The organism is Mesorhizobium sp. CA7 (genome assembly GCF_020165015.1).
Lineage (GTDB): Bacteria > Pseudomonadota > Alphaproteobacteria > Rhizobiales > Rhizobiaceae > Mesorhizobium.
Genome location: NZ_JAIUHH010000010.1, coordinates 1 through 112698, shown reverse-complemented (window position 1 = coordinate 112698; position 112698 = coordinate 1). Strand labels below are relative to the sequence as shown.

The 112698-nt window shown below is 64.0% G+C and carries 106 protein-coding genes and 3 pseudogenes (1 of these 109 only partly in view); 52 read left to right on the top strand and 57 right to left on the bottom strand.

What is annotated here, in order from left to right; genetic code table 11:
- Together LB552_RS18660 and LB552_RS29890 are read left to right on the top strand one after the other, a co-directional pair.
- Positions 1-935, top strand: the final stretch of a protein-coding gene (locus LB552_RS18660) for a S8 family serine peptidase (protein WP_224609111.1). It extends 985 nt beyond the left edge of the window; the window shows 935 of its 1920 coding nt (coding positions 986-1920); its start codon lies beyond the left edge, outside the window; the stop codon is at positions 933-935.
- A gap of 70 nt (positions 936-1005) precedes the next feature.
- Positions 1006-1096, top strand: a pseudogene (locus LB552_RS29890) (magnesium chelatase domain-containing protein); the annotation flags it as partial.
- A gap of 11 nt (positions 1097-1107) precedes the next feature.
- Here the strand turns inward: LB552_RS29890 and LB552_RS18655 are convergent.
- The 6 genes and pseudogenes from LB552_RS18655 to LB552_RS18630 form a co-directional block, all read right to left on the bottom strand.
- The gene (locus tag LB552_RS18655; protein WP_224609107.1) at positions 1108-3465 is read right to left on the bottom strand and encodes a hypothetical protein; all 2358 of its coding nucleotides are present in this window, start codon (positions 3463-3465) and stop codon (positions 1108-1110) included.
- Between the two features lie 212 nt (positions 3466-3677).
- Positions 3678-4319: pseudogene (locus LB552_RS18650) on the bottom strand (magnesium chelatase domain-containing protein); the annotation flags it as partial.
- A gap of 251 nt (positions 4320-4570) precedes the next feature.
- On the bottom strand, positions 4571-5323 hold the full coding sequence (locus LB552_RS18645; protein WP_224609104.1) for a glycosyltransferase: 753 nt from the start codon (positions 5321-5323) through the stop codon (positions 4571-4573).
- 379 nt (positions 5324-5702) lie between these two features.
- The gene (gene gshB, locus LB552_RS18640) at positions 5703-6656 is read right to left on the bottom strand and encodes a glutathione synthase (RefSeq protein ID WP_095769440.1); all 954 of its coding nucleotides are present in this window, start codon (positions 6654-6656) and stop codon (positions 5703-5705) included.
- Between the two features lie 80 nt (positions 6657-6736).
- Positions 6737-7111 carry a GtrA family protein gene (locus LB552_RS18635; RefSeq protein WP_224609101.1) on the bottom strand — a complete coding sequence of 125 codons (375 nt, stop codon included), beginning with the start codon at positions 7109-7111 and terminating at the stop codon, positions 6737-6739.
- Entirely contained in the window at positions 7111-8115 is a 1005-nt protein-coding gene (locus LB552_RS18630; RefSeq protein WP_095769517.1) for a glycosyltransferase, read from the bottom strand. The genes LB552_RS18635 and LB552_RS18630 overlap by 1 nt, the downstream gene beginning before the upstream one ends.
- Positions 8116-8243: 128 nt before the next feature.
- Between LB552_RS18630 and LB552_RS18625 the strand changes: the two genes are divergently transcribed.
- The 7 genes from LB552_RS18625 (at position 8244) to LB552_RS18595 (ending at position 16955) form a co-directional block, all read left to right on the top strand.
- Entirely contained in the window at positions 8244-10040 is a 1797-nt protein-coding gene (locus LB552_RS18625) for a GtrA family protein (protein WP_224609099.1), read from the top strand.
- Between the two features lie 246 nt (positions 10041-10286).
- The gene (locus LB552_RS18620) at positions 10287-11636 is read left to right on the top strand and encodes a putative bifunctional diguanylate cyclase/phosphodiesterase (RefSeq protein ID WP_140635945.1); all 1350 of its coding nucleotides are present in this window, start codon (positions 10287-10289) and stop codon (positions 11634-11636) included.
- A 528-nt stretch (positions 11637-12164) separates the two neighbouring features.
- Positions 12165-12932 (top strand): SDR family NAD(P)-dependent oxidoreductase, encoded by a 768-nt coding sequence (locus LB552_RS18615; protein ID WP_224609096.1) that lies wholly within the window; start codon positions 12165-12167, stop codon positions 12930-12932.
- A complete protein-coding gene (locus tag LB552_RS18610; RefSeq protein WP_224609093.1) occupies positions 12929-13864 on the top strand; it encodes a 2-dehydro-3-deoxygalactonokinase in 936 nt (311 codons plus the stop codon). Before LB552_RS18615 ends, LB552_RS18610 begins: the two co-directional genes overlap by 4 nt.
- Positions 13861-14499, top strand: a complete 639-nt coding sequence (locus LB552_RS18605; RefSeq protein WP_224609089.1) for a 2-dehydro-3-deoxy-6-phosphogalactonate aldolase — start codon at positions 13861-13863, stop codon at positions 14497-14499. The genes LB552_RS18610 and LB552_RS18605 overlap by 4 nt, the downstream gene beginning before the upstream one ends.
- Positions 14499-15371 carry an SMP-30/gluconolactonase/LRE family protein gene (locus tag LB552_RS18600; protein ID WP_224609086.1) on the top strand — a complete coding sequence of 291 codons (873 nt, stop codon included), beginning with the start codon at positions 14499-14501 and terminating at the stop codon, positions 15369-15371. The genes LB552_RS18605 and LB552_RS18600 overlap by 1 nt, the downstream gene beginning before the upstream one ends.
- 531 nt (positions 15372-15902) lie before the next feature.
- Positions 15903-16955: a D-alanine:D-lactate ligase-like protein gene (locus LB552_RS18595; RefSeq protein ID WP_224609083.1), complete on the top strand. Its 1053-nt coding sequence runs from the start codon at positions 15903-15905 to the stop codon at positions 16953-16955.
- 268 nt (positions 16956-17223) lie between these two features.
- Here the strand turns inward: LB552_RS18595 and LB552_RS18590 are convergent, their stop codons facing one another.
- The 9 genes from LB552_RS18590 to LB552_RS18550 all read right to left on the bottom strand — a co-directional run bounded on the left by LB552_RS18590 (position 17224) and on the right by LB552_RS18550 (position 27608).
- Complete coding sequence (locus tag LB552_RS18590) at positions 17224-17511, bottom strand: DUF1330 domain-containing protein (RefSeq protein ID WP_095769448.1); 288 nt, start codon at positions 17509-17511, stop codon at positions 17224-17226.
- 41 nt (positions 17512-17552) lie between these two features.
- Positions 17553-18236: an orotidine-5'-phosphate decarboxylase gene (pyrF, locus tag LB552_RS18585; RefSeq protein ID WP_224609275.1), complete on the bottom strand. Its 684-nt coding sequence runs from the start codon at positions 18234-18236 to the stop codon at positions 17553-17555.
- Between the two features lie 23 nt (positions 18237-18259).
- A complete protein-coding gene (locus tag LB552_RS18580; protein WP_140700581.1) occupies positions 18260-18856 on the bottom strand; it encodes an NADPH-dependent FMN reductase in 597 nt (198 codons plus the stop codon).
- A gap of 354 nt (positions 18857-19210) precedes the next feature.
- A complete protein-coding gene (gene pmtA / locus LB552_RS18575) occupies positions 19211-19816 on the bottom strand; it encodes a phospholipid N-methyltransferase PmtA (protein WP_140845305.1) in 606 nt (201 codons plus the stop codon).
- Positions 19817-19963: 147 nt separating this feature from the next.
- Positions 19964-21091 (bottom strand): molecular chaperone DnaJ, encoded by a 1128-nt coding sequence (gene dnaJ / locus LB552_RS18570; RefSeq protein ID WP_095769451.1) that lies wholly within the window; start codon positions 21089-21091, stop codon positions 19964-19966.
- A gap of 201 nt (positions 21092-21292) precedes the next feature.
- Entirely contained in the window at positions 21293-23209 is a 1917-nt protein-coding gene (dnaK, locus tag LB552_RS18565) for a molecular chaperone DnaK (protein ID WP_140845306.1), read from the bottom strand.
- A 524-nt stretch (positions 23210-23733) separates the two neighbouring features.
- Entirely contained in the window at positions 23734-24702 is a 969-nt protein-coding gene (locus LB552_RS18560) for a substrate-binding domain-containing protein (RefSeq protein WP_095769453.1), read from the bottom strand.
- Between the two features lie 18 nt (positions 24703-24720).
- Positions 24721-26016: an ABC transporter permease gene (locus tag LB552_RS18555; protein WP_224609081.1), complete on the bottom strand. Its 1296-nt coding sequence runs from the start codon at positions 26014-26016 to the stop codon at positions 24721-24723.
- A complete protein-coding gene (locus tag LB552_RS18550; protein WP_224609078.1) occupies positions 26013-27608 on the bottom strand; it encodes a sugar ABC transporter ATP-binding protein in 1596 nt (531 codons plus the stop codon). The genes LB552_RS18555 and LB552_RS18550 overlap by 4 nt, the downstream gene beginning before the upstream one ends.
- Positions 27609-27827: 219 nt before the next feature.
- On the opposite strand from LB552_RS18550, the gene LB552_RS18545 reads away from it, so the two are divergent.
- Positions 27828-28847, top strand: a complete 1020-nt coding sequence (locus LB552_RS18545) for a LacI family DNA-binding transcriptional regulator (RefSeq protein WP_224609076.1) — start codon at positions 27828-27830, stop codon at positions 28845-28847.
- Here LB552_RS18545 and LB552_RS18540 read toward each other — a convergent pair.
- The 4 genes from LB552_RS18540 to LB552_RS18525 form a co-directional block, all read right to left on the bottom strand.
- The gene (locus LB552_RS18540; protein ID WP_224609073.1) at positions 28837-29637 is read right to left on the bottom strand and encodes an inositol monophosphatase family protein; all 801 of its coding nucleotides are present in this window, start codon (positions 29635-29637) and stop codon (positions 28837-28839) included. The two genes, LB552_RS18545 and LB552_RS18540, sit on opposite strands and share 11 nt — an antisense overlap.
- Before the next feature lie 67 nt (positions 29638-29704).
- Positions 29705-30703 (bottom strand): LLM class flavin-dependent oxidoreductase, encoded by a 999-nt coding sequence (locus LB552_RS18535; RefSeq protein WP_224609070.1) that lies wholly within the window; start codon positions 30701-30703, stop codon positions 29705-29707.
- A 3-nt stretch (positions 30704-30706) separates the two neighbouring features.
- On the bottom strand, positions 30707-31528 hold the full coding sequence (locus LB552_RS18530; protein WP_224609067.1) for an arylamine N-acetyltransferase family protein: 822 nt from the start codon (positions 31526-31528) through the stop codon (positions 30707-30709).
- A gap of 147 nt (positions 31529-31675) precedes the next feature.
- Positions 31676-32842 (bottom strand): AI-2E family transporter, encoded by a 1167-nt coding sequence (locus LB552_RS18525; RefSeq protein WP_224532178.1) that lies wholly within the window; start codon positions 32840-32842, stop codon positions 31676-31678.
- 261 nt (positions 32843-33103) lie between these two features.
- Here LB552_RS18525 and LB552_RS18520 point away from each other — a divergent pair, with 261 nt between their 5' ends.
- Both LB552_RS18520 and LB552_RS18515 read left to right on the top strand, forming a co-directional pair.
- Positions 33104-33667 carry a carboxymuconolactone decarboxylase family protein gene (locus tag LB552_RS18520; protein ID WP_224609064.1) on the top strand — a complete coding sequence of 188 codons (564 nt, stop codon included), beginning with the start codon at positions 33104-33106 and terminating at the stop codon, positions 33665-33667.
- Positions 33668-33805: 138 nt separating this feature from the next.
- Positions 33806-34645 carry a helix-turn-helix domain-containing protein gene (locus LB552_RS18515; RefSeq protein WP_224609272.1) on the top strand — a complete coding sequence of 280 codons (840 nt, stop codon included), beginning with the start codon at positions 33806-33808 and terminating at the stop codon, positions 34643-34645.
- A gap of 27 nt (positions 34646-34672) precedes the next feature.
- Here the strand turns inward: LB552_RS18515 and LB552_RS18510 are convergent, their stop codons facing one another.
- On the bottom strand, positions 34673-35734 hold the full coding sequence (locus LB552_RS18510) for an LLM class flavin-dependent oxidoreductase (protein WP_224609061.1): 1062 nt from the start codon (positions 35732-35734) through the stop codon (positions 34673-34675).
- 228 nt (positions 35735-35962) lie between these two features.
- Between LB552_RS18510 and LB552_RS18505 the strand changes: the two genes are divergently transcribed.
- Positions 35963-36391: a DUF6481 family protein gene (locus LB552_RS18505; RefSeq protein WP_224609058.1), complete on the top strand. Its 429-nt coding sequence runs from the start codon at positions 35963-35965 to the stop codon at positions 36389-36391.
- 70 nt (positions 36392-36461) lie between these two features.
- Here the strand turns inward: LB552_RS18505 and sugE are convergent, their stop codons facing one another.
- Positions 36462-36776 carry a quaternary ammonium compound efflux SMR transporter SugE gene (gene sugE, locus LB552_RS18500; protein WP_224609056.1) on the bottom strand — a complete coding sequence of 105 codons (315 nt, stop codon included), beginning with the start codon at positions 36774-36776 and terminating at the stop codon, positions 36462-36464.
- Positions 36777-36963: 187 nt separating this feature from the next.
- Positions 36964-37089 carry a hypothetical protein gene (locus tag LB552_RS29665; protein WP_095769470.1) on the bottom strand — a complete coding sequence of 42 codons (126 nt, stop codon included), beginning with the start codon at positions 37087-37089 and terminating at the stop codon, positions 36964-36966.
- Between the two features lie 198 nt (positions 37090-37287).
- On the opposite strand from LB552_RS29665, the gene LB552_RS18495 reads away from it, so the two are divergent.
- On the top strand, positions 37288-38247 hold the full coding sequence (locus tag LB552_RS18495) for a cation diffusion facilitator family transporter (protein ID WP_224609053.1): 960 nt from the start codon (positions 37288-37290) through the stop codon (positions 38245-38247).
- Positions 38248-38281: 34 nt separating this feature from the next.
- A complete protein-coding gene (locus LB552_RS18490; RefSeq protein WP_224609050.1) occupies positions 38282-38686 on the top strand; it encodes a GFA family protein in 405 nt (134 codons plus the stop codon).
- A gap of 298 nt (positions 38687-38984) precedes the next feature.
- On the opposite strand, the gene LB552_RS18485 is transcribed toward LB552_RS18490, so the two are convergent.
- Positions 38985-40238, bottom strand: coding sequence for a DNA recombination protein RmuC (locus LB552_RS18485; protein ID WP_224609047.1), 1254 nt, complete (start codon positions 40236-40238; stop codon positions 38985-38987).
- Between the two features lie 103 nt (positions 40239-40341).
- Between LB552_RS18485 and def the strand changes: the two genes are divergently transcribed.
- The 4 genes from def to truA are packed head-to-tail and all read left to right on the top strand — an operon-like array spanning position 40342 to position 43096.
- Positions 40342-40872 (top strand): peptide deformylase, encoded by a 531-nt coding sequence (gene def, locus LB552_RS18480; RefSeq protein WP_040984875.1) that lies wholly within the window; start codon positions 40342-40344, stop codon positions 40870-40872.
- 6 nt (positions 40873-40878) lie between these two features.
- Entirely contained in the window at positions 40879-41814 is a 936-nt protein-coding gene (gene fmt, locus LB552_RS18475; RefSeq protein ID WP_095769475.1) for a methionyl-tRNA formyltransferase, read from the top strand.
- Positions 41811-42317, top strand: a complete 507-nt coding sequence (locus LB552_RS18470) for a GNAT family N-acetyltransferase (RefSeq protein ID WP_095769476.1) — start codon at positions 41811-41813, stop codon at positions 42315-42317. The genes fmt and LB552_RS18470 overlap by 4 nt, the downstream gene beginning before the upstream one ends.
- Positions 42318-42340: 23 nt before the next feature.
- The gene (gene truA, locus LB552_RS18465) at positions 42341-43096 is read left to right on the top strand and encodes a tRNA pseudouridine(38-40) synthase TruA (protein WP_095769477.1); all 756 of its coding nucleotides are present in this window, start codon (positions 42341-42343) and stop codon (positions 43094-43096) included.
- Between the two features lie 21 nt (positions 43097-43117).
- Here the strand turns inward: truA and LB552_RS18460 are convergent, their stop codons facing one another.
- Genes LB552_RS18460 through dapE form a run of 3 tightly spaced genes read right to left on the bottom strand, consistent with a single transcriptional unit; the run spans position 43118 to position 45209 of the window.
- Positions 43118-43399 (bottom strand): type II toxin-antitoxin system ParD family antitoxin, encoded by a 282-nt coding sequence (locus tag LB552_RS18460; protein ID WP_095769521.1) that lies wholly within the window; start codon positions 43397-43399, stop codon positions 43118-43120.
- 2 nt (positions 43400-43401) lie between these two features.
- The gene (locus LB552_RS18455) at positions 43402-44007 is read right to left on the bottom strand and encodes a transporter (protein ID WP_224609270.1); all 606 of its coding nucleotides are present in this window, start codon (positions 44005-44007) and stop codon (positions 43402-43404) included.
- A 2-nt stretch (positions 44008-44009) separates the two neighbouring features.
- Positions 44010-45209, bottom strand: a complete 1200-nt coding sequence (gene dapE / locus LB552_RS18450; RefSeq protein WP_224609045.1) for a succinyl-diaminopimelate desuccinylase — start codon at positions 45207-45209, stop codon at positions 44010-44012.
- 173 nt (positions 45210-45382) lie between these two features.
- Here dapE and LB552_RS18445 point away from each other — a divergent pair, with 173 nt between their 5' ends.
- Positions 45383-46417 (top strand): 2-dehydropantoate 2-reductase, encoded by a 1035-nt coding sequence (locus LB552_RS18445; RefSeq protein ID WP_224609042.1) that lies wholly within the window; start codon positions 45383-45385, stop codon positions 46415-46417.
- Here the strand turns inward: LB552_RS18445 and LB552_RS18440 are convergent.
- From LB552_RS18440 to dapD, 3 genes are read right to left on the bottom strand one after another with little or no spacing between them, the layout of a single operon-like run.
- The gene (locus tag LB552_RS18440) at positions 46326-47093 is read right to left on the bottom strand and encodes a hypothetical protein (protein ID WP_224609041.1); all 768 of its coding nucleotides are present in this window, start codon (positions 47091-47093) and stop codon (positions 46326-46328) included. The genes LB552_RS18445 and LB552_RS18440 overlap by 92 nt on opposite strands.
- 6 nt (positions 47094-47099) lie before the next feature.
- A complete protein-coding gene (locus tag LB552_RS18435) occupies positions 47100-47471 on the bottom strand; it encodes a DUF805 domain-containing protein (RefSeq protein ID WP_140635861.1) in 372 nt (123 codons plus the stop codon).
- A 24-nt stretch (positions 47472-47495) separates the two neighbouring features.
- Positions 47496-48350: a 2,3,4,5-tetrahydropyridine-2,6-dicarboxylate N-succinyltransferase gene (gene dapD / locus LB552_RS18430; protein WP_095769483.1), complete on the bottom strand. Its 855-nt coding sequence runs from the start codon at positions 48348-48350 to the stop codon at positions 47496-47498.
- Positions 48351-48494: 144 nt separating this feature from the next.
- On the opposite strand from dapD, the gene LB552_RS18425 reads away from it, so the two are divergent.
- Positions 48495-49334 (top strand): LOG family protein, encoded by an 840-nt coding sequence (locus tag LB552_RS18425; RefSeq protein WP_224609038.1) that lies wholly within the window; start codon positions 48495-48497, stop codon positions 49332-49334.
- Positions 49335-49363: 29 nt separating this feature from the next.
- On the opposite strand, the gene LB552_RS18420 is transcribed toward LB552_RS18425, so the two are convergent.
- A complete protein-coding gene (locus LB552_RS18420) occupies positions 49364-49987 on the bottom strand; it encodes a response regulator transcription factor (protein ID WP_318012051.1) in 624 nt (207 codons plus the stop codon).
- 291 nt (positions 49988-50278) lie between these two features.
- On the bottom strand, positions 50279-50986 hold the full coding sequence (locus tag LB552_RS18415) for a sensor histidine kinase (RefSeq protein ID WP_224609032.1): 708 nt from the start codon (positions 50984-50986) through the stop codon (positions 50279-50281).
- 223 nt (positions 50987-51209) lie between these two features.
- On the opposite strand from LB552_RS18415, the gene LB552_RS18410 reads away from it, so the two are divergent.
- The 3 genes from LB552_RS18410 (at position 51210) to LB552_RS18400 (ending at position 52705) form a co-directional block, all read left to right on the top strand.
- Positions 51210-51626 (top strand): hypothetical protein, encoded by a 417-nt coding sequence (locus LB552_RS18410; protein WP_176477154.1) that lies wholly within the window; start codon positions 51210-51212, stop codon positions 51624-51626.
- Between the two features lie 192 nt (positions 51627-51818).
- On the top strand, positions 51819-52271 hold the full coding sequence (locus LB552_RS18405) for a hypothetical protein (protein ID WP_224609029.1): 453 nt from the start codon (positions 51819-51821) through the stop codon (positions 52269-52271).
- Positions 52271-52705, top strand: a complete 435-nt coding sequence (locus tag LB552_RS18400; RefSeq protein WP_224609026.1) for a hypothetical protein — start codon at positions 52271-52273, stop codon at positions 52703-52705. Before LB552_RS18405 ends, LB552_RS18400 begins: the two co-directional genes overlap by 1 nt.
- A gap of 334 nt (positions 52706-53039) precedes the next feature.
- Here the strand turns inward: LB552_RS18400 and LB552_RS18395 are convergent, their stop codons facing one another.
- Complete coding sequence (locus LB552_RS18395; protein WP_224609023.1) at positions 53040-53747, bottom strand: pyrimidine 5'-nucleotidase; 708 nt, start codon at positions 53745-53747, stop codon at positions 53040-53042.
- Positions 53748-53897: 150 nt separating this feature from the next.
- On the opposite strand from LB552_RS18395, the gene LB552_RS18390 reads away from it, so the two are divergent.
- From LB552_RS18390 to LB552_RS18380, 3 genes are all read left to right on the top strand, one after another.
- Positions 53898-54659 carry a GGDEF domain-containing protein gene (locus tag LB552_RS18390; RefSeq protein WP_140845369.1) on the top strand — a complete coding sequence of 254 codons (762 nt, stop codon included), beginning with the start codon at positions 53898-53900 and terminating at the stop codon, positions 54657-54659.
- Positions 54660-54833: 174 nt separating this feature from the next.
- Positions 54834-54992, top strand: a complete 159-nt coding sequence (locus LB552_RS18385; RefSeq protein WP_176477158.1) for a hypothetical protein — start codon at positions 54834-54836, stop codon at positions 54990-54992.
- Positions 54989-56428 carry a GMC oxidoreductase gene (locus tag LB552_RS18380; RefSeq protein ID WP_224609020.1) on the top strand — a complete coding sequence of 480 codons (1440 nt, stop codon included), beginning with the start codon at positions 54989-54991 and terminating at the stop codon, positions 56426-56428. The genes LB552_RS18385 and LB552_RS18380 overlap by 4 nt, the downstream gene beginning before the upstream one ends.
- Positions 56429-56966: 538 nt before the next feature.
- Here the strand turns inward: LB552_RS18380 and phhA are convergent.
- Positions 56967-57803 carry a phenylalanine 4-monooxygenase gene (gene phhA / locus LB552_RS18375; RefSeq protein WP_224609017.1) on the bottom strand — a complete coding sequence of 279 codons (837 nt, stop codon included), beginning with the start codon at positions 57801-57803 and terminating at the stop codon, positions 56967-56969.
- Positions 57804-57938: 135 nt separating this feature from the next.
- Between phhA and LB552_RS18370 the strand changes: the two genes are divergently transcribed.
- Both LB552_RS18370 and bchE read left to right on the top strand, forming a co-directional pair.
- On the top strand, positions 57939-58415 hold the full coding sequence (locus LB552_RS18370) for an Lrp/AsnC family transcriptional regulator (RefSeq protein ID WP_095769494.1): 477 nt from the start codon (positions 57939-57941) through the stop codon (positions 58413-58415).
- 102 nt (positions 58416-58517) lie between these two features.
- Positions 58518-60086 (top strand): magnesium-protoporphyrin IX monomethyl ester anaerobic oxidative cyclase, encoded by a 1569-nt coding sequence (bchE, locus tag LB552_RS18365; RefSeq protein WP_224609013.1) that lies wholly within the window; start codon positions 58518-58520, stop codon positions 60084-60086.
- A gap of 43 nt (positions 60087-60129) precedes the next feature.
- On the opposite strand, the gene argB is transcribed toward bchE, so the two are convergent.
- Entirely contained in the window at positions 60130-61023 is an 894-nt protein-coding gene (gene argB, locus LB552_RS18360) for an acetylglutamate kinase (protein WP_224609011.1), read from the bottom strand.
- 923 nt (positions 61024-61946) lie between these two features.
- On the opposite strand from argB, the gene LB552_RS18355 reads away from it, so the two are divergent.
- From LB552_RS18355 to msrB, 4 genes are all read left to right on the top strand, one after another.
- Complete coding sequence (locus LB552_RS18355; protein ID WP_224609008.1) at positions 61947-62486, top strand: sigma-70 family RNA polymerase sigma factor; 540 nt, start codon at positions 61947-61949, stop codon at positions 62484-62486.
- Entirely contained in the window at positions 62483-63199 is a 717-nt protein-coding gene (locus LB552_RS18350) for an anti-sigma factor domain-containing protein (protein ID WP_224609267.1), read from the top strand. The genes LB552_RS18355 and LB552_RS18350 overlap by 4 nt, the downstream gene beginning before the upstream one ends.
- A 206-nt stretch (positions 63200-63405) precedes the next feature.
- Positions 63406-63963, top strand: a complete 558-nt coding sequence (locus LB552_RS18345) for a fasciclin domain-containing protein (RefSeq protein WP_224609005.1) — start codon at positions 63406-63408, stop codon at positions 63961-63963.
- A gap of 232 nt (positions 63964-64195) precedes the next feature.
- Positions 64196-64699, top strand: coding sequence for a peptide-methionine (R)-S-oxide reductase MsrB (gene msrB / locus LB552_RS18340; RefSeq protein WP_224609003.1), 504 nt, complete (start codon positions 64196-64198; stop codon positions 64697-64699).
- Between the two features lie 533 nt (positions 64700-65232).
- On the opposite strand, the gene LB552_RS18335 is transcribed toward msrB, so the two are convergent.
- Both LB552_RS18335 and LB552_RS18330 read right to left on the bottom strand, forming a co-directional pair.
- Positions 65233-66846, bottom strand: a complete 1614-nt coding sequence (locus LB552_RS18335) for a DHA2 family efflux MFS transporter permease subunit (protein WP_411966262.1) — start codon at positions 66844-66846, stop codon at positions 65233-65235.
- Between the two features lie 118 nt (positions 66847-66964).
- Positions 66965-68158, bottom strand: a complete 1194-nt coding sequence (locus tag LB552_RS18330) for an HlyD family secretion protein (RefSeq protein WP_224609000.1) — start codon at positions 68156-68158, stop codon at positions 66965-66967.
- 133 nt (positions 68159-68291) lie between these two features.
- Between LB552_RS18330 and LB552_RS18325 the strand changes: the two genes are divergently transcribed.
- On the top strand, positions 68292-68990 hold the full coding sequence (locus LB552_RS18325) for a TetR/AcrR family transcriptional regulator (protein WP_095769503.1): 699 nt from the start codon (positions 68292-68294) through the stop codon (positions 68988-68990).
- Between the two features lie 230 nt (positions 68991-69220).
- The gene (locus LB552_RS18320) at positions 69221-71689 is read left to right on the top strand and encodes a DNA translocase FtsK (protein WP_224608997.1); all 2469 of its coding nucleotides are present in this window, start codon (positions 69221-69223) and stop codon (positions 71687-71689) included.
- Positions 71690-71720: 31 nt separating this feature from the next.
- Here the strand turns inward: LB552_RS18320 and yihA are convergent, their stop codons facing one another.
- From yihA to LB552_RS18285, 7 genes are all read right to left on the bottom strand, one after another.
- Entirely contained in the window at positions 71721-72389 is a 669-nt protein-coding gene (yihA, locus tag LB552_RS18315) for a ribosome biogenesis GTP-binding protein YihA/YsxC (protein WP_224608994.1), read from the bottom strand.
- Between the two features lie 14 nt (positions 72390-72403).
- Positions 72404-73042, bottom strand: coding sequence for a CatB-related O-acetyltransferase (locus LB552_RS18310; RefSeq protein WP_224606718.1), 639 nt, complete (start codon positions 73040-73042; stop codon positions 72404-72406).
- A gap of 154 nt (positions 73043-73196) precedes the next feature.
- Positions 73197-73901, bottom strand: coding sequence for a DNA polymerase III subunit epsilon (gene dnaQ, locus LB552_RS18305; protein ID WP_140546255.1), 705 nt, complete (start codon positions 73899-73901; stop codon positions 73197-73199).
- A 193-nt stretch (positions 73902-74094) separates the two neighbouring features.
- Positions 74095-74688 carry a dephospho-CoA kinase gene (gene coaE / locus LB552_RS18300; protein ID WP_224532436.1) on the bottom strand — a complete coding sequence of 198 codons (594 nt, stop codon included), beginning with the start codon at positions 74686-74688 and terminating at the stop codon, positions 74095-74097.
- Positions 74688-75521: a shikimate dehydrogenase gene (locus LB552_RS18295; protein ID WP_224608990.1), complete on the bottom strand. Its 834-nt coding sequence runs from the start codon at positions 75519-75521 to the stop codon at positions 74688-74690. Before LB552_RS18295 ends, coaE begins: the two co-directional genes overlap by 1 nt.
- On the bottom strand, positions 75514-76113 hold the full coding sequence (locus LB552_RS18290) for a Maf-like protein (RefSeq protein WP_224608987.1): 600 nt from the start codon (positions 76111-76113) through the stop codon (positions 75514-75516). Before LB552_RS18290 ends, LB552_RS18295 begins: the two co-directional genes overlap by 8 nt.
- A gap of 229 nt (positions 76114-76342) precedes the next feature.
- Positions 76343-77164: a pyruvate, water dikinase regulatory protein gene (locus tag LB552_RS18285; protein WP_224608984.1), complete on the bottom strand. Its 822-nt coding sequence runs from the start codon at positions 77162-77164 to the stop codon at positions 76343-76345.
- Between the two features lie 494 nt (positions 77165-77658).
- Between LB552_RS18285 and hemE the strand changes: the two genes are divergently transcribed.
- The 3 genes from hemE (at position 77659) to rho (ending at position 80681) form a co-directional block, all read left to right on the top strand.
- On the top strand, positions 77659-78687 hold the full coding sequence (gene hemE / locus LB552_RS18280; protein ID WP_224608982.1) for a uroporphyrinogen decarboxylase: 1029 nt from the start codon (positions 77659-77661) through the stop codon (positions 78685-78687).
- Positions 78684-79238 (top strand): protoporphyrinogen oxidase HemJ, encoded by a 555-nt coding sequence (hemJ, locus tag LB552_RS18275; protein ID WP_224608979.1) that lies wholly within the window; start codon positions 78684-78686, stop codon positions 79236-79238. Before hemE ends, hemJ begins: the two co-directional genes overlap by 4 nt.
- A gap of 177 nt (positions 79239-79415) precedes the next feature.
- Positions 79416-80681, top strand: coding sequence for a transcription termination factor Rho (gene rho / locus LB552_RS18270; RefSeq protein ID WP_095769513.1), 1266 nt, complete (start codon positions 79416-79418; stop codon positions 80679-80681).
- Between the two features lie 165 nt (positions 80682-80846).
- Here rho and LB552_RS18265 read toward each other — a convergent pair whose 3' ends face one another.
- Positions 80847-82862: a thioredoxin domain-containing protein gene (locus LB552_RS18265; RefSeq protein ID WP_224608976.1), complete on the bottom strand. Its 2016-nt coding sequence runs from the start codon at positions 82860-82862 to the stop codon at positions 80847-80849.
- Between the two features lie 130 nt (positions 82863-82992).
- Here LB552_RS18265 and mnmE point away from each other — a divergent pair, with 130 nt between their 5' ends.
- The 5 genes from mnmE to LB552_RS18240 all read left to right on the top strand — a co-directional run bounded on the left by mnmE (position 82993) and on the right by LB552_RS18240 (position 88783).
- Entirely contained in the window at positions 82993-84300 is a 1308-nt protein-coding gene (mnmE, locus tag LB552_RS18260; RefSeq protein ID WP_224608973.1) for a tRNA uridine-5-carboxymethylaminomethyl(34) synthesis GTPase MnmE, read from the top strand.
- A 201-nt stretch (positions 84301-84501) separates the two neighbouring features.
- On the top strand, positions 84502-86376 hold the full coding sequence (gene mnmG, locus LB552_RS18255; RefSeq protein WP_224608970.1) for a tRNA uridine-5-carboxymethylaminomethyl(34) synthesis enzyme MnmG: 1875 nt from the start codon (positions 84502-84504) through the stop codon (positions 86374-86376).
- On the top strand, positions 86373-87014 hold the full coding sequence (gene rsmG / locus LB552_RS18250; protein ID WP_224608968.1) for a 16S rRNA (guanine(527)-N(7))-methyltransferase RsmG: 642 nt from the start codon (positions 86373-86375) through the stop codon (positions 87012-87014). Before mnmG ends, rsmG begins: the two co-directional genes overlap by 4 nt.
- A gap of 17 nt (positions 87015-87031) precedes the next feature.
- Entirely contained in the window at positions 87032-87829 is a 798-nt protein-coding gene (locus LB552_RS18245) for a ParA family protein (RefSeq protein ID WP_095769880.1), read from the top strand.
- A 60-nt stretch (positions 87830-87889) separates the two neighbouring features.
- Entirely contained in the window at positions 87890-88783 is an 894-nt protein-coding gene (locus LB552_RS18240; protein ID WP_224608966.1) for a ParB/RepB/Spo0J family partition protein, read from the top strand.
- 275 nt (positions 88784-89058) lie between these two features.
- On the opposite strand, the pseudogene LB552_RS18235 reads toward LB552_RS18240, so the two are convergent.
- A pseudogene (locus tag LB552_RS18235) lies at positions 89059-89344 on the bottom strand (GIY-YIG nuclease family protein).
- 369 nt (positions 89345-89713) lie between these two features.
- On the opposite strand from LB552_RS18235, the gene LB552_RS18230 reads away from it, so the two are divergent.
- Positions 89714-90340 (top strand): DUF1326 domain-containing protein, encoded by a 627-nt coding sequence (locus LB552_RS18230; RefSeq protein WP_095769864.1) that lies wholly within the window; start codon positions 89714-89716, stop codon positions 90338-90340.
- Positions 90341-90371: 31 nt separating this feature from the next.
- Positions 90372-91157, top strand: coding sequence for a DUF2182 domain-containing protein (locus tag LB552_RS18225; RefSeq protein WP_224608963.1), 786 nt, complete (start codon positions 90372-90374; stop codon positions 91155-91157).
- A gap of 157 nt (positions 91158-91314) precedes the next feature.
- Here LB552_RS18225 and holA read toward each other — a convergent pair whose 3' ends face one another.
- Positions 91315-92358, bottom strand: a complete 1044-nt coding sequence (gene holA / locus LB552_RS18220) for a DNA polymerase III subunit delta (protein ID WP_224608960.1) — start codon at positions 92356-92358, stop codon at positions 91315-91317.
- A 451-nt stretch (positions 92359-92809) separates the two neighbouring features.
- Here holA and LB552_RS18215 point away from each other — a divergent pair, with 451 nt between their 5' ends.
- The 4 genes from LB552_RS18215 (at position 92810) to lpdA (ending at position 98104) form a co-directional block, all read left to right on the top strand.
- Complete coding sequence (locus LB552_RS18215; protein ID WP_224608957.1) at positions 92810-94042, top strand: 3-methyl-2-oxobutanoate dehydrogenase (2-methylpropanoyl-transferring) subunit alpha; 1233 nt, start codon at positions 92810-92812, stop codon at positions 94040-94042.
- Positions 94043-94044: 2 nt separating this feature from the next.
- Positions 94045-95058 carry an alpha-ketoacid dehydrogenase subunit beta gene (locus tag LB552_RS18210; RefSeq protein ID WP_140845359.1) on the top strand — a complete coding sequence of 338 codons (1014 nt, stop codon included), beginning with the start codon at positions 94045-94047 and terminating at the stop codon, positions 95056-95058.
- 17 nt (positions 95059-95075) lie between these two features.
- A complete protein-coding gene (locus LB552_RS18205) occupies positions 95076-96446 on the top strand; it encodes a dihydrolipoamide acetyltransferase family protein (protein WP_224608955.1) in 1371 nt (456 codons plus the stop codon).
- Between the two features lie 260 nt (positions 96447-96706).
- Entirely contained in the window at positions 96707-98104 is a 1398-nt protein-coding gene (gene lpdA / locus LB552_RS18200) for a dihydrolipoyl dehydrogenase (RefSeq protein ID WP_224608952.1), read from the top strand.
- Positions 98105-98262: 158 nt separating this feature from the next.
- Here the strand turns inward: lpdA and LB552_RS18195 are convergent, their stop codons facing one another.
- Positions 98263-99366: a saccharopine dehydrogenase family protein gene (locus LB552_RS18195; protein ID WP_224608949.1), complete on the bottom strand. Its 1104-nt coding sequence runs from the start codon at positions 99364-99366 to the stop codon at positions 98263-98265.
- Positions 99367-99494: 128 nt separating this feature from the next.
- On the opposite strand from LB552_RS18195, the gene LB552_RS18190 reads away from it, so the two are divergent.
- On the top strand, positions 99495-99923 hold the full coding sequence (locus LB552_RS18190; RefSeq protein WP_224608947.1) for an Lrp/AsnC family transcriptional regulator: 429 nt from the start codon (positions 99495-99497) through the stop codon (positions 99921-99923).
- Positions 99924-100140: 217 nt separating this feature from the next.
- Here the strand turns inward: LB552_RS18190 and LB552_RS18185 are convergent, their stop codons facing one another.
- The 5 genes from LB552_RS18185 to LB552_RS18165 all read right to left on the bottom strand — a co-directional run bounded on the left by LB552_RS18185 (position 100141) and on the right by LB552_RS18165 (position 106521).
- Positions 100141-102168 carry an aldo/keto reductase gene (locus LB552_RS18185; protein ID WP_224608945.1) on the bottom strand — a complete coding sequence of 676 codons (2028 nt, stop codon included), beginning with the start codon at positions 102166-102168 and terminating at the stop codon, positions 100141-100143.
- A 56-nt stretch (positions 102169-102224) separates the two neighbouring features.
- Complete coding sequence (locus LB552_RS18180) at positions 102225-103310, bottom strand: ABC transporter ATP-binding protein (protein ID WP_224608943.1); 1086 nt, start codon at positions 103308-103310, stop codon at positions 102225-102227.
- Between the two features lie 66 nt (positions 103311-103376).
- Complete coding sequence (locus LB552_RS18175; protein WP_140546522.1) at positions 103377-104213, bottom strand: carbohydrate ABC transporter permease; 837 nt, start codon at positions 104211-104213, stop codon at positions 103377-103379.
- Positions 104210-105070: a carbohydrate ABC transporter permease gene (locus LB552_RS18170; protein ID WP_224608942.1), complete on the bottom strand. Its 861-nt coding sequence runs from the start codon at positions 105068-105070 to the stop codon at positions 104210-104212. The genes LB552_RS18175 and LB552_RS18170 overlap by 4 nt, the downstream gene beginning before the upstream one ends.
- A gap of 182 nt (positions 105071-105252) precedes the next feature.
- The gene (locus tag LB552_RS18165) at positions 105253-106521 is read right to left on the bottom strand and encodes an ABC transporter substrate-binding protein (protein WP_224608941.1); all 1269 of its coding nucleotides are present in this window, start codon (positions 106519-106521) and stop codon (positions 105253-105255) included.
- A 106-nt stretch (positions 106522-106627) separates the two neighbouring features.
- On the opposite strand from LB552_RS18165, the gene LB552_RS18160 reads away from it, so the two are divergent.
- The gene (locus LB552_RS18160; RefSeq protein ID WP_224608939.1) at positions 106628-107497 is read left to right on the top strand and encodes a helix-turn-helix domain-containing protein; all 870 of its coding nucleotides are present in this window, start codon (positions 106628-106630) and stop codon (positions 107495-107497) included.
- 214 nt (positions 107498-107711) lie between these two features.
- Here LB552_RS18160 and LB552_RS18155 read toward each other — a convergent pair whose 3' ends face one another.
- From LB552_RS18155 to LB552_RS18135, 5 genes are all read right to left on the bottom strand, one after another.
- The gene (locus LB552_RS18155) at positions 107712-109100 is read right to left on the bottom strand and encodes a sensor histidine kinase (RefSeq protein ID WP_224608937.1); all 1389 of its coding nucleotides are present in this window, start codon (positions 109098-109100) and stop codon (positions 107712-107714) included.
- A 45-nt stretch (positions 109101-109145) separates the two neighbouring features.
- Positions 109146-109823, bottom strand: coding sequence for a winged helix-turn-helix domain-containing protein (locus LB552_RS18150; RefSeq protein WP_140683150.1), 678 nt, complete (start codon positions 109821-109823; stop codon positions 109146-109148).
- Positions 109824-109974: 151 nt separating this feature from the next.
- Positions 109975-110475: an SRPBCC domain-containing protein gene (locus LB552_RS18145; protein WP_095769852.1), complete on the bottom strand. Its 501-nt coding sequence runs from the start codon at positions 110473-110475 to the stop codon at positions 109975-109977.
- Positions 110462-110818: an ArsR/SmtB family transcription factor gene (locus LB552_RS18140; RefSeq protein WP_224608935.1), complete on the bottom strand. Its 357-nt coding sequence runs from the start codon at positions 110816-110818 to the stop codon at positions 110462-110464. Before LB552_RS18140 ends, LB552_RS18145 begins: the two co-directional genes overlap by 14 nt.
- 122 nt (positions 110819-110940) lie before the next feature.
- The gene (locus tag LB552_RS18135; RefSeq protein ID WP_224608933.1) at positions 110941-111720 is read right to left on the bottom strand and encodes a hypothetical protein; all 780 of its coding nucleotides are present in this window, start codon (positions 111718-111720) and stop codon (positions 110941-110943) included.
- 203 nt (positions 111721-111923) lie between these two features.
- Here LB552_RS18135 and LB552_RS18130 point away from each other — a divergent pair, with 203 nt between their 5' ends.
- Positions 111924-112550 (top strand): methyltransferase family protein, encoded by a 627-nt coding sequence (locus LB552_RS18130; protein WP_224608931.1) that lies wholly within the window; start codon positions 111924-111926, stop codon positions 112548-112550.
- Positions 112551-112698: the final 148 nt, after the last annotated feature.

Here is a 112698-nt window from a genome sequence, read left to right as displayed (position 1 = left end):
CCGGCCGGAGCATCAGGCTTGGCCGTACCCTAACCGTTACGGCACAGCAGCCGCCCCCTCTGGACGTGTACCTTGCCGCCACGCTGTTTCCTCCGTCCAGGCCCGGCGTTATCGGTTATCTTGAGAAGGCCATCAAGGATTCCGGCCAGCTGCTGATCGTCGCAGCCGGTGAATCCGAAGCCGGCAAGCCGCCTGTGTCGATCTCCGCAGCGTCGACGCAATCGCCGCAGAATCTTGGTCATTTGCCCAATGTCGTGGTGGTGTCGGCCTGTACCACCTGCGGGCATGATGACGTCCAGCTGATGCCTGAAGCTTATTTCTCAGCGGAGGCCGAGGACCAGCCTATCGTGCATGTGGTCGCGCCCGGCGGTCTTGACGTACCAGGATGGATCGGCAACCAGGCAATGGGTGCCGCGCCCGGAACATCGCAGGCTTCAGCCTTTGTGGCCGGCGCCGTAGCCAAAATGATGGGTTTCTATTCCAACGTCTACGCGTCGGCCTATATCGTAAAGAAAAGGGTTCAAACGACGAGCTGGCCGATCCCCGATCCGAAAATCGCAGCCGGGGTTGTCGACCCGGTTTTGATGGCCCTGAATCCCGAAAGCAACTGGATTAAAACGAATGGTCAGTGGAAGCCGGTGAGTTTGAGATCGGCCGAACCGGCGATCATGAATTTTCAATCCGTCGACAATGGCCTGAACAATTTCATCGGCGCCGACTCGATCCTGCGAGTGACCAAGCTTGACGACCAAGGCACCCTGGCTGTGTATTACGACTTGGCGTTGTCGGCAGGAAAGCCGTATGGCTCCGTCGGCAAATTGTACCGGGTCGCGCCGGAAGCGCCCGTCGAACTGACTGCATGCGATGGCACCGAGATCGATCTCACGGATGTCGAGGACCTGCTGGTTAAAGTAGGCTCAGCTTTCGGTTGCTGACTCGATGGCGCCCGCGATTGCACCGCCCGCTTGGCGACGCTGGGCGTGAGCTTTGGCATAATTATTCCATCTCAATATCCAGATCGTCGGCTTGACCGGACAAGGCGGTGGCCGAAAGCCGCGAGCGTGTGCAGGCCGCACTTCATGCATCAGCAAGTGCAGGTCGCCAGGGTCACGCAGCTTGCCATACCTGGTTGAGAATCCGGGCCGCCAGCGCAGCCTTGTCTTGGGGCAGGAAGCGACCATAGTGCTTGGCCACCATATCCGGTGTGTCCTGAATTGCGTAGCTTGCTTGCTCGTACGAGCCAGTCCGCTTGAGAATGTGGGTGGCCAGCACATCGCGCACGTTGTGTGGGCCGTGTGGCAAAAGGCCCGGAATCGCGCCACGGCCAGTGTAAGGGTTGAAGACCCCATAGCGCTGGATTGTTAGGCGCCATGCTTCATAGAAAGTGGTCTGGTTGTAGGCTGCGTCACTGCTGGTCGCCTTCACGGTTTTTACAAAGAAAGTGCCCGGGTCGTCGGCTCCGGAGAGCAAGGCACTGCGATGACGGTCGACGTACGCATCAATGTGTTTATAGAGGTCGCCGAGATCGGGAAGGACCAGTCGAAACGGCTTGCTCCCGAAGAACGATGAACTGGCGTTCTTGAACGCAATGGATGGAATGAGAACCTCCCAACCATGATCCCGTTCGCTCCAGCGTATTTCTCCCCGCCTCATATCCGCAAGCTGACGTTCAGAGCGCGGCAGATGCCCACGCCTGCAGATCATCAACTGTCGCAAATTCTTCTGTCTGAGGCCGAGGTGTAACCCCAGGCGCAACATCAGGAACGACCGTACGGACTCGGCTGCCGCGCGCCGATATAGCCGTTCATCGGGCATCAGCCTTAGAATCTCTTCGGTAATCTTGCGATATTCGCCAACAGGGCTGTCAGACTCAAGGACTGCCAAGATCGGTTCGAACGGGTCTCGATGGACACGAGCAACTCGCTGGATTTCCTTCACTCGGGATGTCGCATGTTTGAAATAGACATCACATGCGTCGTCCCAGTCCCTTCGCGCTCGATCGATGTCGTTTTGGGAGATCAAACCGGGGATTGGTCGAACCCTCGCCCCCAGGTTCGGATGTTGCCGCAGCCAGCCCGTGTCGCGACGGGTGAGGGCAAGCGAAATGCGCAGCATGTCCACTTCCCAGCTCGTGTAGAAACCGCGTCGTCGCTCGCGCCACTGCAAGTACCAGTCCCAGACCGACGGGAATACCAACATGCCGAATGAAAGATCCTGATAGGGTACGCCATACCCCCGCACCGGCCCTTTTGGATGGGCTGCAAGGGCACCGAACATTAGCCCGAGGTGCTCAATTTTCTGAGATGTCGTCTCCTCGCCCCATACCCCGTGACGCTGAAGGCCGAAGGCCGTTAGCGTAGCGGTCTTGAACCGGACGAGTTCCGCCATTTCGACGGCAAGAATGGGCGGTGCGTCGATTGCGCCCGAAAATAGATCGGGATCGGTCAAGGACACCTGACCTGGCTCCCAAGCTTGGAAGTCGTCTGCATCCTCCGCGTCGGCCACGTCCGTTCTGCCGTAGGAAACACCAGGGAACCTTACCGCGTAGCGCTGTTTCATCGCCGCCCTTTGGAAACGGCGATAGTCGGTTGAACCGGCAATGATCACACGCCGAACCCATTCCAGGATTTCTTCTTGTTCCGAAACCGGACGGGAATTGAAGTCGTCTGGGAGATGCCATGCAAGACGGCGGCGTTCCGCTGGCCCAACGTCTTCGAGAATATGCCCGGATGCCGACCGTGCTCGGTGCGGAAGCTTTCCCTTAAAATATCCCTCAGGAAGTCGATAGCGCCGCTCAATGCGGCCGAGCAACTCGAAGCTCGCCACGCCGCGTGGAACTTTGTTCCCGGAAAGCCAATGACGGATCGTGGAGTGATCGAACGTCTCATCGTCCTTCACGATCGCGCGGTGCAAATGCCAATAGCTGTCACCATGGCGCCGCATATGTAGGTCAAGAGCTTCTCGGAATGTTTCTGGATCAACCCATTCCGTGAATGCTGGCGCCGGAAATTCCTCGATGTCGCGAGGTTTCATACCGGGCTTTCGGCGCTGGGCGGCTGTAGATCGATTGTCTCGCTCGGGGTCAGGCGGGATTGGCTTTGCTTGCGACGCTTGCAGCAAAGCCCGTGCCCCTCTTTTGCTTTTCTTCGGATGATCAGTCTGCGGAATTGTTGTCTTCCGGGTCTTGGGGAAATCGCGAAGTGCTCGAACAATAGCATCAAGACCTGGTTCAATGGCCTTTTTTGCCACGCCAATTTGTTCGATTGGGATCCCGCACTGGAGGGCGATTGCCTGCCAGTCGTATCCCCGGCTCAGCGTCGGAGGGCGTATGCGCGTGTTAAATAGATGGACCAAATAGGTTCGAACCCGTTCGGCATCATGGGGAGGCAACAGGGGCGCAACTCGGACTTGGCAAAAGTCCGACAGTTTTCGGACCATCACCTTTGGATTCAAGGTTTTAGGCATGTCGGGGTCGGGAGGGATTAGTGCAGGCGAGCGGTCTAATAGCCGATTCGTTGCTCGTGAGAATCCGTTTCTGAACTGCTAAAGAAGGCAATCACCAGCTCGGGATGCCGAGCGCGTCGATCACGGCCTCAAACCTAGCTGCGGTTTCAAAAAGGAGCTCAGTGGCGGAATCCGGCGGCAATCCTTGCGCGCCGTTTAATTAACCACAATGTCAGAAGGTTGTGGCCGCCGGCGGCAGCCACTTCGACCGCCCGCTTGGCGCTCTCCTGGCCCTTGATGTCGGCGAGATCCGGCAGGTCGCGCGCGGCAAGCTGGATGCCGGCCTCGGGCCGCGACAGCACCTGCGTGCCGCGAAAATGGTTGGCGACGGCGATCAGGCTGCGCGGCGCAAGGATGTCGAAATCCTTGCCTGCCCAAGCCGCCTCCGGGCCGCAGGCGAAGGGACAGATCAGGCCCTTGCCTTCGGCATTGGCGCCGATCGCCGCCGGCAGCGCGCCGGCAACGCCGGCGATGGTGCCGTCGAGCGACAATTCGCCAAGCACCACATAGCCGGCCAGCATATCGCCGGGGATGGCGCCGAGCGCCGCCATCAGGCCGAGCGCGATCGGCAGGTCGTAATGGCTGCCTTCCTTGGGAAGATCGGCCGGCGCGAGATTCACCGTCACCTTCTTCGACGGCATCGACAGGCCCGACGCATGCAGCGCCGCCTGCACGCGCTCGCGGCTTTCGGCCACCGCCTTGTCCGGCAGGCCGACGATCTGCATGCCGACCTTGCCTGGCCCGACCATCACCTGGACATCGACCGGCAAAGCCTCGATGCCCTGGAAAGCGACCGTGCGAACCCGCGCTACCATTTATCCAAAACCCCCGGCCTCAACGCGCCCGCATTCACCATCGGGCCGCGAGCGCGTAAAGTCCAGACAACCATAGATTTTCAAAACACGCAAGAACATTACAGGAACATCTATCCGCGAAGATGATGGATTTCGGCCAAAGCTCCTTCTGGACTAAAAGGCCGAGGCGCGCCCAAGCAGCCGCTATCCCCTGTGCTCTCGACCTGTTGAACAAGGCGAGCAGTCCCTCCGGCAATCCGGGCTGTTGCCGTCTAGGCGGTGATGAAGGCATCGACCGTGCCTGAAAGCGAGCGATCGATTGCGATGTGGGGTGGAAGCCACTCCATGACAGGATATCGGAAAGGCCAAGGCATGGCGAACCGGCGCAAAGAGCCGCTTTCCAGAAAAATCTCATTTACAAGGTCTATGAACCGCCGGCGGTCTCGCTCAACTCGTTTCAAAGTTTGCGAACGAATATAAGCCCGGGGGATTCGTCGCTCCTTCAGCGCTAAGACAGCCTCCGCGATGGATCGAGGGTCGGGTGGAACTGTAAGCGAATATTCGTCATCGAGATAAAGGTCTCGACCACCATGGTTCGGGGTCGTGACAACAGGTAGCCCCGCGAGAAGATACTCTGTGCTGGCGAACATTGGTCCCTCTATTGCAGAGAGACAAATTCCCACGGCTGCACGATTTAGATGCATGTTCACATGAGCCGGCGCCAATCGAACAGGTTTGCCGGTGCTGTCAAACTCATTGATAAACACGTGACCCGGCGCGAGCTCCCTGTGCCGATTTACCCGCGCCCTTTCCGACTCCGTCGTGGATGACCCCACTGAATCACGATAAAAGACAAATGCACAACGCTCGATGCCAAGGGACAAGTCGTGGCGTTTCCACGAAGCCAGTTGCGCATTGTATATTGCATCAAATTCTACAGGGATGTCCTCGAGGGGCCTGAATATGTATTCGGAGGTTGTTGAAGTCTTGTTGTGCAGGACGGCGGCCTCACCGGACTGATTCAAGAGATCAGCCTCGGCTTGTGTGTTGGATAGGAAGATTAGCGAGTGACGGGGGTTCCCAAGTCTATGCAGAACGGCATAGGTCCGGATCATTTTGACGCTGGAATTGTTTTCGATGGACCAGGTTGGCGAGATGAGAAACCAGGCACGGTGACTGCGTGGAAGGAGAGGCATGTGACTTGCCAATCCAAGGGGCGTACCGGACATTCCCGAATAGGATATGAACGGATCGTCCGACAGCAAACTTGCCTGAAGAGCAGGTTGCGACTTCGCGGAAGAGTACCACCCTTTCCGGAGATAGCGGCGATGACGCAACATTGCTCCGACAATCTCGGATACGGTAGGAGGCCGATATCCGTGCTGCAGAGTCAACATGCGGCAATTACGCGGCCGACTTCAGCCGCTTCCCCTCAACGCAATCCCAGAACAGGCTGGCGATGTCGGCGCCGCCAAAGCGCTGCACTTCGCGCACGCCGGTCGGCGAGGTGACGTTGATCTCGGTCATGTAGTCGCCTATCACGTCGATGCCGACCAGGATGAAGCCGCGCTCCCTGAGCGCCGGTCCGATGCGGGCGCAGATCTCGCGCTCGCGCTCCGTCAGCTCGGTCTTCTCGGCGCGGCCGCCGACATGCATGTTGGAGCGGGAATCGTGCTCGGCCGGCACGCGGTTGATGGCGCCGACAGGCTCGCCGTCGATAAGGATGATGCGCTTGTCGCCCTTGCGCACGTCCTTGAGATAACGCTGCACGATATAGGGCTCGCGGAACAGCTGGCCGAACATTTCGAGCAGCGAGGCGAGATTGCGGTCGGCCTCGTGCAGATGAAAGATGCCGGCGCCGCCATTGCCGTAGAGCGGCTTGACGATGATGTCGCCGAACTCCTTGCGGAAGGCCGCCACTTCCTGGGGATCCTTGGTGATCAGCGTTTCCGGCATCAGGTCCGGGAATTCGGTGACGAAGATCTTCTCCGGGCTGTTGCGCACCCAGGCTGGGTCGTTGACCACCAGCGTCTTCGGATGGATGCGCTCCAATATGTGCGTGGTGGTGATGTAGTTCATGTCGAAGGGCGGGTCTTGCCTGAGCAGCACGACGTCCATCTCGGAGAGGTCGGTGCGCACCTTCTCGCCCAGCGCGTAATGGTTGCCCTTTTCGTCGCGCACCTGCATCTCCTCGATGCGCGCGAACACCTTGCCGCCCACCATCGACAGCCGGTCGGGCGTGTAGTGGAAAAGTTTGTGGCCGCGCCGCTGCGCCTCCAGCGACAGCGCGAAGGTCGTGTCGCCGGCGATCGACACGGTGGAGACATGGTCCATCTGGACGGCGATCTTCAACGGCATTTGCGGTCTCCGGGGAACTCAGACGCCCGATATAAGGAAATCGGCGGCGCCTGCCAATCGTGCTCGCTTGGTGCAGACGCTCAGCGGTCGAAGACCAGCCTGGAGTGGCCGAGGAAGGACAGCGCCATTGCGACGATCGAGGCAAAGGCCAGCGCGGCCAGCGGCGGCAGGGCGGGCAGCGCGAAGAGCAGAGCGCAGTAGACCAGGTAATTGACGATGCTGGTGGCGATGCCGACGCTGCCATAACGCACGCCTTCCTGCGCGATGCCCCGGCTCGATGGCGCGAAGGTCAGATGGCGGTTGATCTGCCAGGTGACGCAGAGCGCGAAGCCGATCGACAGCAGGCGCGCCGCCATCGGGCCGAGCGGCGTGGCAGCAAGCAGCAGCCAGAGCGCCGCGGCGTCGGCGACGAAGCCGATGCCGCCGGCAAGGATGAAGCGGACGAGGCGGTCCACTATGCCGCCCGCGAGGACTTGCCCGGTTCGCCCTTGGGCGAGGCCTGCCCGGATATCCCGCGCTCGGCGCGGCCGGAGGAAATCGACAGATAGAAGATGCGCTTCTGCTCGGCCCGGCCGCGCGAGACGGAATCGAGGATCAGCCCGGTCATCATCGACAGCATGGCCAACAGCAGCATGCCGATCGACAGCACCCAGGTCGGCATGCGCGGCACCAGCCCCGTCTGCGCGAACTCGACCAGTACCGGGATCATCAGGCCGATGCTGGCCGCCAGGAAGAACAGCGCGAACGTGCCGAAGAAGCGCAACGGCTGCGTCTCCTTCACCAGCATGGCGAACATCCACAGTATCCTGGCGCCGTCGCGGAAGGTCGACAGCTTCGACGACGAGCCTTCCGGACGGCGGCCGTAATCGAGCGCCATCTCGCTCACCGGCAGCTTGAGCTGCGAGGCATGCACCGACATCTCGGTCTCGATCTCGAAGCCGCCGGAAACGGCCGGAAAGCTTTTGACGAAGCGGCGCGAAAACACCCGATAGCCGGAGAAGATATCAGTGAAGTCGGTCCCGAACAGACCCTTGTAGAGGCGGTTGAAAATGCGGTTGCCGAAAGCGTGGCCGTTGCGGCCGGCATCGTCGCTCACGCCGCGCCTGGTGCCTACCACCATGTCGGAGCGCTCGGTCTGCAGGACGTTGATCAGCTGCGGCGCATCCTCCGGCGCATAGGTCCCGTCGCCGTCGGCCATCACATAGATATCCGCGTCGATGTCGGCGAACATGCGCCGCACCACATTGCCCTTGCCCTGGCGCGGCTCGCGCACGACGACGGCGCCGGCGGCGCGGGCTTTCAGCGCCGTGAGGTCCTTGGAATTGTTGTCGTAGACATAGATCGCGGCCGAGGGCAGCGTCTCGCGGAAGCGCCGCACGACCTCGCCGATCGTCAGCTCCTCATTGTAGCAAGGCAGGAGCACGGCGATGACCGGCTCGTGGCGGACTGCATGCGGCATGTCTGTCTCCGGACGCCCGATCCAGCCTCCGGCCGTCCTCATGCCGGCCCTGTCGAGCCGTTTTACTATTTATTGAAGCCGTTAAGGCTAGGTTTAAAACCGATCCTCTCTCTTCAAAGGCCACAGCAATGGGGACAGCCGAGACCGGCGCCGCCGCCTGGAAGTCCGATCTGGCGCTGGCGCTGCTTGCGGCCCTGCTCGCATTCGCTATCAATGCATGGGCCGGGTTTGGCCAACTGACCGATGCCGGCGGCGACAACGACAATCTGCTGCGCCTCGTCGAGGTCCGCGACCTGCTCGCCGGCCAGGGCTGGTTCGACCTGCACCAATACCGGATGGGGCTGGAAGGCGGCTTCGTCATGCACTGGTCGCGGCTGGTCGACGCGCCGGTCGCCGCCATCGCATTTGCCGCCTCGGCGCTCACCGGCAGCAGGCCGCTCGGCGAGGACGTGGCGCAGGTACTCTGGCCGGCGCTGCTCTTCTGGTCGACCTTGTTCTTCACCGCCCGCGCGGCGCGCAGCTTCGGCGGTGGCGGCGCGGTGCTGCCCGCCATCCTGATCGGCGCCGCCGGCTATTATTTCATCGGCATCTACGATCCCGGCGCGCTCGATCACCACAACGCCCAGCTGATGCTGACCATGGGGAGCCTCGCTTTGCTGCTCGAGGCGCCCTCCCGACGCTGGGCCGCATTCTTGTCCGGCCTCTGCGCGGCGCTGACGCTCGCCGTCGGCATGGAAACCGTGCCCTACGTCGCCACCATAGGTGTTTGCGTGGCGCTGCTGTTCGTCGCCGATCCAGGCGGCGAACGGGCGATCGCCCGGGATTTCGGCCTCGGCTTCGCCGGTGTCGCGGCACTTGTCTTCGCCATCACCGTTCCGCCTTCCGCATGGGGCGTGGCGCAGTGCGACGCCTTCTCGGTCGCGCAGTTCGTCGTCGCGGCCATTGCCGGCGTGGGGCTTGCCGCTATCGCCTCCGTCGAGCCCGCCGCCGGCAGCTGGCCGCGCAGGCTGGGGTCGCTTGCCCTTCTGGGGGTCGTGCTCGGCGTGGTCGTAGCGGTGCTGTTCCCGCAATGCCTCTCCGCGCCTTATGCCTCCCTCGATCCACGCCTCAAGGAACTGTGGCTCGACCATATCGACGAGGCCCAGTCGCTGTTCGCGCTGCTTGTCCGCGATCCGGCGCGCGTGGCGGCGCGTTACGCCACGCCGCTGGTCGCGATCGTCCTGATGGCACGGCACTTGCGCCGCGGCGGCTGGCGGCGGCAGGACAGCCTCGTTGCGGCACTGCTCGTCGTCGCCTTCGCGGTCGGCGCCTGGCAGGTGCGCGGCACCACCTTCTCGATCGCCTTTGCCGTCGTTCCGCTGTCGGCCTGGATCGCCAAATGGCGGGCGCGGGCCGAAACAAGCTCCTCGCTGGGCGTGGCGCTGCGCCTTGCGGCCGTCTGGCTGGTCTCGATGAACCCGGTCTGGACAGGCGTCGCCGCGGCCGCCTCGGTCGCCTTGGAAAAAGACAAGCCCGTCGCCGACGGCGGCACCACGGACATGACTTGCCAGAAGAAGGCCAGTTTTGCGCCGCTCGGCGGCATGGCCGATACCACCGTGCTGACAATCTCCAATCTCGGAGCGCCGGTCCTCGCTTATAGCGGCCATCGCGTCTTCGCCGGCCCCTATCACCGCAACGCCGCCGGCAATCTCCTGGCGCTGGACGCCTTTCTCGGCTCGGCCGATGACGCGCGGGCAATCGTCGAGGCGCATCGCGTCGGCCTCGTCGCCATCTGCCCCGGCAATGTCGAGACCCTGATCCTGACCCGGAAGGCGCCGCAGGGTTTCCTTGCCGGCCTGCTGCGCGGCTCCGTGCCGGACTGGCTCGAGCCGATCGGCGAGAAGGGCAGCCCGATCAAGCTCTATCGCCTAAAGCAAGCTGGCTAAAGCAGTTCCCGAAGGTGCGAAACGGCGTTTGCTGCGCAATTGCATTCCAGAAGAGACCGTTCGATTCTTATATTAGCAATTATGCATAAACGAATATTGGAGGTGGGGCTGCCATTTCTTGTCCAAAGCTGAGCCGGCGACGTGCCAAGCAGCTTCTGGACGATGGAAAAATCGATTTTCCGATACTTTTCCTAAACGCTTTGCTGCCACTCTGGCCATAAATACCGACATCAGAACAGAGGCATGATGCAAACGACGTTTGGCACCGGCCAGCCAGGCAAGGAAAATACGGATCTGGCCTTCACGGATTCGTTGACCGGGCTCGGCAACCATCGTCGCTTCTTCGACAAGGTCGATCGCCTGATCAGCGACCGCGCCGACGATCCCGCGCCCTTTACCGTCGGCATCCTCGACCTCGACGGCTTCAAGCCGATCAACGACCTGTTCGGCCACAAGGCCGGCGACGACATCCTGATCCAGGTGGCGATGCGGCTGCGCGCTTCGATGGACGGCTATTCCACAGTCTGCCGCATCGGCGCCGACGAGTTCGCCTACCTCTATCCGATGGTGTTCTCGGAGGAACAGGCGGCCGAGACATCGCGCATGCTGATCGAGATATTGTCGGCGCCCTATGATGTCGGTGAGCGCACCGCAAGGCTTTCGGCCTCGGTCGGCTGCTCGCTGTTCTATTCCGGCGACGAGACCACCGAGATCCTTCTCAACAAGGCCGAGACTGCGCTCTATCACGCCAAGCGTTCGGGCCGCGGCCGCGTCGTCGTCTACACCCGCGAGATGGAAGAGGCGGCCAAGCGCGTCACCCGCATCGAGCAGGCGCTGCGCCGCGCCGTCTCGGCCGGCGAGGTCGAACCGCATTTCCAGCCGATCGTCGATTTGAGCAGCCGCCGCACCATCGGCTTCGAGACGCTGGCGCGCTGGACGGACCGCGACCTCGGCGTCGTGCCCCCATCCGTCTTCATCCCGATCGCCGAGGAACGCGGCATCATCGGCCCGCTGTCGCAGCTGGTGCTGCGAAAGGCGGCCGAGGCGGCGCGCAGCTGGCCGAAGGAGCTGTTCTTGTCGTTCAACCTGTCGCCCTCGCAGCTCGTCGACCAGAACACCGGCCTGCATATCCTGGCCATCCTCGACCGCACCGGCTTCGATCCGCGCCGGCTGGAGATCGAAATTACCGAGACCGGCCTGATGAACGATCCGGCCTCGGCCGAGAAGATCGTCGAGGACCTGCGCCGCGTCGGCATCCGCGTCTCGCTCGACGATTTCGGCACCGGCCAGTCGTCGCTCGGCCGCCTGCGCGAGTTCCATTTCGACAAGCTCAAGATCGACCGCGCCTTCGTCTCCTCCATCCTCGACGATAGGCCGTCGGAGCACATCATCCGCGCCATCCTCGCAATGTGCGAAGGGCTCGGCATGGATGTCGTCGCCGAAGGCATCGAGGACGAAGCGCAGGCCGACCGCCTCGTCCAGTTCGGCTGCGCCGGCGGGCAAGGCTATCTGTTCGGCAAGCCGGCCGATGCTGACGCCACGCTCGGCTATCTGCGCGATTCCTATCGCGGCGCGCTGCACGCCAAGGCGATCTGACTAGTTCCCCAGCACAGGGGATTTTGACCGATCGGCTCTGTTTGCGTTGATCGCATGCGCTGGAGATTGGCCGAAACGTCGATCGCGATCGTCATTCCAGGGCGGAGCAGGAGCGAAGCTCCGTCGCGAAGACCCTGGAATCCATGCCGTTACCTTCGCCAAGGAATGCAACTGAGCAGAATTTTGCACCGTGGCGGCGCTTCCAAGTCACGGAATGGATTCTACGGTCTGCGCGCGTCGCTTCGCTCCTTGCTCCGCCATAGAATGACGAGGTTGGGGCGGCTTCAACCAATCCCCGGCGTTTGTGCTGATTTCACGGAAATGAACGGAAAATCTTCCACCAAGACAAACGGCAACCTTTCAAAATCCCCGTCGGGGAACTAGAGCTTTCCGGCTGTTCGGAAGACCGGCCGCCGCCTGCGGCGCGTCGATCATTTGTCGGACATAAGCTACCAAATCCGCCATTTCGTCCTTGCCCCCGGGCCCGGGGTGGCTAGGATGCGCGCCGGCAAAACGGGAGAACGGATCATGATGCCATCGGCGCGTTTCACCGACCTCGACGGCGCCTCGGTGCTGATCACCGGCGGCGGTTCCGGCATTGGTGCTGCGCTCACCGAAGGCTTTGTGCGGCAGGGCGCCAAGGTCGCTTTCATTGACATCGCTGACGAGCCAAGCACCGCCCTTGCCGACCGGCTGGAGAAGGAGCTCGGCCGCCGCCCGCTCTACCTCAGCGCCGACCTGCGCGATATCGCGGCGCTGCGCGCCGCCGTTGCCAAGGCGGCCGAGGCGCATGGCGACGTCACGGTGCTGGTCAACAATGCCGCGCTCGACGAGCGTCACGCAGTGGAAGACGTCACCGTCGAATTCTGGGACAACAACCTTGCGATCAACCTGCGCCCGCATTTCTTCACCGCCCAGGCCGTGGCGCCCGGCATGAAGCGGGCCGGCGGCGGCTCGATCATCAACTTCACCTCCACCTCCTATCTGATCAACCACCCCGATATGCCGGCCTACACCGCGGCCAAGGCGGGCATCCTCGGCCTGACCAAGGGCCTCGCCGGCAAGCTTGGGCAGGACCGCATCCGCGTCAACGCGGTGGCGCCAGGCTGGGTCATCACCGAACGGCAACGCAAGCTCTGGGTTACTGACGAGGCGCTCGCCGCCCATGTCGCCAAGCAGTGCATCAAGGATGTCATGCAGCCCGACGACATGGTCGGCACGGTGCTGTTCCTGGCGTCGGACGCCTCACGCATGCTGACAGCCCAGATGCTGATCGTCGATGGAGGCTTCCTGTGAGCCCGGCACCAGCGGTCGCTGCGCTCGACTGGGGCACGACAAGGCTCAGGGCCTGGCTGCTCGACGGCACGGGCAAGGTTCTTGCCGAGCGGCGCGGCGATGACGGGTTGATCACCGCCCGCGAAAAGGGCTTTTCGAACGTGTTGGAAGGCCATCTTGCCGCGATGGGCGCGCCGGACATGTTGCCGGTCATCATCTGCGGCATGGCCGGTTCGCGGCAGGGCTGGATCGAGGCGCCTTACGTCACCGTGCCGGCGCCGATCGGCGCGATCTTGCGCGGCGCCGCCCGCATCGAGGGCTCGGGCCGCGACATCCGCATCGTGCCCGGTCTCGCGCAGCGCCTGGCCGACGCGCCCGACGTGATGCGCGGCGAGGAAACCCAGCTTGCCGGCGCCGGTTTGCCGGCAAAGGGACGCCACCTCGTCTGCATGCCCGGCACGCATTCGAAATGGGTCGCGGTCGCGGACGGCGTGGTCACGGGCTTCGGCACCTGGCCGACCGGCGAATTGTTCTCCGTGCTGGCAACGCACTCGATCCTGAAACACTCGCTGGGCGAGCATCCCGCTCCGGTTGCCGCGGGCAGCCAGTTCTTCCGGCAATGGTGCGAGCGGGGTTTGGGCGAAGGCGGCGATGTCACCTCGAAACTGTTTGCCATCCGCGCCGCCGGGCTTCTGCAGGATCTGCAGCCCACTGACGCGGCGGCCTGCCTGTCCGGGCTTCTGATCGGCGGCGAGATCGCCTCGGCAAGGCGTCGCTATGGCGCTAGCGATGCGCCGGTGGCGCTGATCGCCTCCGGCGCACTGGCCGAGCTTTATGGCGCAGCGCTGGGCCTCGCCGGCCTTGCCTTTCGCAGCGTGGACGCCGATGAAGCGGTGCGCGCCGGCCTCGTCGAAGCCGCGCGCGAGAACGGCATGATTGGAGGCGCTTCATGAGCCAGACCGCACCCTTCCCGAAACTGAAGCGCGGGCTTGTCGCCATCCTGCGCGGCCTGAAGCCGTCCGAGGCGGTGGCGATCGGCCGGGCGGTCCACGATGCCGGCATCGAGGCGATCGAAGTGCCGCTCAATTCGCCGGAGCCGTTCCTCTCCATCGCCGATCTGGTCAAGGCGCTGCCGAAAAGCGCGCTGATCGGCGCCGGCACGGTGCTGACGGCGACGGACGTCGATGCCTTGCACAAGGCCGGCGGCAAGTTGCTGGTCAGCCCCAACATCGATGCCGAGGTCATGGGCCGCGCCATGCAATACGGCATGGTGACGATGCCGGGCGTGTTCACGCCGACCGAAGCCTTCCAGGCGATCCGCCTCGGCGCCTCGGCGCTGAAATTCTTCCCGGCAAGCGTGCTTGGATCGAGCGGCATCGCGGCGATCCGCGCCGTGCTGCCGGCAACGACGCTTGTCGGCGCCGTCGGCGGCGTTTCCGACAAGGATTTCGCCGGCTACAAAGCGGTCGGCGTCAGTATCTTCGGGCTGGGATCGAGCCTCTACAAGCCGGGTGCGAGCGTCGAGGACGTGGCGCAGCGCGCCCGCGCCGCGGTCGCCGCCTGGGATAAAGCTTTCGGAGTGGCGTGATGAATGGCGTTTCGGTTTTTTCCGACCATATCTGCGAGCTCGGCGAGGGTCCGAGCTACGATCCCGCCACCGACACGCTGTTCTGGTTCGACATCGTCAACGGCAAGCTTCTGGAAAAGCCGCTCGCCGGCGCGCTGAAAGTGCATGATCTAGGCGTCATGGCCAGCGCCATTGCGGTCATCGACGCCGACCGCCAGCTGATCGCCACCGAGGTCGGCCTGCAAGTCCGGGACGTCAAGACCGGCAAGCTGACGCTGCACACGCCGATCGAGGCCGACAATCCGCTGACGCGCTCCAACGATTCCCGCGTTCATCCCTGCGGCGCCTTGTGGACCGGCACGATGGGCAAGGACGAGCAGAAGGGCGCCGGGTCGATCTACTGGTTCTTCAAGAGCGAATTGCGCCGGCTGTTTTCGGGCATCACAGTCTCGAATTCCATCTGCTTCTCGGAGGACGGCAAAATCGCCTACTACACCGACACCGCGACCGGGCTTCTGATGCGCGTTGCCTGCGATCCGGCGACCGGCCTGCCGGCCGGCGAAGTGAAAGTGTTCGTCGATCATCGCTCCTCGAAAGGCTATATCGACGGTTCGGTCGTCGACCGCGACGGCGTGCTGTGGAATGCCGTCTGGGGCGGCAAGGCGGTTAAGGCCTATGCGCCAGACGGCACGCTGTTGCGCGAGATCGCCATGCCGGTGACGCAGGCCTCCTGCCCCGCTTTTGTCGGTTCAAAGGCCGACCGGCTGGCGGTGACCTCCGCCTGGAAAGGCAAGGACGAGAAGCAGCGCGCGCTCGACCCGCAGGCCGGCATGACCTTCCTGCTCGACATTCCAGTCAAGGGGCGCTTCGAGCCGCCCGTGCTGATCGCATAATTCCTCGACACAGGGGTTTTGAAAGCGTCCTGGTTGTCGGCAGGCAAGGTTTTCACCGTTCATTCCATGAAATCAGCGCAAACGCCGGAGATTGGCCGAGCCTCTCAACTCGTCATTCCAGGGCGAAGCAGCCGCGAAGCGGCGTCGCGGAGACCCTGGAATCCATTCCGTGACCTCGGCCGAAGGGCGCAGCGGAACAGAATTCTGCACCGTGAGCGGCGCTTCGACGTAACGGAATGGATCCTCGGGTCTGCGCGCGTCGCTTCGCTCCTTGCTCGCCCGTGGATGACGATCGTGATGGGGGTTTCGGCTAATCTCCAAGGCCGCTCCCCAAGGCAAACATAGCCCGCGGTCGAATCCGTGCTGGGGTATTGGGAGCAATCTTCGCCGGAGTGTTCCATCCGGAATTGCATCAAGACAAGAGAGCGGCGGCCGGCTTACTGTCGCGCAATCGCCTCGGTTCGGTCGGTTTCCCGCAAGCCGGCCACTTCGGGCATGCGATGGTACGCGCCTGATTTCCCGGAGCTTTCGATGCCGCAGCCGACCTTGATCCTTGTCTACGAACCGGAAAAACCCTGTTTCGACCGGCTGGTCGCCCAGGGCTATCCAGCGGAGCGCGCCATCGAGATCTCGTCCTATCTGGCGCAGTCGACCGATCTTGCGCCGGAATTCAACCAGCTTGCCGAGGCTTGCGAAAGGCGCGGCCTCGCCTTCAGGCCTGTCGAACTCGACAACGCGGCGCCGGTTCTGGCGGGGGCCGATCCGGCAACGACGCTGGTCTGGACGCTTACTGACGGTATCGCCTACTTCCGTGGCGGCGCAGCACCGGCGCTGGCGCGGCTAAAGGGGCTGCGCACCGTCGGCGCCGACGATTCGCTGTTCGCGCTCTGCCAGGACAAGCTGCGTTCCGGCGCCGTGCTCGGCGCGCTCGGCCTGCCGGCGCCGCAGGCCGGCCTGGCGCGCAACGGCACATGGCTGGTCGAGCCGCCGGCCTCGCCCAAGGGCTGGTTCGTGAAACCCAACCGGCTCGGCGCCAAGATCGGCATCTGGCCGGATTCGCGCACCGCCGATCTCGGCCATGCGCTGGAGCTTAGCCGGCGTATTTTTTCGCATTACCGCGACGATGTCGTCGTCCAGCCCTATGTCGCCGGCCGCAACGTGCGGGCGAGCTTTCTTGGGCTCAGACGGGAAACCGGCATGGAAGCGCTCGGTATCGTCTTCGTCGATTCCGGCGGCGATTTCCAGACCATGGCCGATTCGATGGCGCTCTATGGCGGGACCGGCCAGGCGGCGAAGGATGCCGGCACCTATGCCGAGCCGGAACTCGAGGCCGTCGGCGCGAGTCAGCCGGAGGCGGACCGAAAAATCCGCGCCATCGCGCAGAAGCTGATAAGCGGTCTCGGCCTGAAAGATGTCTTTTCCGTCGATTTCAGGGTCGAGGCCGACGACACCGTGCACGTCATCGAGTTCGAAGTCTGCCCCGGCCTGCCTTGCTTCGATTTCCGGGACTATTGCCGAAAGCAGTGGGGGATGAGCCTTGCGGACGCGATGGCGGAGACGGCCGCCATTAGGTTGATGTCGTGACCTCCAGAGTGGCCGAGATCTAACAACCTCGTCATTCCAGGGCGGAGAAAGGAGCGTAGCGACGCGCGCAGACCCTGGAATCCATGCCGTTGCCGCGGCCGAAGGGCGCAGCGGAGCAGAATTCTGGACCGCACCGGCGCCTCGAAGTCACGGAATGGATCCTCGGGTCTGCGCGCGTCGCTTCGCCCGTGGATGACGACAGCTGGGCGTTTTCGGCAATCTCCAATGTAAGCCGCGCAGCAACAGCCGATCTGCCTGCTCGCCGAACCTAGACGCCCTCGACCAGCACGATCTCGCCATCGGCAACTTTCTGTCGGATGGCGGCGGCGCGCTGGTATTCCGGCGAGTGGTAGCAGTCATGCGCCACGGCCAGCGATTCGAACTCGATGATGACGTTGCGGGCGCGCCCCGGCCCCTCGGCTTTTTCGTGCTCGCCGCCGCGCGCCAGGAACTTCGCGCCGAAGCGGTCGAAGGCGAGCTTCGCGGCGGCGACATAGTCCTTGTAGCCCTCGGCGTCGCGCACATCGACACGGGCGATCCAATATCCCTTTGGCATTCTTTTTCTCCTGTTTGTTTTTCGCGAAAGAGGGCCGGTCCTCAGGCGGATTGCATTTCGGCGAGTATCGCCTCGGCCGCAGCGCGCCGGTCCGGCGCGGCGACGATCGGCCGGCCGACGACAAGGTGGCTGGAGCCGTTACGGATCGCCTGCGCCGGCGTCACCACGCGTTTCTGGTCGCCATGGGCGCTGCCTGCGGGCCGGATGCCCGGGGTCACCACCGCCAGATCGGGTCCGACGATGCGGCGCACCGCCTCGGCCTCCTCAGCCGAGCAGACGATGCCGCCCATGCCGGCATGCAGCGCCTGTTCGGAGCGCCGGAGCACCAGCGTGTGCGGGTCGTATTCATAGCCGGCGTCGATAACGTCCTGCTCGTCCATCGAGGTCAGCACCGTCACGCCAAGCAGGCAGAGCTCGCTGCCCCTGGCCGCCTCGACAGCCGCTCTCATGGTTTTTGGATAGGCATGCAGCGTCAGCATCGTCATGCCCATCTTGACGATGTTCTCGACGCCCTTGGCGACCGTGTTGTCGATGTCGAGCAGCTTCATGTCGAGAAACACCTTCGTGCCGCCGCTGGCGAGCTCCCGCGCGAAGTCCAATCCGCCGGCGAAGGCGAGCTGGTAGCCGATCTTGTAGAAGGAAACGGCGCCTTCGAGCTCGCGCACCGCCTTCTCGGCCTCTTTCATCGTCGGCAGGTCCAGCCCAACGATCAGCCTGTCCCGCATAGTGTCGGCCTCCGCGAAATTGATCACGCCTCGATCCGGGTGGACAGCATGCGCGAGGTTTCGATCAGTGTACGGCATAGGCGCTCCATCGATTGCTGTAGTCTGGCGTCCCTGAATTGTCCGTCCTCGGCGAAGGCTTCGCCGGCCTCGGAGACCGAGCATTCGGGCGTGATCACCTCCATCTGGCAGCGCACCAGCACCGCGCGCAGATGGTTGATGCAACGTATGCCGGCGAACTTGCCCCCTGAGGACGAACAGAGCCCGACCGGCTTGCCGGCAAGCGGCCTAAAGGTATGGCTGCCCTCGCGCCGTACCCGGCTCACCCAATCGATCGAGTTCTTGAGCAATGGCGGGATCGAGCCGTTATATTCGGGCGTCGCGATCAGCAGCCCGTCATGCGCGGCGATCTGCCGGCCGAGCTTGATGGCGTTTTCGGGGATGCCTTTTTCCTTTTCCAGGTCCTCGTCCATGATCGGCAGCGGGTAGTCGCCGAGCGAGATGCGCGTCACCTCCGCGCCCTGCATGGCCAGTTCCTTCTGCGCCACATCGGCGGTCCGGCCGCTGAAGGCGCCGCTCCGGGCCGAGCCGGCGAAGACGAGGATTCTTGGGATCACTGCCATTGGCCACCCTTGTTCGTGGACAGGTACAGCCAAGGAGCATTCAAATCAACGAGGGGTGGCAGAAAACGTCCGAGGATTGGTCGCCACCTACCAACTTCGTCATCCACGGGCGAAGCAGCCGCGAAGCGGCGTCGCGAAGACCCGAGGATCCATTCCGTTACCCCAATCGCAGAGCGCAGCGGGGCAGAATTCTGAATCGTCGCAACGCTTCGAAGTCACGGAATGGATCCTCGGGTCTGCGCCGCGTCGCTTCGCTCCTTGCTCCGCCCGCGGATGACGAAGCGAGGGGTGTTTCGGCCAGTCGCCAGGACGCTGCCGCCACTGGCGATGCGCGAACACTTTCGCAAGTAGAAACTAATGCGCCGCGCGCCGGTAGATCCACAGCTGCGTCGGCGGGATGTTGCGGAAGATGAAATCGAAATGCTCGACCGTGTAGTCGCCGCGCCCGGCCGGGATCGGCGACAGCGGGCCATAGGTCAGCTGCACGATCGGCCGTCCGGCCGGAATGCGGTCGAGCAGGCTTTCGATATAGGCGATGCGCTGGGCGACGGGGAAATTGAGCAGCGGCACGCCGGAGACGACCGAATCGAACACCATGTCGCGCTTGTCGCCGAGCGTGGCATTGAGATTGAAGGCGTCGCCCTCGATCACGTTGACGCCGGGATAGAGCCCGCGCAGATGGCGCACGAAGTCGGTCGAATATTCGACCGCATAGAGGTTTTCGGGCTTCACGCCCTGGGCCAGGATGGCGCGGGTGATGACACCGGTGCCGGGCCCGACTTCGAGCACCGGCAGACCCGATCCCGGATTGACGATGGACGCCATCTTGCGGGCGGTGATGGAACTGGTGGGAACGATCGAGCCGACCGTTTTCGGCTTGTCGATCCAGCCTTTGAAGAACTTCAGCTCGTCGTCGAATTTTTCGGCCAGCGCTTTGCGCAACCCGGGACTACGTGCCATCACGAGCTCTCCTCAATGCTCAGCCTCCCGCTCCGCTACTTAGCAGGTGGGTGGAACAAGGCAAGGCGTCAAGCTGGCATAAGGTGTTGATGACGCTTGGGCACCGGATCGCCTTCCGACGCCGTGCGAAATGCGCGCCTGCGGCAATCAGTTTTCGCCGAACGACTCGAAGAAGTCCTTCATGCGCGCGAAAAAGCCGCTCGACTGGGGCGAATTGTCCTTCGAGGAGATCTGCTCGAACTCTTCCAGCAGTTCGCGCTGGCGGCGCGTCAGGTTCTGCGGCGTCTCGACCGCCGTCTGGATGTAGAGGTCGCCGACATTGGGCTGGCGCAGCACCGGCATGCCTTTGCCCTTCAAGCGGAACTGGCGGCCGTTCTGCGTGCCTTCCGTCACCTTGACCTTGGTCTGGGTGCCATCGAGCGTGGTGACCTCGAAGGAGCCGCCAAGGGCTGCCGTCGTCATGGAGATCGGCACCTTGCAATAGAGATCGGCGCCGTCACGCTGGAAGAATTCGTGCGGCTTGACCGCCAGGAAGATGTAGAGGTCGCCGGGCGGTCCGCCGCGCAGGCCCGCCTCGCCCTCATTGGCCAGCCGGATGCGGGTGCCGTCCTCGATGCCGGCCGGGATGTTGACCGACAGCGAGCGTTCCTCGGTGACGCGGCCCTGGCCGGCGCATTTCGGGCAGGGGTCCTTGATCGTCTGGCCGCGACCCTGGCATTGCGGGCAGGTGCGCTCGATCGAGAAGAAGCCTTGCGTGGCGCGCACCTTGCCGTGGCCGTGGCACATCGAGCAGGTCACCGGCTGCGTGCCGGGCTTGGCGCCGCTGCCGGAGCATTCCGAGCAGGAGATCGAGGCCGGCACGCGGATCTGCGCCGTCTTGCCGGAGAAGGCTTCTTCCAGCGTGATTTCCATGTTGTAGCGCAGGTCGGCGCCGCGCTCGCGGCCGCCCGACGAACGGCGCTGGCGGCCGCCCATCATGTCGCCGAAAATATCCTCGAAGATGTCGGCGAATCCGCCGGCGCCGAAACCGTGCGCTGCGCCGTTCATACCGCCTTCGAAGGCAGCGTGGCCGAAACGGTCATAGGCGGCGCGCTTCTGCGGGTCCTTCAGCGTCTCGTAGGCTTCGTTGATCTCCTTGAACTTGTGCTCGCAGGCATGGTCGCCGGGGTTGCGGTCGGGATGGAACTGCATGGCGAGCTTGCGGAAAGCGCTCTTGAGTTCCTTGTCGTCGGCGCCTTTTTGCACGCCCAGCGTTTCGTAGAAATCAGCTTTCATTTTTTCCCGCTGTCCGGATGCTCAATGTCTTCAAGCATTGTTGGCGACGTTTGCCGGCACGTTCTTGGATTTAGGAGCGATGTTTCCCGGATGCTAGTACTAAGCCGGGCCGCTCCGGGTTTTTCTTTCACTTTTTCGACTGGGGTTGCAAAAAAGCCCGGCCTTCCGCCGGGCTTTTCGCATGATCCGCCGTCAGCCGGCTCAGGCCGACTTCTTCTTCTCGTCGTCTTCGTCGATTTCCTCGAAGTCGGCATCGACCACGTCCGAATCCTTGGCGGCGTCCGCCTTGGCGTCGGCTTCGGCCGCTTCCTTCTGCGAGGCCTCGTACATGGCCTGGCCGAGCTTCATCGACACTTCGGCGAGCGACTGCGACTTGGCCTCGATGTCGGCCGGGTCGTCGCCCTCGGCTGCGGTCTTCAGCGCGGCGATCGCATCCGAGATCGCGGTGCGGTCAGCCTCTGAGACCTTGTCGCCATAGTCCTTCAGCGACTTCTCGGACGAATGCACCAGCGCTTCGGCCTGGTTGCGGGCCTCGACGAGGGCACGGCGCTTCTTGTCCGCGTCGGCATTGGCCTCGGCGTCCTTCACCATCTTCTCGATGTCGGCGTCGGACAGACCGCCCGAAGCCTGGATGCGGATCTGGTGCTCCTTGCCGGTGCCCTTGTCCTTGGCCGAGACGTTGACGATGCCGTTGGCGTCGATGTCGAACGTGACCTCGATCTGCGGCACGCCGCGCGGGGCCGGCGGGATGCCGACCAGGTCGAACTGACCGAGCATCTTGTTGTCGGCCGCCATCTCGCGCTCGCCCTGGAAGACGCGGATCGTCACCGCCGACTGCGAATCCTCGGCGGTCGAGAAAGTCTGGCTCTTCTTGGTCGGGATCGTGGTGTTGCGCTCGATCAGCCGGGTGAACACGCCACCCAGCGTCTCGATGCCCAGCGACAGCGGCGTCACGTCGAGCAGCAGCACGTCCTTGACGTCGCCCTGCAGCACGCCGGCCTGGATGGCGGCGCCGAGCGCCACGACCTCATCCGGGTTGACGCCCTTGTGCGGCTCCTTGCCGAAGAACTGCTTCACGATCTCCTGGATCTTGGGCATGCGGGTCATGCCGCCGACCAGCACCACCTCGTCGATCTCGCCCGCCTTCAGGCCGGCATCCTTGAGCGCCGCCTTGCAGGGGTCGATGGTGCGCTGCACGAGATCCTCGACCAGGCTTTCGAACTTCGCCCGGGTGAGCTTCATCGTCAGGTGCTTCGGGCCGCTGGCATCGGCGGTGATGAAGGGCAGGTTGATCTCGGTCTGCGTCGTCGACGACAGCTCGATCTTGGCCTTTTCGGCGGCCTCCTTGAGGCGCTGCAGCGCGAGCTTGTCGGCCTTGAGGTCGATGCCCTGCTCCTTCTTGAACTCGGCCGCCAGGTACTCGACGAGGCGCATGTCGAAGTCCTCGCCGCCGAGGAAGGTGTCGCCATTGGTCGACTTCACCTCGAAGACGCCGTCGCCGATCTCCAGCACGGAAATATCGAAGGTGCCGCCGCCAAGGTCATAGACGGCGATGGTCTTGCCGTCCTTCTTCTCCAGGCCATAGGCAAGTGCGGCGGCCGTCGGCTCATTGATGATGCGCAGCACCTCGAGGCCAGCGATCCTGCCGGCGTCCTTGGTCGCCTGGCGCTGGGCGTCGTTGAAATAGGCCGGAACGGTGATGACCGCCTTCTCGACCTTCTCGCCGAGATAGGCTTCCGCCGTCTCCTTCATCTTCTGCAGGATCATGGCCGAGATCTGGCTGGGCGACTGCTTCTTGCCGCCGGCCTCGACCCAGGCGTCGCCATTGTCGCCCTTGACGATCTTGTACGGGACAAGCTTCTTGTCCTTCTCCGTCACCGGGTCGTCATAGCGGCGGCCGATCAGGCGCTTGACCGCGAAGATGGTGTTTTCCGGATTGGTGACCGCCTGGCGCTTGGCCGGCTGGCCGACGAGACGTTCGCCGTCGCTCGAAATGGCGACGATGGAAGGCGTCGTGCGCGCGCCTTCAGCATTCTCGATCACCTTGGGGTCCTTGCCATCCATGATGGCGATACACGAGTTGGTGGTGCCGAGATCGATACCGATAACTTTTGCCATTGTTCTAATCTCTCCTCTAAGCAGGCTCTCTGGACCCTTCAAAAGGCGTTCCGACGAAAGCCCCTGTTCACAAGAAATCCCGTCATGGTCCCCGCTTTTTAGGGCTGGACGGCTGGCGCGTATATAAGAACAGGCGACACAAGGCGCAAGCATCCTGCGCAAGCTGTCCGTCGTCTCGGCAGCGACCCGGAAGAGACCCGCAGCGCTCTGCGCCCGAGCCGGTCTGAGGTCGACCTATCTCACTGTTCTGGCTTGGTTTTTTTATAGCGGCGCCGCTTAGAGCACACAGATCTGCCGACCGTCGAGGTCGGGACCTGCTGTTTCGGGCGTGACTTTCGGTCGCGAAAGAGCGGAAAATCAGCATGGCGGCGACGCTTCGCGCATCCGGCGGCAAGCTGTGGGGAGCGCCTGGCATTCGGGCAAAGCCCTGCCGGGCGCGTAGCCCGGCAGGGGGTTGCGGACTTCAAGCAATTCCAGGAAAAGCCGCAGCGGTTTTCCGTTCGGAATTGCCTCAAAAACAGAACCTAGAGCCCGTTGTCCTTCAGGATCTTGGCGGCGTTGTCCTTGGTGATCTTTTCCGTCGGCAGCGTGATGGTCTTCTCGACCTTCTCCCCTTTCAGGAACTTGATCGCCTGGCGCAGGCCCTCGGCGCCCGGCGTGACATAAGTGAAGGTCGCGGTCAGCTCGCCCTTGTTCACCATCTGCACGCCTTCGTTGGGCAGGCCGTCGATGCCGATGAACTTGATGTCCTTCTCGCGCCCGACGTCCTTGGCCGCGAGATAGGCGCCATAGGCCATCGGATCGTTGTGGCCGTAGACGAGATCGATCTTCTCGTTGGTCTTCAGCGCGTTGGCCATGATGTTATAGGCCTGGTCCTGCTTCCAGTCGCCCGACTGCTGGTCGAGCAGGTACTTGATGCCCGGCTCCTTGTCGGTGAATTCATGGAAGCCGTCATGGCGGTCATGCGCCGGCTGCGTGCCCATACCGCCCCAGATCTCGACGACGTTGCCGGCCGCCTTGCCCTTGCCGCCCAGGAGCTCGACGGCATATTCGCCAGCCGCCCGGCCGATCAGCTTGTTGTCGCCGCCGACGAACTGCGTGTAGTCCTTGGTTTCGACATTGCGGTCGAGCACGAAGACCGGGATCTTGGCGTCGATCGCCTGCTGCACCACGCCGGTCAGGCCGGCCGATTCCTTCGGTGAGACCAGCAGCGCGTCGACCTCCTGGCGGATCAGGTTCTCGACGTCGGCGACCTGCTTTTCGGTCTTGTCCTCGCCGTCGGTGATGATCAGCTCGACCTCCGGGTGCTTGGCGGCTTCCGCGATGATGTCCTTGTTGAACTGGGCGCGCCAGGGCTCGATGGTCGTCACCTGCGAGAAGCCGATCTTCCACTTCTTGTCCTGGGCAAAGGCATGGTTGCCGGAAAAGAGCGCGGTGGTCGTCACAAGCGCCGCCGCGAAGGTGGCGAGCTTCAGCATATCACGTCGTTTCATGGTCCTGTTTCCTCCGGATTATAGAGACGAGGTCTCCTGTGACGGCCGCTTTGCCGCGGCCGTTTCCTTTTGCGCCGCCCGTCCGCCGGGCAGGCGCAGATAGCTGAGAAGATCGCCGGCGTTGCGCTCCTGCACGAGCACGGTGCCGATGATGATCGCCCCCTTCAGAACCAGCTGAAGGTTCGAATTGATGTTGTGCAGCTGCAAGATGTTTGACAGCAGGCCGAAGATCAGCACGCCGCAGAAGGTGCCGACAAGGCTGCCGCGCCCGCCCATCAGGCTGGTGCCGCCGATGACCACGGCGGCGATGGCATCGAGCTCCAGCCCGGCGCCGGCATCGGGCTTGCCTTGGCGGTATTGCGCCACGTAGAGCACCGCCGCGATGCCGGCGAGCAGGCCCGACACCGCATAGGTGGCGATCTTGACGCGACCGGCGGCGATGCCGGAAAGCCGCGCCGCCTCCTCATTGCCGCCGATGGCGTAGACATAGCGGCCGAAGGGGGTGAAGCGCAGCACCGCGCCGTAGATCACCACCGCGCCGAGGAAGAACAGGCCCGGCATCGGCACGATGCCGAACACCAGCGAGCGCAGGATCTCGAAATCGGCGGTGGCGTTGGAGCCGGTATAGACCGGCAGCACCGCGTTGTTCTGGCCGGCGGTAAGCCTGGCGATGCCGAGCGCCGTCACCATCATCGCCAGCGTGACGATGAACGGCTGCAGCCGGCCGGCGACGATAATGAAGCCGTTGATGGTGCCGAACAGAAGGCCGACGCAAGGCGCCACCAGCAGCACGCCGAGCACGCCGAACTTGGTCTCGACCTGCGGCAGCAGGTACCACAGCGAAAGGCAGCACAGCGCCACGCCGACGACGCCCGGAATGATCAGCCCGCGCGCCTTGTCCAGTCGCGCGTCGCGCCCGGCTTCCGCCCCGGCGCGGGATTTCTCGATGTTGAGCAGGATGAAGCGGGTGGCCAGCACGCCGAGGCAAAGCGCCGCCAGCGCGGTCGTCGGCACGCCGAGCGCCGCCGACGGCGTGACACCCGGCACGGTGAGCAGCATGGCGCAGACGACCGAGCAGATCGCCATCAGCGAGCCGACGGAAAGATCGATGCCGCCGGTCAGGATCACCGCCGTCATGCCGGTGGCGATGAGGCCGGTGGTCGACACCTGGCGCAGCACGTCGAGCAGGTTGCCGTAGGACAGGAAGATGTTGTTGCCCTTGGAGCTGATCGGCGAGCCGAACACGCCGATCATGAAGATGGCGATCAGCCCCCAGTACAGCTTGGTGCGGGAAACAAGGCTGATAAGGTTCATGCGGCTGGTCTCGCTGCCCGTCTTGGTGTGGCAAGTCTTGGCGCGGCAAGCCGCATGATCGCCTCCTCGCTGGCCTCGGCGCGGGACAGGATTCCACGCTGGCGGCCCTCGGCCATGACCAGGATGCGGTCGGCCAGATGCAGAAGCTCGGGCAGCTCGGAGCTGATCACGGCAATCGCCAGCCCGTCGCCGGCCAGCTTGAAGACGAGATCGTAGATTTCGCGCTTGGCCCCGACATCGATGCCGCGCGTCGGCTCGTCGAGCAGAAGCACGCGCGGCCGGGTCGCCAGCCACTTGCCGATCACCACCTTCTGCTGGTTGCCTCCGGACAGCGTGCCAGCGGCCTGCTCGATGCTTTCGCAGCGTATGCCGAGCGCGCCGACCGCGTCGCGTGCCAGGCCGCGCTCGCCGGAGCGCGAGCGCAGGCCGAAGCGCGCCAGCGCGCCGACCAGAGGCAGCGCGACATTGTCGGTGATCGAGGCTTGGAGATGCAGGCCTTGCGTCTTGCGGTCCTCGGTCACCAAAGCAATGCCGAGCCGGCGGGCCTCGCGCGGCGAGCCGATCTCGACCGGCACGCCGTCGAGCCGAATCTCGCCGCCGGTGCGGCCGTCGCTGGAGCCGAAGATCGCCTCCAGGATCTCGGTGCGGCCGGAACCCAGCAGCCCGCCGATGCCGAGGATCTCGCCGGCCGCAAGGTCGAAGCTGATGCCGTCGATCATCGTGCGCCAGCCATGCCGGTCGGGCTTCGACAGCGACAGGTCCCTGACCGAGAGCACCGCTTCGCCGCCGGGGCCGCGCTCATGATCGGAGGAAGCGAGAAGGTCGCGCCCGACCATGGCGGAGATGATGGCGTCTTCGTCCAGCCTTGCCATGTCCCGCGTCAGCACGTGGCGTCCGTCGCGCAGCACCGTCACCCGATTGGCCAGATGCATCACCTCGTCGATGCGATGCGAGATGTAGACGATCGCAACGCCGCTTGCCGCGAGCTGGCCGATGATGCGGAACAGTCTCTGGCACTCGGCCGGCGACAGCGCCGAGGTCGGCTCGTCCATGATGAGGATGCGCGCCGACTTCGACAGCGCCTTGGCGATCTCCACCAGTTGCTGCTCGCCGACCCTCAGCGTGCCGACACGCGCCTCGGGATCGAGCTCGATGCCGAGACGCTGCAGCAGCGCGCTGGCAGTGCGGCTGCTCGCCTTGCGGTCGACGACCAGCCCGGCGATCAGCTTTTCACGGCCGAGGAAGATGTTGTCGGCGACGCTGAGCTCGGGGACGAGGTTGAGCTCCTGATGGATGATGGCGATGCCGGCGTCCTCAGCGTCGCGGACGCCGGTGAAGCGGACTGCCTGACCGTCGATCGCCACGGCGCCTTCGTAGTCGGTATAGACGCCCGACAGGATCTTCATCAGCGTCGACTTGCCGGCGCCGTTCTCGCCCATCAGCGCATGCACCTCGCCGGGCCTGAGGTCCAGGCTCACATCGGACAGCGCGGCAATGCCGCCGAACCGCTTGGAAATGCCGGTCGCGCTCAGGACGACGGTTGGACCGTCGGCGGCCGCATTGCCAGTCGTGGTGGAATCAACGCGCTGCATGGCAAAGGACGGCCTCCCTCCGTCGGCTTCGATTGTTTGAGACGCTAATCTAAACGTTTCGAATGTGTCAAGCGCATATCTGGTCACTAAGGATTGTTGCATTTCAATTCTTGCGAAAAATGCCGGGTTTGCGTAGGTTTGGCCAAATAGGGGTGGCTAAACGTTTCGAAAATGACGGTGTCAGGGCGGAAAAAACAGCGGAAATCCACGGCGCCGACCATGCTGCATGTGGCTGAGGCGGCGCGTGTGTCCGTGGCCACCGTGTCGGCAGTGCTCAACGGCACCGCCACCGTCAGTCCGGAGCTTACCCAGCGCATCGAGCAGGCGATCCGCGACATCGGCTACAAGCGCAATGCCATTGCCCGCAGCCTCAAGATGGGCACCACGCGGACCATCGGCCTGACCGTGCCGCACATCACCAACCCGTTCTTCACCGATGTCGTTTCGGTCATCCAGCAGGCGTTCGACCGCGCCGGCTATGCCGTCATGCTGTGCTGCACGGACGAGGACCTGAACACGCAGGACGACCAGATCCGGCTGCTGCTAGACCGCATGGTCGACGGGCTGATCGTGGCGCGCGTCGGCGACGGCGGCATCCTGAAGGGCATCGTCGGGGACGCCAACGTGCCGGTGGTGCTGCTCGACCGCCTCTGCGAAGGCGTCGACACCGATGCGGTGGTGCTGGACAACCAGCGCGCCGTGTTCGACGCCGTCACCTATCTGATCCATCTCGGCCATCGCCGCATCGGCTATATCACCGGCGCCTCCGACATATCCCCCATGCATGACCGCATGATCGGCTACCGCGAGGCGCTGCAGGCCGCCGGCCTGCCAGTGGCGGAGGAGCTCATACGCTGCGGCAATTTCCACGAGATCGACGGCTATAACGCCACAATGCAGCTGCTTTCGCTGCACGACCGGCCAAGCGCGATCTTCTCGGCCAACAATCCGATGGTGATCGGCACCATGAAGGCGATCCGCGACATCGGTCTCAGCTGCCCCGAAGACATTTCGGTCGCCTGCTTCGACGATTTTCCCTGGTCGGACGTGTTCGTGCCGCAGCTGACCACCGTGGCGCAGCCGGTGCAGGCGATCGGCGAGCAGGCGGCGAACCTCCTGCTCGACCGGCTGGCCGGCAACAGGGAGGCGCCGCCGCGCAAGCTCGTGCTGAAGGGCCGGCTGATGATCCGCAATTCCTGCCGGCCGCTGGGCGCGCTCGCGCAGAGCGTCAGCGCGTAAATCCGAAGGAGCTCTCGCCTAGCAGCTGCAGCCTCGGAAAGATGCCCCGGCCGCCGGCGACCACACGGGTGCCTTTGCCGATCACCGTCTTGGGGTCCGCTTTCAGCACCGTGCCGCCGGCCTCTTCGACCAGCAGCATGCCGGCCAGGCAATCCCAGGCGTTCATGTGCTCCTCGAGATAGCCGAGCAGCCGGCCGGCCGCCGCATAGGCAAGCATCAGGGCACCGGAAGCATTGCGGAAGAAGACGCCGCCTTCGGCCATGATCAGGCTGATGAGTATGACCACATTCTTGGTCGAGGCGCGGTTGGAAAGCCCAGTTCCGACGGCGCCGTCGGAAAGCGACGCCGCATTGCTGGCCTTGATCGGCTTGCCGTTAAGGAAGGCGCCGCCGCCGCGGCGGGCGTAGAACGTTTCGTCGGTCGAGGGTTCGTGGATAACACCGACGATCGTCTCGCCATCCCTGGCGCAGGCGATCACCACGCACCAGGCGGGAATCCCGCGCACGAAATTGGCGGTGCCGTCGATCGGGTCGATCACCCAGACATGACCGGTTGTTCCGGTCACCGCCGCGTGCTCCTCGCCGACGATGCCGTCTTGCGGATAGGCCTCGGCGATCGCGGCGCGGATGAACAGCTCAACCTCGCGGTCGGCCTCGGAAACCAGGTCCTGGTGGCCCTTGCTCTCGACGGCCAGGTTGTCGAGGTCGCGAAAATATTTCAGCCCCAGCTCGCCGGCGCGCCGCGCCAGGTCGATGGCAAAATGCATGCGGTCGTCGAGATCATGGGTCATGTGCAGGCTCGCGCGTTGGCGGGGAGCCTGCCCTTAACAGATGGGCATGTCAGAAGCCATGGCGCCGTCAGGCCACCTTCGACATCGATTTGTGCACGTCAGCGAGGATCTCGAAGGAGCGCACGCGCGCCGCATGGTCGAAGCACTGCGCCGTCACCATCAATTCATCGGCGCCGGTGCGGCTTATGAAGGCGTCGATGCCTTGGCGCACTGTCTCCGGCGAGCCGACGACGGCGCAGGACAGCGCTTGGGCAAGCATGGTTTTCGCCACAGGGTCGAGGTCACGGTCGTAATTCTCGACCGGCGGCGGCAATTGGCCGGGCCGGCCGCTGCGCAGATTGACGAAGGCCTGTTGCAGCGAGCTGAACAGAAGCTTCGCCTCGGCGTCCGACGGCGCGGCGAAGACATTGAGGCCGAGCATGACATAAGGCTTGTCGAGTTGCGCCGATGGCTGGAAGCGCGTGCGATAGACCTCCAGCGCATGATCGAGCTCGGCCGGGGCGAAATGCGAGGCGAAGGCGTAAGGCAGGCCGAGAAGGGCTGCGAGCTGCGCGCCATAGAGGCTGGAGCCGAGGATCCAGACCGGCACGCTCTGGCCCTCGCCGGGCACGGCGCGGATGCGCTGGCCTTCCTCGGCCGGCTGGAAATAGCCCATCAGCTCGACGACGTCCTGCGGGAAATTGTCGGCGCTTTCGAGATTCCGCCGCAGCGCCCGCGCGGTCAGCATGTCGGTGCCCGGCGCGCGGCCGAGGCCGAGATCGATGCGGCCGGGGAAAAGTGCGGCCAGCGTGCCGAACTGCTCGGCGATCACCAGCGGCGCATGGTTGGGCAGCATGATGCCGCCGGCGCCGACGCGGATCGACTTCGTCCCGCCGGCGACATGCGCGATCACGACGGACGTCGCCGCGCTCGCAATCCCCGGCATGTTGTGGTGCTCGGCCAGCCAGTAGCGCCTGTAGCCCAGCCGCTCGGCATGGCGGGCAAGGTCGAGCGAATTGGCAAGCGACTGCGAGGCGGTGCTGCCTTGCGTGATCGGCGACAGGTCGAGAACCGAAAGGGCCGTCATTGGTCAGGTCTCCACGATGCGTTTTTCCCGCAGCCTCGCCTCGAAGGCGGCTGGGTCGGGAATGACGATGGCGAGCTGGTTCTCCAGCACGCCGGCGAGCTCAGCGGCGGTCGCGATCTCGCGCTGCTCGCTGCTACCGCCGGCATGATTTGTCGACAGCCGGTTGTTGCGCAGCGCATAGCGCCGGTCGGGCAAGGCGAGCGCGGCCACCAGCGTGGTCAGGAAATGCGAGCTCGGATGGGTCGACAGGAAATGGCTGCCGACCAGGTAGTCGACCTCATAGGCCTGGCTCATGTCGAAGCGGTAGAGCGTGCGCCAATCGCTGCCAATGCCTGCTTGCAGGCGAAGATCGTCGCCGGTCTCGACGATGCGGAAGGCCTCGTGCGGTGTCTGCTGCACCAGCCCGGGCTCAAGCAGCAGCGGCGCCGTCAGCGTCAGGCCGCCGAAGCCGACATCGGCAATATAGGTGCGGCCGCCGAGCTCGACGCGCAGCAGCATATGGCTGCGCGCGGTGACGGCATCGTCAGGCTGGCCCCACAACACGCGCGCCGCCAGCCCGCTGGTCGTGAAGCCGAGCGCCTTCAGCGCATGCATGAAGATGAGATTGTGCTCGAAGCAATAGCCGCCGCGGCCCTGGCCAAGAATCTTGTCCTGCAGCGAGGCGATGTCGAGCCCGACGGAAACGCCCATCAAGGCGTCGATGTTCTCGAACGGGATCGTCTGCGGGTGAGTTGCGTGCAGCGCCTGCAGCGTGGCCAGCGAAACGTCGGTCGGCCCGTCATAGCCGATGCGGGCGAAATAGCCATCGAGATCGAAGTCGCTCATTCAAGGGCAGGTCCGGCTTGACCGGCCCGATATAGGCACTGCCCGCCAACGCTGCAAATAACGGCCACGCTTTGCGATTGGGCCACATGCCAATGCATGTCGCCCGGAAGTGCGCAGCGGTTCTCGGACTTTTCAGCGCGACGTGCTTCAGGCCGGTTTGTGATTGTTTTCGGCCGGCTCTTCCTCGATGGCCATGGACTGCTGCGCCGCCAGGAAGTTGCCGACATGGCTCAGGCCCTCGAAATGGTCGCAGAAGACCTTGATGACGACCAGCAACGGCACCGCCATCAGCGCGCCGACGAAGCCCCACAGCCAGGACCAGAAGGCGATGGCGATGAAGATCGCCACCGCATTGATCTCAAGGCGCCGCCCGACCACCGTCGGCGTCACGAACTGGCCTTCGATGATGTCGCACAGCACCACGAAGGCCGGCGCCAAGAGCGCATAGGCGATCGTGTCGAAGCTGATCAGCGCGATGACGGCGACAATCACGACCGTCATCAGCGCGCCGACATAGGGCAAGAAATTCAGCAATGCCGCCATCGCCCCCCAGACGAGCGGGTTGGGCATGCCGAGCCCCCACAAGCCCAGCCCGATCACCGTCCCGAGACTTACATTGATGATGGAGACCGTGAGCAGATAGTGCGAAATCTCGCGCTCAACGTCATAGACGATGCGCAGCGCCCGCTTCTTCTGCGTCATGCTGGCGAAGGATTGGACGATCTTCTCGTAGAACAGCGTGCCGGAGGCGAGCAGGAACAGCGACAGCACGAACACGATGGTGATCGCGGTGCCTGCTTCCAGGATGTTGCTGGCCGCCGTGGACAGGATGCCGGAAGGCGCTACCGCGACCTGCTGAAGGCCGGGTTCCTGAGACGTCTCCGTCAGCGCCTCCAACTGATGTGCGAGGTCCATCATTCGTTCGAGCGGCCGCTTGAACGGGGCCAGCCGCTCGGTGAGCTGCTGGCCGATCGAATAGCTGTTGTTGATGAGGTCGATGACCGGACCGCTGAGCAGATAGCCTGCGGCGGCGAAGACGAAGATCGAAAGCAGCACCAGCAGCGTCGCCGAGACAACCTCAGGGATGCCGTGCTTGCGCAGCAAACGCACGATCGGCGTCAGCGTCAGCGCCAGCAGGAAGGCGAGTATCACCGGCATGAAGAAGGCGCGCGCGAAGTACAGCGCCGCCGCCGTCATCAGAATGAAGATCCCGATCACCAGCGACCGCGTCAAGCGCATGTCCGCCCGGGCGCTGGCACGCGGATCAGGGCTTTCGGCAACGCTCGCGCCCGAAACGATCGGCTCGGCTTTCATCGGTTCCCCTTGCAAGCCCACCACCCAAACAATGAATGCATGGCAGGCTTTTGCGCGAAACGCGGGAGTTCCGGGCAAGGTTCCATGAGCCGGCTGTCCGCGGCATCGCACATGCGGTCGCGCTATTACATGACGTGTAATTGAGCCGCTGCGCCGGCCAGGCCTAATACGGGGCAGGCTTTTGCGACGACAGAGCAGAAGGCTGGCGCGGCGACGACTTCGTCCGCGCGATCACATCCGATTTTGCAAGAGGACGTTACAATGCAAAGGTTCAACCTCCAGACGATCGGCTCGGCACCCGAAAAATCCAGGCCTGCGCTCAAGGCGTTGGAAGAGAATTTCGGCTTTCTTCCGAACGTCATGGCGACTATGGCCAACAGTCCGGTGCTTCTCAACGGATTCGTCGCCACCTTCGGCAGTTTTCACGGCGGCAGCTTCGATGAAATCGAAAAGCAGGTCCTGCTGCTTACCAATGCGGTGACGATCAAGTGCCCCTGGACCGTTGCCGCGCATTCGACATTCGCCATCGAAGACGGCATCGACGAGGGCGAAGTCCAAGCGATCCGAAAGGGCAGGCTGCCAGCCAACCCGAAATACGCGGCGCTCTCGGCGTTGACGAAGACGTTGATCGAAAAAAAGGGAAACGTCACCGATGCCGACATCGATGCGTTCACCGCGGCGGGTTACTCGAAAGCCCAAGTTCTGGAGGTGGTGACCGGCGTCGGCGTTTCGACAATGGCGGCAATCACGACCAACATGGCAGGTACGCCGATCGAGGAGCGCTTCCGGGCGCAGGCATGGTCTCCGCTCGCGGTGGCAGCCTGACCCGCATAAAAACCGAGACCTGGAGCGCGACGCACTTCAGCGTGATTGGCGGCGCATGGATCGGCACGATCCCTGCGCCGCCAAAACTTGAGCCGGATTGAAGCGTATCGCAGCGGCGGTGCCCGAGGATTGCTGACCATGAACCCGTCGAATATCAGGACAGGCATGACGCCCGATCTGGGTGTGCTCTTGCGCCACTGGCGCGATTTGCGCGGCACAAGCCAGCTCGATCTGTCGCTTGATACCGGCATCTCCCAACGACAGATCAGCTTCATCGAAAGCGGACGCAGCGTGCCCAACCGCGAAACCCTGATGGCTATCGCCCGGGGGCTCGATGTGCCTTTACGCGAGCGTAACACATTGCTGCTCGCCGCGGGCTATGCGCCGATGTTTTCCGAAAGCGCGTGGGATTCGGTGGAAATGAAAAGCGTTACCGACGCCCTGACGCGCATCCTGCGGCAGCACGAGCCCTTTCCAGCAGTCGTGATGGATCGCTACTGGAACGTGCTCATGGCCAATGAATCCGCGCCGCGCTTCTTCGGCTGCTTCATCGACATGTCCGCCCGCCAGGGACCGCGCAACATGTTGCATCTGATGTTCGATCCGCAAGGCATGCGTCCGTTCATCGCCAATTGGCCCGATGTCGCCAGGAGCTTGTTCGAGCGTGTCTATCGCGAATCCATCGGCCGCGTTGTCGACGAGAAGACGAAGGTCCTGCTGGCGGAATTGCTCGCCTATCCGGATGTTGAAAACGAATGGAAAAACCCGGTGGCACTGGGCTTCACGCCAGTCATTCCGCTGGGGTTCGTCAGGGAAGGCAGGGTTCTCAACTACTTTTCGATGGTCACCACGGTCGGGACGCCGCAAACCGTCGCTGCCCAGGAACTGCGTGTCGAGTGCATGTTCCCGGCCGACGAGGCAACCGAGACGCTTCATGCCGAAATGATGGCCGTCGGCGCCGGGCATCCAGCGGCCTAGCATCTGGAGACCGGCGTCGACTGCCGCTCAGTCGACCGGCGCCGCGATGGCGGGCGCGGTTTTGGCCGTCTCCTTGCGCACGATCGGCGCCACCCTGGTGCCGTAAAGCTCGATTGCCTTCATGATCTTGGCGTGCGGCATGGTGCCGATTGCCATCTGCAGCAGGAAGCGGTCGTTGCCGAAGATCTTGTGCTGAGCGACGATCTTTTCCGCCACGGCCTCAGGATTACCGACGAAGAGGGCCCCACTGGGACCCCGCGCGTGATCGAAATGCGTGCGGGAGGTCGGGCCCCAGCCGCGCTCGCGGCCGATGCGGTTCATCACCTCGGCCTGCGGTCCGTAGAAATCGTCGGCCGCCTGCTCGCTCGTCTCGGCTATGAAGCCGTGCACGTTGATGCTGGTGGCGAGCCTGGCCGGATCGTTGCCGCCGCGCCGCGCCGCCTCGCGATAGATATCGAACAGCGGCGCGAAACGCGCCGGCTCGCCGCCGATGATGGCCAGCGCCAGCGGCAGGCCGAGCACGCCGGCGCGCGCGGCGGATTGCGGCGTGCCGCCGATGGCGATCCAGACCGGCAGTTTTTCCTGCAACGGACGCGGATAGACGCCGCGGCCGTTTATCGGCGCGCGCAGCTTGCCCTGCCACGTCACTGTCACCTGGTCGCGGATGGCGAGCAACAGGTCGAGCTTCTCGGCGAACAGCTCGTCATAGTCCTCGAGATTGTAGCCGAACAGCGGGAAGGATTCGATGAAGGAGCCGCGCCCGGCCATGATCTCGGCGCGGCCGCCGGACAGAAGGTCGAGCGTCGCGAATTGCTGGAAGACGCGCACCGGGTCGTCGGAGGAAAGCACCGTGACCGCGCTGGTCAGGCGGATGCGCTTCGTGCGCTCGGCCGCCGCGGCCAGCGCCACCACCGGCGCCGAGGCGGCATAATCTGGACGGTGATGCTCGCCCAGGCCGAACACGTCGAGGCCGACCTGGTCGGCCAGCTCGATTTCCTCGACGAGGTTGCGCAGCCGCTCATGCGTGCCGATCGCGCCGGGGCCCGGCTCCGGGCTGACATCGGCAAAAGTGTAGAGACCGAGTTCCATCTGGTTGCGTCCTCAATGTTCATGTCGGCATTTGTTGTCGGCGCTAGAGGTAACCATCCGCCGTTCTGCCCGCCAGACGCGCGGTCTGTGAACAGTGCATCGCGCTGCCGGGCCGTATCCCTGCGGCAACAAGCCCGGATTTTTCATGGCTGCCATACCGTTTTGGCGCTTGAACTTAGCGCTTTCACGCGTATGTAAGCGTCGCGAATAGACTGCAGGGAAGTACACTTGGCTATCTACAGGGAAAAAGACATTTTCGAGCGGCGCAATGCCGCGAACGAGGCAAAGAAGGCGCTGCTCGAGCGCTTCAAGGCAAAACCGGCGGCGGATGATCCGACAGTGCTGGCTCGCCAGGCCGAACGCAAGGCTATCCTTGAGGCCCGCGCCATCCGCGAGGCGGAAAAGGCAAGGCTGAAGCAGGAAAAGCTGGCGCGCGAAGCGGCCGAGAAGGCCGAGCGCGAGGCGATTGCCGAAGCGGCGCGTCTTGCCGCGGAAGCGGCGGCGGCCGAAGAGGCCAAGCGCCGCGAGGCCGAGGAATCCGAGCGCATCGCTCTCGAGCTTGCCGATGAGGCCGCGCGCAAGGCCAAGCGTGACGCACGCTACGCCGCCCGCAAGTCTCGCGTCGGCCGCACGCCTCCGGGCTTCTCCGCCCGCTAGAGCAATTCCAGGAAAATGGTTCAGGGTCGCCGAAAGCGGCCCTGAACGCGTTTGTGCTACGTATACCGAGCTAGGCGACCAGTTTCAGCCCGACGATGCCGCAGACGATCAGGCCGATACAGGCGAGCCGGACGATCGTCGGCGGCTCGCCGAGCAGCCAGATGCCGAGCAGCGCCGTGCCGACGGTGCCGATGCCGGTCCACACCGCATAGGCCGTGCCGACAGGCAGCGTCTTCAGCGCCAGCCCGAGCAGGCCGAGGCTTACGATCATCGAGGCGATGGTGAGAAGGGTCGGCAGCGGCTTGGAGAAGCCGTCGGTATATTTGAGGCCGATCGCCCAGCCGATCTCGAACAGGCCGGCGAAGAAAAGAAAAATCCAGGACATCGAAGACACTCCGTCATTCCAGCATCGCCTGAGATGCTTGGCGGCGGGTCGTCCCGGCCGGTTTTCGGGGAAGCGAGGTCGTCCTCGCCCTTTGATATGGCGTAGCCTCGATCAACAAAACACCGGCAGCATTGTCATGCCGCCGGTTCAAAGTCAGCATTGAGCCGGGTCGGCCGAATTCGGCCGCTTACTTTTCCTTGATACGCAACGCCTTGACCGGCGGCGCCTTCGGAGCCGGGGCCGCGGCGGGCTTCTTGGCGTCCTTCTTCGGCTTGCGGGCTTCCTTGCCCGCCTTCATCGCACCTTTAGCCATGATTCGCTCCTCCGATTGTGGGCGTGCGAGTGAAACAAGAGAAATGCCCGGCTGCAAGAGGCTGTGCCGCTTTGCGAAGCCGGTCGACCGGCTGTCAACCGATTTCCGGGCACAGCGCGGTTCGAAACCTCGCACGGGCTGGTGCATTGTCTGTGAGGCGGGCCGCTAGGCTCGGGCGCGGGGCAGCTCGGAGATCGGATGGCAGGACATAGCGGGTCGAGACGGGTGATCTACGCCGCGCTCGCCGGCAATTTGGCGATCGCGGCGACCAAATTCGCGGCGGCCGCCCTCACCGGTTCGTCCGCCATGCTGTCGGAAGGCGTGCATTCGCTGGTCGACACCGGCAACGGCGCGCTGCTCCTCCACGGCATGCGTCGCGCCGCGCGGCCGCCCGACCGAACCCATCCGCTCGGCCACGGACGCGAGCTCTATTTCTGGAGCTTTATCGTGGCGCTTCTGGTGTTCGCGCTCGGCGCCGGCGTCTCATTCTATGAAGGCGTCATCCACATCATGGCGCCCGAGCCGTTCGTCAACGCCAAGGTCAACTACATCGTGCTTGCCCTCTCCTTCGTCTTCGAAGGCAGCTCATGGCTGTTAGCGCTGAAGGAGTTCCGGCAGCAGAAGGGCAAGCAAGGCTGGCTGCAGGCCGTGCAATCGAGCAAGGACCCCAGCGTCTATACGGTGCTGTTCGAGGACAGCGCCGCGCTGTTCGGGCTGGCAGTCGCTTTCGCCGGCATCCTGTCGGCCCAGCTTCTGGAAATCCCCGAGCTCGACGGCCTCGGCTCGATCGGCATCGCCATCATCCTCGGCGCGACCGCCATCTTCCTGGCGCGCGAGAGCAAAGGGCTGCTGCTGGGCGAACCTGCCTCATCCGAAGTGCAGAAGAAGGTGCTGGCGATCGTCCAGGACGATCCGGCGGTGCAGCGCGCGAACGGAATCCTGAGCGTCCATATCGGGCCGGAGGAAATCGTCGCGGGCTTGAGCATCGAATTCGAGGATCATCTCAGCGCGCCCGATATCGAGGCCTGCGTCGAGCGCCTGGAAGCCAGGCTCAAGAAGGAAATGCCGCAGATATCGAGGCTCTTCGTCAAGCCGCAGGCAACTGGCACATGGGAGCGGCGGCGCAAGGCCATGGCCGAGGCCTCGGAGGAGGGATAGGTTTTGACAACGCGCACTTGTCAGGAGGAAGGCTATGAAGATCGACGGCGGATGCCATTGCGGTGCGATCGCCTATGAGGCGGAGGTCGATCCGGAAAAGACTTCGATCTGCCACTGCACCGACTGCCAGCAGCTGACCGGCACGGCCTTTCGCGTGACGGTTCCGGCGCCGGAAAGCGACTACCGGATTACCAGGGGCGCGCCGAAGGTCTATATCAAGACCGGGTCGAGCGGCGCCAGGCGGGCGCAGGGCTTTTGCGGCGAGTGCGGATCGCATCTTTACGCGACGTCGGTTGGCGATGGGCCCAAGATCTACGGCATCAGGGTCGGCACGGCGCGTCAGCGCGAGGAACTCGTCCCGAAAAAACAGGTCTGGCACCGCTCGGCGTTGCACTGGCTGCCGGAATTCGAAGGCATGACGACCATCGAGGAGCAGTAGCACTGTCGGATCGGCCCGTTGGCGCAAGCCTCGGCGATTGGCTGAATCTTTCGCGCCTTGGTCATCCTCGGGCTTGACCCGGAGATCCATGCCGTGACCGATGTGAGGGGCTCGGCGGAGCGAAATTCTCATCTCAATGGCTTAGCGCCACGGCATGGGATTCCAGGGTCTGCGCGCGTCGCTTCGCTCCTTGCTCCGCCCTGGAATGACGAAGTGATCGGCGTTCCAGCCAATCTCCAAGGAATGCGACCTCGCCAGCGAAGGAAGAATCGGTCGTTCCAACGTCGGCGTCGAGCGACTACTCGTCGCCTTCGACGACGCGCAGCCTGAGCTGTCCCGTCTTGGAGTCCGCTACCCGCGAACCGCCTTCGGCTTTTGGCGCTGCGCTTCGCGCGGCCTCTGTCTCGCCTTCCGCGAATTCCAGCGCCTCGATCTTCTGGCCGCGCTTGGTCACCTTCGACGTCGACACCAGGATGTCGTCGATGTCCCGCGCCGCCTGGCCGAAATGTGTCTGCAGCCGGCGTACCCGCTCGTCGACCCGACCCACATCCTCCATCAGGCGGATGACCTCGCCCTGGATAAGATGCGCCTGCTCGCGCATGCGGGCGTCCTTGAGGATTGCCTGGATCACCTGGATCGACAGCATCAGCAGCGAGGGCGAGACGATGACGACGCGGGCGCGATGCGCCTTCTGCACCACCGCCTCGAAATTCTCGTGGATCTCGGCGAACACCGATTCCGACGGCACGAACATGAAGGCGGTGTCCTGTGTCTCGCCCTGGATCAGGTATTTTTCGGCGATATCGCGGATATGCACCTCGATGTCGCGCCGGAAAGCCTGCGCCGCGGCCTTCTGCATGTCGGCGCCTTCGGCCGCGCGAATGGCGTTCCACGCTTCCAACGGGAATTTTGCGTCGATGGCGAGCATCGGCGCGCCGTTCGGCATCCGCACCAGGCAGTCGGGCCGGCTGCCGTTGGAGAGACTGGCCTGGAACTCGTAGGCGCCGTGCGGCAGGCCGTCGGCGACGATCGCCTCCATCCGCGACTGGCCGAAGGCGCCGCGCGTCTGCTTGTTGGAGAGGATCGCCTGCAGCTGCACGACCTGGCCGGCCAAGGACTGGATGTTGCCTTGCGCGGTGTCGATCACCGCCAGCCGCTCCTGCAGCTTGGCCAGGCTTTCATGCGTCGACTTGGTCTGCTCGGCCATGGTCTGGCCGAGACGCCCGGTCATGGCGTCGAGCCGTTGTCCGAGCGACTGGGTGAGCTCGGCCTGCCGCGCCCCGAACACCTCGGCGATCGCCCCCATGCGCCCCTGCATCTCGGCCTGCGCTTGCATGATGTCGGCCATCCTCGCCTCAGCATCGCGGGCATGGTCGGCGGCTTCGGCGGCCGCCGCCGCGCGTGCCCCGGCCGCGCGCCACAAGGCGACGACGAGCGCCACGGACAGCGCAAGCAGAAGGATCGCGCCGAAAGCCAGCGCCTGGCCAAGCGTCGCGGTCGTGGCGCCAAGCCGCGCGATGGGCTCGGAAAGGACGGAGGTCATGTCGTTCATTTGGGCAGCATAACCGATTCGGCCTCCTGGCACAGATCAAAACGTGAACAGGTCAAAGATGCCCCGGTTGACGCTTTTCAAGCGAGGTCTTAGGTGAGACGCCATGTCGATCAAGCCGCTCATCATCCTTCCCGATCCCGTCCTGCGCCAGGTTTCCAAGCCGGTCGAGCGCGTCGATGCCGATTTGCGCAAGCTCGCCGACGACATGCTGGAGACCATGTATGACGCGCCGGGCATCGGCCTCGCGGCGATCCAGGTCGGCGAGCCGCGGCGGCTGCTGGTCATAGACCTTGCCAAGGAAGGCGAGGAGCCTCAGCCGCATGTCTTCATCAATCCGGAAGTGCTCGAAAGTTCCGACCAGCGGTCCGTCTATGAGGAAGGCTGCCTGTCGATCCCCGACTATTACGCCGAGGTCGAGCGCCCGGCTTCGGTGCGGGTGAAGTATCTCGACCGCGACGGCAAGCTGCAGGAGATGCAGGCGGAAGGTCTGATGGCCACCTGCCTGCAGCACGAGATAGATCATCTCAACGGCGTTTTGTTCATCGACCACATCTCGAAGCTCAAGCGCGACATGGTGGTGCGGAAGTTCAAGAAGCTCGCCAAGGACAAGGCGCCGGGTAAGATGGTGGGATAGAGGGGCATGCCCCTTCGCGTCATCTTCATGGGCACGCCGGATTTCTCCGTGCCGACCTTGCGCGCCATCGCCGAGGCCGGCCACGAGATCGCGGCCGTCTACACCCAGCCGCCGCGCGCCGCCGGCCGGCGCGGGCTGGAGCTGACGCCCTCGCCGGTGCAGCGCGAGGCGGAGCGGCTGGGGCTCGACGTTCGGACGCCGACGTCGCTGAAAAGCGAGGCCGAGCAGCAGGCTTTTGCCGCCTTGCAGGCCGATGTCGCGGTGGTCGTCGCCTACGGCCTGCTGCTGCCGAAAGCCGTTCTGGACGCGCCAAGGCTGGGCTGCCTCAACGGCCATGCCTCGCTTTTGCCACGCTGGCGTGGTGCTGCTCCCATCCAGCGCGCCATCATGGCCGGCGATACCGAGACCGGCATGATGGTCATGAAGATGGAAGAGGGTCTGGACACCGGGCCGGTGGCAATGGTTGAAAAAGTCGCCATCGCGCCCGACATGACAGCCGGCGAATTGCATGACCGACTGATGGTTCAAGCCGCCTCGCTGATGGTTGAGGCGCTCGCGCAGTTGGGGATAAATTGTCTGACATTTACCCAACAGGCAACGGCAGGGGTGACCTACGCCCGAAAGATCGATAAATCGGAGACACGCGTAGACTGGACGCGGCCTTCTGGCGAAGTCCACAATCACATTCGCGGCCTCTCGCCCTTTCCGGGCGCGTGGTGCGAGGTCGACATTGGCGGCCGCATGGAGCGGCTGAAACTGCTTCGTTCGACGCTCTCGGATGGCGTCGGCGAGTCGGGAGGAATTCTCGATGACCGGCTGACGGTCGCCTGCGGGACAGGCGCGGTCAGGCTGGTCGAAGTTCAACGGGCGGGCGGAAAGCCTGCCACTGCGCAGGAGTTTTTGCGCGGAGCCAAGATCGAAAAAGGAACGAAACTCACATGAGCATGATGTCGATACGCGCGGCGACGCCGCGGGATCGCGAGGCGATCCGCCTCGTCGAAGAACATGCCTTTGGCCAGCAGGCGGAAGCCGGCCTGGTCGACGCGCTTGTCACCGGCGGTGATGCCGTCGTCGAGCTGGTTGCGGAGGAAGACGGGCAGGTCGTCGGCCATATTCTTTTCTCGCGACTGTTCGTTCAGAACGGCACCAAGCAGTTCGCCGCCGTCGCGCTGGCGCCGCTGGCGGTCGAGCCGTCGTTCCACGGCACCGGCATCGGCGGCGCGCTGATCCGCGAGGCGCATGTCCGCCTCAAGGAAGCCGGCGAGATGCTGGCCGTGGTGCTGGGCGATCCGGTCTATTACGGCCGCTTCGGGTACGCCCATGCGCGCGCCGCAGGATTCGAGAGCGAGTATCAGGGCGAGGCGCTGCAGGCGCTGGCCTGGGGCGACGCGCCCGAGACCGGCAGGCTGGTCTACGCTTCCGCCTTTACCGCTTTAGCCGCCTAGGCGAGCGGCAAGCGCCGCAGGACATGCCGCGTTTTCGGCTCGATATCGAATATGACGGCAGCCAATTCGCCGGCTGGCAGCATCAGGCCGACCAGCCCTCGGTGCAGCAGGCGATCGAGCAGGCGATCGAGAAGTTCTGCGGCGAAGAGGTAAGAATACGTGCCGCCGGCCGCACCGATGCCGGCGTGCACGCCACCGCGCAGGTCGCCCATGTCGACCTGGCCAAAGCGTGGTCGGGCGACAAGGTGCGCGACGCCGTCAACGCGCATCTGCATGCGGCCGGCACGCGTGTCGCCATTCTGAAGGCTGCCGTCGTCGCCGACGGTTTCGACGCGCGGTTTTCCGCCACCGGCCGGCATTATCTTTATCGCATCCTCAACCGCCGGGCGCCGGCGGCGCTGGAAAAGGGCAAGGTCTGGTGGGTGCCGAAGCGGCTCGACGCCGAGGCCATGCATGAGGCTGCCAAGGTGCTGCTCGGAAAGCATGACTTCACCACCTTCCGCTCAACCCAGTGCCAGGCCGAAAGCCCGGTCCGCACGCTTGATCGCCTCGACGTCAGCCGCGATGGAGACTTCATCGAGCTGCGCAGCTCGGCGCGCTCTTTTCTGCACAACCAGGTTCGCTCTATGGTCGGCTCGCTGAAGCGCGTCGGCGACGGCTCCTGGAGCGCCGCCGATCTCAAGGCGGCGCTCGAAGCGCGCGACCGCGCCGCCTGCGGCCAGGTAGCGCCGCCGGACGGGTTGTTTCTTGTCGGGGTGGATTATCCGGAAGGCGTCTGAGCGCGGTCTCGATCAGGCGCCTCACGGTTTCTTCTGCGAGTGGGTCTCGTGGCGCTTGCGCGCCCGTTGGGCCATTTCCGCAGGCGAAATGACTTTGCCAGGGTTTGTCTTCAACGCATCATAGGTCGGTGCGACTTCCTCGCGGAGCCAGCGCTCCACCGCGGCGTCGCGCTCCTGAAGGGCGCGAAGCCCAGCGCGGATGACTTCGCTGCTGGTCGCATACGTGCCCGAGCGGACGAGTTGATCGATGAAGGCGGCTTGCTCCGCCGGCAGGCTGAAGATGCATCTTTCGGTGTCGGGCAGGATCAACCCGTCGTGCCGTCCGGTATGTCGATGCCGAGCAGCGCCTGCAGGCCGAACAGGACCAGCAGCGAGGCAACGAACATGCCGATGAACACGGTCGTGCCCACCGCGGCGCCTTTGCCGATGGTTGTATTGGTCATGCGCCAGGTCAGCACCATCGACAGGGCGAACAGCGCCAGCGATACCAGGCTGCTGACCTCGCTGGCGGAAGGCAGGAGCAGCCTGAGCAGCGCCGAGGGCAGCATCAGCCAGGCGATGATCGCCGACGCCCAGTTGGACGCGACGACATAGTGGACGAAGCGGCCGCCGATGCCGGCGCGGGGCGCCACCAGCGCAAGCGCGACCAGCGGCAGCACCCAGGAGCCGATATCGACGGTCGCCAGCCTTATCAGCATGCCGAGGCGCCCGGCGAAGGCATCGGGGTCGCCGACCTCATTGGCTATCCCGACCCAGCCTACGATCAGCGCCGGCGCCGCCACGACGATGGCAAAGAAGGAATTCCAGAAACCGTCGGCCGAAAGGTCGAGCAGGCGCAGGCCATCAGCCTTGCCGAACATCAGGCGCCAGGCGCCGGCCAGCGAAGCATAAGTTTCGTCTGCCGAAAGCATGGTCACGAAAGGCCTTGTCCGAACCAGTCTTCGATAAAGCGTTCGTAGATTTGCGTCAGCGTCTCGAGGTCGGCAAGCGCGACGCGCTCGTCCACCATATGCATGGTCTTGCCGACCAGCCCGAACTCGACCACAGGGCAATAATCCTTGATGAAGCGCGCGTCCGACGTGCCGCCGGAGGTGGAGAGCGCCGGCCTCTTGCCGACCACCGCCTTGACCGAACCGCTCAGCGTATCGATCAGCTTGTCGTCGCGGGTGAGGAAGACATGGCTCGGCCGGTCGCGCCAGACAAGCTCGTAGTCGACCGGCGCCTTCTTGCCCGGCCGGTATTTCTTGCGCGCGGCGGCCTGGTCGAGCCGGTTGTGGATCTCGGACTGGACCGATTCGGCGTCCCAGGTGTCGTTGAAGCGGATGTTGAAAATGGCCGTCGCCTTCGCCGGGATGACGTTGGTCGCCGCATTGCCGACATCGATCGACGTCACTTCGAGGTTGGTCGGCTGGAAATCCTTTGTGCCCTTGTCGAACACCGGATGGAGCAGCGCGTCGACAAGGCTGATCAGGCCACGCACCGGATTGTCGGCAAGCTGCGGATAGGCGGCATGGCCCTGGCGTCCGTTGACGGTGACGCTGCCCGACAGCGAACCGCGCCGGCCGATCTTGATCATGTCGCCGAGGGCATCGGGATTGGTCGGCTCGCCGACGATCGAGGCGTCCCACTTCTCGCCCTTGGCCGCTGCCCAGTCGAGCAGCTTGGTGGTGCCGTTGATGGCCGGACCTTCCTCATCGCCGGTGATCAGCAGCGACACCGAGCCTTTCGGGCCGCCATTCTGCGCGACATGGCGCGCAACCGCGGCGACGAAGCAGGCGATGCCGCCCTTCATGTCGACGGCGCCGCGGCCGTACATCTCGCCATTGGCGATTTCGGCGGCGAAGGGCGGATGCGTCCAGGCCGCCTCGTCGCCCACCGGCACCACATCGGTATGGCCGGCAAACATCAGATGCGGGCCGTTGCCTGAGCGCCGCGCATAGAGATTTTCGATGTCCGGCGTGCCGTCTTCCGAGAAGATTGGACGCTCGACCGAAAAGCCGAGCGGCTTCAGCATATCTTGCAGCGCGGCAAGCGCGCCACCCTCGGCGGGCGTCACGGACGGGCAGCGGATCAGGGCGGCAAGATTCGCGGCGGGATCGGTAGGCAATGTCATGGGCAAAGCGATAGTCGAAAGCGTTTGTCGTGTCACGGTGGCAGATGATCGCCGCTCATGCCGCCGACAATATGGTTTTCATGACGGTAAATGCATGTCGCCCGCAAGTGTGCGGCAGTTCTGGGAGAACGACATGCCTAATAGTAAGGTGGCGGCCAAGCGAGGACGAGTGCATGGTCCGTGAAACGAAGACGATCGCAATAGCCGGCGCCGGCAGCATCGGCTGCTATGTCGGCGGCTGCCTGGCGCTCGCCGGACGCAAGGTCGTCTTCCTCGGCCGCGGCCATGTCGTCGCGGCCATGCGCGAAAGCGGGCTGCGCGTCAGCGATCTTGATTGCCACGAACGCCGCATCGAAGCGCAAGCGATTTCGGCCACCGACGATCCGGCGGCAGCGCTCCCCGATGCGGATGTCATCCTGGTGACGGTGAAGCGCGGCGCGACCGGGGAGATGGCCGGGCTGATCGCCGCCCACGGACGCGCTGATGCCGTGGTGGTCAGCCTGCAGAACGGCGTCGACAATGCGGACAGACTGCGCGCCGCATTTCCTGGACGGCGGGTGCTGACCGGCATGGTGATGTTCAACGTCGTCCTGTCGCCCGATGGCGAGGCGCCGTTGCGTGCACATCGCGCCAGCCAGGGCGAGGTGATGATCGACCACGGCGTTGACGGCCTTGTCGATCTGCTCGACGTCGATGGGCTTGCCGTCGAAGCGCGCGCCGACATGAAGGCGGTGCAGTGGGGCAAATTGCTGATGAACCTCAACAATGCCCTCGTCGCGCTTTCCGACCTGCCGCTGGCGAAGCAATTGGCCGACCGAAGCTGGCGCGTCATCCTGGCCGGCCAGATCGACGAAGCGCTCGCCGCTATGCGAGCGGCGGGCATAGCGCCTGCGCGCATCACCGGCCTGCCGCCGTCGCTGCTACCGAAAGTGCTGCGGCTGCCCGACTGGCTGTTCGGGCTTCTGGCCCGCCGCATGCTGGCGATCGACCCTCAGGCGCGCTCGTCGATGTGGGACGACCTGAAACACGGCCGCCCGACCGAGATCGACGAATTGCAAGGCGCGATTATTCGCCTGGCCAGGCAAACGGGCATACCGACGCCGGTCAACGAACGCGTCACGACGCTGGTGCGTCAGGCGGAAGCGGAAAAGCGCGGTCCGCCCGGCCTCGGGCCGGAAGCGGTCGGCGGCGGTCCTCGATCAGCGTGATCTTCTGCCAGATCTTGCGCGACAGGTTGGAGCTCAGATTCTCGATGTCGTTGACGGCGTTGACGACCACATCGTCATTGACCGACTGCGCGAACAGCGCCGCGACCTTGCCGGCGATCGACAGCATTTCGGAGCAATAGTCGAGATAGCGCGCCAGGTCGGCCGCATCGGTGATGCGGGCGGGCGAGTGCGAGGTCGGCTTGAAATCTGCCGACAAGGTCGCCGGATCCTTGGTCAATTGATGCATGTCGATGACATGGATCAGCGAGCGCAGCCCGTGCAGCTGCCGGAAAACCTTCTTGCGCTTGATCCGCTCCTCGGTGCGGATCAGCGCCAGCAGCCCAAGCACTGCCAGGATGACCGTGTTGATCGTCGCCTCGATGCCTTGCATCGACTGCACGGCATCGTCGGCGCCCGAAATGCGGTCGAGCGGCAGGATGGTGCCGACGAACAGGAACATCGCCACGCCGGCGACGAAGGCCGCGACGATGGCGCCGCGCAGCCACCAGATCGGCGCTTCCAGTTCCTTGGCGGCCTTGCCGAGGTCTCGCGACAGCGACACCAGTTCGGCGGCAACGGCGCGCAGGCCCCTTTCCGGGAAACGCTCCGCGACCCGCTCCTCCAGCCTTTGAGCGGTCTCGATGATCCGCGCCGGGTCGAGCGTGCGATAGCGCATGCGACCTCAGCTATCGCCCGGCGCGTTGGTGCGCCTGCCGTAGCGGTTCGGTCCGGGATCGCTGCGGAAACAGGCCAGGATGATGAGCAGGATGGGACCGATGATGAGCGAGATCAGCGCAAAATAGGTCGGCTTGCCGAAATCATGGAAGCGCTTCGCCGTCACCGCGAAGGTGGCCCAGGCCGAGATCAGCAACACGCCCCAGCATATCATGGCCCAGTTCTGGCTGGCGGTCGTGTTCAGCTCCACCCGCGCGAACTGGTAGAACGGGAAAAACTGGACAAGGACCAGCAAAATCCCGGCCAGCGCATAGGCGACCGGGCTCAGCCGCCCCGAAAGGCTGAAGAACAGCCAGAGGAATTGCGATCGTTCAGCCAATGGCGTCCGCTCCGTCGTGGAGGATCAATCGCGCAGCAATTCGTTGATCGAGGTCTTCGACCGGGTCTTGGCGTCGACGCGCTTGACGATGACGGCGCAGTAGAGGCTCGGGCCCGGCTCGCCATTGGGTAGCGGCTTTCCGGGCAGCGATCCGGCGACGACCACCGAGTTCGGCGGCACCTCGCCGTAAAAGACCTCGCCGGTGGCACGGTCGACGATCTTGGTCGACTGGCCGATGAACACGCCCATGCCGAGCACCGAGCCTTCGCGAACGATGCAGCCTTCGACCACTTCGGAGCGCGCGCCGATAAAGCAATTGTCCTCGATGATGGTCGGGCCGGCCTGCATCGGCTCCAGCACGCCGCCGATGCCGACGCCGCCGGAAAGATGCACGTTCTTGCCGATCTGGGCGCAGGAGCCGACCGAAGCCCAGGTGTCGACCATCGTGCCGGTGTCGACATAGGCCCCGACATTGACGAAGGACGGCATCAGCACGGCGCCCGGCGCGACATAGGCCGACCGGCGCACGATCGAGGACGGCACGGCGCGGAAGCCTGCCTTCTCGAAGTCGACGGCGCTCCAGCCGTCGAACTTGGACGGCACCTTGTCCCACCACACGGCCTGGCCGGGACCGCCCTTGATGATCTCCATCGGGTTCAGCCGGAAGGAGAGCAGCACCGCCTTCTTCAGCCACTGGTTGACGTGCCACTTGCCGTCGTCCTGCCGTTCGGCGACGCGGGCGACGCCGCGGTCGAGCAGGTCGAGCGCCGACTGGATGGCATCGCGCGTCTCGCCGCGCGTCGCGGTCGAAATCGTGTCGCGCTCCTCGAAGGCCTTCTCGATGGTTCTTTCGAGGCTCGCCAGATCGGGCTTCGACATGATTTCGCTCCATTACCAAGCTGTTAAGGGGCCACGCCTTAACCTGTTTAAAAGTCGCGCGGACCCTATGTTAAGGCTCAATGGGGGTCAATCGCGCCTGCGGCACGGGACGGCGCAAGTGAAGGAATTGGACGGGTGGATTCGATGACTCCCATGGAAAAGGCAGGGTGGACGCCGCTGCCGCATTCGGACGAGGATCTGGAGCGCTCGAAAGGCGTGCCGGATACCCCGCAGACGCGGGCCGATACCTACCGGCTGGCCTGGAACGATCCCGAGTTCATGACGCGTCGCGAATTGCGCGCCGTGCGGCTGCAGCTCGAGCTTCTGAAGCCGGAAATGATCCTGGCCGAACGCGGCATTCATTCGACCGTCATCCTGTTCGGCGGCGCCCGCCTGCCGGAACCCGGCGGCGAAGCCTGGGCGGCGAAGAACGAGACGCAGAAGAAGAACCTCGAGGCGAACAGCAAATATTACGAAGAAGCGCGCAGATTCGCGCGTCTGTGCTCGCAGCAGTCGGCCACCTCCTATTATCGTGAATATGTCGTCGTTACCGGCGGCGGGCCCGGCGTCATGGAGGCCGGCAACCGCGGCGCCGACGATGTCGGCGCGCCGTCGATCGGCTTGAACATCGTATTGCCGCACGAGCAGGCGCCCAACGCCTATGTCACGCCGGAGCTGTGCTTCAACTTCCACTATTTCGCCGTCCGCAAGATGCATTTCGTCATGCGCGCCAAGGCGGTCGCGGTGTTTCCGGGCGGCTTCGGCACGATGGACGAGTTCTTCGAGACGCTGACGCTCATCCAGACGGGACGCATGGAGCGCGTCCCGGTCATCCTGTTCGGCAAGGCGTTCTGGCAAAGGGCGATCGATCTCGATTTCCTCGCCGAGCAGGGCACGATCTCGCCCGGCGACCAGGACATCATCGATTTCGTCGACACGGCCGAAGAAGCCTGGGAGATCATCCGCCGCTTCTACAAGCTTTAAGGGCGGGAAGACAAACCTGCCCGGTCTGCCTACGCCGGCAGCTCGACCAGCCAGCCATTCGAGTGCGCGAAACGCACGATGGCCGCCCGTGAGTGCAGCGCGAGCTTCTCGGTTGCCCTGGTGCGGTAGGTCTCGATCGTCTTTATGCTGAGGTTGAGCCGGGACGAGATTTCCTTGTTGCTGTAGCCGAGCGCCACCAGCTGGATGACCGACCGTTCCCGTTCGCTGAGATTGCCGGGACCGCCCTGGGTGGCGCCGCGCGGGCTCAATATGCGCGCGGCGAGCGCCGGATCGACATAGTTGTCGCCGGCCAATACGCAGCGGATGGCCTGCAGCAGGTCCGTCGCCGTCGACCGCTTGACCACGAAGCCGCGGCCGCCGGCCGCAAGCACCTGGCGCAGGCAGCCTGGGTCCTCATGCGCCGTCAGCGCTATGCAGCTGACCTCGGGAAAGCGTTCGCCAAGCCGTTCGATCAGCGTGATCCCGTTGACGCCGGGAAGCGATATGTCGACCACGGCGACATCGGGTAGCGTCTTGCCGATCCCTTCAAGGGCATCCTCGGCATTTCCGGCCAGTCCGACGATCGTCAGATCGTCCTGGCTGTCGATCATCGCGCCGACCCCCGACAGGATGATCGGATGGTCATCGACCACGAATATGCGCCTGCAGCACACCTTAACCTCCATCAGTCTGCCAAAGGCCCTGTCACGCGGAAAGGGTCCTCTTGTCCTTGATGGTCTAGGCAACTGGCCCGCCTGGCGCGGGACGCCCGTCTGTTCTGGCGGCCTGAACGGCCGCAACGGGTAAGCCATCCCCCGCCTAACCCAATGAAGCCGGACTGTAAGCCACCGCTAATGTCCGGGATGTGCAGCGCTTCACGTAACCCCACCTGACGCCAAGATGCCGTTTCAGACTTGTTCGCGTCTTGTCGGCCGGACCGTCGATCAGCCGGCCAGAGGCACATCGGCGTAAACGGTTGTCCCCTTGCCCCTGGCGGTTTCAACCGACAATTTGCCACCGACCAGTGCCAGCCGCTCCCTCATTCCGGCAAGGCCCAAATGGCCCGGACCGGGTTCGGCGCTGGCGTCGAAGCCGCGGCCGTCATCCTCGATCGTCAGGCGTATCCGATCGTCCTGGATGTGCGCCGTGACGCTTACGCGGCCCGGCGCGGCATGCTTGCCGATATTGGTGAGCGCTTCCTGCGCAACGCGGTACAAAGTGAGCGCGATCTCGGCAGGCGGCGGGCTCGACAGGGCTTCAAGATCCATCTCGCATGCAATGCCAAGTTGACCGCAAAGCATGGTAGCCAGGTCCTCGACCGAAGCTCTGAGGCCTTGGTGATCGAGGTCCGCGGGTCGCAGGCTCCAGGCGGCGTCATGCACCCTGGCACTCAGCTCGTCGATAAGCATCGCGGCGCGCTCGAGGCGGGCGTCCATCTCCGGCGAGCCGGCGCGAACGATGTGCAATTCGAGCGCGACGCTGGCGAGCAGCTGGCCAAGATCGTCATGCAGCTCTCGCGACAGGCGCAGACGCTGCTCTTCCTGCACGGCAACCAGATGCCGCGCCAGACCACGGCGCTTTCCCGAGCTTTCACCTTTGCCGATGTCGATGCCACCCTCCACCGTCAACGCCGCGCCCGCGAGAAGAGGCACAAGGGTTGATGCTGCGCGCAATATACACCCGGCATATGCCTTTATGCCTGTCAGTTTTTTCCTGATTGCTTCAACTTTTCCTGACACGGGGGTCAGCAGAAAAACCGGCCGCACCTGCCGATCAGCCCGAATTCGTGGGCGCTATTTCCGCGTGCATCCTTAGAGCGTCCTCCCGGTCACCTTGAACTGGCCGGGAAGCTCAACACCAACCAAGGAGAACGTCATGAGAAAGATCATCCTGGCCGCGGCCGTGCTGTCGGCTCTGACCGGTTCGGCATCCGCATTTTCGGTCGGTAGCGGCAACGGCAACGGCAACGGCAATGTCGGCGTCGGCAACGGCAATGGGAACGGCAACGCCAACACCGGCGCCTTCAACGGCAACTTCAACGGCAATGGCAATTTCGGCTTCGGCAACGGCAACGGGAACGGCAACGCCAATATGGGCGCCTTCAACGGCAACTATAACGGCAACCTCAATGCCGGCGCCGCCAACGGCAACGGCAACGGCAACGGCAATTTCGGCCTCGGCAACGGCAACCTGAACGGCAACGGGAACTGGGGCATCGGAAACGGAAGCGCCAACGGCAACGGCAACGCCGGTGTCGGCAACGGCAACGGAAACGGCAACGGGAATCACTAGTCCCCGCCCAACCGCCGGCGTCGCCAAGCTTCAGCTTGGAAAGACGCTGATGGCTCTGGGACCGTCGAGCCAAGCGCCCGTCCCCCGCGCAAGGCTACCGCGACATGTCGCCGGCGGTCCCAGTCCTTTTCGCCCAATCCTTTTTGAAACAGATCCCAATTTCAAAAGCTAAGCCATGGAAGGAGCTCGCAGATGAAACGCTACGTCATACTGGCGCTATGCCTGGGGTTGTTGAGCGCAACCGCGGCGAAGGCTGACACCGCGACGGGCAACCAGGCCTTCGGCATGTCGGCCGTCCAGGGAGCGGTCGGCAAATACGGCCAATCCATCGGCGCGAACGTCAGGGGCATGAACCCGCTCGGCAATTTCGGCGGCAATGTCGGCTACAAGAACAGCGGTACGGGCAATGTCGGCGCCTTCAACAGCGGCACCGGCAATGTCGGCGCTTTCAACGGCAACAACAACACCTCGCCGACAAGCGGCAACGGCAACATTGGCGCCTTCAACGGCAACTCCAACACCGGCCAATACAACGGCAACAGCAACATCGGTGCCGGCAATGGCAACTTCAACGGCGGCAACTTCAACGGAAACGGCAATGTCGGCGCCTTCAACGGCAACTCCAACGGCCGGGGAAACCGCTGATGACCGGCTTCAGCACATCCACCCGGCCTCGCAGGCGCCGGGTGGCGGCGAGGCTGCTTGACGGCAACCGCCTCGCGCTCGGCACACTGCTTGCCGCGTTCCTGGCCGCCGACGCCTCGACCCTTGTCAGGATTGCCGAGCTTCCGATTGGGGCCGGTGTCGCCAACGGTCTTGGCAATACCGGAAACTTCAACGGCAATGGCAACAGCGGCAATTTCAACGGCAACGGCAATGCCGGAAGTTTCAGCGGCAACTTCAATGGCGGCAGCTTCAACGGCAATGCCAATTGCGGCAATGGCCATGGCAACGGCTATGCGTCGGACGGCAATGGCAACGGTACGAGAGCAGCAGGCAATCCGGACCTGTGCCGGTTTTTGAAGGAGCTGAACGGCCGACTGGGACTGCCGCCGGGCACGATTCCGGATTTCGATTAGGTCCTCGATACAAGGTCGCAGGGCTATCGATAGGCCAGATATTCACCGCCCATTTCCGAAATCAGCGCAAACGCCGGCGATTGGCTGAAGTCGCCCGAACCTCGTCATTCCAGGGCGGAGCAGCCGCGAAGCGGCGTCGCGGAGACCCTGGAATCCATTCCGTGACCCTGATCAAAGAGTGCAGCGGAGCAGAATTCTGCGCCGCAGCAGCGCTCATGCGTCACGGAATGGATCCTCGGGTCTGCGCGCGTCGCTTCGCTCCTTGCTCCGCCCGTGGATGACGATCGCGATGGGCGTTTCGGCCAATCGCCAAGGCATGCCTATGCAAACATCGTTAGGCTACGACGTCGACGATCGCGGTGAGGAAACCGGCGAGGTCGTCGGTGACGAAATCGACGTCGTCCTCGTTTGCGGGGTCGCGTTCCCAGATCTCCGAGAAGGTCGGCTCGAAATTGCGCGGCACCACCAGCACGGTCGTCATGCCGAGCGTTTTCGGCACGGCCAGATTGCGCGCCAGATCCTCGAACATCACCGCATTGTGCCCGGTCACCGAGTGCAATTCGGCAAAACGCTCATAGGTCTGGCGCTCCGGCTTGGGGCTCAGCCCCGCCGCGACGATGTCGAAGATGGCGTCGAAATGTTCCAGTATGCCGAGCTGGCGCGCGGTGCGTTCGGCGTGCCTGCGGTCGCCATTGGTGAAGATGAACTTGCGCCCGGGAAGCTGGCGGATCGCTGCGCCCAGCACCGGATCCGGCACCAGCCGCGAATAGTCGATGTCGTGCACCTTCTCGAGGAAATCGTCGGGATCGATGCCGTGCCGCTTCATCAGCCCGTTCAGCGTCGTGCCGTATTCCAGGTAGAGCTCCTTCTGCAGCTTGCGCGCTTCGTCGCGCGAAAGCGTCAGCAGCTCGCCGACATAGGCGGTCATCTTCACGTCGATCTGCGCGAACAGGTTCGAGTGATGCGGATAGAGCGTGTTGTCGAGGTCGAACACCCAGTCCGTGACATGGGCGAAGCGGGCGGGATCGGGTGTCGTTGTCATGGGTTTCTTATGGCATGCCGACGCTGGATTTATCCACAACTTATGCGCGTCACGAAATGTGAAAATGGCGCCTCGCTTCAAATTTTAAAAGTCCTGGAAAGGTCGCCTTTAACGCTTGCTGGCACACAAGCTGACCCTTGGGAGCAAGTGATGAGTCGCATAATTTTGAGGGCCGCTGCCGTGGCGTTCGCTTCGGTCGCTGCCTCGCTGTTGTTGACGCTGATTGTGATGCCGGCGATGGGCTTTCCGATGAGCCGCACGGTCTGGCTGGCGTCGACGGTTTGTCCGCTCGTGCTCGCCTGGGCCGCCAGCGCCAGCAGCTTCTGGCAGAGCGATCGGTTGCAGAATGCTCATCGCGAGCTTGCCCGGGCTCACGCGCAGCTCGCGGCGGCGCACAGGCGCCTGTCGGAAAAGGCAAGCCGGGACGACATGACCGGCATGCTCAACCGCGAGACCTTTTTCGCCGCGCTCGACGGTTCGCGGCGCAAGAGCGATCGCGGCGCGCTGCTCATCATCGACGCCGATCACTTCAAGAGGATCAATGACAGTTACGGTCATCTGACCGGAGACGAAGCGCTGCTTTTGATCGCCGGCGCCATCGAACGCGGCATTCGCAGCGGCGATCTGCTCGGCCGCATCGGCGGCGAGGAATTCGCGGCTTTCCTGGTTGGCGCCAGCGAACCGGAAGCCAAGCATATCGCCGAACGCATCCGCCGCGAGGTCGAGCTGATCCGTTTCCGCCCGGTCGACGAGCGGACCGTGCCGCTCACGGTTTCGATCGGCGGGGTCTGCTGCGGCGAGAGTGCGACCATTTCGGATTTGATGCGCGCCGCCGACCGCAGGCTTTACGAAGCCAAGAACCGCGGCCGCAATCGTTCGATTCTCGACCGCGAGCTGCCCGAGGCGGCATGAAGCCTCGCCGCAGGCGTTAGGAATGCCCTAACCATGTCCATATTCAACCGCGCTAAACTTCCTGGTGTAACGCCGTTTTCACCTGGGTCTGGCACGGAATTGGGCTCCCAGGGCGGCATATGTGCCGTTGAGGAACGGCATGCGTGGATCGAGGCGCCTGTCGAGAGACGTGTCATGAGCAGGTTCATGAGAAAAATGTCGCGCCGCGCGATCGTGCAGGCGCTGATCGCGCTTCCCGCCCTGTCGCTGTTCCGCAGCCAGCAACCCGTGGTCGATGCCGATGAGATCGTCGAGATCAATGGCTGGATCCTGCGGCGAAGCGACCTCACATGATCTTCAACAGCTACGAGGCCTACAAGCAGGCCGGCTTCAGACCCAAGGCCTGCATTCTCGGCTCCGGCCCGGCCGGCACGACGATCGCCAGGAAGCTCGGCGCAGCCGGCATCCCGGTGGTCGTGCTGGAGGCGGGTTCGCGCGAATTCAGCGATGAGTCGCAGGATTTCTACCGCGGCAAGACGGTTGGCGATTTCTATTTCGACCTCGACATCACCAGGCTGCGCTTCATGGGCGGCTCGTCCAATCACTGGGCCGGCTGGTGCCGCGTGCTCGACAAACAGGACTTCGAGCCCAAGGCACGGGCGCCGGACACCGGCTGGCCGATCGGCCGCGCCGACATCGACCCCTATCTTGGCGAAGTTCATGACATTCTCGAGCTTCCGGCGTTCCGTCCGGACGTCCCGGTTTCGGACGACATCCGCTGGGTGCAGTTGATCAAGAGCCCCGCGGTTCGTTTCGGCGAGAAATATGCGGACGAGCTCGACAGGAGCAGGAACATCGCCGTCGTGCTCAACACCTACGCGACCGAGCTCACCGGCGACGGCAAGCGCGTCACCGGCGCGAAGCTCTGGTCGAACGGCCAGGATGCCGGCACCTTCGCGGCGGACTATTTCGTCACCTGCACCGGCGGGCTGGAGAACTCGCGGCTGCTGTTGTGGTCGAATGAGCGCTCGAATGGCAGCGTGGTGCCGAATGCGGCGGCGCTCGGCCGTTACTGGATGGAGCATCCTACCTTCCAGGGCGGCAATGCCATCCTCGCCAATTACTCGGAGTTCGAGGTCGACGCCTCGAAAGAAGCCTTCTTCTCGCCGACGCTTGCCGCGATGGAGCGGCTGCAGATCATGAATTTCGGTATCCGCCTGATCGAGAGCCCCTATCCCAATGTCAAAAAATTGATCGCCGATCTCGCCTGCACGGCGCCCAATATGGCGGAATGGATGTCTTCCCAGCTGGACCAGAGGCTGCACTGCGCCGCCCAGCTTTACGTCGCCTGGGAACAGGCGCCGCTTGCCTCCAACCAGATCGCGCTGTCGAAGGCCGATGTCGACCACGCCGGCGTGCCGCGCATCGAACTGCACTGGAAGAAATCGCCGCTCGAGCGCCGCACGCTGCTTGAGGGCCTCAGGCTTTTCGGCACGACCATGGCGCAGAAGAATCTCGGCCGCGTCCGCATCGACGACTGGATCAGCAATGGCGGCGATTACCCGACCAATGAGGAAACGGCCGGGCACCACCATATGGGCGGCACCCGCATGGGCACCGACATCTTGAAGAGCGTCGTCGACGCCAATTGCAAGGTGCATGGCATGGACAATCTCTATGTCGGCGGCTCGTCGGTGTTCTGCACGTCGGGCCAGTGCAATCCGACGACGACCATCACCGCGCTCGCCTGCCGCCTCGGCGAACATCTCGGCAAGGTGATCGCCGTCTGATTGCGACCGTGCTGCGCATTCATCAAGGCGGCACACGTCCTGCAGAGAGAGCAGCTGGCCAGGATCAAGCCCGAGCCGGACAAGGCATAGCCAGAGGATCAGCGCAGGATTTTGAAAAATTGCCGTTTGTCGACGGGCACGATTTTCACCGTTTCTTTCGGTGACGCTGGCGATTGGCGGAAGCCTCCAACCTCGTCATTCCAGGGCGGAGCAGCCGCGAAGCGGCGTCGCGGAGACCCTGGATTCCATTCCGTGGCTCTGATCAAAGAGTGCAGCCGAGCAGAATTCTGCACCGCGGCAGCGCTCATGCGACACGGAATGGATCCTCGGGTCTGCGCGCGTCGCTTCGCTCCTTGCTCCGCCCGTGGATGACGACTGGGTGGGCGTTTCGGCTAACCGCCAAGGCATGGCATCTGCCAACGCAAACATAGCCAAGCGGTCAAAATCCCTGGGGAACTAATTGCAAAAAGGCACAAAGCGGCCCAGCCGCCTGTCGGCAGCTGAACCGCGCTGAATGTCGGTTGGGCGAAAACCGACCTCAGACCGTCGCCGGGTCGAGCGCCGGCTGGCCCTTGAACCGCGCCACGATGCCGGCGAGGTCGCCATGGGCGAAAGCATCGCGCAGCGCATCGAAGGACGGCAGTACGAAATAGGCGCGCTGGAACTTGTCGATCTCATAGCCGGTGCGCATCACCGTCTCGAGGTCAAACGGCACATGGTGCGCGTCCTTGCTCTCGACCGCGAATTGCAGCTCGGTGAAGGACGACATCAGCCCGGCGCCGAAAGCTTTCAACGGCTGGCCGGCTTCCTGGATGAGGCCGTATTCGGCGCTGTACCAGTAGAGCCTCGTGATCATCTCGTCGCCGCCGAGCGCGATCAGATCTTCCGCCTTCCGGCCATACATCTGCATGAAATCGGCGAACACCGGCTGGGTCAGGATCGGCACATGGCCAAAGAAATCGTGGAACATGTCCGGCTCGACGATGTAGTCGAGCTCCTTCTTCGTCCGCAGCCAATTGGTCACCGGGAAGCGCCGATTGGCGAGATGATCGAAGAAGGGGCCGGCCGGAATGAGGCCGGGCACCGCAACGATCTCCCAACCCGTCAGCCTGGCGAGCTTTTCGCTCACCTCGTCGAAATCCGGAATCCTGTCGAGCAGGCCGAGCGCGGCGACGCCGTCGAGATACGAGCGGTGCGCGAGCTTCCGCGTCAGCTTCGTCTGGCGATCGCAAAGCGTGCGCCACACCGCCTGCTCCTCGGCGGAGTAGCCGTAGCCCTGCGCCACGGTGAAATCGCTGCGGCAGACCGAATAGTCGCCCCGCAGACCCTGCGCCGCGCATTCGGCGGCATAATCGGCAACGCTGATCGTCATCATATCCTCCTCAAGATCGTGATCGGCGGATCGTGAAGGGGAGTTTAGAAGCGACCGCTGAGGCAAATCAGCTTTGTTTATGGCACGCCAGCGGATTTGGAGGTAAAAGCACTCAGATCAACGCGACCCTGAGAAAAAATGCCTCAATTCGACGATTTCGAGATAAGGATGCTCGACATCCTGCAGCGCGACGGCCGCAAGCCCGTCTCGGAGCTGGCGCAAGAGATCGGCCTGTCGACCACGCCTTGCGCGCGCCGCTTCGAGGCCCTGCAGGAAGCCGGTATCATCAAGGGCTTTGCCGCCGTGCTCAGCCGCCGCGCCGTGGGCTTGACCGTCGAGGTGTTCATCCAGGTGCGGCTGGTCAGCCACAGCGACGGCTCGCCCGAAAGCTTCATCGCCGCCGTGCAGCGCATGGACGAGGTCTCGTCCTGCTGGACCATGACAGGCGACTACGATTTTCTGCTGCATGTCTTGGTGCCGTCGGTGGACGACTTGAACGCCTTCGTCATGCACCGGCTGATGCGTCTGCCCGGTGTGCGCGATGTCCATACGCAACTGGTGCTGCAGAACATCAAGGGACCCGGCCACGTGCCGCTCAGCCATCTGCGGCGCTGATCCGGTCAAATCTGGCGAAAAGCTGCGTGGAAACTGCTGAACCGCGCCAAGGCGGCTTCGGCATCTGTCATTAGCACAAGCGGACCAATATGGAGGTCCGCCTTGAATATCGTGCTTATCAATCCGCCGCACACCGCCATCGGCAGCCGTGTGCCCGACGACCACCTGCCGCCGCTCGGTCTTTTGGCGATCGGCGGGCCGCTGATCGATTCCGGCCATCAGGTACACCTGGTCGACGCCGAGTTCGGGCCGATGCCGCTTGCGGCGGTGGTGGACGAGGCGCTGCGCGGCGATCCGGATTTCGTGCTGATCGGCCATTCCGGCTCGACCTCGGCGCATCCGACCGCCTTGAAGATCGCCGAAATGATCAAGGCCCGCGCGCCGGGCGTCGTCGTCATCTATGGCGGTGTCTTCCCGACCTATCACTGGCGCGACATTCTCGCCGCGAGTGACGTCTTCGATTTCATCGTGCGCGGCGAGGGCGAGGCGACCGCGACGGCGCTGGTCGAGGCAATCGAGATGCGCCAGCCGGTGGCGAGCGTCGCCGGCATCGCCTATCGCGACGATTTCGGCCGTCCTGTCGCGACGCAGGCGGCGATGACCATAGCCGACCTCGATGCCTGGCGGGTCGGCTGGGAGCTGATCGATCACCGCCGCTACTCCTATTGGGGCGGCAAGCGGGCCGTGGTCATGCAGTTCTCGCGCGGCTGCCCGCATCTGTGCAACTATTGCGGCCAGCGCGGTTTCTGGACCCGCTGGCGCCACCGCGACCCGGTCAAATTCGCCAGGGAGATTGCCCGGCTCTATCGCGAGCACGGCGTCGAGCTGATCAATCTCGCCGACGAGAACCCGACTTCCTCGAAAAAGGCCTGGCGCGCCTTTCTCGACGCCATGATCGCCGAAAACGTGCCGGTGCTGATCGTCGGCTCGACCCGCGCCGACGATATCGTGCGCGATGCCGATATCCTGCATCTTTATCGCAGGGCCGGCGTCATCCGCTGGCTGCTCGGCATGGAGAACACCGACGAGCAGACGCTGTCGCTGATCCGCAAGGGCGGCAGCACGAAGTCCGACCGCGAAGCGATCCGGCTGCTCAGGCGGCACGGCATCCTGTCGATGGCGACCTGGGTCGCCGGCTTCGAGGACGAGACCTTGCGCGATCTCTGGCGCGGCTTCCGCCAGCTCATCGCCTATGACCCCGACCAAATCCAGGCGCTCTATGTCACGCCGCATCGCTGGACGCCGTTCTTCCGCATCGCCAAGGACCGCAAGGTGATCCAGCAGGACGTGCGCCTGTGGGATTACAAGCACCAGGTTCTGCACATGACCAGGCTGAAACCCTGGATGCTGTTCTTCGCCGTCAAGCTGATCGAGGTGGCGGTGCAGTCGCGGCCGAAGGCGCTGGCGCGCATCCTGTTCCACCCCGATCCCGAGCAGCGCCATTCGATGCGCTGGTACACGAAGATGGGCCGCCGCGTCTGGTTCCGCGAGGTCTGGGGGTTTCTGGTCCGCGACGGCCGCATCACGGATGGGCCGACATTAGCCGAATTCTGGGGCGCGCCGCAGGACGCCGAGGAGGAATCGATGATCGTCGGGCGTCAGCCACGCAAGTCCGTCGCGCCGGTTATTGAAGATCGACGCGCGCCGGCTGCAAGAAAGTTAGCCGGCTGACATGGCGATTCACCATTGCATGGAAATGGTGAACTTGCCTTTCTTACGGAACGATCAGCGTGCCGGCGCCGTGCTCGGTGAAGAGCTCGAGCAGCACCGAATGCGGCGTCTTGCCGTTGAGGATGACGACGCCTTCGACGCCGCGCTCGATCGCCTCGATGCAGGTCTCGACCTTTGGAATCATGCCGCCCGAAACCGTGCCGTCCTTGATCAGCGCCCTGGCCTCGGCGACCGTCAGCTCGTCGATCAGCTTCTTGTTCTTGTCGAGGACGCCCGGCACGTCGGTGAGGAAGAGCAGGCGCGAGGCGCGGCAGGCGCCAGCGATGGCGCCGGCAAAGGTGTCGGCATTGATGTTGTAGGTGTGGCCGTCGCGGCCGGGCGCCACCGGTGCCAGCACCGGGATCATTTCCGAGCGCGCCAGAAGGTCGAGCAGCGTGCGGTCGACCTCGACCGGCTTGCCGACGAAGCCGAGATCGAGCACCCGCTCGATGTTGGAATCCGGATCGACCATGGTCTTGCGCGCCTTTTCGGCGAACACCATGTTGCCGTCCTTGCCGCAGAGCCCGATCGCCCACTCGCCCTCGGCGTTGATCAGCGCCACGATCTCCTTGTTGATCGAGCCGGCCAGCACCATCTCGACGATCTCGACCGTCTTCTGGTCGGTGACGCGCAGGCCGCCCTCGAACTTGGATTCGATGCCCATCTTGGTGAGCATCGCGCCGATCTGCGGCCCGCCGCCATGCACGACGATCGGGTTGACGCCGGATTGTTTCAACAGCGCGATGTCGCGGGCGAACGCCTTGCCGAGCTCGGTATCGCCCATGGCATGCCCGCCATATTTCACCACCACCGTCTTGTTCTCGTAGCGCTGCATATAAGGCAGCGCGCGCGAGAGCAGCGCGGCCTGCATTTCGGCGGTGGCGGCGATGTCCGTCATCGGTATCGATCCCAGCTAGCGTAAATGGCGGCCTCTTAGCGGGAATTGCCGCAGGTCGCAAACGGCTTTGCGGTCACAATAATGATATCTGCCAGTTCCCCAGACAGGGATTTTGACCGGCCGGCCAACTTTGCGTTGGCAAGCAGCATGCCTTGGAGACTCGCCGAAACGGCCCTGCCTCGTCATCCACGGCCGGAGCAACGAGCGTAACGACGCGCGCAGACCCGAGGATCCAATTCCGTAACGTCCGAGCGCCGCCGCGGTGCAGAATTCTGCTCCGCTGCACTTTTGACTAAGGTCACGGAATGGATTCCAGGGTCTTCGCGACGCCGCTTCGCGGCTGCTTCGCCCTTGAATGACGAGGTTGGAAGGGCTTCAGCAATCGCCGGCGTTTGCGCTGGTTTCACCGACACAATGACGAAATCTGCTCCCAGCACAGTAATTTTGCCCGGGGTAGGCCGTGTTTGTGTTGGCAGGCGGCATGCCTTGGAGATTGGCCGAAACGGCCCAACCTCGTCATCCACGGGCGGAGCAAGGAGCGAAGCGACGCGCGCAGACCCGAGGATCCATTCCGTAACGTCCGAGCGCTGCTGCGGTGCAGAATTCTGCTCCGCTGCACTCCGCGGCTCAGGTCACGGAATGGATTCCAGGGTCTCCGCGACGCCGCTTCGCGGCTGCTTCGCCCTGGAATGACGAGGTTGAGCGGCTTACGCCACCCCAGCGTTTGTGCCGATTTCACCGAAATGACGATGACATTCTTACCGTAACAAGTGGCAGTTTTCAAAATCCTGCGCAGAACCGCCGGGCACTTCAGCGGCGCGCCCAACGGCACAATGCCGAACTGTGCCGGTGGGCCCGTGGCCGCTGGTGGACAACGCTTCCGCCGCCGTTGCAATTAGATCGCAATCTTCTAATTTGCCTGCATGGCGCCGCAGGATATCAGCAAGCTGATCGTCCGGACTTCGATGAAGGACCGGGCGGCGTTCGATCTGCTCTACAAGCAGACCAGCGGGAAACTTTTCGGCGTCTGCCTTCGTGTCTTGAGGGACCGGGGTGATGCGGAAGAAGCGCTGCAGGAGGTCTTCGTCAAGATCTGGACGAAGGCGGATCGTTTCGCGGTTTCCGATCTGAGCCCAATTTCCTGGCTGGTGGCCGTTGCGCGCAATCATGCGATCGATCGCATCCGGTCGCGACGCACTCCTTCTGCCAACATCGATACGGCCCTCGACGTCGCCGATCCGGCGCCGGGACCCGAGGCCATGGCTGTGGCGGGCGGCGAGACCGAACGCATCTACCATTGCCTCGACGAACTGGAGCAAGACCGGGCGGCTGCCGTCCGGGGCGCCTATCTGGGCGGCGAGAGCTATGCCGAGCTGGCGGAGCGCTTCAAGGTTCCGCTGAACACGATGCGGACCTGGCTGCGGCGAAGCCTGCTGAAACTGAGAGAATGCCTGGAAAGATGACGCTGGCAGAGGACAACGGACCGGAACGTGGAGGCGACGATCTGCTCGCCGCCGAATACGTTCTCGGCGTTCTGGCAGCCGACGAGCGCCAGATCGCTTCCCGTCGCATCGATGCCGAGACGGCGTTCGCCCGCCTGGTCGATGCCTGGGAAGCCCATTTCGCGCCGATGGCCGCCGCTTATGCCGCGGTCGAGCCGCCGGCTTCCGTGAAAGTGGCAATCGACCGCCGCCTGTTCGCGTCGTCCGCGTCCACGGCGCCCAGCGGCGGCCTGTGGGCGAGCCTCGCCTTCTGGCGCGGCCTCGCCGCGGCGGCCATCGCTGCTTTGGCCGTCTATGTCGCCCTGCCTTACGTCAACCCGCCGGTCCAGCCGCCCGAGACCAGGCTGGTCGCCTCTCTGGCCGCCGACAACAGCAACGTCAAATATCTTGCGGTCTATGACGCCGCCCGCCACGAGGTCGGCTTGTCGCTGGTCTCCGGCGACCGCGGCGCCGGCAAGGATTTCGAGCTGTGGATGATCGAGGGCAAGAACGCGCCGGTCTCGATGGGTGTCATCCCCGGCGGCCCGACCGCGCGCATGTCGGTCACGCCGGCCGTCCAGCAGAAGCTGGCGCAAGGCGCCGTGCTCGCCGTCAGCCTCGAGCCCTCCGGCGGTTCGCCGACCGGCCAGCCGACCGGTCCGGTCGTCGCCGCGGGTGACCTGAAGGGCATCTGACCCTGGTCAGCCGGTTATCGAAGACTAACTGCAGTCTATATCCTGCCATTTCTAGGTGGGAAAATTTCGCTGTCGCCATCGGTGACACAGACGCAATAAAGCACCGGAACAAAAATCGCGCGCCCTTCGTGAAACTAACGCTTTTCGGGCCCGTATCTCCTCGCGTTCCCACGGACGGGAAGAAACAACCCGAGGAGACTGACCTCATGCGTAAACTCGCTACCCTTTTGCTTGCCTCTACACTTGGCCTTTCGGCGCTCGGCGCCGTTGCCTACGCTGCCAATCCGATGGTCGGCGGCGCGCCGATGTATGCCAAGAAGAACATCATCGAGAATGCCGTCAATTCGAAGGACCACACCACGCTGGTCGCCGCCGTCAAGGCCGCCGGCCTGGTCGACACGCTGCAGGGCGCCGGCCCCTTCACCGTCTTCGCGCCGACCAACGAGGCCTTTGCGGCGCTGCCCGCCGGCACGGTCGACACGCTGCTCAAGCCCGAGAACAAGGACAAGCTGACCAAGGTGCTGACCTGCCATGTCGTCGCCGCCAAGGCGCTGGCCGCCGATGTCGCCAAGATGGCCAAGGCCGATGGCGGCGCCCACCAGGTCAAAACGGTCGGCGGCTGCGGGCTGACGCTGAAGGCGGAGAAGGGCAAGGTCACCGTCACCGACGAAAACGGCAACGTTGCCCATGTCACCATCGCCGATGTCCGCCAGTCGAACGGCGTCATCCATGTCATCGACAAGGTTCTCTTGCCGAAGATGTAACAAAGCGGACTTGGCCGGCGAAGACATGGCTGAGCGCCGGCCGCATCGTTCAAGATCCGCGCCGCCGGCAGGGGTGTGCTCCGCGTCGTCCTCCAAGGGCGGCGCGGAGCAGCATCCGGAGCGTTCCAGGAAGGTTCTGTCCGGAATTGCTCGAACGAGGAGATGGGGCGTCACCGGCTTTTGATTTCCGGCCCGGGCTCTATCTTGGCAAAATGCGTCAGGAGGAACGGCCATGAACCGTCGTGATTTTCTCTGGAGCGGGGCCGCCGCCACCGCTCTCATCGTCGGATCCGCAGCGATGCTGCGTGCCGGCGGACCGAAGCCCGCTCTCGCCGCCGAGACGTTCGAAATCACCAAGACCGATGCCGAGTGGCACGCCATTCTGTCGGACGAGGCCTTCGACGTGCTGCGCAAGCAAGGCACCGAATATCCCGGCACCAGCCCGCTGCTCAACGAGCATCGCAAGGGCATCTTCGCCTGTGCCGGCTGCGACCTGCCGGTCTATTCGTCGGAGACGAAATTCGATTCCGGCACCGGCTGGCCGAGCTTCTGGCAGGAAATCCCCAACGCCATCGGCAAGACCGAAGACCGCTCGCTCGGCATGACCCGCACCGAGGTGCATTGCCGGCGCTGCGGCGGCCATCTCGGCCATGTCTTCGACGACGGCCCGCCGCCCACCGGCCTGCGCCACTGCATCAACGGCGTGGCGCTAAGCTTCAAGCCGGCGGCGGCTTGAGCAATTCCAGGAAAAGTGTCTAGTCCCCGACACAGGGATTTTAAGGTTGCCGTTTGTCTTGATGCAAAATTTTCCGTTCATTCGCGTGAAATCAGCGCAAACGCCGGAGATTGGTTGAAGCCGCCCCCAACCTCGTCATTCTATGGCGGAGCAAGGAGCGAAGCGACGCGGCGCAGACCATAGAATCCATGCCGTGACTTCGAAGTGCCGCCACCGTGCAGAATTTTGTTCGTTGCACTCCTTGGCGAAGGTAACGGCATGGATTCTAGGGTCTACGCGGTACGCTTCGCTTCCCGCTCCGCCCTAGAATGACGACGGGGTGGGCATTTCGGCCAATCTCCAACGCATGCCGCCTGCCAATGCAAACAGAGCCGACCGGTCAAAATCCCTGTGCAGTGCCACTAGCGGTTTTCCGTCCGGAATTGCGTCAAAACAAAGAGTCGCTTTCAATCTCTCCAAAAAGAATGACCCCGGAAATCGGTGACGATCTCCGGGGTCACGCGTTGAGGAAGCCAGGCGGGGGTTCCGGCTCCTCAATGGCCTCCGCCGCCACCGCCGCCCTGCGGGGCCGGCTTGTTGATGAACAGCACGAAAAATCCGAGCGAGGCGAACAGCACCGTCAGCATCATGAACACGTCCATGAAGGACAAAAGCGCCGCCTGCTGGTGTACCATGCCGGACAGTTTCGAGATCGCAGCGCTTGTGGCGTCGAGACCGGCGGTCTGCCCGAAATTCTGCGTCATGTTCTGCAGCTTGGTCTGCGCGGTCTCGCTGCCCCACTGCACATGCTCGGAGAGCCGCGCATAGTGGAAGGCGTTGCGGTCGATCAGCACCGTGTTGATCACCGCGAGGCCGACGGCGCCGCCGAGGTTGCGGGTCAGGTTGAACAGGCCCGACGCATTCTTCAAGCGTTCCGGCGGCAGCGTGCCGAGCGCGATGTTGTTGATCGGCACCATGCACAGCATCATCGAGCAGCCGCGCAGGATCTGCGGGATCAACAGCTCATAGAAATCCCAGTCGGCGGTAAGATGCGTCATCCACCAGGTGCCGGTGGCGAAGCCGACGAAGCCGATCATCATCATCAGCCTGAGGTCGATCTTGTTCGACAGGATGCCGGCAACGGGCGCGGTGAAGAACATCGCCAGGCCGCTGACGAACAGCGCCTCGCCGATCATCATCGAATCGTAGCCGCGGATACGCCCCAGGAACACCGGATAGAGATAGGTGAGCCCGTAGAGGCCGATGCCGACGACGAAGGAGAACAGCGAGCCGAAGGCGAAGTTGACGTTGCTGAAGGCCCTGAGGTCGACAATCGGCTCCTCGGCGGTGAAGACGCGCCAGAAGAAGATGACGCCGCCGATGGTCATGATGATGGCGCAGGCGAACACCGCCGGCTCCTGCAGCCAGTCGTGGTTCGGGCCTTCCTCCAGCACATATTCCATGCAGCCGAGGAAAGCGGCCATGCCGACCAGACCCCACCAGTCGAACTTGGAGAACAGTTTCAGGTTGGGCTTGTCGAAATCGATCAGCGACCAGGCCGCCGTCGCCACCAAAATGCCGGGCACGACGTTGATCAGGAACAGCCAGTGCCAGGACATGGCGTGGCTGATATAGCCGCCCACCGTCGGGCCGATCGTCGGCGCCAGCGTCGCTACCAGGCCGATCATCGGCGACACGACGGCGCGCTTGGAAGGCGGGAAGATAGTGAAGGCGGCCGCGAAGACGCTGGGGATCATGCCGCCGCCGATAAAGCCCTGGATGGCGCGGTAGACGATCATCTGGTCGATATTGGTGGCGGTCGCGGCAAGCGCGCTGGCCGCGGTGAAGCCGGCCGCCGCGGTGGTGAACAGCACGCGCGTCGACAGCATGCGGCTGAGGAAGCCGGACAGCGGGATCATCACCACCTCGGCGATCAAATAGGCGGTCTGCACCCACGGAATCTCGTCCGAGCTGGCGCTCAGGCCCGCCTGGATTTCCGACAGTGAGGCCGAGACGATCTGGATGTCCAGGATCGCCATGAACATGCCGAACACCATCGCCAGGAAGGCGACGACGCGGCGCACGGGCATATGGTCCGCGGGCAGGGCCGGCGCGGCAGCGACCGGACGTCCGGGCATTGATCCTGCGGTGATGGTTGCGGTTGCCATGTCATGGCCTCCCTGGGCAATTCCTGGGACGAGCGCGTGGCGGTCCCGAATTGCGTCGAAAACGATAAAGCAGGCTGGACGGCCCGGCGCTCGATCGGCCGCCGGGCCGCCCCCCCAATCAGTTGGTCGTCGAAGCCGGCGCGGTGCGGCTGTCGACCGCGACGACGACGCTCAAGCCGGCGCGCAGCTTGCCGGCCTTCAGCACGTCGGCCGGCACGTCGATGCGCACGGGCACGCGCTGCACCACCTTGGTGAAGTTGCCGGTGGCGTTTTCCGGCGGCAGCAGCGAGAACACCGCGCCCGAAGCCGGCGCCAGCGAGGAAACCGTGCCTTCGAAGGTCTGGCCGTCGATAGCGTCGACGGTGATGCGGACCTTCTCGCCAGGCACCATGCGGCCGAGCTGCGTCTCCTTGAAGTTGCCGACGATGTAGAGCTTGTCCATCGGCACGACGACGGCGAGCTTCTGGCCGGGGCTGACGAGATCGCCCTGCTCGACCGAGCGGTTGCCGACGACGCCGTCATAGGGAGCCTTCAGCACGGTGAAGGACAGGTCGCGCAGGGCCTTGTCGCGGGTGAGCTGCAGCGAGGCGAGCGTCGAGGCCGACTCGGCGCGCTGCGCTTCCAGCACGCCGATATTGGCCTGCGCCGCAGCGATCTGCGCATCGGCGCCGACAAGCGCCGCCTTGGCCTGGTCGAGCGCGGTCTGGGCGTCGTCGAGCTGGGCCTGCGTGCCGACATGGGTCTTGACGAGTTGCGCCGCACGCAGCTGGGCGCGCGCCGCATTGTCGGCGGCGGCCTGGTCCGCGACCTTCTGCGCCTGGGCCTGCGACAGCGAAGCCTGGGCCGCCTTGGTCTGGGCGTCGATGCGGTCGAGCGTCTTCGCCAAGGTGGCGATCTGCGCCTCGGCCTGGGCCACGGCGATCTTGTAGTCGCCATTGTCGATGACGAACAGCGGATCGCCGGCCTTCACCCGCTGGTTCTCGCTCACCAGCACCTTGTCGATATAGCCGGATATTTTCGGCGAGACGAACGACATGTCGGCCTGGACATAGGCGTCGTCGGTGGAGATCATGAACCGTCCGTCGGTCCAATAGTTATACCCATACCAGGAACCGGCGCCGAGCAGGGCAAGGCCGATGATCGGTAACAGGAAAGAGCGGACAGAGCGCTGCTTCTTGGCGGGTGCTTCAGCCGCCGGCGTCGCAACGGGAGCGGCGGGCTGGACAGGAACTTCCGGCGCTTCGGTCGAAGGCTGGACCTTGGCGTTGGGAAAAGAGCGGACTTCGGCGGTGGCGGGCGCGTTCGAGGACATAGCGATCTCTCTGGAATGTCAGTCAGACTGAACCGTTCGGTTCGAATTGGAGATTGACATAGCGCGGAAAGAGGACCATATCAAGAGGAAATCGAACCGAGCGGTTCGAAATATTTTTCAAGGAACGACTTCCATGGTCGACACGACAGCCGATAGCGATCTGCTCGACTTACGCAAGGGCCGCCCGGCGGCCGGGCAGGATCCCGTAAAACGGGCCCAGATCATCGAGGGCGCCCGCCGCGTCTTTATAGACAAGGGTTTTGAAGCGGCCTCGATGAACGACATCACGCGCGAGGCCGGCGTCTCCAAGGGCACGATCTACGTCTATTTTCAAAACAAGGAAGAGCTGTTCGAGGCGCTCATCGAGGAAGAGCGCGGCACCATCTTCAAGAACATGTATGAAGTGCTCGACCATTTCGACGACCTGCGCAAGACGCTGGTGAAGTTCGGCACCGTGCTTTCGCTGAAGATCACCTCGGCCAAGGTCATCCAGGCCCAGCGCACCGTGGTCGGCGCGGCCGATCGGATTCCGGAACTTGGCGCGCGCTTCTACGAACGCGGCCCCAAGCGCGGCCACGACAAGGTCATGGCCTTCCTCAACGAAGCCGTCGAACGCGGCCTGCTTCAGATCGCCGACGTCGACCTTGCCGCCTACCAGTTCACCGAGCTTTGCCTCGCCGGCCTGTTCCGCCAGTGCATCTTTTCCTATCGCACGAAAGCGCCGAGCCAGGCGGAGATCGAGCACGTCGTGACGTCCGGCGTCGAAGTGTTTCTCAAGGCCTATGCCACGGAAAAATTCTTCGCCGAGGAACGGGCGTTGCAATCGGCCTGACCGTTCGGGCATGCGGATTCCAGAGCGCAAAGGGCGAAGCTGAAGGGGTCGCGAGGCGTCGCCGCGAAATCCATCGGTGCGGTCTGCCTCGACCGCGAAGACCGGCCTGAAGACCCCCCTCTCAAAATATCGATCGGCTTCGTCCGGCAGGCGCTTTCGGAAGAACCTGTTAACCATCGCTTCCTATGTCTCGGGAGACGTTCAATCGGCGAGTCTCGAGTATGACATCCATGCGTTTCCCCCGTGCCAATCATCCCGGCGCCTCAGCCCACGACAGCGACGACGAACATCGCAATCCGCGGGAAACCGGGCGCCATGGCGCGGTCCCGCAAGCAGGGCAGGTCGTGCCGCTGCGAGTCCTGCCCGGGGCCGAATCGACCGCCGCTCGTAGTGCATCCGAATCGGCCGGCGACTCGGCCGGCGACGATTTCGGCCTCCCCGCCTGGCAGAACTATTTCTTCCTTGCGCCCAATGTGCGTTTCACGCGCACGCCGGACACCGACCTCGCCAGGCGGGCCGCTCCGCCGGAGGATGCCGCTCAGGGCAAGGCATCCGCCACCGAGCCCGTCCGGCCTGCGCCTCCGGCTCCGCCGCCAGCCGCTCCGGTCCGGAAAAGTTCCGCCGCTCCCGCCTCGGCGCCGATGCAAACCAGGCCGGCCCGCGCACCAGCCACTGTTGCCCCTGCCATCGTCCCGGCCGCAGCGGCCGCGCCGAGCCAGGCTGCTGCTCCGACACCAAAACCGCGCCTGAGCGGATTGCGCTGGTCCTATCTTTCCGATCATGCCTTTTTCGAGTTCGGCATGCCTTTCCTGGCCGAGCGCCTGGCGCGGGCGCGTCTGAACGAGACGGGGCAGGCGCCTGCCGTTCCGGCGCAGCCATTGATGCAGCCGGTGCCGGCGCAGCGTCCGGCCGCGCAACCCGTCCAGCCCCGTGCCGCCTTCCCGGGCGAGGCGACGTCATTTTACCGGGTCATCGAATGGCGCTCCAATACGGCGGAGGCAAGTCCGATCTGGGCGCCCGTGCCAGCTCCGGCGGCGGCCCAACCGGCGCCTGCCAAGCCCATGCCGATCTCCGCCCCGGCAAGCGCCAGGAAAGCCAGGCAGGCAGCATCGTTGCCCATGGCCGGCGAGGTCGAGCCGCTATCCGCGATGGGCGGCTACGAGCTTCCTTCGGAAGAGCTCTTGCAGATGCCGCCCGAGGGCCAGGGCTTCTACATGTCGCAGGAGCGGATGGAGCAGAATGCCGATCTGCTCGAAAGCGTGCTGGAGGATTTCGGCGTCAAGGGCGAGATCATCCATGTCCGGCCGGGGCCGGTCGTCACGCTCTACGAGTTCGAGCCGGCGCCGGGTGTGAAATCCAGCCGCGTCATCGGGCTCGCCGACGATATCGCCCGCTCCATGTCGGCTGTATCGGCGCGTGTCGCCGTGGTGCCGGGCCGCAATGTCATCGGCATCGAGCTGCCCAACGAGACGCGCGAGACCGTCTATTTCCGCGAGCTGATCGGCTCGGCCGGCTTCCGCAATACCTCCTGCAAGCTGGCGCTCGGCCTCGGCAAGACGATCGGCGGCGAACCGGTCATCGCCGAGCTCGCCAAAATGCCGCATCTCTTGGTGGCGGGCACCACCGGCTCCGGCAAGTCGGTCGCCATCAACACCATGATCCTGTCACTGCTCTTCAGGATGAAGCCGCAGGAATGCCGTCTCATCATGGTCGACCCCAAGATGCTGGAGCTCTCCGTCTATGACGGCATCCCGCATCTTCTGACGCCGGTCGTCACCGATCCCAAGAAGGCCGTCACGGCGCTGAAATGGGCGGTGCGTGAGATGGAGGACCGCTACCGCAAGATGGCGCGCCTCGGCGTGCGCAACATCGACGGCTACAACCAGCGCGCGGCAGGCGCCCGCGACAAGGGCGAGGTCGTGACCATGCAGGTGCAGGCCGGCTTCGAGAGGGGCACCGGCGAGCCGCTGTTCGAGGAGCGCGCGATCGACCTCGCGCCGATGCCCTACATCGTCATCATCGTCGACGAGATGGCCGACCTGATGATGGTGGCCGGCAAGGAGATCGAAGGCGCCATCCAGCGGCTGGCGCAGATGGCGCGCGCCGCCGGAATCCACTTGATCATGGCGACGCAACGCCCATCCGTCGACGTCATCACCGGCACCATCAAGGCCAATTTCCCCACCCGCATCTCCTTCCAGGTGACGTCGAAGATCGACAGCCGCACCATCCTCGGCGAACAGGGCGCCGAGCAGCTGCTTGGCCAGGGCGACATGCTGCATATGGCCGGCGGCGGGCGCATTTCGCGCGTGCATGGCCCCTTCGTTTCCGATGTCGAGGTCGAGCATGTCGTGGCGCATCTGAAAGCGCAGGGACGTCCCGAATATCTCGACACCGTCACCGCGGACGAGGAAGAGGAACAGGAAGCGGCCGACACAGGCCCGGTCTTCGACAAAAGCGCGATGGCCGAGGAGGATGGCGACGCGCTCTATGAGGAAGCCGTCAAGGTGGTCAAGCGCGACAAGAAGTGCTCGACCTCCTACATCCAGCGCCGCCTCGGCGTCGGCTACAATCGCGCCGCCTCGCTGGTCGAGCGCATGGAGAAGGAAGGCCTGGTCGGCGCTCCCAACCATGTCGGCAAGCGCGAGATCCTCAGCGGCCGGCGCGATCGCGAGCCGGAACGCGACGAGATGGATTGATCCTGAGGGATCGGTCCCCTGGCGGGCGGCGTCAGCCGCCGTTCGCTACCAGGGCGATGGCGGCGCGCAGCTCGTCCAAGCCCTCGGCTTTTTCCGAGGAGGTGGCCAGCACCAGTGGAAACGCCGCGGGCCGCTTCTTGATCTTGGCCAGCGTCTCCTCGATCAGCCTCGGCACGCCCGCGGCCTTGATCTTGTCGGTCTTGGTCAGCACCACCTGGTAGGATACTGCCGCCTTGTCGAGCAGGGTCAGCACTTCCTCGTCCTTGGCCTTGATGCCATGGCGCGCGTCGATCAGCACATAGACGCGCTTCAGCGTCACGCGGCCCTGCAGATACTCGTAGATCAGCTTGGTCCACTCATCGACCTTGTCCTTCGGCGCGCTGGCATAGCCGTAGCCCGGCATGTCGACCAACGCCATCGGCGGCAGGTCGGCGCCCTCGCCGGAAAAGCCGTCGGGCACGAAATAGTTGAGCTCCTGCGTGCGGCCCGGCGTGTTCGAGGTGCGCGCCAGGCCCTTATGCCCGACCAGCGCGTTGATCAGCGACGACTTGCCGACATTGGAACGGCCGGCGAAGGCGATCTCCGGCGGCCCTTCCGGCGGCAGGAACTTCATCGACGGCACGCCGCGGATGAAGACCCAGCCACGGGTGAACAGCTCCGGGCTGATCGCCGTTTCGTTCGGCGTTTTGACGTTTGTCATTTTTTCGGGCGCGCTCAAACCGCCGCCTCCAGCCTGGAAATGTCGGCGCCGCGGATGGCGTTGAGGTTGCGGCTGATCTTGTCGACCGGCCAGTCCCACCAGGCTGCCTTGAGCAGCCGCCGCACCGTGAACTCGTCGAAGCGCATCTTCACCACCTTGGCCGCATTGCCGGCCACGATCGCATAAGGCGGCACGTCGTGCGTGACAACCGATTTCGCCGCGACAATGGCGCCGTCGCCCACCGTCACGCCCGGCATGATCACCGCATCCATGCCGATCCACACGTCATTGCGGATCGTGGTGTCGCCGCGGATCTCCTTCGACCAGGTCTGCGGGTCGAAGCCTTCCTCCCAGCCATGGCCGAAGATGTTGAACGGATAGGTCGAGAAGCCCGACATGGCGTGGTTGGCGCCGTTCATGATGAAACGCGCGCCTTCGGCTATGGCGCAGAACTTGCCGATGATCAGCTTGTCGCCAATGAAGTCGTAGTGATGCAACACGCATTTCTCGGCGAATTTGTCGGGACCGTCGGGGTCGTCGTAATAGGTGAAGTCGCCGATCTCGATGTTGGTCGACGTCACCAGTCCCTTCAGGAAACCGACGCGCGGATGCATCGCAATCGGATGCTTGACGTTGGGATTGGGTCCGGTCATCGCGGTCCTTTGCGGGCGGGTTTGGGCGCGGTCGGCGCGCGCGGTCAAACTAACGCGATCCTTCGACGGGACCAACCGTTCAATGGCTGCCGCGACAGATCGCGATCGGATTGGAAAGGGCGCTGTCTCCAACGTCAGCGCGAATAGCGCCCGATCAACCCACCGCCACTTTCAGCCACAGCGCCTTTTCGCCGAGCGTCGCGACCAGCCCGGCATGCGCCGCCCGATCCGTTTCACTGAGCCGCGGCGGCAGGGCGATCGGCCGGGCGCCGATCGAGATGTCGATATCGGCCACCTCGCCGGCGCCATTCATGTGCACCGCCACGGACTCCAGCACCAGCGCCGCCTGCTTGCCGCCGATGAGCTCGATATAGACCTCTGCCAGCAATTCGGAGTCGAGCAGCGCGCCGTGCTTGGTGCGGCGGGTGTTGTCGATGCCGTAGCGCCGGCAGAGCGCGTCGAGCGAGTTCGGTCCCATCGGATGCTTGCGGCGCGCCAGCGCCAGCGTGTCGACCACGCGGCCGGGATCGATGGCAGCTTGCTCAAGCCGGCTGAATTCTAGATTGAGGAAGCCGATATCGAAGGTTGCGTTGTGGGCGATCAGCCGGGCGCCGTCGGTGAAGTCGAGCCATTCCTGCGCGATTTCGGCGAAGGTCGGCTTGCCGACCAGGTCGGCGGCGCTGATGCCGTGCACGGCCTGCGCCTCGGCATGGATCGCGCGCCCCTGCGGATTGATGAATTTGTGGAAGGTGCGGCCGGTCGGGAAGCGGTTGACCAGCTCGACGCCGCCAAGCTCGATGATGCGGTCGTCGCGCAAATCGAGGCCGGTGGTTTCCGTATCGAAGATGATCTCACGCATTCGAATCAGTTCGCTTCCCAAACGAGCAGAATCATACACCAGAACAAAATGGCAATGGAGACTGGCGAAGGCCTAACGCCTGACCTCCGAAAATCGGAATCGATTTTGGGAAAAGGTTCATGCGCAAAATCAAAGCGTTACAGCGTCCTTTGCGCGTCCGAACGGGCGCGGCGCTGTAATGTCAGGAGCCGGCTTAGCCGGACTTTTCCCCTGAGAGTTCGGCGACGATCGCCTCGACCCTCTTTCGCGCGGCGTCGAAGCCATGGCCGGTATCGATGATGAAATCGGCCTGGCGGCGCTTTTCGGCGTCGGGCACCTGCCTGGCGAGGATGGATGAAAACTTCTCCTCGCTCATGCCCGGCCTGGCGAGCACGCGCTCGCGCTGGATTTCGGGCGACGCGGTGACGACCACGACCTTGTCGACACGGTTGCGGCCGCCGGTTTCGAACAGCAGCGGGATGTCGAGCACGGCAAGCCGCGCGCCAGCGGCGCGATGCTTTGCGAGAAACACATCGGCGTCGGCGCGCACCAGCGGGTGAATGATTGCCTCGAGCCGCTTCAGCGCGGCCGGATCGGCGAGCACTTTTTCGGCGAGCTTGACCCGGTCGACCGCGCCCACCTGCGTCGTGCCCGGAAAAGCCGCCTCGACCAGAGGGGCGGCCTTGCCGGAATAAAGGCGATGCACGGTCTCGTCGGAATCATGCACCGGCACGCCGGCCTCGGCGAACATTTTCGCCGTGGTGGACTTGCCCATGCCGATCGATCCGGTGAGGCCAAGCACGATCATCAACGGCCCTCGATATCGGCGACAATCATGCGCCGCAATTCGGGCGTCACTTCGGGTTTCCTGCCGAACCAGCGTTCGAAACCTGGCACGGCCTGATGCAGCAGCATGCCGAGACCATCGACCGTCTTCAGGCCGCGCGTCCTGGCGGCGGCAAGCAAGGGCGTTTCCAACGGCACATAGACAATGTCGGTGACGATGGCATGGCCGGGCAAGCCGGCCGGATCGGCGGAGAGCGTGGCGTCACCATGCATGCCGAGCGAGGTGGTGTTGATCAGCAGGCCGGCATCGGCAAGCAGCTCACTGAGCGCGCCCGCGCCATGCCCCGAGACCCCGGCGCCGAAATGGCGGCTGAGTTCCTCGGCTCTCGCGAGCGTCCGATTGACGATGCGTATATCCTTGACGCCACGCTCCTTCAGCGCGTGGATGACCGCGCGGGAGGCGCCGCCGGCGCCCAGAACCACGGCCGGCCCATTGGCCGCCCAGCCCGGCGCATGCTCGTCGAGGTTGGCGGCGAAGCCATAGCCGTCCGTGTTGCCGCCCCAGAGAAGGCCATCCTCGAACCACAGCGTGTTGACCGCGCCGATTTCATCGGCCGCATGGTCTCGGCGGGCTACTCCGGCGAAAGCGGCTTCCTTGTGCGGAATGGTGACGTTGCCGCCGCGGTAGCCGTTCTCGCCGAGAGATTTCAGAAAGGCGGCGAAATCCGCCGGCGCGACGTCGATCGCTTCATAGCTGCCGTCGATGCCGTATTTGGCCAGCCAGTAGCCGTGGATCTTTGGCGAGCGCGAATGCGCGATCGGATGTCCGGTGACGAAGGCCTTTTTCTCAGCCATCGATGGCTCCCAATGCGCGCAGTTCCTTCAGCACCGGTAGCAGCGGCAGGCCGACGATGGTGAAATAGTCGCCCTCGATCTTTTCGAACAGCTGGATGCCTTCGCCCTCGATCTGATAGGCGCCGACGCTGGACAGCGCCTTGGCGCCGACGCGGGCCAGGTGCCGGCCGATGAAGGCGGGGTCGAGCTTGCGCATGGTGAGGCTGGCGACGCCGACATGGCGCCACAGCACCTCGCCGTCGCGACAAAGCACGGCGGCGCTGTTCAATTGGTGCGTCTTGCCGGACAAGGCCAGGAGCTGGCGGCGGGCGCCCTCCATGGCGGCGGGCTTATGAAAAATCTCGTCGCCCAGCGACAGCGTCTGATCGCAGCCGAGCACCAGGGCGCCCGGCTTGCGCTCGCTGACCTCGGTCGCCTTGGCCTCGGCCAGGATCGACGCAACGTCCTCGGGCGAAGCGCCGCTGTCCTTCAGCGGAGCCTCGAGCGCACGCTCGTCGACATTTGCCGGCACCGCCTCGATGTCGAGGCCGGCGCTGACGAGCATCGCCTTCCTGTACGGGCTGCCCGAAGCGAGGATGATTTTCTCGGCCATGATGTACTACCTGATTAGTTCCTTCACGCTGCTGATCCGGCAAGTTGAAGGCGAAGCCCTTACGAACTTCGTCATCCTAGGGCGGAGCAGGAGCGAAGCTCCGTCGCGGAGACCCTAGGATGACGAAGCGATGGACGTTTCGGCCAATCTCCGAGGCATGGGATCCGTTGTGACTTTTCGATCTATTCGGCGGCGGTGGCAGGTCCACCTTCATCCGGCTTGGTCTCCGTTAGCGCGTCTTGCCCCGCAGGGCAACGATAGCCGCGGCCGTTTCCTCGATGGAGCGGCGGCTGACATCGATCATCGGCCAGCCATGCCGGGTGCAAAGCTGGCGGGCATAGGCGAGCTCCTCGTTGATCGCGGCGCGGTCGACATAATCGGTCGGCACGAAGGCGGCGCTGTTGCCGAGGACGCGGTTTTGCCTCACATGCGAGATGCGCTCGGCCGTGGCGACCAAACCGACGACCAAAGGCGTCTTGGCGGCGATCAGGCTTTCGGGCAGCGGCACCCCGAGCACGATCGGGATATTGGCGGTCTTGATGCCGCGATTGGCGAGATAGATGCTGGTCGGCGTCTTCGAGGTGCGCGAAATGCCGATCAGCACGATGTCGGCATCGTCCATATTGGCCGGCAGCTGGCCGTCATCATGCTCCATGGTGAAGTTCAGCGCATCGATACGGCGGAAATATTCGGCGTCGAGCACGTGCTGGGCGCCGACGCGGCGACCGGCCGGCGTGCCGAGATAGGACTGGAAGACGGTCAGCACCGGTTCCAGCACCGAGACGCAAGGCAGGCCCATCGCCGCGCAGCGCTCATCGATCGATCGCGCAAGCTTCTGGTCGACCACCGTATAGAGAATAATGCCGGGCTCCTCCTCGATGTCCTCGAAGACCTTGGCTATCTGCTTTTCCGTGCGGATCAGCGGATAGATGTGCTCGATGGCGCGCGCATCCTTGTATTGGGCGGATGCCGCGCGGCCGGCCGCCAGCAGCGTTTCGCCGGTGGCGTCGGAGATCAGATGCAGATGGAAGAAGCTCTGAGGTTTGTTCACAGGGAATGGGTCCAGGCTGTGGGCAATTGTGGACAAGGCTGGATGGGCAAGCCTTGGGCAAGGAAGCGACTGTATCAGATGGCCGCTTGTCCACAATTCGACCCGCTGTAGGCTTTGCCGCGGCGTTGGGGACAAAACCGGGGATCAACTTTTGTTGGTCGATTTCGTCCACAGGGCGAGGTTCGGAGCGGTGAGCCCAAGCTTTTGACTCCAAAGCTGGAATCCGCTTCGTCCCCAGAGCCCTCCAAATTGCGAAAGCGAGTACGCGACAATATGCTGACTGGCCTTTTCGGCTCGGAGGCTGGACAGGTCGCAACCATCACAACCAACAGACTCTTAGAATCAGAAGACTCTTTTAAAATAGATATTTGATTTAAGAGGAGCGCGCATGACCCCGAACCAGAGGTTCGGAAAGGATCATGCGCTAAATGAAAGCGCTACAGCGTCCTTTGCGCGTCTAAGGATGCGCGGCGCTGTAGAGAGGGCAGCGCAGGATGGCTGGGAAACGGATCGTGCTCGACGTCCTCAAGGGCGAGACGGTTTCACCGCCGCCGCTCTGGATGATGCGCCAGGCGGGCCGCTATCTTCCGGAGTATCGCGAGACCAGGAAGCGAGCGGGATCCTTCCTCGATCTCTGCTACGATCCGGACCTTGCCGTCGAGGTGACGCTGCAGCCGATCGAACGCTTCGGCTTCGACGCTTCGATCCTGTTCTCCGACATTCTCGTCGTGCCTAATGCCCTGGGGCGGGACGTCCGCTTCGAAGAAGGCCGCGGGCCGGTCCTGAAGCCGATCTCGGCGGCCGAGATTGCGGCGCTGAACGGCGGTGTGTTTCACGTGAATCTCGAACCGGTCTACGAGACCGTGCGCCGGCTGCGGGCGAAACTGCCCGATCAGACGACGCTGCTCGGCTTCTGCGGCGCGCCATGGACGGTGGCGACCTATATGATCGCCGGCCACGGCACGCCCGACCAGGGCCCTGCCCGGCTATTCGCCTATCGCGAGCCCGAGGCCTTCGCGCGGCTTCTGAAGATTTTGGCCGATCATTCGGCCGCCTATCTTATCCGCCAGATCGAAGCCGGCGCCGATGCGGTGCAGATTTTCGATTCGTGGTCGGGCGTGCTGGACGAGCCGTCCTTCGAGGCCTTCTGCGTCGAGCCGGTTGCCGAGATCGTCGCCCAAGTGAAGGCGGTTCATCCCGATGTGCCGGTGATCGGTTTTCCGAAGGGTGCTGGCGAACGCTATCGCGACTACAGGAGAAAGACCGGCATTGCCGGTCTCGGTCTCGACTGGACCGTGCCGCTGTCGCTGGCGAAGGAGCTGCAGCGCGACGGAGCGGTGCAAGGCAATCTCGATCCGTTGCGCCTGGTCGCCGGCGGCAAGGCGCTCTCTGACGGCGTCGAGGCAATCCTGAGCGCTTTGAGTGACGGGCCGCTGATCTTCAATCTCGGCCACGGCATCACCCCGGAAACGCCGGTGGCGCATGTCGAGGCGATGGTGAAAATGGTGAGAAGCCGGCTATGAGGGATGTAAGCAACGAGAACGGCGCGAGCAGCGACAACAGCACCGGCCACGCGATGAAGCGCATGGTGATCGGCATTGCCCTGCTCGTCGTGCTGACGGCGCTGCTCTATCTCGCGGCACCCGACAGCTTCTATCCGTGGGCCAAGGCGATCCATGTGATTGCGGTCATTTCCTGGATGGCCGGCATGCTCTATTTGCCGCGTCTCTTCGTCTACCATGTCGATGCCGAAAGGGGCTCGGTGCAGTCCGAAACCTTCAAGGTGATGGAGCGCCGGCTGCTCAGAGGGATCATCAATCCGGCGATGACCGCGACCTGGATGTTCGGGCTTTGGCTTGCCTGGAAAGGCTTTGGATTCCAGGGCGGCTGGCTGCACGCCAAGATCGCGCTGGTGCTCATTTTGTCGGGGCTGCATGGCTATCTCGCCGGCGCGGTCAGGAAATTTGCCGAGGACGAGAACGAAAAGCCGGCGAGGCACTGGCGGATCGTCAATGAGATCCCCACATTGCTGATGATCGTCATCGTCATCCTGGTCATCGTGAAGCCGTTCTGAGGCTTTGCCGGATCCGGCCAGGCCCAGCAAAAGGCGGCTTGCTCTTTCAGTCGAGCGACGATACAAGACGGGTCTTCCTTCCCGTCATGCGCCGCCCCTTTTCTCGCTTTCGGCCGCGCCCGACATTTGTCGCATCCAGCCGATTTCCCTCTCCAAAGCCTACCCAGAGTCTATCTAATGCAAGAAATGAAACTCGCAGAGTTCAAGAACAAGAAGCCGCCGGAGCTGATCGCTTATGCCGAGACGCTCGAGGTGGAGAACGCCAGCGTCATGCGCAAGCAGGAGCTGATGTTCGCGATCCTGAAGAAGCTCGCTGCCCAGGACGTAGAAATCATCGGCGAAGGCGTGGTCGAGGTACTGCAGGACGGTTTCGGCTTCCTGCGCTCGGCCAACGCAAACTACCTGCCGGGTCCCGACGATATCTATATCTCGCCGTCGCAAATAAGGCGCTTTTCGCTCAAGACCGGCGATACCGTCGAAGGACCGATCCGCAGCCCGAAAGAGGGCGAGCGCTATTTCGCGCTGCTCAAGGTCAACACCATCAATTTCGACGACCCGGAGAAGATCCGGCACAAGATCCACTTCGATAATCTGACGCCGCTCTACCCGACCAAGCGGCTGAAGATGGAGATCGACAATTCGACCTCCAAGGACATCTCGCCGCGCGTGATCGACCTGGTCGCGCCGATCGGCAAGGGACAGCGCGCGCTGATCAACGCGCAGCCGCGCACCGGCAAGACGGTGCTGATGCAGAACATCGCCCATTCGATCACCGCCAACCATCCGGAATGCTATCTGATCGTGCTTCTGATCGACGAGCGCCCGGAGGAAGTCACCGACATGCAGCGCTCGGTCAAGGGCGAGGTGATTTCCTCGACCTTCGACGAGCCGGCGGCGCGCCACGTGCAGGTCGCCGAAATGGTGATCGAGAAGGCCAAGCGCCTGGTCGAGCATGGTCGCGACGTCGTCATCCTGCTCGATTCGATCACGCGTCTCGGCCGCGCCTACAACACCGTCGTGCCGTCATCCGGCAAGGTGCTGACCGGCGGTGTCGACGCCAACGCGCTGCAGCGCCCGAAGCGCTTCTTCGGCGCGGCCCGAAACATCGAGGAAGGCGGCTCGCTGACCATCATCGCCACCGCGCTGATCGATACAGGCAGCCGCATGGACGAAGTCATCTTCGAAGAGTTCAAAGGCACCGGCAACTGCGAAATCCAGCTCGACCGCAAGGTGGCCGACAAGCGCATCTACCCGGCGATGGACATCCTCAAGTCGGGCACCCGCAAGGAAGACCTGCTGGTGCCGCGCGCGGACCTGCAGAAGATCTTCGTGCTGCGCCGCATCCTCGCGCCGATGGGCACGACCGACGCGATCGAGTTCCTCATCGACAAGCTCAAGCAGACCAAGACCAACGCGGACTTCTTCGATTCGATGAATACGTGATTGGGTTGCCTTCCCTTCTCCCCTTGTGGGAGAAGGTGTCGCCGAAGGCGACGGATGAGGGGTGCTCCAGGGAAAGCCAGCGTCGCACTCCGCTGGAGCACCCCTCATCCGTCTCGGCGCTGCGCGCCGATCCACCTTCTCCCACAAGGGGAGAAGGGAAAGGCGCTATCGCCGCAACAGCTTCTCCAACTCCTCCGCATCGGTCACCACCGGCATGCACGCCTGCCCGCTGCAGAACCAGGCGCCCGCCTTGTCCGTCGGCGGCAACACGCCGCCCGGCAGCGACGGTCGATTCGCTTCCGAACCGACCGGAACGACAATGTCGACCCGGCGCGGGTCCGGATTCCGATTCGCAACCGGAACGAGGCTTGAAGACTCTTGCTTGTCTATAATGACAAGCTTCAGCGGCTCGAGCGCCAGGGCACAGGCGTTGACGATGCCGGCCTGGCCGTAGGCCTGCTGCGAGGCGCGGCCCATTGCATGCTCGGCGGTCGTCCACGCCTTTTCCCAGATGGCGAGGTCGCCAGTGAGCGATGACAGCCGCACCAGCGCCTCGACGATCTGGCTGGTGGCGGACGGGATTGCTTCATCCACATCACCGCGGATGCGGATCGGAACGTCGCCGCTGTCCGACGCCGTCAGCCAGTAGCCGCTCTTTTGTTCATCCAGGTGCCAGCGGTCGAGCTCGCCGACGAACTGCCTGGCGCGATCGGAATAGGCCGGATCGCCGGTCGCCTCGAACAGCGCGATCGCCGCGTTGGTCATGGCGGCATGATCGCTGGACAGCGCCGGGAAAAGCCTCTTCGCGCCTAGCATGGAATGCGGCAGCCGTCCGTCCTGGCCCGCCTCGACGATATGGCCGAAGGCTTTTGCGGCGGCGTCAATCCAGTCGTGCCGCCCAAGTGAGCGGCCGGCCTCGGCGAGTGCTGCGATCATCAGCCCGTTCCAGTCGGTGAGCGCCTTGCCGTCGCGGCCCGGCCTGACCCGTCCTTGGCGGACGCCCAACAGCTTTGCCTTCAGAGACGCCAATTGTGCATAGTCGGCGATGCCCTGAGCTTGCTGGGCCTCGCTCTGGCGAATGATCGGCTTGCCTTCCCAGCCATGCGGCGCGGCGAGCTCGAAATACCGGAAGAAGGTCGACGTATCGTCGCCGAGCGCGGCTTCGATTTCGTCGCGGTTCCATGTGTAGAAAAGCCCCTCCTCGCCATCGCTGTCGGCATCGAGGCTGGCGGCAAAGGCGCCGCCTTCGACCAGCATCTCGCGCAGCAACCAGCCGACGGTCTCTTCGATTCGTATCCGGAACAAGTCATTCCCGGTGGCCGCATGGGCCCAGTTGCATAGGCGGATGAGCTGGGCGTTGTCGTAAAGCATCTTCTCGAAATGCGGCACCAGCCATTCGGCGTCGGTGGAGTAGCGGCTGAGACCGCCGCCGACATGATCGTAGATGCCGCCGGCGAGCATTTTTTCGAGGCTGGCGAGCACCGCGTCGCGATGCGCGGCCTCGCCGTCACGCAGCCAGGACAGCCAAAGCGTGTGCATGAAGGGCGCGTTGGGGAATTTTGGCGCGCCCTTCAAGCCGCCGAGATCGCGGTCGATCATGCCGCCGATGCGGGTGGCGAGGTCGGCCAGCGTGTCGCGATCGAGCACCGCCTTGCCCGTCGCGCCGGCGAGCCGCTGCTCGACATGGGCGGTCAGCCCGTCGGCGCTTTCGGCGAGGCTCCGCTGCTTCTCGCGCCAGGCCTTGTCGACCGCTTCCAGCACCTGGATGAAGCCGGGTCTTCCGTAACGCGCCTCGCGCGGGAAATAGGTGCCGCCCCAGAAAGGCTTGCCGTCGGGCGTCAGAAACATGGTCAGCGGCCAGCCGCCCTGCTCGCCCATGGCGTGCAGCGCCGCCATATAGATCTGGTCGATGTCGGGCCGCTCTTCGCGATCGACCTTGATATTCACGTAGAGCCGGTTCATGACGGCGGCCACGGCGTCGTTCTCAAAACTTTCATGCGCCATGACATGGCACCAGTGGCAGGCGGCGTAACCGATGGAGAGCAGGATCGGCCGCCCGAGCTGCTTCGCTTCGGCAAGGGCCGCAGGCGACCAGCCGCGCCAATGGACAGGATTGTCGCTGTGCTGCTGCAGATAAGGGCTGGCCTCTTCGGCAAGCAGGTTTCGTGCGGGTAAGGTCACGATGGACGGCTCTTTTTTGGGTCTGATGCATCAACGCTGGAGCATGATGCCGAAAAGTGTGAAGCGGCTTTCGGCCGTGCTCTACCTTTCAATCTAGGCGGTTCGGCAGGTCCGGCAAATGGTTTCCCCAATGGCTTCGAAGGATTCGATCGTTGCGCTGTCGAGCGGCCGCTTGCCGGCAGGCATCGCCGTCATCCGAATTTCCGGCCCCAAAACTCGATTCGTGGTCGAAACGATAGCCGGATCCGTTAAGGATCGGTTTACCACGTTGCGAAGGCTCCGGGCGTCGGATGGCTCCACGATCGACCACGGCCTCGTTCTGTTCTTCCCAGGTCCCGGCAGCTTCACCGGGGAGGACGTTGCCGAGTTCCAGGTCCATGGCAGCCGCGCCGTCGCGGCCAAAATGCTGGAGACGATCACCGGCTTCGAGGGCGTCAGGCACGCCGAGCCGGGCGAATTCACCCGACGCGCCTTTCTCAACGGCAGGCTGGATCTGGTCGAGACGGAGGCATTGGCCGATCTGGTGAATGCGGAAACGGAGGCGCAACGCCGCTTCGCCCTGCGCAATGCCGAAGGCGCGCAAAGCGAACTCTATTCGAGCTGGCGCCGCCGGCTGATCCATGCGCGAGCCATGATCGAGGCGGAGATCGACTTCGCCGACGAAGAGGATGTGCCAGGTTCCGTTTCGGATGCGGTCTGGTCCGACGTGTCGGTAATGATCGGGGAAATCGATCGCCATATCGGAGGTTTCAAGGCCGCGGAGATCATTCGCGATGGTTTCGAAGTCGTGATCCTCGGCGCCCCGAATGCCGGCAAGTCCAGCCTGTTCAACGCCTTGGCGAAGCGCGAGGCTGCGATCGTCACCGACGAGCCGGGCACGACGCGCGATCTGCTCGAGGTCGTCATGGATCTCAATGGGCTGAAGGTGCGACTTGTCGATACGGCCGGGCTGCGGGATGCCGTGGGCAAGGTCGAGTCGATCGGCATCGAAAGAGCGCGGGCCAAGGCCGACGTGGCGGATCTCGTCCTGCTGTTGGAGGATATGGCCGATCCGGCGCCCGTTGGGGATATCCCAGGTGGGGCTCCGTTGCTGAGGATCGGAACGAAGTCGGATATCGCCAATGCCGGCGGCGGTGACTACGACTTGGTGATTTCTTCCAAGGACGGCAGCGGTCTGGACCGCCTTCTGAACGAGATAGGGGCCCGCGCCGCCGCTGCGGTTGGCGAGGTGGGTGACGTGCTGCCATCCAGGCTGCGCCATGTAGAGTTGCTCAAAGAGGCAGTGGATTTCCTGCGGGCGGCATTGTCGGGCCAAAGCCAGGAGCTGCGCGCCGAGGAACTGCGGCTGGCGGCCGAGCGCTTTGGCCGGATCATCGGCGCGGTTGACGTCGAAGATTTGCTCGACGTCATCTTTTCGCAGTTCTGCATCGGTAAGTGATTCACGTGAAACACGGGATGGGGCGCTACTCCGCAATGATTCACGTGAAACACCGCCGCCGCTGCCAGCTTCTGAGTTGTCGGCTGGGATCGCAATGCTCGCCATTCATTGTTTCACGTGAAACGGGTCCACCTCTCCTTGACACCAGCCGCCGTCGGGGACATCTGTCAACCCAATCTCTGAAAGCGGATTCTTGGAAAAATGACCAATCACTATGATGTGGTGGTGGTGGGCGGCGGCCATGCAGGATGCGAGGCGGCGAGTGCTGCCGCGCGCGCCGGCGCAAGGACCGCCCTGGTCACGCTGCGCTTCGAGACGATCGGCGTCATGTCGTGCAATCCGGCGATCGGCGGTCTCGGCAAAGGACATCTCGTGCGCGAAATCGACGCCATGGACGGGCTGATGGGACGCATCGCCGACGCCGCCGGCATTCAGTTCCGCCTGCTCAACCGCCGCAAGGGTCCCGCGGTCCGGGGTCCGCGCACCCAAGCCGACCGCAAGCTTTATCGGCTCGCCATGCAGGCCGCGATCCGCGAGCAAGCCAATCTCGACGTGGTCGAGGGCGAGGTCCTGGACCTCGCGATCGAAGACGATCGCGTCAGGGCGGTGCTGGTTTCGGGTGACCGGCGGCTGGCTTGTGGTGCCGTCGTGTTGACCACCGGCACCTTCCTGCGCGGGCTGATCCATATCGGCGAGAAGAAGGCCGTCGCCGGCCGCATGAACGAGCAGGCAAGCATGGGCTTGTCAGCGACCATGGCGCGTGCGGGTTTCAAGCTCGGGCGCCTGAAGACCGGCACGCCCCCTCGCCTCGACGGCCGCACCATCGACTGGGCGTCGCTGGACGCCCAAGCGGCGGACGAGGATCCGGTGCCGTTCTCGCTGATGACCGACGTGATCGCCAATCCGCAGATCCATTGCGGCATCACCCGGACCATGCCGGCGACGCATGAGCTGATCCGCGCCAATCTCGGTCGTTCGGCCATGTATTCCGGCTCGATCGAAGGCATCGGGCCGCGCTACTGTCCCTCGATCGAGGACAAGATCGTCAAGTTCGGCGACCGCGAGGGCCATCAGATCTTCCTCGAGCCCGAAGGCCTCGACGACGACACCGTCTATCCGAACGGCATCTCGACCTCGCTGCCGGAAGACGTGCAGCTCGACATGCTGAAGACGATCCCCGGGCTGGAAAAGGCGACGATGCTGCAGCCCGGCTATGCCATCGAATACGACCATGTCGATCCGCGCGAGCTGAAGACGACGCTGGAGACGAAGCGCGTCGCCGGCCTTTTCCTGGCCGGGCAGATCAACGGCACGACCGGTTATGAAGAGGCCGGCGCGCAAGGCCTGCTCGCCGGCATCAACGCCGCGCGGGCGGCATCTGGCGATGAGCCGTTCGTGCTCAGCCGCACCGAGGCCTATATCGGCGTGATGGTCGATGATCTAACCAGCCGGGGTATCGCGGAGCCCTATCGCATGTTTACCTCGCGCGCGGAGTTCCGGTTGTCGCTGCGCGCCGACAATGCCGACGAGCGGCTGACGCCGCTGGCGGAAAAGCTCGGCATCGCGTCGTCGGAGCGGCTGCAGCGTTTTGGCGCGCTGGCGCAGAAGCTCGACGAGGCCCGCGCGCTGGCAAAGTCTGTGACGCTTACGCCGAACGAAGCGGCACAGCATGGGCTGGAGATCAACAAGGACGGCGTGCGCCGCTCGGCCTATGCGCTTTTGGCGCATCCGGGCGTCGACATGCCTTGGCTGGCAAGGGTCGAACCGCGCTTTGCCGAACTGGACCCCAAGACGGCGGAGCGGCTCGAAACGGAGGCGAAATATTCGGTTTACCTCGATCGCCAGCAGGCCGACGCCGCACGAATCAGGCATGAGGAATCGCGGCTCATCCCCGAGGCTCTCGATTTCTCGGACGTTCCGGGCCTGTCAAACGAGCTGAAGCAGAAGATGAAGGCGCGCCAGCCGCGCTCGATTGCCGATGCGCAGCGCATGGAAGGCATGACGCCCGCCGCGCTTGCCATCATTGTCGCGCATGTCCGCAACGCCGAGTTCGCGGCGCGAAGGGACGTGGCGTGAGCGCGGATGCCTGGGCGGGCCTGCAAAAGGCAGCGGGTCCGGTTTCACGTGAAACATTCGAGCGGCTGCAGGCTTTCGAACAGCTGTTCCTGAAATGGAACCGCAGCATCAATCTGGCGGCGCCGTCGACGCTGGACGATGTCTGGCGCCGCCATATCCTGGACAGCGCCCAGCTTGCGCGAATCGCACCCACCGCGACACGCTGGGTCGATCTTGGCTCGGGCGGCGGTTTTCCTGGCCTGGTGCTGGCCTTCCTGCTGGCGGAGCGCCCCGGCGCATCGATCGCCCTGGTCGAGAGCAATCGCAAGAAGGCATCGTTCCTGCAATCCGTCATAGGCCAGTTCGGTTTGCCGGCGCATGTCGTGGCCAGGCGCATCGATGACAGCTATGCGCTTGTTTCCACACCAGAAATCGTCACGGCCAGGGCGCTGGCGGCGCTTCCGGACCTGCTCGACCTATCGGCGCCCTGGCTGACCAGGGGCGCACGCGCGCTCTTTCACAAAGGCCGGGATTACCGCGCCGAGGTGGAAGAAAGCACTCACCGCTGGGGCTTCGATCTGGTAGAACATTCGAGCATGACCGACGCCGAAGGCGTCATCCTCGACATCACCGACTTGCGCCCAGCGAAACAGCAATGAATTACTGGCATAAACCCATGAAAACCGGACCGCGTATCATCACTGTCGCCAACCAGAAAGGCGGGGTCGGTAAGACGACGACGGCCATCAACCTGGCCACGGCGCTGGCCGCGATCGGCGAGCGCGTGCTGATCGTCGACCTCGACCCGCAGGGCAATGCCAGCACCGGGCTGGGCATCGACCGCAAGGACCGCACGGTCTCGTCCTATGACGTGCTGACCGGCGAGCTCGAGCTGGAGCAGGCGGCGGTGCCGACGGCGGTGCCCGGCCTGTCCATCATACCCTCGACGCTCGACCTTCTCGGTATCGAGATGGAAATCGCCTCGGCGCCCGACCGCGTACTCAAGTTGCGCAATGCGCTGCGCGCCGCCTCCGAGCGTTCGGCCCCGTTCGGCTATGTGCTGATCGACTGCCCGCCCTCACTCAACCTTTTGACTTTGAATTCAATGGCGGCGGCCGATTCCGTTCTCGTGCCGCTGCAATGCGAGTTCTTCGCGCTGGAAGGTCTCAGCCAGTTGCTGGAGACGGTTGAACAGGTGCGCAATACCATCAATCCGGACCTCACCATCCAGGGCATCGTGCTCACCATGTATGACGGGCGCAACAACCTCGCCAACCAGGTGGTGCAGGATGTGCGCACCCATATGGGCGACAAGGTCTATGAGACGATCATCCCGCGCAATGTGCGCGTGTCGGAGGCACCGTCCTACGGCAAGCCGGCGATCCTCTATGACCTGAAATGCTCGGGCAGCCAGGCTTATCTGCAGCTCGCCTCCGAGGTGATCCGCCGCGAGCGCAAGCTGCGCGCCGCCTGAGCATCATCGCGCGGCTTGGTTAATCAGCCGATTCGATTCCGAAACGATCTGGACAAACTCATGAGCGAAGACCAATCGAGAAAAAGACTGGGCCGTGGCCTCGCGGCGCTGATCGGCGAAATCGACCGTCCGGCGGTGCCCGAAAAGCCGAACGCGGCGGTGGCGGCCGACGGCAAGGTGCCGATCGAGTTCGTCAGCCCGAACCCGAAGAATCCGCGCCGGCATTTCGGCGATGCCGAGCTCACCGATCTCGCCCAGTCGATCCGCGAGCACGGCGTGGTGCAGCCGGTCGTGGCGCGCCCCTCGCCCTCGCAGCCCGGCCGCTACGAGATCATCGCCGGCGAGCGGCGCTGGCGGGCTGCGCAGCGCGCCGGCCTGACCGAGATCCCGCTGATCGTGCGCGACGTCAACGACCGCACCGCGCTGGAGCTGGCAATCATCGAGAACGTGCAGCGCGCCGACCTCAATCCGGTCGAGGAGGCGCAAGGCTACCAGCAGCTCATCGACGAGCATGGCTACACGCAGGCCGATCTCGGCCAGGTGATCGGCAAGAGCCGCAGCCATGTCGCCAACACGCTGAGACTGCTGAAGCTGCCTAACGTCATTCACGACATGCTGGTCGACGGCGATTTGTCGGCCGGCCACGCCCGAACGCTGGTCACCGCCGAAGACCCGGCCGGGCTCGCCAAGCGCATCGTCAAGGAAGGGCTTTCGGTGCGCCAGGCCGAAGCGCTGGCGCAAATGCCCGCCGGCCCGACGCCGGCCAAGGTGAAATCCCCCGCGAGCCCGCCCGAGAAGGACCCCGACACGCTGGCGCTCGAGAAGCTGATGACCGATACGATCGGCATGATCGTGAGCATCGAGCACAAGGGCAAGGGCGGCACGCTCAAGGTCAGCTACCGCTCGCTGGAGCAGCTCGACGAGCTCTGCCGGCGCCTGAAGGACGAGCGGTAGGGGGCCGACGCGTAACGGTATTCGGCTGTGGCTGAGGTTTTGGCTGAACGCTGGATACGGCTGATATATTGGTGATAGACAAGGGACTGCCGATCCGCCGGCCCCTTTTGTTGGCGGTGGTGAACTGGCGAAGGTGGAGGCAAGGGCAGAGGGGGGCCGTGAAGGAGCGCCGTTCCCCTCTATCGTCATTCTAGGGCGGAGCAAGGAGCGAAGCGACGCGCGCAGACCCTAGAATCCATGCCGTGACGGTTGAGAGCTACCACGGTTCAGAACGCTCACCAGCCAACCCCGCGAAACAGCTCGAACCATTCCGGATTGGTCTTCTCGATCAGTTCAATCTTCCATTGCCTGGCCACCGCTTCAATGACGTCTCACGCTGAATGGCATCGGTGATGTCGAAATATTCTTCGTACCAAACCAGACGCTGCACGCCGTAGCGGCTGGTAAAGCCGGAGCCTTGGCCGGACTTATGCTCAGGCACCGGCGAGCAAGGTCGTTGGTGACGCCGATATAGATCATGCCGCCTTTCTGGCTTGCTGTCATGTAAACGTAACCGGTCATGTTGCGATCTTAGCTGGCGCTGTCGCCAACGGCTATTCTGGACGGCAGCAGCCTACGGCCAATGTCACGGCATGGATTCTAGGGTCTGCGCGCGTCGCTTCGCTCCTTGCTCCGCCCTAGAATGACGACGGGTATGCCGCGGCGGTTTCCATCGGGCCGCCCGCCACCTGTCTCGCCAGCGCTTGCCCACCGCCGAGGCACCGCAGCCCGCGCCTTGACAGTCCACGGCAACGGCGTACCCTTTATTAGCTTGACCTTAAATTACTGCCCCAGCGTGCCGATCAGTCGCGGTGAGGGCTATCTGCCGTTCTCCGTGAAACGGCACCGCCTCGCCAAAGCCGGACACGCCTGACACAATGGGAGGTGTAAATGGCAGTCAGTTGGCAATTGTCCGGAAATTACTTCGAGAATTGCAGCTGCGACGTCGTATGTCCTTGCCTGCTGTCCACCCAGGCGCAGCTGACATCGAAGCCGACGAAAGGCGTTTGCGACGTCGCCTTGGTCTTTCATATCGACAAGGGCAGTTTCGGGGACGTTCGATTGGACGGGCTCAATGTCGCGATGGTTGCTCACACGCCGGGCCCGATGGCGGAGGGCAATTGGACGGCCGCCGCCTATATCGACGACCATGCGGATGACAGGCAGACCGAAGCGCTGGGCGCCATCTTCACCGGCGCCGCGGGCGGGCCGATGGCCGCCTTCGCGCCGATGATCAGCACCAATCTCGGAGCCAAGAAGGTGCCGATCAGATACCAGGCCGACGGCAAGAAGCGGTCGGTGGAGATTGCCGGCGTGATGCAGCTGGCGGTCGAACCGTTGCCGACAATGCGCGAGGACGGCGAGATGTGGGTGGCCTCCGGCCATCCCGTCAATCCCGACTGGCTCGGTATGGCGATGGGAATGGAAGGCAATACTTTCAGCGATCATGGCATGAGTTGGGACAATTCCCGCCGGAACGCGCACTACGCTCCGATCAATTGGTCCGGCCAGCAATAGTCCCGCACGCATAGTCGGAACGGCCTCGCCCATGACGCTGACATTGCAGCGAAACATCATTCTCGCCCTGTTGGGCGCTGTCGCCGCGGCGGCGTGGGTCTTGCTCATCCGGCAGCGGATCGGCGCGGACGCAGATATGCGCATGGAGATGTACTCACCCACCATGGGCATGGGGGCGCCGCTGTTTCTTGCCGTCTGGATGATCATGATGATTGCCATGATGTTTCCGACGGCGGCGCCCATGATCCTGACCTTCCACCAGGTCCAAGCCGGCAAACGAGGTCGCGGCGAGGCCTTTGTCGCTACCTGGGTATTCGTGGCAGGCTATATGCTGGTTTGGGGCACGGTGGGCGTTTTGGCCTTTGCCGGCGCCGCAGGAGCCGAGACGCTTGCCGATCATGCGGGATTGTCCACGGCGACGGCCGCGCGCATCGGCGGCGCCCTGCTGATCATTGCCGGCGCCTACCAGCTCTCGCCACTGAAGGATCTGTGCCTGGCCAAATGCCGCACGCCAATCGGTTTCATCCTGACCTCCTGGCGCGATGGTTCTTGGGGCGCGGTCCGCATGGGCCTCGAGCACGGCGCCTTTTGTCTGGGCTGTTGCTGGCTCTTGTTTCTGGCACTTTTCCCGCTCGGGATCATGAATGTCGCCGCAATGGCCGTGGTCACGCTGCTGATCTTTGCGGAAAAGACCTTCCCGGCGGGAAAGGGCATAGCCAAGGTGTCTGGCATCGCCCTGCTCCTTTACGGCGCGGTGGTGCTGGTCTTTCCCCAGGCGCTGCCGACCTTTCAGCCGGCCGACATGATGATGAATTGACCAGCGGTAGGGCAGGACGAAAAATACGCTGGCGGGACAGCGCCCTTTGGCCTGCCGTCCTTCGCAGCAGCTGCGCTGCAGCTCCGGAGGGGTGGACCGGCCATCTCCCTACAGGGGAAGATCAGCTGTCGCCCCGGCCGTCGCCAATCCCCGGCGTTTACCTTTGCCCCAGCCTCGCGCTTTCGATGGCAATGCCAAGCAGCGCCTGGCGTGCCAGCGCTTCCGACAGGTCCGGTCGTTTGCGGGTCTGCAGCACCGCCGTCTGCAGCCGGCCGAGCGCACGTGCGAGCGCCTCGACAGTCCAGCGCTCCAGCGTCTTTTCCACCAGCTTGCGGCGCGAGAAGAACACCGGGGGGCGGGCGCCGGCGACGACCGAGGCGGCGTTGCGGCCGCCGGTCTCCATCTGGCCGCGCATCGCCTGGATCGCCTGCAATTGCCGCATCGCCGATGACAGCACCAGGAACGGATGGCCCCCCGATTGGCAGTGGCGGTTGAAGGCGATGTCGAAGTCGCCCACCTTGCCGTCCAGCATGGCGTCGACAGCGGCGTCGAAGGAAGCGCCGGAGACATCGCCGGACAGCGCGTGGACATCGTCGACGTCGATTTCCTTCTGGCCATGCGCGTAGAGCACCAGCTTCTCGATCTCGCCGCGCGAGGCGAGGCGGTCGCCGCCGAGATTGCGGCGCAGCGCCTGGCGGGCGTCCAGCGTCATCGACATGCCGGCCTTGCGCAATTCGTCGTCGATCACTGAGTCCAGATCGCGGGGCTCGTCGGCATAGCAAGGCAAGGCGATCGCGTTGCCTGCAGCCTCGACGATAGTGCGCAAGCCGGTGCCTTTCTTCAGGTCGCCGGCTTCGATGAGGATGATCGCGTCGCGCGCGGGCTCGGCGGTCAGCGCCTTGATGTCGTCGGCCAGCGCCTTCTGGCCGCTGGCGTTGCGCACCCAAAGCAGCCGCCGGTCGGAAAACATCGGCACGGTGCGCGCTTCATCGAGCAGCCGACCCTCGTCGCGGTCGACTTCGGCGCCGTCCAGCCTGACGACAGAGAACGGGTCATCGAGCGGCAGCCCGGTTTTCGCGGCGAAGGTTTTCGCCCGCTCGGCGACAAGGCCGCGGTCTGGACCGTAAAGCAGGACGATTCCCATGGCCGGATCCGGCCTCGCCAGCCACGAATCGACCTCGTATCCTTTCTTTTGTGCCATGCGGGGTGAATTAGCACGGGGCGGGGTGACGGAACTAGCGTCTTCCCCTTCTCCCCCTGTGGGAGAAGGTGGATCGGCGCGACAGCGCCGAGACGGATGAGGGGTGTTCCAGCGGAGTGAGACGCTGGTGGCATCTGGAACACCCCTCATCCGTCGCCTTCGGCGACACCTTCTCCCACAGGGGGAGAAGGGGAAGGCCGCGCCCGGCTCCACCTCCCAATCGCATTTTCTGGCGGCAATCGCCCCGCAAACTTCCGCCAAATTGCGCGCGGCGTGAAAACATCGACAAGAAATTTCGCCGCCATATCTGCATCTTGGCGCTTGCGTGCCGCATTGCTCAACCGAGCTGACGGCCCGGGAGGAAGGCGGTGCCGAGGTCCGGCGAATTGGCACTGGTCTGGCGGCGCGGATGTGCAAATATCGCACCGGCAACATTGGAGGATGTGAGCTCATGGCCGACGCTGGATTGTTGCGCTTCCATGTGCCCGAGCCCGAGGTGCGGCCCGGCGGCACGCCCGACTTCTCGAATGTGACCATCCCCAAGGCGGGCTCGGTGCCTCGTCCGGAGATCGAGGTCGATCCGCGCAGCATCCGCGACATGGCTTTCTCCATCATCCGTGTGCTGAACCGCGTCGGCGAGGCCGTCGGGCCATGGGCCGGGCTGCTCAGCGACGAGGAGCTGCTCGAGGGCCTGCGCCATATGATGACGCTCAGGACCTTCGATGCGCGCATGCAGATGGCGCAGCGCCAGGGCAAGACCTCCTTCTACATGCAGCATCTGGGAGAAGAGGCGGTGAGCTGCGCTTTCCGCAAGGCGCTGAAGCCCGGCGACATGAATTTCCCGACCTACCGGCAAGCCGGCCTTCTGATCGCCGACGGCTATCCGATGGTCACGATGATGAACCAGATCTATTCCAACGAGGCCGATCCGCTGAAGGGCCGGCAGCTGCCGATCATGTATTCGTCGAAGGAGCACGGCTTCTTCTCGATCTCCGGCAATCTGGCGACGCAATATATCCAGGCGGTCGGCTGGGCGATGGCCTCGGCGATCTCCAATGATTCGCGGATTGCCGCCGCCTGGATCGGCGACGGCTCGACGGCGGAGTCCGATTTTCATGCGGCGCTGGTGTTTGCTTCCACCTACAAGGCGCCTGTCGTGCTCAACGTCGTCAACAACCAGTGGGCGATCTCGACCTTCCAGGGCATCGCGCGCGGCGGTTCGGGCACGTTTGCCGCGCGCGGGCTCGGCTTCGGGATCCCGTCGCTGCGCGTCGACGGCAATGACTATCTGGCTGTCCATGCCGTGGCCAAATGGGCGGCGGACCGGGCGCGTGCCAATCTCGGGCCGACGCTGGTCGAACACGTCACCTATCGCGCCGGCGCGCATTCGACCTCCGACGATCCGTCGGCCTACCGGCCGAAGGCCGAATCCGACGCCTGGCCGCTCGGCGATCCGGTGATCCGGCTGAAGAACCATCTCATCCATAAAGGCGTTTGGTCGGAACAGCGCCATACGCAGGCGGAAGCCGAGATTCTCGAGACGGTGATCGCGGCGCAGAAGGAAGCCGAAAGCCACGGCACGCTCCATGCCGGCGGCAAGCCGTCGACGCGCGACATGTTCGAAGGGGTCTATGCCGAGATGCCGCCGCATCTCAGGCGTCAGCGCCAGCAGGCGGGGGTCTGACCATGCCGAGACGCACGATGATCGAGGCGATCCGTGACGCCATGGACGTGTCGATGGGGCGCGACAGCCAAGTCATCGTCTATGGCGAGGATGTCGGCTTCTTCGGCGGCGTCTTCCGCGCCACGCAGGGCCTGCAGGCCAAATACGGCAAGAGCCGCTGCTTCGACGCGCCGATCAGCGAATCCGGCATCGTCGGCTCGGCCATCGGCATGGCCGCCTATGGGCTGAAGCCCTGCGTCGAGGTGCAATTCGCCGATTATGTTTATCCGGCTTACGACCAGATCGTGTCGGAGGCGGCGCGGCTGCGTTACCGTTCGAACGGCGATTTCACCTGCCCGATCGTGGTACGCATGCCGACCGGCGGCGGCATCTTCGGCGGCCAGACGCACAGCCAGAGCCCGGAAGCGCTGTTCACCCATGTCTCCGGCCTGAAGGTGATCGTGCCGTCCAACCCGCATGACGCCAAGGGGTTGCTCATCGCGGCGATCGAGGATCCGGACCCGGTGATCTTCCTCGAGCCGAAGCGGCTCTACAACGGCCCGTTCGACGGGCATCACGACAAGCCGGTGACGCCGTGGTCAAAGCATGAGTTGGGCGAGGTGGCGGACGGCCACTACACGATCCCGCTCGGCAAGGCGGCGATCCGCCGGCCGGGATCGGCCGTCACCGTGCTCGCTTACGGCACAATGGTCTATGTCGCGCAGGCGGCGGCCGAGGAGACCGGCATCGATGCCGAGGTCATCGACCTCCGGACGCTGCTGCCGCTCGATCTCGAGGCGATCGTCGCATCGGTGAAGAAGACCGGCCGCTGCGTCGTCGTGCACGAGGCGACGCTGACCTCCGGCTTCGGCGCCGAGCTGGTGGCGCTCGTGCAGGAGAACTGCTTCTACCATCTGGAAGCGCCGGTGGCGCGGGTCGCCGGCTGGGACACGCCCTATCCGCATGCGCAGGAATGGGATTATTTCCCCGGTCCGGCGCGGGTCGGGCGCGCGCTGATCGAAACATTGGAAGCTTAGAGTGGGGGAGGCCTGAGATGGGCGAGCACGTCATTAAGCTGCCCGATGTCGGCGAAGGCGTCGCCGAGGCCGAGCTTGTCGAGTGGCACGTCAAGGTCGGCGACCTCGTGCGCGAGGACACGGTTCTCGCCGCCGTCATGACCGACAAGGCAACCGTCGAGATCCCCTCGCCGGTCGATGGCGAGATCCTGTGGCTCGGCGCCGAGATCGGCGACACGGTGGCGATCGGCTCGCCGATCGTGCGGCTGAAGGTGGCCGGCGAAGGCAATGTGAAAAACACGTCGCAAGACGAGAGTGGTGCCGACGGCATCCCCGCTGGAGCGAGCCATGGCGATCGTCTTCCCCCTGCGCAAAACGCAGCGCCGTCATCCTCGGGCTTGTCCCGAGGATCCGCTGGTTCGCCGGAACCGGCGGCGTCGCATCCACGCAGGTCGGCAGATCCTCGGGACAAGCCCGAGGATGACGGCGTTAAGAAGGATCGCGCCATGCCCAGCCTTTCGGGCGCGCCGCGCGCGGAAGGCGAGAAGCCGCTTGCCTCGCCGGCCGTCCGCCTGCGCGCCAAGGAAGCCGGCATCGATCTGCGCCAGGTTCCGGGCAGCGGTCCGGCCGGGCGCATCAGCCATGAGGACATCGACGCATTCCTCGCGCGCGGCCCGCAAGTCGCCCGCGCCACCGGGCTTGCCCGAAAGGACGGCGTCGAGGACATCAAGGTCGTTGGGCTCCGGCGCAAGATCGCCGAAAAGATGGCGCTGGCGAAATCGCGCATCCCGCATATCACTTATGTCGAGGAGATCGACGTCACGGCATTGGAAGACTTGCGCGCCACCCTCAACAAGGAGAAGCGTGCCGATCGTCCCAAGCTGACGCTGCTGCCTTTCCTGATGCGGGCGATGGTCAAGGCGATCGGCGAGCAGCCGAACCTCAACGCGCTGTTCGACGACGATGCCGGCATCATCCACCAGCATGAAGGCATCCATATCGGCATCGCCGCGCAGACGGCGAACGGGCTGGTGGTGCCGGTGGTGAAACATGCCGAGGCGCGCGACCTGTGGGATAGTGCGGCGGAAGTCAACCGGCTGGCCGATGCGGCGAAGGCCGGCACGGCGAGCCGCGAGGAGCTTTCCGGCTCGACCATCACCATCACCTCGCTCGGCGCCATGGGCGGCGTGGCGACGACGCCGGTCATCAACTACCCGGAAGTGGCGATCGTCGGCGTCAACAAGATCATGGTGCGGCCGGTGTGGGACGGCACGCAGTTCATCCCGCGCAAGATGATGAACCTGTCGTCAAGCTTCGACCACCGCGTCATCGACGGCTGGGATGCCGCGGTTTTCGTGCAGCGCATCAAGGCGCTGCTGGAGACGCCGGCGCTGATCTTCGTGGATTGAGGGGAGATGGGGTTGATCTCGAACGTCGCGGCGCCGAAATGCGCGCTCCCCCTTCTCCCCTTGTGGGAGAAGGTGTCGCCGAAGGCGACGGATGAGGGGTGCTCCAGGGAAAGCAAGCGTTTCATTCCGCTCGAATGCCAGCGTCTCACTCCGCTGGAACACCCCTCATCCGTCTCGGCGCTGTCGCGCCGATCCACCTTCTCCCACAAGGGGAGAAGGAAAAGGCGCGTCGCCGCCTCCGCCGAAAGGAAGCAGCCGTCATGAAAGAAATCTCCTGCAAGCTGCTCGTCATCGGCGCCGGGCCGGGCGGCTATGTCTGCGCTATCCGTGCCGGCCAGCTCGGTGTCGACACCGTCATCGTCGAAGCCGGTAAGCCTGGCGGCACCTGCCTCAATGTCGGCTGCATCCCGTCCAAGGCGCTGATCCACGCGGCGGAGGCGTTCGAGAAGATCGCGCATATGGCCGGCGGCAAGGATCCGCTGGGCATCAAGGTCGCCGCGCCGACGCTCGATCTTGCGAAAACTGTCGGCTGGAAGGATGGGATCGTTAGCCGGCTCAACAGCGGCGTGGCCGGCCTGTTGAAGAAGGCCAGGGTGAAGACCGTGCATGGTTGGGCAACCTTCCGGGACGGCAAGACCGTGGAGGTCGAGACCGAAACCGGGACCCAGGTGATCCGCGCCGAGACCGTGGTGATCGCTACCGGCTCGGCGCCGGTCGAATTGCCGTTGCTGCCTTTCGGCGGCCCGGTCATCTCGTCCACCGAGGCGCTGGATCTCGGCGAAGTGCCGAACAAGCTCGCGGTCGTCGGCGGCGGCTATATCGGGCTCGAACTTGGCATGGCCTTCGCCAGGATGGGCGCGAAGGTCACCGTGGTCGAGGCCTTGCCGCGGGTGCTCGCGCAATATGACGCCGAGCTGACAAGACCGGTGCTGAAACGGCTCGGCGAGCTCGGCGTCGAGGTGATGACAGGGGCGAATGCCAAAGGCCTGTCGGCCAAGGGCGACGCGCTGCTGGTCGAGACGGCCGACGGCAAGAACGCCAAGATCGCCGCCGACAGGATCCTGGTCACGGTCGGCCGCAAGCCGCTGACCGAAGGCTGGGGGCTGGAGCAGATCGACCTCGACATGGCGGGAAAATTCATCCGCATCGACGACCAGTGCCGCACTTCGATGCGCGGCATTTTTGCCATCGGCGACGTCACCGGCGAGCCGATGCTGGCGCACCGGGCGATGGCGCAGGGCGAGATGGTGGCCGAAATCGTCGCCGGCCACAAAAGAAGCTGGGACAAGCGCGCCATTCCGGCGATCTGCTTCACCGATCCGGAGCTGGTCACCGCCGGGCTGTCGCCCGAAGAAGCGAAGGCGCTCGCCGGCGAGATCAAGATCGGCCAGTTCCCCTTCGCCGCCAATGGCCGCGCCATGACTAAACAGGGCGAGGACGGGTTTGTGCGGGTCGTGGCGCGTGCCGACAACCATCTGGTGCTGGGCATCCAGGCGGTCGGGCAGGGCGTGTCGGAACTATCAGCGGCATTTGGCCTGGCGTTGGAGATGGGCGCTCGCCTGGAGGACATCGCCGGCACGATCCATGCACATCCGACGCAGGGCGAGGGATTCCAGGAAGCGGCGCTGAAGGCGCTGGGCCACGCGCTGCATGTTTAGCTCCCCCTTCTCCCCTTGTGGGAGAAGGTGTCGCCGAAGGCGACGGATGAGGGGTGCTCCAGGGAAAGCAAGCCTCTCACTCCGCTGGAACACCCCTCATCCGTCTCGGCGCTTGCGCGCCGATCCACCTTCTCCCACAAGGGGAGAAGGAAGAGACCTCAGCTCGCCAGCCGGCTTACCATCTCGTGCTGGGCGTAGGCGCGTCCGAAGCGGTTGGCGAGGAAGGCGTCGAGGGCGATGTCTTCCTGGCGCACAAATCCCTTCGCAGGCAGGCTGCCGTCGGCCAGCATGTCGAGCACGGCACAGATGCCGGATGCGGTGGTGATCTGGATGGCGCTGCGCACGATGTTGCCGACGCGCTGCGAATAGATCTTGTTGGCGTAAGTCTCCTGCAGCAGGCGACCGTTGCGGCGACCCGAAACGGTGACGAAGACGATGACCACGTCCTGCAGCGTCGCCGGCAGGGCGCTTTCGAAAATGTCCTTCAGCACGTCGCGGCGATGACGCAGGCCGAGGTCGTTGAGCAGCGCCTTCATGATCGCGGCGTGACCGGGATAGCGGATGGTGCGGTAGTTCAGCGTGCGCACCTTGCCCTTCAGCGTCTCGGCCAAAGTGCCGAGGCCGCCGGAGGTGTTGAAGGCCTCGTAGGTGACGCCGTCGAGCGAGAACTCCTCGCGTTCCTCCAGCGGCGGCACCTCGATCAGCTCGCCCTCGACGATCGCCTCGCAGGGCTCGCAATATTCGTTGATGACGCCGTCGGTGCTCCAGGTGAGGTTGTAGTTGAGCGCATTCGATGGATATTGCGGCAGCGCGCCGACGCGCATGCGCACGCTTTCCAGCGTGTCGAAGCGGCTGGCGAGGTCGTTGGCGACGATCGAGATGAAGCCCGGCGCCAGGCCGCATTGCGGGATGAACGCGCTTTTGGCGTCACGCGCCAGCTCCTTGACGCGGCGGGTCGAGACGACGTCCTCGGTGAGATCGAGATAATGCACGCCGGCGGCGGCGGCCGCCTCGGCGATGCGCGTGGTGAGGTGGAAGGGCGCGGCGCTGAGCACGGCGAATTTGCCGGCGAGCACGTTTTCGAGCTCACCCGAGGCAGTGATGTCGAGCTCCTGCGTCGCAACGCCGGCCGGCAGTTCGGCGGCGGCAAGCTGAGCCGCCGAGCGGTCGACCAGCGTGACGCGGTAGTCGCCCGTGGCGTTCAGCATTTCAGCGATGGTCGAGCCGATCTTGCCGGCGCCGACGACAACGATGTTCTTCATGATCAATTCCCCTGCCAATGCTGTTTTCGATTTGGCGGGAATCTTCGCAGCTTGCCTGTCGAAAGGAAGCGTGGAATCTGGCAATATGACGCCGAACTTCAAGCGATATGCCGAAATGTTTCGTCGAAATGATCAGTGAAGCCGAAGAAGCCCTGCTTACCTTGTTGCGCGCCAACGCTCGCGCCTCGACCGCCGAGCTCGCGCGCCAGCTCGGCGTGTCGCGCACCACGGTGCAGAGCCGCATCGAGCGGCTGGAGCAGCGCGGCATCATCACCGGCTATGGGGTCAGGCTGTCGCCCGATTATGAGCAAGGGCTGGTCAAGGCGCATGTGCTGCTCACCGTCACGCCGAAGCTCGCCGACAAGGTGGTGCGCAGCCTCGCGGCGATGGCGCCGGTCCGTACGGTGCATTCGGTGAGCGGCAATTTCGACATGATCGTCGTCGTCGACGCGCCGTCGATCCGCGACCTCGACGCGCTGCTTGATCGGATCGGGGCGATGGATGGGGTCGAGCGGACGTCGTCGTCGATTATTCTGTCGACACGGGTGGATCGGTGAAACGGGTGAGATGTTGGCGCGAGGCCCCCCTCTCTGGCCTGCCGGCCATCTCCCCCTCAAGGGGGGAGATCAGATGTCACGCCGCCTTTCGCTAATCGCCAGCGTTGCAAGAGGAGCGCCGGCACTGAAGCTGCCAATCTCCCCCCTTGAGGGGGAGATGCCCGGCAGGGCAGAGAGGGGGGTGAAGGAACGCGACGCTTCTTGTTTCCTGCCCCTCCTAAGCCCTCCGTCTCTCCGGCCCCTCATCCAGCCACGCCACATCTTCCGGCGTCAGCTTGATATCCAGCGCCCTAAGACTGTCCTCCAGCTCGTCCAGCGTGCGCGGGCCGATCAGCGGGACCGAGGGGAAGGGCTGCGACAGGACATAGGCCAGCGCGACATGGATCGGGCTCTTGCCGAGTTTGCGCGCCAATTCGATGGCGCGGTCGCGGCGGCCGAAATTCTTTTCCGAGTACCAGACCCTCACCAGCTCTTCATTGTCGGTCCGGTCGCGGCCGGCGCGGTCGGTGAAGAAGCCACGGCCCTGGCTCGACCAGGCGAAGTTCGGCATCTGCCTTGCCGTCAGCCAGGCCTTCCAGTCATCCGTGGAAGAGGTGACGCAGCCGGCCCAGATCGGCTCCAGCATCTCGGCCAGCGAGAAATTGTTGGAGAGCGCGCCGGGCTTCTGCTTGCCGTTCTTTTCGGCATAGGCAATGGCCGCGTCCATGCGTTCCATCGTCCAGTTGGAGCCGCCGAACAGCCCGCGGATGCGGCCGGCTTTCGCCTCGCGATCCATCGCGTCGACGAATTCGCCGACCGGCACGTCCGGATTGTCGCGATGCATGAAATAGATGTCGACATGGTCGGTCTGCAGCCGGTCGAGCGACTGCGCCAGCTGCTTGCCGATGACGTCGGGGTAACAGAGCGGCGAATGCGCGCCCTTGGCGATGATCACCGACTGCTCGCGCATGCCGCGATTCCTGAGCCATTGGCCAAGCAGCGTCTCGGTGTAGCCGGCGCCGTAGACATAACCGGTGTCGAACAGATTGCCGCCGGCCTCGAAATAGGCGTCGAGCAGGATCGAGCCGGAGGAAAAGGTGCGGAAATCCTCGAAGCCGAGCGCCAGCAGCGACACTGCGCGCGGCAGGCCGGGGATGGCGCGCTTGCCGATGGCGGTGCCGTTGGTGCGCAGCGGCCGGCCGGAGAGGGTGTTGATGCGCTTAGCCGGCTTTTCGATATCATATTCCAGCCCGACCGCGGCACGCCATTTGTCGAGAACGCGCAGCGTGCCGAGGCTGTCGGCCCAGCCCATGCCCGGCCAGGCGAACTCCTGCCGTCCGGCCAGGATCGCCTCGCCGGCGGCCTCGACCTCGAAGGAATAGAGGTGGCGGGTCTCGCCGAGGCTGATCACCTCGCGAGCCGCCCCGGACCGGATCACCTCGATCCGGCCCGGTCCGACGTCGCGGTTGCCACCGGCGAACCAGAAATCGGGCACCTCGATCTGACCCTTGGTGCCGAAAATGCGCAGCACATTGTCTTGGTTGAGCGAGATGCTGCAGGAGATCTCGGCGACGATGCCACCCGGGAAGTACAGCAGCGCCGAGGCCCACTCATCGACGCCCGTTTGGCCGAGATGGGCGGCGCCGACAACCTTGTCCGGCTCGAGGAAAGGCTGCGCGGCGGCGGCGCCCGCGATCAACCGCGCCATCGACACCGGATAGCCGCCGACATCGAGGATGCCGCCGCCGGCCATGTCGTTGGCATAGAGCCGATGTTCCGGCATGAAGCCCGGCATGGCGAAGCCGAAGCTCGACTTGATCATGCGGATCTCGCCGATGGCGCCCGACTTGATCAGCTCGACCAATTGCAGCGTCTGCGGGTGCAGCCGGTACATGAAGGCCTCGCCGAGAAAGGTGCCGGCCTTGCGCGCCGCATGCATCATGGCGTCGGCCTCGAAGGCGGTCAGCGCCAGCGGTTTTTCGCACAAGACATGCTTGCCGGCTTCCGCCGCCTTGATCGCCCATTCGGCATGGCCAGGATGCGGGATCGAAATGTAGACCGCATCGACGTTTTTGTCGGCGAGCAGCGCCTCATAGCCGTCGAGGATGCGCGCGCCCGGAAAGGTTTCGGCCAAGCCCGGCTTGGCGGGATTGCGGGCGCCGAGCGCGACCAGCTCGCCGTTGCGCGATCCCGCCACGCCGCCGGCAAAGGATTTCGCGATGCTGCCGGGTCCGAGAATGCCCCAGCGGATTTTTCCAGATGTCATGTCGAATTCTCCATGGTCGCCGCCACGCCTGGCATGCCGGCAAGAAAATTTGCGGGTCAGCGGATCCTTGCGCCCGCCTTGTCGAAGAGCAGCGCCCGTTCCGCCTTGATCGAGACCGTGAAATGGTCGCCGCTGGCGCGCTGGCGCGAGGCCTCGCGCTCGACGATCAGCTCCTCGGGTCCGGCATTGGCGTAGACATAGCTCACCGAGCCCAGATGCTCGGCGACGTCGGCCTTGACCGGGATGTCACAATCGCCCTGGCCGGCCTCGAAGAAATGCTCCGGCCTGACGCCGAGCACGACCTCGGCGCCGACGGCGGGAAAAGTCTCGCAAAGCGGCTTGCGCAATCTGGCGCCGCCGTGATGGGCGAGCTCGATGATGGCTGCGCTGTTGGACGTGTCGACGACCTTGGCGCTGAGGAAGTTCATCTTCGGCGAGCCGATGAAGCCGGCAACGAAACGGTTGGCCGGGTCGTCATAGAGATCGAGCGGCGCGCCGATCTGCTCGACATTGCCGGCTTTGAGCACAACGATGCGGTCGGCCAGCGTCATCGCCTCGGTCTGGTCATGCGTCACATAGATCATGGTGACGCCGAGCTCCTTGTGCAGGCGCGAGATCTCGACCCGCATCTGCACCCTGAGCTCGGCGTCGAGATTGGAGAGCGGCTCATCGAACAGGAAGACCTGCGGCTCGCGCACGATGGCGCGGCCGATGGCAACGCGCTGGCGCTGGCCGCCGGACAGCTGCTTCGGCCGCCGCTGCATCAATTCGTCGATGCGCAGGATCTCGGCGGCTTTCTTAACCCGGCGCTCGGTGTCGGCCTTCGGATTGCCGTTCATCCTGAGACCGAAGGAGAGGTTCTGCTCCACGGTCATATGCGGGTAGAGCGCGTAGGACTGGAACACCATGGCGATGCCGCGGTCGGCCGGCTCGACGTCGTTCATCACCTTGCCGCCGATGGCGATGTCGCCGCCGCTGATGTCCTCCAGCCCGGCAATCATCCTCAGCAACGTGGACTTGCCGCAGCCGGACGGGCCGACGAAGACGACGAATTCGCCGTCGGCGATGTCGATATTGGCGCCGTGCACGACTTCGAAGATGCCGAAGCGTTTGACGACATTGGTGAGGGTGACGGCCGCCATGTTAGAGCGAGATATGGCTAGGTTGGATCATTCTGTGTGCCAGTCGGTGAGGCATCTGGCGCTCTCCTATTTGACCGCGCCGGCGGCGATGCCGGCGATGAAATGGCGCTGCAAGAGCACGAAGACGATCAGCATCGGCACCGTCAGCATCACGGCGCCGGCCATGATGCCGCCCCACGAAACCTTGGTCAGGCCGATCAGCGTGCCGAGCGCCACCGGCGCCGTCATTGCGCCCGGCTGGCTGTTGATCAGCAGCGGCCACAGATAGTTGTTCCACGAGGCGAGGAAGAGGATGATCGCAAGCGCCGCCAGCATCGGGCGGGCCAGCGGCATCGCCACGAACAGGAAGATGCGCCATTCCTTGACGCCTTCGACGCGGGCGGCGTCGAACAATTCAGCCGGCATCATCGAGAAAGCCTGGCGCATGAAGAGCACGCCCAGCGAATTGAACAGCGGCGGCACGATCAGCGCGATCCAGGTGTTGGCCAAGGCGAAGTCGCGCGCCACCATGATGAATTGCGGGATCAGCACCACCGCATAGGGAAGCGTGATGGTGCCGAAGATGATGGCGACGACCGCGCCCTTGCCGTGGAATTCGTAACGCGCCAGCGCCCAGCCGGCCATCGAGGTGAGCAGCACCGAAAGGACCGTGTAGGTCACCGCCACCGAGACCGAGATGCCGATGGCGCCGATGAAGTTGGTGTCGCGCTGCAGGTTGGCGACATTGTCGAGGAAATTGTCATGCGGCAGGAGCTCGATGCCGGGGCTGAAGATGCCGTTGTCCGGCATGGTGGAGAACACCACCATCATCCACAGCGGGAACAGCCAGACCAGCGCCAGCGGCGTCAGGAAAAGATGCAGCGCAATGACGCGGCCCAGCCTTGCTTGCGAGCGCGAGGTCATTTCGGCTCCCTCATCAGCCAGAGCTGCACCAGGGTGATGGCGATGGCGAGCCCCGCCATGGTATAGGCAACGGCCGAGGCGTAGCCGAAATTGAGCGAGCGGAAGCCTTGGCGGTAGAGCAGCAGGCCGAGCGTCTCGGTGCCGCCGCCCGGGCCGCCGCGTTCGGTGATCAGGAACGGCTCGGTGAAGAGCTGCATGGTGCCGATGATCGACAGCACGGCGCAAAAGACGATGACCGGCTTCAGCAGCGGCAAGGTGATGTAGAAGAACTGTCTCAGCTTGCTGACGCGGTCGAGCGTCGCCGCCTCGTAGACATCCTCCGGGATCGACTGCAGGCCGGCCAGGATGATGATGGCGTTGTAGCCGGCCCAGCGCCAGGTGACCGCGATCATGATCAGCGCCATGGCCGGCGTGACGTTGGAGAACCAGTCGATCTTTGAGATGCCGACGCTTTCCAGGAGCTTGTTGACGATGCCGAAATCGAGGCTGAACATCAGCCGGAAGACGGCGGAATAGGCGACCTCGCCGACCACCACGGGCGCGAAGAAAGCGAAGCGGTAGAGGCCGCGGGCTTTAAGCAGCGGCGAGTTCAGAAGCACCGCCATGACGATCGCCAGCGCAATCATCACCGGCACCTGGATGACCAGGATCAGCAGCGTGTTCTTCAGCGCATTGTAGAAGGCGGGGTCGCCGATCAGGCGGCCCCAGTTGAAGGTCGGCGCGAAGCGCCACGGCACGGTGCGCGTCGCCTGGAAGGAGATGATGAAGGAAGAGATGATCGGCCAGATCCAGAAGATGGCGAAGATCAAAAGATAGGGCGTGAGGAAGCGGTACGCGGTGGCGTTCTGGGTGCGCATCAGCTTCCTCCTTTCGTCTGTCTTTGCCTTCTCCCCCTGTGGGAGAAGGTGGCCGCGAAGCGGCCGGATGAGGGGTGTTCCAGCGGAATGAGACGTTGGCGTTCCCTGGACCACCCCTCATCCGTCTTGGCGCTGCGCGCCAATCCACCTTCTCCCACAAGGGGAGAAGGGGAGGCAGCGCACTATTTAACCGGCAAACCTGTCGCGGCGGCGATCTGCTTGGCGGCGTCGTCGAGCGCGGCCTTGGCGTCGGGATAGCCGTTGGCCAGATATTTGGTCTGCACGGCGCGGACGATGATCTCGGCGTCGCTCTGGAACTGCGTGCCGCGGCTCGGCACCACCTTGGGCAGCGTGGCCAGGATATCTTTCCAAACGGGCTGGCCGCCCCAATAGGGCTGCGGCTGCGAGACGTAAGGATCATCGAGCGCCGAGATCAGCGACGGCACCAGGCCGAAATCCTTCAGCATGGTGATCTGGCCCTCATTGGTCTCCAGCGTGTATTTCAGATAGGCGTAGGCCGCTTCCTTGTTCTTCGAGGCCGAGGTGATGGCCAGGGACGAGCCGCCGAGATTGGCGGCGCGCGGGCCGTCGGCAGTCAGGCTCGGCATCAGGTAGACGCCCCACTTGCCGCTCTCCTTCGGCGATTCGGTGCGGATCGTGCCCTCATACCAGCCGCCATAGACCTGGCTGGCGACGGTGCCGGCGGTGTTGTTGGTGATCTTGGTCGACCAGTCCGCCGACGACACGATGCCGGCGTCCTTCATCTCCTTGACCTTGGTCATGGCGTCGACGCATTTCGGCTCGGCCACGGTGATCGACTGGCCATCCTCGGCGAAATAGGCGCAGCCCTGCTCGTTGGAGATCATGCGGAAGAATTCGGTGTCGCCGTTGAAATCGGCATTGGTCATCGACACGCCCGGATTGGCGTCCTGGATCTTCTTGCCGGCGGCGATGAAATCGTCCCAGGTCTTGATCGAGGCCGGGTCGACGCCTGCCTTCTCGTAGAAGTCGCGGCGGTAGAAGACGGCCACCGGGCCGGAATCCCAAGGCATCGCATAGGCCTTGTCGCCGACTTCGAGCTCGGTGCGCTTGAAATCGGGGAATTTCTTCTGGTCTTCCGCCGTGTAGCCCAGCGTGTGCAAGTCGACGAAGCAGTCCGGGAACTGGCTCCAGTAATTCTCCGCCTCGCCGTTCTCGATCGAGACGATATCGGGCAGGCCGACGCCGCCGGCGGCGCAGCCGGCGATCGATTTGTCATAGGTGGGCTGGTTGCCGAGGTCCTGAACCGTGACCTTGATGTCGGGGTATTTCTTGTTGAAGCCCTCGACCGTCGCCTTCAGCGACGAGGCGGCGATGTTCCAGCTCCAGATGGTGATCTCGCCGGACTGCGCCAGGGCCGGGCCGGAACCCAGAGCAAGCATAAGCGCGGCGCAGGTCAGTGTAGTGCGCATTGAAATCCTCCCATTTCATTTGCTCTCTCACTGTGAGCGTGGCTAGACTATGCGGCGCGGAAGGCTTGTCCCCGTCGAAGGGAATGAGAAGTTGGCGGAAAGTAAGATGCCGGAGCGTCCGTTCTACCAGCCTGGCGCGAGCAGCGTCGAAGGACTGCCGCTCATGCTGCAGATGTTTTACAACCACCCGTTGGTGATGTTGAAGCCGCACTGGCACGCCCAGGTGGAGGTGAATTTCATCGTGCAGGGCCGCGTGCATTACCGCATGGCCGAGCATGAGATTTCGCTTTCGGCGGGCGAGATGTGCCTGTTCTGGGGCGGCCTGCCGCACCAGATGGACGATCTTTCCGACGACGCCGTCTATGCCGGCGCGCATCTGCCGCTGGTGCATTTCTTCCGCCTGCATCTGCCGGCCGACATACGCCATCGGCTGATGACCGGCGCGACGCTGGTGACCAATGCAACCGACCAGTCGGACAACGACAGTTTCAAGCGCTGGAACGAATATGCGCGCTCGGGCGATCCGGCCAGGGCCGAGCATGCCGTCAACGAGCTGCTGCTGCGGCTCGAGCGGGTGCGCTTCGAGCCTTACCGGCTGGTGCCGGAAAGGGTGGCTGGGCAAGGCGCCGGCAATGCCTTCGACCAGCAGTCCTCGCGCAATGTCGGTCGCATGTGCGATTTCATCGCCGAGAATTTCCTCTACGACGTTGACTGCGTGACCATCGCGGCTGCCGCCGACATCCATCCCAAATACGCCATGAGCCTGTTCAAGAAATCGACCGGCATGACGCTCAACGAATATGTCAATCTGCTGCGGTTGAGCTACGCCCAGGCGCTGCTGATGCATGAGGACGCCAATGTGTTGAGGGTCGCCATGGACTCAGGCTTCGGCTCGCTCAGCGCCTTCAACAAATCGTTCCGCAAGCTTGCCGGCATGTCGCCCTCCGATTTCCGCCGGGCGGGCGGGGCGCGGTAAAAATGGCCGACGGTCGCCCACTCGTCGTCGCCCATCGCGATCGTCATTCTAGGGCGGAGCGGGAAGCGAAGCGTACCGCGTAGACCCTAGAATCCATGCCGTGACGTTAAGGCGTTGCGGCGGTTACAGAATCTTCTGCACCGTTGCATTTCCCGGCAGAAGTTATGGCATGGATTCTAGGGTCTGCGCGCGTCGCTCCGCTCCTTGCTCCGCCCTAGAATGACGACGTCACCGGAGTTCCCACAGCCGGAAAGCTGACGGTAACGCCGAGACCCGGATTGCGGTCCTCGAGCGTTATCGCGGCGCCATGCAGGTCGGCCACCGCCTTGACCAAGCTGAGGCCCAGGCCGCTGCCGGGCGTCGTGCGGCTGGCATCGAGCCGATAGAGCCGGCGGAACACTTTTTCGCGCTCCTCGGCGGGAATGCCCGGGCCATTGTCGCGGACATGAATGAGGACGTGGTTGCCTGCCCCGGTCACCGAGAGCTCGATCGCGGTGCCCGGCGGGCAATGCCTGAGCGCGTTCTCGACCAGATTGGCCAACATCTGCATGAGCAGGTCGCGGTCGCCGTGCACGTACCATTTTGTATCCGGAACGATCACGGTGGACAGAGACTTGCCGTCGTCCTCGGCGACATCGGCATAGACATCGCCGATAGTTTCGACGACCGGCCCGACGTCGAGGTCGACGAAACGCGCCTTGCGGGCGCCGGCTTCGATCTGGGCGATGCGAAGCAAGGCGTCGAAGGTGCTGTTGATCTGCTGGCTTTCGGCGCGGGCGTCGCTCAGCTCGGTCGAGACATCCTCGCCCGACACCGTCTTGTCGGCGGCGGTTTCCAGGATCATCTGCAGCCGGTTGAGCGGCGTCTTGAGATCATGGGCGATGTTGGCGCTCACCTCCCGCATGCCGTCGACCAGGGCAGACAGGCGATCGAGCGCGGAATTCACCTGGGCCGAGACGGCGTCGATGTCGTCGCCATTGCCGGTCAGCGGGATGCGCGCATCGAGCCGCCCATGCGAGACGTCGACCATGGTGTTGGCGATGCCGTCGAGGCGCCGCTGGACACGCGAGGCAAGCACGGCGCCGCCGCCGATCGCCAGGACCGTGATGAACAGCGTGGCCCAGCCAAAGCTCATCAATACGATGGTTTCGAGGTCCTCGGTTTCCGAGAGCGAGAAGGCGACCGTTAGCTTGTTGCCGCCGACCATGCCCGAATAGGCGCGATACTCGGTATCGGGCGGGACACCCGGCAGGCTGGCGGCGAAGATGGAAAAGCCATCCGGCAGGCCGGAGGCGGTGAAATCCCCGGCGAGGCGGTTGCCATTCCGATCGGTGAGGGAAAAGATTTCGTCCTTGTCCTGGCTGAACTGGGCATGATCCCTGACGGTTGAAACGAGATCTTCCTCGTCGCCCTCGGCATGGGTCGCGGCGATGAGCGAATAGGTCTCCTTGATCGATTGATCGAGCTGCCTGGCGAGCGAGGCGCTCATCAGCTGATAGACGATCGCGCCGGACAGGATGAAGGCCAGCAGGAACAGGAAGGCGAAGGTCAGCGCCAGCCGGAACGGCGTGCTGCGCAGCAGGCTGGAGCGCGTCCCGCTCATGCGATCGCGAAGGCGGTTGGCCGCCCTGCGATAGCGGATGCGAGATCAGGCCGGGACATGCAGGCTGTAGCCGGTGTTGCGCACGGTGTGGATCAACGGCACGTCGAAGGGCCTGTCGACCTTGGCTCTGAGCCGGCTGATATGCGTCTCGACGACACTGGTCTTGGGGTCGAAATGAAAATCCCAGACGCGCTCGAGCAGCATGGTGCGGGTGATGACGCGGCCCTCGCCGCGCATCAGCACTTCGAGCAGGCTGAACTCGCGCGGCTGCAGGTCGATCGGCTGGCCCTGCCTGGTGACGCGGCGCTGGATAAGGTCCATTTCGAGGTCGGCGACACGCAAAGCCGTCTTCTGCTCCTGCGCCGCCGGCCGGCGGCCGAGCGCATGGATGCGGGCAAGCAACTCGGAAAAGGCGAAGGGCTTGACGAGATAGTCGTCGCCGCCGGCCTCGAGGCCCTCGACCCGGTCGTCGACGCCGCCGATCGAGGTCAGGAAAATAGCCGGCGTGCGGATGCCGGCGGCACGCACCGCCTTGATCATCGACAGGCCGTCGAGGCCGGGCACCATGCGGTCGGCGACGATCACGTCATAGGCGTTGCGGGTCGCGGCGAAGAGCCCGTCATGACCGTCGCGCAAGAGATCGCAGACATGGCCGGCCTCGGTCAGTCCCCTGACGATATAATCCGCGGTTCTCGGATCGTCTTCAACAAGCAGAAGTCGCATTGTCCGGTGCCGTCCTTGCCACCTCAACCATTTGTTTTTTACGAGCTTTCAGACCGAGTGCCGCTACACATTTTTGAGAGGGACAGCCGATATCCGTCGCGACCGCCGACAGCAGCGGCGAAGAACCGGGCGGCCGGCGGCGAGAGCGACCTCATGGTCGTCCCGCGCTCGCGCCCAGCGTGAGAAGAAGCTCGTCCAGTTGCCCGAACGTCTCGCCCATCGCATCGGCCGCCCCGGTGCCGGCAGCGTCGAGAGCTTCTTTCGAGGGATAGAGCTCGTGCATCACCAGCAGCGTCTTGCCACCCTTTTCCTCGAAGGTCACCGTGGTGACGGGTCCACCGTCGCCGCCTTCGTCATTGGTCCAGGCGAGGCGCGAGTACGGCACCACTTCGATATACCGGCCGAAGAACTCGGCGGGGTTCGAGGGGTCATGGCCGAACGCCAAACGGTACCCGCCCCCGACGCGAACATCCATCTCGCAGGAACGCAGGATCATGCCCATCGACTTCGGCGCCCACCACCGCTTGAACAGTTCGGGCTTGGTCCACGCCTCGAACACGATGCGTGCGGGGGCGTCGAAGGTTCGCGTAACGACCAGCTCACGGTCGGACCTCCGTTCTACTGTCGTGCGAGCAGGCTCACTCCGTTCCATCGACTTCCTCCTTCCGTTTCAGTTCCTCGACAACTTTGTCCAGCTCTTCGAAGCGTGCGTCCCAAAGCCGGCGGTAGCTCTCGATCCAAGCCGCCTCTTCCTCCAGTCCGCGCAGGCCGAGCGTGCAGGTCCGCACCCGCCCGGCTTTCCGGGTGGTGACGAGCCCCGCCTGTTCCAAGACGCCGATATGCTTCTTCATGCCTGTGAGGGTCATGTGGAATTTCTCGGCAAGGTCCGTGATCGAGGCCTCCGCGCGTCCTAGCTGCTCCAGAACGCCGCGCCGGGTGGCGTCCGAGAGCGCGGCGAACGAGACATCGAGGCGGGACTTCAAATACTGAACCATTTGGTTCAGTATCTAGCGTATCGATGAGCGGCGCGCAAGGGGATAGCGGGCGGGCTGCGCTGCCGGCCCTCCCGGACCGAGCCAGTCTCGCTGCTGCAGCTTACGGTCAATCGCGACATCCTCTAGTCGAGGAGCGCCAGCTCGTCTTCGTCGATCAGTTTTCTCAGCGTCATATGGAGAACGATGGCCACGATGCAGCCGAGGAAAATCAGGCTGGTGAAGGTGGCGCCGAAGCCCAGCCCGCCATAGTCGACCGGATGCGAGAGCAGGTCGCCGAAGGAGGCGCCGAACGGCCGGGTCAGGATATAGGCAAGCCAGAAGGCGAGGACGCTGTTCAGGCCGAGGAAGAACCAGGCAAAAGTGATCGCCGCGATCATGCCGCCGAAGATGAGGCCGGTAGCGAGATAGCCGATATCGAAGCGCTCGGCCACCAGATCGCCGGCAGCCGTGCCGAGCGAGAAGGTGAAGAGGATCGCTAGCCAGTAGAAGATCTCGCGCCTGGCGGTGAAGATGGTGTGGATCGAGAGGGTCCTTTCGCTGGCATACCAGACCGCGAAAGTCAGTGCGAGGGCGACCGAGAAGACGATGGTCGTCGTCTCCAGCCGCACGCCGAAATCGTCGATGAGGTTGTCGGCGACCAGGGTGCCGACGACGCTGATCAGCACGACGGCGAGCCAATAGGCCCAAGGTACATAGCGTTTCTGTGCGAATTGCAGGACGAGCGCGACGATGAGGATGCCGCCCATGATCAAGGACGTGACAGTAAGGCCGAGGCCGAGCTTCACGGCGAGGTAGTCGGCCGCCGTCTCGCCCATGGTCACCGCCATGATCTTGACCAGCCAGAAATCGATGGTGACGTCCGGGACGCGGTTGGGGGCGAGGTTGTCGGCTTGAGAGATCATGGCGCGATCCGTTGTTCGTTCGAGCCGCCTCGAATTCCGTATGGCGGCGACGCCCAAATTAGGCAGGCGAATTCACCGCGGCCTGTCCGCGTTCTTACAAATTCGTAAGGTTGGCCAAAAACATCCGCCGAGCCTCGTCATGCCGCCAGCGAAGAGATAGACAAGCCTTGGCGCCCCCTGGCTGCGCCGGAGCGGTGAGAAGAATGGCATCCCCCAAATCGACGCCGAATGCGTTCGACCAGCATAAGCGCCTGATCGTCGTGCAGCTGGCCGCCGTGCTTGCCGTCATCCTGCTCCTGTTCAGCAAGCCGGCGTTGGCCGAGGGATCGGACGGTCATGAAATCGTGGAGACGATCGGCTTCGCGATGGTGCTGATCTGCTTTCTTGGACGGCTGTGGAGCATCCTCTTCGTCGGCGGCAGGAAAAATGACGAGCTGATCGTGTCCGGCCCGTTCTCGATGACCCGCAACCCGCTCTATTTCTTCTCGACGGTCGGCACGGCAGGCATCGGGCTGATGTTCGGTTCGCTGCTCGCGGCAGCCTTGCTCGGCCTGGCGAGCTTCCTCGTCTTCCGCTTCACCGCGCGCAGGGAGGCCGAGTATCTCGCCGGCAAGTTCGGTGCGGCTTATGCGGCCTATGCCGAACGCACGCCGTCCTTCTGGCCGAATCCGCTGCTTTACCGCGACGAGGCGCAGTGGCTGTTCTCGACGATCGCGCTGCGGAACACGTTCCGCGACGGGCTCTATTTCCTGGCTTTGTTTCCGGTGATCGAGGCGGTCGAATATTTGCGCCTCAGCGGCGACCTGCCGACGCTTTTCACGGTCTATTAGTTTTCCGGTAAAACCGCTTTGTCTGCGTTGGCAGGCGGCATGCCTGAAGATTGGCTGACGCGCTTGTCAGGTCGTCATTCTATGGCGGAGCAAGGAGCGAAGCGACGCGCGCAGACCATAGAATCCATTCCGTGACGTCGAGGCGTTG

Coding starts and splice junctions, on each gene's coding strand:
- LB552_RS18590 (WP_095769448.1), bottom strand. CDS start 17,511: ATGCCAAAGGGATATTGGATCGCCCGTGTCGATGTGCGCGACGCCGAG.
- coaE (WP_224532436.1), bottom strand. CDS start 74,688: ATGATCGTGCTTGGCCTCACCGGATCGATCGGCATGGGCAAGTCCACC.
- LB552_RS18455 (WP_224609270.1), bottom strand. CDS start 44,007: ATGCTTTCGGCAGACGAAACTTATGCTTCGCTGGCCGGCGCCTGGCGC.
- LB552_RS18410 (WP_176477154.1), top strand. CDS start 51,210: ATGAGAAAGATCATCCTGGCCGCGGCCGTGCTGTCGGCTCTGACCGGT.
- LB552_RS18160 (WP_224608939.1), top strand. CDS start 106,628: ATGCCGGAGCGTCCGTTCTACCAGCCTGGCGCGAGCAGCGTCGAAGGA.
- LB552_RS18175 (WP_140546522.1), bottom strand. CDS start 104,213: ATGACCTCGCGCTCGCAAGCAAGGCTGGGCCGCGTCATTGCGCTGCAT.
- LB552_RS18135 (WP_224608933.1), bottom strand. CDS start 111,720: ATGATCTCTCAAGCCGACAACCTCGCCCCCAACCGCGTCCCGGACGTC.
- msrB (WP_224609003.1), top strand. CDS start 64,196: ATGAACCGTCGTGATTTTCTCTGGAGCGGGGCCGCCGCCACCGCTCTC.
- LB552_RS18355 (WP_224609008.1), top strand. CDS start 61,947: ATGGCGCCGCAGGATATCAGCAAGCTGATCGTCCGGACTTCGATGAAG.
- LB552_RS18205 (WP_224608955.1), top strand. CDS start 95,076: ATGGGCGAGCACGTCATTAAGCTGCCCGATGTCGGCGAAGGCGTCGCC.
- hemE (WP_224608982.1), top strand. CDS start 77,659: ATGGCTGGGAAACGGATCGTGCTCGACGTCCTCAAGGGCGAGACGGTT.
- LB552_RS18240 (WP_224608966.1), top strand. CDS start 87,890: ATGAGCGAAGACCAATCGAGAAAAAGACTGGGCCGTGGCCTCGCGGCG.
- LB552_RS18390 (WP_140845369.1), top strand. CDS start 53,898: ATGAGTCGCATAATTTTGAGGGCCGCTGCCGTGGCGTTCGCTTCGGTC.
- dnaJ (WP_095769451.1), bottom strand. CDS start 21,091: ATGAAAGCTGATTTCTACGAAACGCTGGGCGTGCAAAAAGGCGCCGAC.
- LB552_RS18170 (WP_224608942.1), bottom strand. CDS start 105,070: ATGCGCACCCAGAACGCCACCGCGTACCGCTTCCTCACGCCCTATCTT.
- LB552_RS18245 (WP_095769880.1), top strand. CDS start 87,032: ATGAAAACCGGACCGCGTATCATCACTGTCGCCAACCAGAAAGGCGGG.
- LB552_RS18345 (WP_224609005.1), top strand. CDS start 63,406: ATGCGTAAACTCGCTACCCTTTTGCTTGCCTCTACACTTGGCCTTTCG.
- LB552_RS18520 (WP_224609064.1), top strand. CDS start 33,104: ATGCAAAGGTTCAACCTCCAGACGATCGGCTCGGCACCCGAAAAATCC.
- LB552_RS18370 (WP_095769494.1), top strand. CDS start 57,939: ATGCCTCAATTCGACGATTTCGAGATAAGGATGCTCGACATCCTGCAG.
- LB552_RS18385 (WP_176477158.1), top strand. CDS start 54,834: ATGAGCAGGTTCATGAGAAAAATGTCGCGCCGCGCGATCGTGCAGGCG.
- LB552_RS18595 (WP_224609083.1), top strand. CDS start 15,903: ATGCCGCAGCCGACCTTGATCCTTGTCTACGAACCGGAAAAACCCTGT.
- LB552_RS18140 (WP_224608935.1), bottom strand. CDS start 110,818: ATGGTTCAGTATTTGAAGTCCCGCCTCGATGTCTCGTTCGCCGCGCTC.
- LB552_RS18155 (WP_224608937.1), bottom strand. CDS start 109,100: ATGAGCGGGACGCGCTCCAGCCTGCTGCGCAGCACGCCGTTCCGGCTG.
- LB552_RS18535 (WP_224609070.1), bottom strand. CDS start 30,703: ATGACGGCCCTTTCGGTTCTCGACCTGTCGCCGATCACGCAAGGCAGC.
- LB552_RS18600 (WP_224609086.1), top strand. CDS start 14,499: ATGAATGGCGTTTCGGTTTTTTCCGACCATATCTGCGAGCTCGGCGAG.
- LB552_RS18310 (WP_224606718.1), bottom strand. CDS start 73,042: ATGACCGGACCCAATCCCAACGTCAAGCATCCGATTGCGATGCATCCG.
- LB552_RS18540 (WP_224609073.1), bottom strand. CDS start 29,637: ATGACCCATGATCTCGACGACCGCATGCATTTTGCCATCGACCTGGCG.
- LB552_RS18425 (WP_224609038.1), top strand. CDS start 48,495: ATGACTCCCATGGAAAAGGCAGGGTGGACGCCGCTGCCGCATTCGGAC.
- holA (WP_224608960.1), bottom strand. CDS start 92,358: ATGGCACAAAAGAAAGGATACGAGGTCGATTCGTGGCTGGCGAGGCCG.
- LB552_RS18320 (WP_224608997.1), top strand. CDS start 69,221: ATGCGTTTCCCCCGTGCCAATCATCCCGGCGCCTCAGCCCACGACAGC.
- LB552_RS18525 (WP_224532178.1), bottom strand. CDS start 32,842: ATGAAAGCCGAGCCGATCGTTTCGGGCGCGAGCGTTGCCGAAAGCCCT.
- LB552_RS18165 (WP_224608941.1), bottom strand. CDS start 106,521: ATGCGCACTACACTGACCTGCGCCGCGCTTATGCTTGCTCTGGGTTCC.
- LB552_RS18620 (WP_140635945.1), top strand. CDS start 10,287: ATGCAAACGACGTTTGGCACCGGCCAGCCAGGCAAGGAAAATACGGAT.
- def (WP_040984875.1), top strand. CDS start 40,342: ATGTCGATCAAGCCGCTCATCATCCTTCCCGATCCCGTCCTGCGCCAG.
- LB552_RS18555 (WP_224609081.1), bottom strand. CDS start 26,016: ATGAACCTTATCAGCCTTGTTTCCCGCACCAAGCTGTACTGGGGGCTG.
- pmtA (WP_140845305.1), bottom strand. CDS start 19,816: ATGGCACGTAGTCCCGGGTTGCGCAAAGCGCTGGCCGAAAAATTCGAC.
- LB552_RS18195 (WP_224608949.1), bottom strand. CDS start 99,366: ATGAAGAACATCGTTGTCGTCGGCGCCGGCAAGATCGGCTCGACCATC.
- LB552_RS18380 (WP_224609020.1), top strand. CDS start 54,989: ATGATCTTCAACAGCTACGAGGCCTACAAGCAGGCCGGCTTCAGACCC.
- LB552_RS18530 (WP_224609067.1), bottom strand. CDS start 31,528: ATGAGCGACTTCGATCTCGATGGCTATTTCGCCCGCATCGGCTATGAC.
- LB552_RS18510 (WP_224609061.1), bottom strand. CDS start 35,734: ATGGAACTCGGTCTCTACACTTTTGCCGATGTCAGCCCGGAGCCGGGC.
- LB552_RS18350 (WP_224609267.1), top strand. CDS start 62,483: ATGACGCTGGCAGAGGACAACGGACCGGAACGTGGAGGCGACGATCTG.
- LB552_RS18580 (WP_140700581.1), bottom strand. CDS start 18,856: ATGGCAGTGATCCCAAGAATCCTCGTCTTCGCCGGCTCGGCCCGGAGC.
- LB552_RS18150 (WP_140683150.1), bottom strand. CDS start 109,823: ATGCGACTTCTGCTTGTTGAAGACGATCCGAGAACCGCGGATTATATC.
- LB552_RS29665 (WP_095769470.1), bottom strand. CDS start 37,089: ATGGCTAAAGGTGCGATGAAGGCGGGCAAGGAAGCCCGCAAGCCGAAG.
- LB552_RS18485 (WP_224609047.1), bottom strand. CDS start 40,238: ATGAACGACATGACCTCCGTCCTTTCCGAGCCCATCGCGCGGCTTGGC.
- LB552_RS18210 (WP_140845359.1), top strand. CDS start 94,045: ATGCCGAGACGCACGATGATCGAGGCGATCCGTGACGCCATGGACGTG.
- mnmE (WP_224608973.1), top strand. CDS start 82,993: ATGGCTTCGAAGGATTCGATCGTTGCGCTGTCGAGCGGCCGCTTGCCG.
- LB552_RS18405 (WP_224609029.1), top strand. CDS start 51,819: ATGAAACGCTACGTCATACTGGCGCTATGCCTGGGGTTGTTGAGCGCA.
- LB552_RS18515 (WP_224609272.1), top strand. CDS start 33,806: ATGAACCCGTCGAATATCAGGACAGGCATGACGCCCGATCTGGGTGTG.
- LB552_RS18560 (WP_095769453.1), bottom strand. CDS start 24,702: ATGAAACGACGTGATATGCTGAAGCTCGCCACCTTCGCGGCGGCGCTT.
- gshB (WP_095769440.1), bottom strand. CDS start 6,656: ATGCCGTTGAAGATCGCCGTCCAGATGGACCATGTCTCCACCGTGTCG.
- LB552_RS18400 (WP_224609026.1), top strand. CDS start 52,271: ATGACCGGCTTCAGCACATCCACCCGGCCTCGCAGGCGCCGGGTGGCG.
- mnmG (WP_224608970.1), top strand. CDS start 84,502: ATGACCAATCACTATGATGTGGTGGTGGTGGGCGGCGGCCATGCAGGA.
- LB552_RS18185 (WP_224608945.1), bottom strand. CDS start 102,168: ATGACATCTGGAAAAATCCGCTGGGGCATTCTCGGACCCGGCAGCATC.
- LB552_RS18445 (WP_224609042.1), top strand. CDS start 45,383: ATGGTCCGTGAAACGAAGACGATCGCAATAGCCGGCGCCGGCAGCATC.
- LB552_RS18625 (WP_224609099.1), top strand. CDS start 8,244: ATGGGGACAGCCGAGACCGGCGCCGCCGCCTGGAAGTCCGATCTGGCG.
- LB552_RS18180 (WP_224608943.1), bottom strand. CDS start 103,310: ATGGCGGCCGTCACCCTCACCAATGTCGTCAAACGCTTCGGCATCTTC.
- LB552_RS18290 (WP_224608987.1), bottom strand. CDS start 76,113: ATGGCCGAGAAAATCATCCTCGCTTCGGGCAGCCCGTACAGGAAGGCG.
- phhA (WP_224609017.1), bottom strand. CDS start 57,803: ATGATGACGATCAGCGTTGCCGATTATGCCGCCGAATGCGCGGCGCAG.
- hemJ (WP_224608979.1), top strand. CDS start 78,684: ATGAGGGATGTAAGCAACGAGAACGGCGCGAGCAGCGACAACAGCACC.
- pyrF (WP_224609275.1), bottom strand. CDS start 18,236: ATGCGGGACAGGCTGATCGTTGGGCTGGACCTGCCGACGATGAAAGAG.
- LB552_RS18325 (WP_095769503.1), top strand. CDS start 68,292: ATGGTCGACACGACAGCCGATAGCGATCTGCTCGACTTACGCAAGGGC.
- LB552_RS18335 (WP_411966262.1), bottom strand. CDS start 66,846: ATGGCAACCGCAACCATCACCGCAGGATCAATGCCCGGACGTCCGGTC.
- LB552_RS18550 (WP_224609078.1), bottom strand. CDS start 27,608: ATGCAGCGCGTTGATTCCACCACGACTGGCAATGCGGCCGCCGACGGT.
- yihA (WP_224608994.1), bottom strand. CDS start 72,389: ATGACAAACGTCAAAACGCCGAACGAAACGGCGATCAGCCCGGAGCTG.
- dnaQ (WP_140546255.1), bottom strand. CDS start 73,901: ATGCGTGAGATCATCTTCGATACGGAAACCACCGGCCTCGATTTGCGC.
- LB552_RS18225 (WP_224608963.1), top strand. CDS start 90,372: ATGACGCTGACATTGCAGCGAAACATCATTCTCGCCCTGTTGGGCGCT.
- dnaK (WP_140845306.1), bottom strand. CDS start 23,209: ATGGCAAAAGTTATCGGTATCGATCTCGGCACCACCAACTCGTGTATC.
- truA (WP_095769477.1), top strand. CDS start 42,341: ATGCCGCGTTTTCGGCTCGATATCGAATATGACGGCAGCCAATTCGCC.
- LB552_RS18440 (WP_224609041.1), bottom strand. CDS start 47,093: ATGCGCTATCGCACGCTCGACCCGGCGCGGATCATCGAGACCGCTCAA.
- LB552_RS18470 (WP_095769476.1), top strand. CDS start 41,811: ATGAGCATGATGTCGATACGCGCGGCGACGCCGCGGGATCGCGAGGCG.
- LB552_RS18630 (WP_095769517.1), bottom strand. CDS start 8,115: ATGCCGCATGCAGTCCGCCACGAGCCGGTCATCGCCGTGCTCCTGCCT.
- LB552_RS18330 (WP_224609000.1), bottom strand. CDS start 68,158: ATGTCCTCGAACGCGCCCGCCACCGCCGAAGTCCGCTCTTTTCCCAAC.
- LB552_RS18655 (WP_224609107.1), bottom strand. CDS start 3,465: ATGCCTAAAACCTTGAATCCAAAGGTGATGGTCCGAAAACTGTCGGAC.
- fmt (WP_095769475.1), top strand. CDS start 40,879: ATGCCCCTTCGCGTCATCTTCATGGGCACGCCGGATTTCTCCGTGCCG.
- lpdA (WP_224608952.1), top strand. CDS start 96,707: ATGAAAGAAATCTCCTGCAAGCTGCTCGTCATCGGCGCCGGGCCGGGC.
- argB (WP_224609011.1), bottom strand. CDS start 61,023: ATGACGGACATCGCCGCCACCGCCGAAATGCAGGCCGCGCTGCTCTCG.
- LB552_RS18190 (WP_224608947.1), top strand. CDS start 99,495: ATGATCAGTGAAGCCGAAGAAGCCCTGCTTACCTTGTTGCGCGCCAAC.
- LB552_RS18615 (WP_224609096.1), top strand. CDS start 12,165: ATGATGCCATCGGCGCGTTTCACCGACCTCGACGGCGCCTCGGTGCTG.
- sugE (WP_224609056.1), bottom strand. CDS start 36,776: ATGTCCTGGATTTTTCTTTTCTTCGCCGGCCTGTTCGAGATCGGCTGG.
- LB552_RS18490 (WP_224609050.1), top strand. CDS start 38,282: ATGAAGATCGACGGCGGATGCCATTGCGGTGCGATCGCCTATGAGGCG.
- LB552_RS18495 (WP_224609053.1), top strand. CDS start 37,288: ATGGCAGGACATAGCGGGTCGAGACGGGTGATCTACGCCGCGCTCGCC.
- LB552_RS18230 (WP_095769864.1), top strand. CDS start 89,714: ATGGCAGTCAGTTGGCAATTGTCCGGAAATTACTTCGAGAATTGCAGC.
- LB552_RS18295 (WP_224608990.1), bottom strand. CDS start 75,521: ATGGCTGAGAAAAAGGCCTTCGTCACCGGACATCCGATCGCGCATTCG.
- LB552_RS18215 (WP_224608957.1), top strand. CDS start 92,810: ATGGCCGACGCTGGATTGTTGCGCTTCCATGTGCCCGAGCCCGAGGTG.
- dapE (WP_224609045.1), bottom strand. CDS start 45,209: ATGACATTGCCTACCGATCCCGCCGCGAATCTTGCCGCCCTGATCCGC.
- LB552_RS18130 (WP_224608931.1), top strand. CDS start 111,924: ATGGCATCCCCCAAATCGACGCCGAATGCGTTCGACCAGCATAAGCGC.
- dapD (WP_095769483.1), bottom strand. CDS start 48,350: ATGTCGAAGCCCGATCTGGCGAGCCTCGAAAGAACCATCGAGAAGGCC.
- LB552_RS18395 (WP_224609023.1), bottom strand. CDS start 53,747: ATGACAACGACACCCGATCCCGCCCGCTTCGCCCATGTCACGGACTGG.
- rho (WP_095769513.1), top strand. CDS start 79,416: ATGCAAGAAATGAAACTCGCAGAGTTCAAGAACAAGAAGCCGCCGGAG.
- LB552_RS18605 (WP_224609089.1), top strand. CDS start 13,861: ATGAGCCAGACCGCACCCTTCCCGAAACTGAAGCGCGGGCTTGTCGCC.
- LB552_RS18145 (WP_095769852.1), bottom strand. CDS start 110,475: ATGGAACGGAGTGAGCCTGCTCGCACGACAGTAGAACGGAGGTCCGAC.
- LB552_RS18545 (WP_224609076.1), top strand. CDS start 27,828: ATGCTGCATGTGGCTGAGGCGGCGCGTGTGTCCGTGGCCACCGTGTCG.